We start from the raw sequence: 109964 nt of genomic DNA on the forward strand, positions 1-109964 counted from the left end.
ATCGCGTCCGACATCGATCCGGTCGCAGTGGAGATCAGCGCCGACAATGCCCGCGCCAATGGGGTGGCGCTGGGCCACGGGGCCGGTCAGCTTGCCCTCGTCACCGCCGCCGGCGCGGACCATCCGGCGCTGTTCGGCCGAGCGCCCTACGACCTGCTGATCGCCAATATCCTCGCCGGGCCATTGATCGAACTGGCGCCGGCCCTGTGCGCGCTGGTCGAGGATGGCGGGACGATCATCCTCGCAGGGCTATTGAAGGAACAGGCCGACGCCGTGCTCGCCGCCTATCGCGCGGAAGGTATGCGCCTCGCCGAACGCAGCGACCGTGGCGACTGGCCCACGCTGCGCCTGCGCAAGCGCCCCCGAATCGGCTGGAGGCGCCCCCGCCGCCTCAATGCCGCGGCGCGCGGCGAAGCGCCAGGTTTCGGCAGCATCTAGACAGCGAGTTGGACAGTCATGAGCATCATCCGTACCATCATCCTCCAGGATATCGCCGGTCAACCCTTTGAACATATGGCGGTTTCCGATTCGCCCGATGCCGCGCGCCGACCCGGCATCCTGCTCTTTCCCAACGTGCTGGGCGCCAAGGAGGCGGATTTTATCCGGGCGGAAAAGGTCGCGGCGCTCGGATATGTCGTGTTCGTTGTCGATCTATTCGGACAGGGCAAGCGCGCCACCCGCGCCGATGCCGATCCGGCCCGCTACATGAACGCGCTGAAGGACGATCGCGCGCTGCTGCGCGACCGACTGAACGCGGCCCATGCGCTGCTCAAGGGGCTGGACGGGGTCGATCCGGCGCGCACGGCCGCGATCGGCTTCTGCTTCGGCGGCCTGTGCGTCCTGGACCTCGCCCGCAGCGGCGCCGACATTGCTGGCGGCGTCAGCTTCCACGGCGTCTACCAGGCACCTCCCTTCCCCAATGCCGAGATCACCGCGAAGCTGCTCATCTGTCACGGCTGGGACGATCCGATCGCCCCGCCGGACGCCACCGTGGCGCTGGCCCAGGAACTGACGCAGGCCGGCTGCGACTGGCAGATCCATGCCTATGGCGGAACCGGCCACGCCTTCACCGACGAAAGCGTGAACATGCCGGACAAGGGCCTGGCCTACAGCGCCGACGCGGACCGGCGCAGCTTCAGGGCGATGGCGGATTTCCTGGCCGAATTGTTCGGCTGAACCCTCATCTCCTCTCTCGTCGGGAGAGAAGATTCAAAGCTCGTCGATCATTTCCGCCAGCACGGCCAGGCAATCCTTCGCCAACTGGATCGACCGCGCGGGCGACCAGCCATGATCGGCGTCGGGCAGGTCGTCATTATCCTTGAACGGCATTTCCAGCGTCATCGCCACCGCGCCGAAACGCTCGGCGACCTGGTTGGTCGACATGGACAGATTGGCCTTGCCCGCCGCCGCGACCGGATAGCCGAGCCGTGTCTGGAAATCGGGGGTGCGGGCCGCCAGCGTGTCGCGATAGCGGTGATAGAGCGCCGTCTGCTTCGCGCTAATCGACGGGATGCCTTCGAAGCCTGCAATGAAGACGGCGGCAATCGCCTCGTCGCCATGCACGTCCATCGCGAAATGGACGCCCGTCTCGTCCATCGCATTGCGGACCAGCAGCACTTCCGGGCTGCGCTCCATCGACGGCTCATGCCATTCGCGGTTCAGGTTCACGCCCGCCGCATTGGTGCGCAGATGGCCCCGACGGCTGCCATCCGGGTTCATGTTGGGGACGAGGTGGATCGTCGCCTTGTGCCGGAGCAGGCGGGCGACCGCGTCTTCCTCGTCGCACAGCCGCTCCAGCGCGCCTTCCATCCACCATTGCGCCATCGATTCGCCCGGATGCTGGCGGGCATAGAGCCACAGCTGCTTCGGCCCGTCGCCCAGCGTCAGCAGGTCGAGCGGCTGGCCGTCGAGCGTCAGCCCCAGTTCGCGATGGACGACGCCCGGCTGGGTTGCCGCCCAGGCGATAAGGTCGTGGTGCCGCTCCATCGAATAGGGAGCAAAATAGGCGATCCATACGGCGTTGCTGTCCGGCGTCAGACGGATGGTCAGCGTCCCGTCGGCATAGCCGGTATCGGCGAGATACCAGTTTTCGCGATCCTCGCTCACCCGCGCGCTGTAACCGGGCCAGCCGTCGGGATAGGCCGACCCCGCGCCGTTGACGATTGCCAACTCCACCTCGCGCCCCGCCGCATTGGCCAGGCGGAAGTGGAACCACTGATAGAAGTCGCTCTGGTGATCGGTCACGATCTCCAGCTCGGCACGGACGCCGGCCGGGCTATCGGTGATGGAAAGAACGCGAATATTGCCGCTGTCGAAGCCGCTGGAAATGCTGATGGTCATTTGACGGTTATAGTGCGCCCCGATTCACCCGGATAGCCCCCGATCAGCGCGGCGGCGAGCTTTTGCGCGGCGAGGCCCGGCTGGGCGGCCGGCGTGCCCTGCCGCGCGGCAGTGGAGGCACGCCCTTCCCAGATGGTGGCCGAATCGGACCGGCGGCGCAGCTGCACCTGCAATTCGGTCGTCACGATATCCTTGGGCTTGCCGGACAGGTTGATGCCGACGCCCACGCCCAGCCCGGAAAAGCCGCCGCTGCCGATGCCGCCGCCTACGCCGACGCTGACCGGCTTGCCGCTGCGATCGACGCCGGTCGGGCGGAAGCTGCGGCGGAAGCTCACCAGAGCGACATAGTCGCTGCTGGCCCCGGCCGGCGCGGCCGTGAAGCCGATACGCTGCCATTCCTGCTGTACCGCCATGGCATAGGTGCGGAATTCCAGGCTGACATCAGGATTGCCGGGCATTTCCTCGACCGCGATCGTCCCCGAGCGGGCCGGATCGCCGACATGAAAGCGCGTTACCTCCACCGGCGGCACGGCCGTCGCGCAGGCGGCAAGGGGCGAGACAAGGCTGACGGCAAGGAAGAGGCGCTTCGACATGGGTTCACTCCAACGGGCATTTGCGCAATACACGGCGCGGAGGACATAATCCCCTCCAACGCGTGAAGCCATCGACTTGCTGCATGGAGGATGAACGGCGGAGCATATAGGGGCAAAAACCGGCTCGCCGCCCTTGACTTTGGACCGCCGCGCCCATAGGGGCTGCGCTTCGATTTTCCGATCAAACCAGATTCATCAAAGGCCGATTGCCATGAAGATCCGCAACTCGCTCAAGTCGCTCAAGGGCCGCCACCGGGACAACCGCGTGATCCGTCGTCGCGGCCGCACCTACGTCATCAACAAGACCAACCGCCGCTTCAAGGCCCGCCAGGGCTAAGCGACGGACGACGCCTCCTTCGGGAGGCGGTCGTTCCTGATGAATATGTGGCAGGCGCCCGGTCGATGATCGGGCGCCTTTCCGCGTTGGCGCCAGGATGGCGCCGAATCAACTATCCCCGCCCTAGCGAGCGCAGCGAAGCAATCCAGGGGAATGGCAGTGGATTGCTTCGCGCCGCTCGCAATGAGGGCCGGACCTCAGCCCTCGTCGCGTCCCTTGAGTTCGTCGCCGCGAATCGACGCGACATGGAGCACGTTGGTCGATCCCGGCGTACCAAAGGGCACGCCCGCCAGCACGACGATCTTGCCGCCCTTCTCGACCATCCCGTGGCGCAGCGCCATGCGGCGGGCCTTGCCGATCATCTCCTCGAACGTCCCGATATCCTTGGTGCGGACCGCATGGACGCCCCACGTAAGGCCCAGCTTGCGCGCGGTATCGGTGCGCGGCGTCAGGGCCAGGATCGGCGCGGAGGGCCGCTCGCGCGCCACCCGACGCACCGTGCTGCCCGACGAGGTGAAGCAGGTGATGCAGCTGGCGCCCACCACCTCGACAATGCCGCCAGCACCCTCGGCCAGCGCGTCGGCGGTGGTCGGGTCAGGGCGCGTCTCGGTATAGTGGAGCCGGCCGAAATAGCCCGGATCGCGCTCGACGCTGTGGGCGATGCTGTCCATCATGGCGACCGCCTCGACCGGCCAGTCGCCGGCGGCCGTTTCGGCCGACAGCATGATCGCGTCGGCGCCGTCATAGACCGCCGTCGCCACGTCCGACACTTCGGCGCGAGTCGGCGAAGGCGACTTGATCATCGATTCGAGCATCTGCGTCGCGACCACAACGGGGCGGCCCATACGCCGCGCGGTGGCGACGATCTGCTTCTGCAGCGGGGGCACGGCCTGCGGCGGCAGCTCGACGCCCAGGTCGCCGCGCGCGACCATCACGCCATCGGCCAGTTCGACGATCTCCTCCAGCCGCTGCACCGCCGACGGCTTCTCGATCTTGGCCATCAGCGACCCATAGCCGCCCATCAGCTTGCGCGCTTCGGCCAGATCCTCGGGCCGCTGCACGAAGCTCAGGGCGATCCAGTCGCAACCCTGCTCGATCGCGAAACTGAGGTCACGCCGGTCCTTGTCGGTCAGCGCCGGCACCGGCACCACCACGTCGGGCACGTTCACGCCCTTGCGGTTGGACAATGTCCCGCCGACCTCGACCATGGTCTCGATCCGGTCCTCGCTCACTGCCTTCACGCGCAGCACCAGCTTGCCGTCATCCAGCAGCAGCCGGGTTTCGGGCACCAGCGCCGCGTAGATTTCGGGATGGGGCAGGTTGACGCGGCGCGCGTCGCCGGGGGTTTCGTCCCGGTCGAGAATGAAGGGCGCGCCGGTCTCCAATATGGCCAGCCCCTTCTCGAACGTACCGACACGCAGCTTGGGGCCTTGCAGGTCGCCCAATATGGTCGTCGGCCGGTTGAACTCCTTTTCCAGCGCGCGGATGGACGCGATGCGCGCGGCATGATCTTCATGCGCGCCATGGCTCATGTTGATGCGGAAGGCGTCGGCCCCGGCGACGAACAGCGCCCGGATCATCTCGGGCGTATCGCTCGCAGGGCCAAGGGTCGCAAGGATGCGGACCTTGCGCGAGCGGGGCGGTAACTTCGTCATGTCTTCTCCTGACCGTCATGATCGCTCCTGAACCTTGCCAGGGCGTCGTTATGGGTTATCCGTGCTGCACGACAGGATGATGTAGATCAGCGAAAGGATCGCCGATGGCCGACACCATACTCACAGATGCGGTTGCTGCAACCGCCTTCCGCCGTCTGGTTGCGCATTTGCAGCACCGGACCGACGTCCAGAATATCGACCTGATGGGGAGCGCGGGCTTTTGCCGCAATTGCCTGGCCGACTGGATCGCAGAGGCCGACGGCCAATTGACGAAGGACCAGGCGCGCGAGATCATCCACGGAATGCCCTTTGCCGAATGGAAAGCCCGGCATCAGGGCGAGGCGACGCCGCAGCAGATCGCAAAGATGCAGGAGAGTGTGGCGAAGAACGCCGACAATCATTAGAGGCGTCCGCCAGCCTGATTCCCATTTTCAAACTTGCACGGAGATTCCCATGAGCGAACCCAATGTCGCCGCCGACCAGCTACGCCTCTTCATCGAGCGCATCGAGCGCCTGGAAGAAGAAAAGAAGGGCATTGGCGACGACATCAAGGACGTCTATCTGGAAGCCAAGGCCAACGGCTATGACGGCAAGATCATGCGACAGATCGTGCGCCTGCGGAAGATGCAGCCGCATGACCGGCAGGAAATGGAAGCCATTCTCCAGACCTATCTCGCCGCGCTGGGGATGGAATAAACCGATCTAAAAGGAGAAGCGCCCATGCCCGAGATCATCGTCAGCACCACCAGCCGCCTGGAGGGAAAGCCCGCGAAGGAGTATCTCGGCATCGTCACCGGCGAGGTGATCGTGGGCGCCAACCTGTTCCGCGACCTGTTCGCCAGCGTCCGCGATATCGTCGGCGGCCGGTCGGGCGCCTATGAAGATGTGCTTCAGAGCGCCCGCGAGCAAGCGATCGACGAGATGCGCGGCCGCGCGGCGGCGAAGGGGGCCAATGCCGTGGTCGGTGTCGATCTCGACTATGAAGTGATCGGCGCCAACGGCTCCATGCTGATGGTGTCGGCTTCCGGCACGGCGATCCTCTTCTAAGAAGATTGCGGGATCGGGGCGCGCTCGCTAGAGAGCGCGCTTCGGTTTCACAGAAAAATGTCAGGAGACAGGCCGTGGCCGGCCATTCCAAATTCAAGAACATCATGCATCGCAAGGGCGCGCAGGACAAGAAGCGCTCGTCGATGTTCTCCAAGCTCAGCCGCGAAATCACCGTCGCCGCCAAGATGGGGATGCCCGACCCGGACATGAACCCGCGCCTGCGCCTGGCAATCAACGCCGCCAAGGCCCAGTCCATGCCCAAGGACAATATCCAGCGGGCGATCGACAAGGCGATCGGCGGCGATACCGAAAATTACGAGGAAATCCGCTACGAGGGCTATGGTCCCGGCGGCGTCGCGATCATCGTCGAGGCGCTGACCGACAATCGCAATCGCACGGCGACCAATATCCGCACCGCCTTCTCCAAGAATGGCGGCAATTTGGGCGCGTCCGGCGCGGTGAGCCATGGCTTCGACCGGCTTGGCCTCATTACCTATCCCGCTAGCGCGGGCGACGCCGATGCGGTGTTCGAAGCGGCGCTGGAAGCGGGCGCGGACGACGTGTCCTCGAACGAAGACGAGCATGAAATCTGGACGGCGATGGACGCCCTCCATGAAGTCGCCAAGGCGCTGGAAGCCAAGCTGGGCGCGGCCGACGGGGCGAAGCTCGCCTGGAAGCCGCAGACCACCGTCGAAGTCGACGAAGCCAATGCTGCGACCCTGCTCAAGCTGGTCGACGTGCTGGAAGATGATGACGACGTCCAGACCGTCTGGGGCAATTACGAAGTCTCCGACGAGGTGATGGAGAAGCTGGGTTGATCCATCCTCCCCTCCCGCTTGCGGGAGGGGCCGGGGGAGGGCCTGTTCCACCTCGGGCCCCATGCATATCCCCTTCCCCAAGCCCTGCCGCGCGCGGGAGGGCGATTTGATCCTCCTCGGTCTCGACCCGGGCCTCGGCACCACCGGCTGGGGCGTCATCGCCGCCGACGGCAACCGGCTGACCCATGTCGGCAACGGCCAGATCAAGACCGACAGCGCCATGTCGCTGGCGACGCGGCTGCTCGCCCTCGACCTGGCGCTGACCGACCTCATCCTCGAACATCGGCCCGATGGCGCGGCGGTGGAGGAGGTGTTCGTCAATGTGAACCCGCAATCCACGCTGAAACTGGGTCAGGCGCGCGGCGTCGTGCTGCTCGCCGCGTCGCGATCGGGCATGGAGGTGGGCGAATATGCGGCCCGCCTCGTCAAGAAATCGGTCGTCGGCGTCGGCAATGCGTCGAAGGAGCAGGTCCATGCCATGGTGTCGCGCCTGCTGCCGGGGGCGAAGATCGCCGGGCCGGATGCGGCCGACGCCTTGGCCGTCGCCATCACCCACGCCCATCATCTGGCCAGCGCGCGGCGAATCCCCGGCAAATGAAAAGGGGCGGATCAGCCCGCCCCTCTTTTTCTCATGGCCGTCGCCCGGTTATTTCCAGTCGAAAGGCAGCGGCGCCTCGCGGAAGGCGAAGCGATCGAGATGGTCGGCAACCACCTGCTTGAACCGTTCGACGTCGGCGTCCGGCGTCGGTTCGAGCGTCACCACCAGCGCGTCGGGGGTCGCCGCCATGCGGATCGGTCCCATCGGAAAGGCGATCTCGCCCTGGCTGGCGTCGAAATTCACCTCGAACTTGTGGCTCCAATGCTTGCAGAGTTGCTGGAGATAGCGGCTGGCGCTGGTGGTCGGGACGGTCGCAGTCAGGGTCATCGCTTATAGCCTTTCGATCTTGCTGGCCGCCTCGTCGATCAGGGACGCGACGTCGAACATGGTCTGGTTATCCGCCCCTTCCTTTTCAAGCCGCTGCTGAATGGCGAAGCGCAGATTGTGCATCGCGCGGCGCACCGGGCCGCCATCGACCCGTTCGGCCTTGCGGGCCAGCGACGCCAACCGCTCCAGCGCCATGTCCAGCGCATCCTTGCGCTCCGCGATCTGCGCGTAGCCTGCATCGGTGATGGCGAAGCGCTTGCGGCTGCCTTCGCCCGGCTGCTCGACGATCAGGTCCATTTCCGCCAGTAGCGTCAAGGTCGGGTAGACGACGCCGGGACTGGGCGCATAGGCTTCGCCCGACAGCGCCTCGATCGCGCGGATCAGTTCATAGCCGTGGCGCGGCGCGTCGGCGATCAGCTTCAGCAGGATAAGGCGCAGCGCGTCATTGTCGAACAGCCGGCGGCGGCCACCGCGCCCACCCCGACCGCCACCCCGCAGCCCGTCCTCGCCGAAAGGATCGCCGCCGAACGGACCACCCCGGCCGCGGCCGAAGCCGTCGGGGGAAGCAAAGCGGCCGTGATCGTGCAGCGGACCTCGATGTCCATGATGACCGCCATGGCGACCGTGGAGGTTATGGGAGAATCGCATCATTTGCTCTTTCATATATGTCATGATGCTTTGCGATATATCTTATCGATCGAGACCGTCAAGGCTTACGATACATCTTAAATGTATCAAAATGTCTTAGAGTTTCGTGAAGTCGATCGGCGCGTGGCGGTCCAGGGTCCGGCTCTGGTCCTCCAGAGGATATTTGAGGCCGCTGGCGCAGTTGAACAGCACTGCCTGCTCGTCGCGGCCGATCAGCCCCTCGTCCAGCGCCCTTTGATAGGCGGCGAGCGTTGCCCCGCCCTCCGGGCAAAGCAGCAGGCCATCGTCGCGCGCCACATCGCGCACTGCCGCCGCGATCGCCGCGTCCGACACGGCCAGCGCCGCGCCCCCGCTCTCGCGCACTGCGCGCAGGATCAGGAAATCGCCGACCGCCTTGGGCACACGGATGCCCATCGCGATGGTCTGGGCATTCTCCCAGCGCTCGGCAAATTCCACGCCCTGCTCGAACGCGCGGACCATCGGCGCGCAGCCTTCGGCCTGCACCGCGAACATCCTGGGCCTTTTGGAGCCGATGAGACCGATCTTCTCCAGTTCGTCGAACGCCTTCCACATGCCGATGAGGCCGGTGCCGCCGCCGGTCGGATAGAAGATCGCATCGGGGAGGTCCCAACCCAGCTGCTCGGCCAGTTCGAGGCCCATCGTCTTCTTGCCCTCGATCCGATAGGGCTCCTTGAGCGTCGAGAAGTCGAACCAGCCGCGCTCCTTGACGCCCTGCCCCACGATCGCGCCGCAATCGTCGATATAGCCGTTGACGCGATAGACCCGCGCGCCCTGCGCCGCGATCTCGCGCACATTCACTTCGGGCGTGTCGGCCGGGCAGAAGATCACCGCCTCCATGCCCGCGACGGCGGCATAGGCGGCCAGCGCCGCGCCGGCATTGCCGTTGGTGGGCATGGCGACCTGGGTCACGCCCAGTTCCTTCGCCATCGACACCGCCATGACGAGGCCGCGCGCCTTGAAGGAGGCGGTGGGCAAACGCCCCTCATCCTTGGCAAGCAGATGCGCCCCACCCAGCCGCCTGGCCGTGCGCGGCAGCGGAATGAGCGGCGTCGCATTCTCGCCGAGGCTGACGATGTTGGACGTCTGCCGCACCGGCAGCAATTCACGCCAGCGCCACAAGTCCATCGGCCGCTGCGCCAGCGCGTCCCTGGTCAGCGTGGCACGCACGCCGTCGAGGTCGTAGCGAACGAGCAGCGGCTTCCCGGCCACCGACAGCCCATGCAGCCGATCCGCCTCATAGCGCTCGCCGGTCAGCGAACATTCGAGATGGGTGACGAAGGTCCGGCGATCGGTGGTGAGGTTGAGGTCGTGGCGCAAGATCGTCTCCGTCAGGCTGAACCTCCTGACTCCCCCTCGCGCAGGCGGGCGGGGCGCGAGAACTGCCGAGCCGAAGGCGAGGTTAGTCGCAAAGGTGTGGGCAAGATCCATGGCTTCGCCACGAGCCGCCCACACCCGGCCCCTCCCGCAAGCAGGGAGGGAGAATATAGGTTATTCCGGCTTCTTCGCCACGCTGACCATCGCCGGCCGCAGCAGGCGGTCCTTGATCATGTAGCCGGCCTGCATCTCGACCAGGATGGTGCCCGGCTCGGCGTCGGCCGACGGGACTTCCATCATCGCCTGATGCTTGTTGGGGTCGAGCGGCTGGCCGACCGACTCCAGCCTGGCTATGCCGTTGCGCCCGAACACGCTTTCCAGCTCGCGGCCGGTCGCTTCCAGACCGACGACCAGGCTCTTGAACTTGTCGTCCTCGCGCAGGTCGGCGGGAATCGCGGCCAGCGCCCGGCTCAGATTGTCGGCGACCGACAGCATGTCGCGGGCAAAGGCGGTCGCGGCATAGGCGCGCGCGTCGGCCAGTTCCTTTTCCAGCCGGCGACGGACATTCTGCGTGTCGGCATGGGCGTAGAGAATATCCTGCTTCGCGGTGGCGAGTTCCGCCTCCAGCGCGGCGATCCGCTCGGCCGCCGCATCTCCGGCAGGCGCCGCGTCCTCGGGCAGCGCATCCACGACTTCGGTATTTTCCAGATTCTGATTGTCTTCGCTCATCTCATCAATCTCGACAGCGTCTGTGCAGTGAAATCCACCATGGGGATCACCCGCGCATAGTTCAAGCGCGTGGGCCCGATCACGCCGACCACGCCGACGACCCGGCCGTCCGCGCCACGGTAGGGAGCGGCTATGACCGAAGAACCCGACAGGGAAAAGAGCTTGTTTTCCGAGCCGATGAAGATTTTGGTCGCGCTGCCGGCCAGCGCGCCGCGCAGCAGGTCCAAAATTTCCTGCTTGCCCTCCAACTGCTCCAGCAATTGCCGCGCCCGCTCCAGGTCGGCCGCCGCGCCATCATCCAGCAGGTGCGACTGGCCGCGCACGATCAGCACCGGCCGGTCGTCAGCGTCGTGCGACCAGATGGCGAGGCCACGGGTGACCAGGTTGCGCGCGCTATGGTCGAGCGCGCTGCGCTCCATTTCCATCTCGCGCGCCAACGCCTCGCCGGCCTCGCGCAGGGTCATGCCGCCAAAGCGCGCCGACATGAAATTGGCCGCCTCGTTCAGCATCACCGGGGTGACGCCGTCGGGCAGGTCGAGCACGCGATTTTCGACCGACCCGTCCTGCCCCACCAGAACGGCGAGCGCCTGCCGCGCATTCAGGGGGACGAAACCGAACTGGCGCAGCACCGGCTCGCGCTTGGGGACCATGACGATGCCGGCGCAGGCGGAGAGGCCCGAAAGCGTCGCCGTGGCGGCGGACAGCGCCTCCTCGATCGGTCCGCTTTCGACGATCCCCGCCTCGATCGCGCGCCGTTCCTCGGCCGAAGGTTCGGCGGCCTGCATCATCCCGTCGACGAACAGGCGCAATCCCGTCTCGGTTGGCATCCGCCCCGCCGATGTGTGCGGCGCGGCAAGCAGGCCCAGCTCCTCCAGATCCTGCATGACATTGCGAATCGAAGCCGGCGACAGGCTGAGCGAGGCCATCTTGCTGATGGTGCGCGATCCCACGGGCAGACCGGTGCCGAGATAGCTTTCGACCACCAGGCGGAAAACGTCGCGGGCACGATCGTTCAGTTCGGAGATCGGAATAGCCGACATGGCTCCTATCTAGGCAAGAGGAAGCGCGCGCTCAAGGCGTGACCGCCTTGGGATTGAGCATATGCTGGACGTCCAGTATCTTGGGCACCGACGCGATCGCGACGCGCAGCCTGCCATAGCGCGCATCCATGCAGCCCGACTGATATTCCAGGCGCGTCGACGCCTGGCCCGGCCTGCTCCATTCCACGACATAGCTGGGCATGTCGGTGGCGAAGCGCTCGCAATTGCTGCCATGGGCGATCCTTTCGGTCGCACCCGCGGCCGGGCGATGCGGCGCCAGCGTCGCGATCAGCCGACGATATTGCGCCGCCGTCACGGTGAAGCGCGTCGGGCCGGGTACGGAGGTGAACCGCTCCGGCTCCAGCAGGCCCGACCCGTCAGGCGACACCTGCACGCTGTAGGCCGGGCACGCGCCGAAGCAGCGTCCCGCCGTGAAGCGGATCACGTCGCCCGGCGCCCGTGGCGGCTCCAGCCCTTCTTCCTTCACGGCGCATCCCGCCAGCGCGAACAGGCCGGCCGCGATCAAGATTTTCACTCTCATACCCCCTCTTATCGCCAAATCGCCCGCATGGCACTGGCAAGAAGCGTCTTCGGACGCTAAGCGCCGTCACCTGACCGCTTCGGAGAAGAAATTTATGCGTCCTTCCGGCCGCGCGCCCGACCAGATGCGCGACATCACCATGGAGCCCGGCTTCACCATCCATGCCGAAGGCAGCTGCCTCGTCAGCTTCGGCGACACGCGCGTCCTGTGCACCGCATCGATCGAGGAAAAGGTGCCGCCCTTCCTGCGCGGCAAGGGATCGGGCTGGGTCACGGCCGAATATGGGATGCTGCCCCGCGCCACCCACACCCGCGGCAGCCGCGAGGCAGCCAAGGGCAAGCAGTCCGGCCGCACCCAGGAAATCCAGCGCCTGATCGGCCGCTCGCTGCGCACGATCGTGGACCTCAAGAAACTGGGCGAGCGCCAGATCGTGATCGACTGCGACGTGATCCAGGCCGATGGCGGCACCCGCACCGCCGCCATTTCGGGCAGCTGGGTCGCGCTGCGCATTGCGGTCGACAAGCTGCTGGCGAGCGGCGCGCTCACCGAAGACCCGATCATCCAGAAGGTCGCGGCGATCAGCTGCGGCATCTATGAAGGCACGCCGGTGCTCGACCTCGATTATGCCGAGGACAGCAATGCGGAAACCGACGCCAACCTGATCCTGACCGGCGACGGCAAGTTCGCCGAAGTGCAGGCGACGGCCGAAGGCGCGGCCTATGACGAGGAGGAACTGCTCCGCCTGCTCCGCCTCGCCCGCATCGGCTGCGCGAAGATCTTCGCGGCGCAGGACGCGGCGACGGGACGGTAAGCGACCATAATCCCTTATTGCCGTCATGCCGGGCTTGACCCGGCATCCCGCTTTCCTTTGACTGGGTCGAAGAAGACGCGGGGTTCCGGCTGAAGGCCGGAATGACGCGAAAAAGAAGGCAAGGGCAAGGCGATGAGCGACGAATTCGGACAGGAACAGGCGATCCGCAAGCTGGCGCCCGGCAAGCTGGTGATCGCCAGTCACAATCCCGGCAAGGTGCGGGAAATCGCCGCGCTGCTCGGTCCCTACGGCATAGAGCCGATTTCCGCCGCGTCGCTCGACCTGCCCGAACCGGACGAAACCGGCACCACCTTCATCGCGAACGCCGAGCTGAAGGCGATGCAGGCCGCCGATCTCAGCGGCCTGCCCGCGCTCGCCGACGACAGCGGTTTGTGCGTCGAGGCGCTGGGCGGCGATCCCGGCCTCTTTTCCGCCCGCTGGGCTGGCCCGGACAAGGATTTCGGCCTGGCCATGCGGCTGGTGTGGGACGGTATCCAGGCGAAGGGGCCGGATGCGGGCCATGACGCCCATTTCATCTGCGCCCTCGCCCTCGCCTGGCCCGACGGCCATGTCGAGGCGTTCGAGGGACGGGTCGACGGCACGCTGGTCTGGCCGCCGCGCGGTGACAGGGGCTTCGGCTACGACCCGATGTTCATGCCCCACGGCCACGACATCAGTTTCGGCGAGATGGACCCGGACAAGAAGCACGCCATGAGCCACCGCGCCGACGCATTCGCGCAGCTGGTGAAAGCGGTTTTCTAAAGCGCTGCGTCCTACCGCCCTCCGCTGGCCAGCACCCTTGGCCCCGAATCGGCATCCAGCGGCCCCTGGCCGAAGGCGTTGCCTGCAGGGAAATAGCGGCAGACCAGATAGTCGTTACCGGCCCCTTCGCCCAGCGCGCAGCCCAGCTTGCGGGTCGTCCGCCAGATGATCTGGGTATAATGGGCGACATCCTGCCAGCGGCCTGTGGTGCTGATGTTCGGCAGCCGGCCGCCGCGGCGGAACAGCCGCTTTTCGTCCAGGAAGCCGCCGACCATCACCTCATAGTCATAAAGGCCACGCGTCCCCATCCACAGATTCTCGCCGCTGGGAACCGACCGGCTTGCCCGGTTCGAATGGGCGAAGACCCCGGTCCGCGCCATCGTCCGGGCATAGGCGCGCGCATCCGCCGCCAGCGCATCGTCCCATTCCAGCGGCGCCAGTCCCAGCGAATCGCGCTCCTCATTATGCATGTCGAGCATGACGTCGCGCAGCAAACCGTCGTCGCGCTCCGCCTCCTCCATGCCATAATAGGCCGCCGTGCGTGATTGCGCGACCGCAGCTCCCGCCGTCATCATCAGCGCCGCAACACCCGCCCGTAGCACCGCGCGACAAATGCGTCTAAGGCCCGCCCCGTCCATGTCGATCAATGATCCCCGCAACCCGTCGGCTTCTGCCGCTCCTCTCGCCTTATATGTGCATTGGCCCTTTTGTGTATCCAAATGTCCCTACTGCGATTTTAACAGCCATGTGCGTGACCGGATCGACACAGATGCCTGGCGCGCCGCGCTGCTGGCGGACATGGCGCATGAGGCGACGCTGACTGCCGGACGGCCGCTCTCTTCCATCTTCTTCGGCGGCGGCACGCCCTCTCTGATGCCGCCCGCGCTGGTCGCGGACCTGATCGCGGCAGCCGACGGCCACTGGGGCCTTGCGCCAGGCGTGGAAATCACGCTGGAGGCCAACCCCAATTCGGTCGAGGCCGCCCGCTTCGCCGACCTTGCCGCCGCTGGCGTCAACCGCGTGTCGCTCGGCCTCCAGGCGCTCGACAATGAGGCCCTGCATTTCCTCGGCCGCGCCCATGACGTGGACGAAGGACTGGCGGCGCTCGACACGGCGCAACAGGTGTTCGACCGGATCAGCTTCGACCTCATCTACGCCCGCCCGGGCCAGAGCGAGGCCGACTGGCAGGCCGAACTCGCCCGCGCTCTCGCCTTCGGCACCGATCATCTCTCGCTCTACCAGCTGACGATCGAGCCGGGCACCCGCTTCGCCACGCTGGTTGCGCAGGGCAAGCTCACCCCCGCCGATCCCGATCATGGCGCGACCCTCTACGAACTCACCCAGGCGATGACGGGCAAAGCGGGCATCCCCGCCTATGAGATCAGCAACCACGCCCGCGCGGGTCAGGAGAGCCGCCACAACCTCACCTACTGGCGCTATGGCGATTATATCGGCATCGGCCCCGGTGCCCATGGCCGCCGCACGGGCAAGGCCACTCTGCGCCACAAGAAGCCCGAAAACTGGATGAGCGCCGTGACCCGCAATCGCCATGGCACCCAGAGCGAGCAGCCGCTGACGGGCGAGGATCGCGCGCGCGAAGCGCTGCTGATGGGCCTGCGCCTGACCGAAGGCGTGGATCTGGACCGCATCTCCGCCCTGTCCGGCATCAGCGTTCCGCATCTGGTGGACGAACGCACGATCGACCAGCTGATCGACATCGGCCTGCTCCACCGCCGGGATGCCCGGCTCCAGGTCTCGGCGGCGGGGATGCTGTTGCTCGACGCCATCCTGCCGGAAATTGTGACGGTTTAGGGCCAGCTGAAACCGGATAGTCTCAACCTACAGCCGTTCGCTTCGCGCTTGTCGAGAAACCGGGCCAAACCGAGACCCGGAAAGCCGAATGCTCGAAGCGGACGGATCGAAGCAGATCCTCCAGTTCCAGACAAAAGCCCGGATCAGGGCTGCTCGGTCGCCTTCGCCTGCGGCGTGGGCACTGCGTCCTTGCTGGTCAGCGCGACCGCCGGCGGCCCCTTCTGGATCGCGGCGGCCAGCTTGCCGACCGGAGCGCAATCGGCCTTGCACAGCTTCTGCGCCTGCGCCAGCACTTCCTTCGCCCGCGCGACCGCACCCTTTTCCATCATAGCCTCGCCCTGCCCGGCGAGCGCCGTGACGTCGGTCGGATCGAGCAGCAGCGCTTCCTTGTAGAGGCGGATCGCCTTGCCCTGAAGCCCTTGCGCCCGGGCGACTTCGGCCAGTTCGACATAGGCCGTCCGGTTGCGGGGATCGACCGCCAGCGCGCTTTCCAGCGCGTCGGTAGCACCCTGGAGATTGCCCGCCTTGCGCGCCGCCTCACCCGCCTTCTGCCATTCGATCGACTGCGGACTGATCTGGCTATCCGGCTTCTGGCTCAACCCCATGCTGGAAACGGTGGTCAGGACGGCAGCAAGGGCAATCGAGGCAGGGGTGAAACGCATTATGATCTCCAGCCATGTTTCAGGCGCTGATTCCGACCAAGTGTCGCGATTTTGCGCGGCCTTGTCCATGCTCTGTTTTCAAGCCCCCCGCTTGAGCCGCGCGAAATAGAAGCCGTCGCTGCCGTCATGTCCGGGCGTCAGCAGCAGCCCCGCACCATGGCGCCGCCCGACCGGCAGGTCTATCGGTTCCGCCTCCCAACCGGCATGGCGGCTGAGGAAGGCGTTCACCTGATCGCGCCCTTCCCGGTCGGTCAGCGCACAGGTGGCATAGACTAGCACGCCCCCCGGCGCGAGCAAGGGCGCGGCAAAATCGAGAATCCGAGCCTGCTCGGCGACCAGCCGGTCCAGGCGCGCAGGCGTCAGGCGCCAGCGCGCTTCGGGATTGCGCCGCCAGGTGCCGGTGCCCGAACAGGGCGCATCGACCAGCACGACATCCGCCCGGCCTTGCAGCGTTTCCAGACCGCGCGCCTCATGACTCTGATCCAGCAGCAGCGTCTCGATGAAGGTCGCACCCGCTCGCTCGGCACGCGGCTCCAGCCGGGCGAGGCGCGAACGGATGGTGTCAGCAGCCAGCAACCGCCCCTGCCCCTCCATCGCGGCGGCGAGCGCCAGCGTCTTGCCGCCCGCCCCCGCGCACATGTCGACGACCGTCATACCCGGCCGCGCGCCACAGGCCGCCGCGATCCACTGGCTACCGGCGTCCTGCACCTCGACCAGACCGTCCTTCCACGCCGCACTCTGCTCGACCGGCCAGCCTTCCGGCAGGCGCAGCCCATCAGCCAGGCCCGCAATCGGCGCGGCTTCGGGCAGCATGGGCGCGGCATCGGCCGGCGCCGCCTTCAACCGATTGACGCGCAGGTCGACCGGGGCGCGGCCCAGCAGCGCGTCCTGCTCCACGGGCGCGGCCAGCAGCGGTCGGAGCCAGCCAGGCACCGCACCCGCCGACACGCCGACCTCGCCCGGCTCGATCGGCAGCGGCGCATGGGCGGAGCCATCGAACAGCGCGGCGATCTGCGGCCGCTCCTGCGCCAGCCCGATCATCGCTTCGCGCCCCGTCTCCGGCCGTTCCGCGACCCGGCGGATGGCATCATAGACATGGTCCCGCACCGCCCGCCGGTCGCGCGAGCCGGCATAGCGCCGTTCCTTGAAATAGCGGGCGATCAGCGTGTCGGCCGCCGGACCGCCATCGCGCGCCGACGCGATGATGGCGTCGAGCAGGTCGATCGCGGCCTGGATGCGGGCGGATGGGGTCATCTATACCTTCCCCCCTCCCTGGAAGGGAAGGGAATGGAGAAGCGCTTTACCGCGTCGGATAGTTGGGCGCTTCCCGCGTGATCGTCACGTCATGCACATGGCTTTCGGACAGGCCGGCATTGGTGATCTGGACGAAGCGGGCGCGCTCCTGGAGATCCTTGATCGTGCGGCTGCCGGTATAACCCATCGCCGCCTTCACGCCACCCACCAGCTGGTGGATGACATCCTTGGCCGGCCCCTTGAACGGCACCTGGCCTTCGATCCCTTCGGGCACCAGCTTCATCTGGTCCTTGATGTCGGCCTGGAAATAGCGGTCGGCCGAACCGCGCGCCATCGCTCCGACGCTGCCCATGCCACGATAGCTCTTGTAGGCGCGCCCCTGGTAGAGGAAGGTTTCGCCCGGCGCTTCGGCCGTTCCCGCCAGCAACGATCCGACCATGACGCAGCCTGCGCCCGCCGCCAGCGCCTTCGCCACGTCGCCCGACGTGCGCAGGCCGCCATCGGCGATCACCGGCACGCCATGCTTCGCGGCTTCATTGGCGGAATCCATGACGGCGGTGAGCTGCGGCACGCCAACGCCCGCGACGACGCGGGTGGTGCAGATGGAGCCGGGACCGATGCCGACCTTCACGCAGTCCGCGCCCGCGTCGATCAGCGCCTTGGTCGCCTCGGCGGTGGCGACATTGCCGGCGACCACCTGAACATGGTTGGACAGTTTCTTGACCGCTTCGACCGCGACCGCCACCTGCCTGCTGTGGCCATGGGCGGTGTCGATGACGATCAGGTCGCATTCTGCGTCGATCAGCGCCTTGCTGCGCTCCAGCCCCTTTTCGCCCACGGTGGAGGCGGCGGCGACGCGCAGCCGGCCGGAAACATCCTTGGTCGCCTGCGGATAGGTGACGGCCTTCTCGATATCCTTGACGGTGATCAGGCCGACGCAGTGATAGGCATCGTCCACCACCAGCAGCTTTTCGATTCGGCGCTGGTGCAGCAGCCGCTGCGCCTCTTCCTGATCGACGCCGACCTTGACCGTGGCGAGGTTATCCTTGGTCATCAGCTCGCTGACCGGCTGGGACGGATTTTCGGCGAAGCGGGTGTCGCGATGGGTCAGGATGCCGACCAGCTTGCCGTTCGCCTCCACCACCGGGATGCCGCTGATCTTGTGGCGCTGCATCAGCATCTGCGCGTCGGCCAGCGTGGCGCTCGGCAAAATGGTGATGGGGTTCACCACCATGCCGCTCTCGAACCGCTTGACCGCGCGTACCGCATCCGCCTGTTCCTCAACCGTCAGGTTGCGATGCAGCACGCCGATCCCGCCCAGCTGCGCCATGACGATCGCCATGTCGGCCTCCGTCACCGTGTCCATCGCCGACGACAAGATCGGGATATTCAGCTTGATCGCCTTGGTCACATGGGTGGACGTGTCCGCCTGGCTGGGCAGCACATCGGATTCGGCGGGCTGCAACAGCACGTCGTCAAAGGTGAGGCCGAGGCGGATATCCATGGAAAAAGCCACTTTCTGCTACGCGGGCCGAACTGAGGGAAACCGGGCCGCTGGGGGATTTGTGGCGGCCCATGTAACCACTTCGTGTCGGAACGGCCAGACCCCAAGCGGGATTTTCTTGCGCTGGATCGCGAACTCGATTTCGCCCCGACGAAAGAAGGGCGCAGCCATCGGCCACGCCCTTCTTCGCTCAACTCTTGCGCTCCTTACGCCCCGGCGGGGGAAGGATCGCCGAACGGCCCCTTGCGCTTGCGCGTGCGGGGGATGGAGGAACCCGCCGCCGGGATCACCGAAGGCTTGATCGTCGTGCCGTCATCACGGGTGATCTCGCCCTTGTCGAGCAGCGTCTTGATCTCCTCGCCCGACAGCGTCTCATATTCCAGCATCGCATTGGCCAGCAGGTGCAGCTGATCCTCATGACCCTTCAGCACTTCCTGCGCACGGGCATAGCCCTGCTCCACCAGGCCGCGAATTTCCTTGTCGATCAGCTTCGCCGTTTCGTCCGACATATGGACGCGCTGGCTCTGCGAATAGCCCAGGAACGTCTCACCCTGCTGCTCCTCATATTGCAGCGGACCCAGCTTGTCGGACATGCCCCATTGCGTGACCATGTCGCGCGCCAGCTTGGTGGCATACTGGATGTCGCCCGAAGCGCCGCTCGACACCTTGTCATAGCCGAAAATGATCTCCTCGGCGACGCGCCCGCCCATGGCGACGGCCATGTTCGCGTGCATCTTGTCGCGGTGATAGCTGTAGCTGTCCCGTTCCGGCAGGCGCATTACCATGCCCAGCGCGCGACCACGCGGGATGATCGTAGCCTTGTGGATCGGGTCGGACGCCGGTTCATGGACCGCGACGATGGCATGGCCCGCCTCATGATAGGCGGTCATCTTCTTCTCATCGTCGGTCATGACCATGGAGCGACGCTCGCTGCCCATCATCACCTTGTCCTTGGCCGCCTCGAACTCGTCCATGGCGACCAGACGCTTGCCGCGGCGGGCGGCCATCAGCGCGGCTTCGTTGACCAGGTTGGCGAGGTCGGCACCCGAGAAGCCGGGCGTACCGCGCGCGATGGTGCGCGGATTGACGTCCGGCGCCAGCGGCACCTTCTTCATGTGGACGGCCAGGATCTTCTCGCGGCCCTCGATGTCGGGGCGCGGCACCACCACCTGGCGGTCGAAGCGGCCCGGACGCAGCAGCGCGGGATCCAGCACGTCGGGGCGGTTGGTCGCCGCGACGATGATGATGCCCTCATTCGCCTCGAAGCCATCCATTTCGACCAGTAGCTGGTTCAGCGTCTGCTCGCGCTCGTCATTGCCGTTGCCCAGGCCAGCGCCGCGATGACGGCCAACCGCGTCGATTTCGTCGATGAAAACGATGCAGGGCGCGTTCTTCTTCGCCTGCTCGAACATGTCGCGGACACGGCTGGCGCCGACGCCCACGAACATCTCGACGAAATCCGAACCCGAAATAGTGAAGAAGGGAACGCCCGCCTCCCCCGCGATCGCGCGGGCCAGCAGCGTCTTGCCGGTACCGGGCGAACCGACCAGCAGCGCGCCCTTGGGAATCTTGCCGCCCAGCCGCGCAAACTTGGTCGGGTCCTTCAGGAACTCGACGATTTCCTGCAATTCCTCGCGCGCCTCGTCGATGCCGGCGACGTCGTCGAACGTCACCTTGCCATGTTTCTCGGTAAGCAGCTTGGCCTTCGACTTGCCGAAGCCCATCGCGCCGCCCGCGCCGCCGCCCTTCTGCATCTGGCGCAGCACGAAGAAGGCGATGCCCAGGATCAGCAGGAACGGCAGCGATTGATAGAGGATGATCTGCCAGAAGCTCGGCCCCTGCTCGGCCTGGCCCGAATATTTGACGTTATAGTCGTCGAGCAGGCCGGTCAGGCCCGGATCGCTGACGGGCAGGGTCGTGAACTTCTGACCGCTCGACAATGTGCCGGAAATCTTATCCGCCGCGATAGCGACGTCCTTGACCTGCCCTTCCTGCACCTTGGCGCGGAATTCGGAATAGGCGATCTCGCTGCCGGCCGCGCCCACCGGGCGGTCGAACATGGACACGAACAGCAACAGGGCGACGATCACGCCGGCCCAAATCATCGCGCTCTTGATCCAGGGGTTGCCCTGCGGGTCTTTATCGTCGTTCATCATCACTCTCTTTCACCCGCCAAGATAGGGAGCGCCCGCAAAAGCGCAAGCGGATGCGCGCGGGGGTCAGCCGCCCAATATGGCGGACGTCGCAATATAGCCCAGGGCGATCGCCGCCCCGGCCGACAGGCCGCACAGCAGATAGCCCATGTAGAGCAGCAGCGGCGGATGCGGCTGCCTCAACCGGTGGTTCCGTTGCGCTGCCGAAAGGATCACACTCGCCAGCAGACCGTAGGTGAGAGCCGCAAATTCCATCATTCGTCCGAAAATCCCCGCATGAACAGGGCTCCGATTAACCATGGTGGGCGTTAAGAAAACATCATTGCACTGCAACAAAGCGGTCAGCCGTGAGAGTCGCGCGCCCGGCCGTGGAACCTTTCCGTAACGATCAGCGACGCGGCGGCGCGGGCGTCAACATCCAGCCGTTCTCGCCCTTGAGCAGCCATGCCCCGAGACTCGCCTGCCCCCCGCCTGTCGCGGCCGCGATCGCCCGGTCCAGCGCGTCGCCGCGCGGCGGCGGCGCGTCCGGCGCGGCCCGCTCCAGCATCAGCAGCACCAGTCGCCGCAGATATTCGCGCGGCAGGTCGGTCCGGTCCAGCCGATAACCCGCTCCCTCGGCACGCACATGGCACCGGGCGAGATCAGCAAGCGACCATTCGAGCGCCGCCTCCGCCTCCGCCAGCGCCGCGGCACTGCGGGCTACGGCCTCCGCGTCCAACCAGTCCGCCCCCGCCAGCGCGGACCGGATCACCGCCCGGTCGAAACGCGGATCTGCATTGGACGGGTCATGGACATGGGGGACATTCTCCGCCTCCACCAGCGCCTGCAACGCCGCCTTGCGCACGCCAAGCAGCGGCCGGATCACGCGTCCGGCCCGTCCCCGCACGCCCGCCAGCCCGCCGACCCCCGATCCCCGATTCAGCCGCATGACCATGGTTTCCAACTGGTCGTCGGCATGATGGGCGGTCATGACCCAGTCGATGCCCCGCTCCTGGCGCCACGCCTCGATGCGCGCGTAACGCTGCCCTCGCGCCCAGGCCTGCACATTGCCGGCCACGGGCGCATCAGGCGCCAGGATGCTGTGATCGATGCCCTGGGCGGCACACCATCGCCCGACCATCGCCGCCTCCGCCGCCGAGTCCACGCGCAGCCCATGGTCCAGCGTCACCGCCGCGACCCGCCCTGGAAAGGCGCAGGCGGCGAGAAACAGCAGCGCCATGCTGTCCGGCCCGCCGGATACGGCGATGCCGTATCGCGCCGCCGGATCGGCCACGCCCAGCGCCTCGACCGCCGCGATCAGCCGGGCTTCCAGCGCCGCCCGGCCGTGGCGCCTGTTCAGCTGCACTTCGCCTTGACGCGGCCCTTGTCCATCATGCCGCGCTGGCTGGCCGACAGGCTCGACCCATAGACCTGCTCCAGTTCCTGATAGACCTTGCAGGCGTCGGCCGGCTTCTTGAGCTGGATCAGCGCCTCGCCCAGATAGGCCAGGCTGTCGGCGGCACGGTCACCGCGCGGACGCTTCTGGTAATTTTCGTAAAAGGCAACTGAGGCCAGCGCGGGCTTGCCGTCATCCAGATAGGCGCGGCCCAGCAGGTTGGCGGCGCGGCTGCCGACCGACGTGTCGCCATATTTGTCCACCGTAGCCTTCAGTTGCGCCTGCGCTTCGGGATAGAATTTCGCGTCCCAGAGACGGAAGCCATAGCTATAGGCATCGCCTGCCGCATCGCCGCTATTGGGCCGCTCGATCGCCGCAACGGCGGTCTTGCGCTCCTCGCTTGCGGCGGCGGGTGCCGCCGCCGGCCGCGTTGCGGGCCTTGCCGCGACCGGCTCGGACGGTGCGGGCGCCGCCACGGTCGGACGCATCGCGGGCGGCGCTTCCGGCGCCGTCAGGCGACTGTCCGTCTCGGCCTTATATTTGTTGAACGCCTCTTCCAGCTGGCGCAGCTTGAAGCTGTTTTCCTCGACCTGGCCCGTGATCGCGGCAAGCTGCGATTCCAGCGCGCCCACGCGGGCGGTCAGGTCGGCGATCGGCGTGCTGGCCGGCGTCCCCGGCGTGACCATGGGCGTCGCCGGGCGGGTGATTTCCGCCTCCAGCGGCGCACCGGCGGGAAAGACCTTGCGCTGGACCGCCCGCATTTCCTTCTCCAGCCGATCGACCCGCACCTCCACCGCGCCACTCTGGGCGGTCGCGGGCACTGCGATCGAAAGCAGCGCGCCCCCTAGCAATGCTGAGGTCGCGAAAAAGGCGTGACGCATGATGATCCCCGACAATGAATTTGCAATAACCATAAGCCGTTATTCCGCGCCGTAAAGCGCGACATTCGGGCAGGCCGGCGGTGGGCCGGCGACGACCGGCTCAGTTGGCCGCAGTGGCGCCCGGCTGCGGCACGGCGGGCGCGGGCTGCGCCGGGGCCGGCACCGGCGCGCCGCCGACGGGGCGCGTCGCGGTGGGCTGGGCCGCCACTGCCCCTGCGCCAGCGGCCCGCGCCAGCAGCGCCTCGGCGCTCACCGGCACGTCGGCGATGGTGCGGTCCGCCTGACCCAGCGGCGGCACAGGCTTGCCGCCGACCGTGACGCCCAATGCCTGCGGCCGTCCTGTCAGGATCATCGGGTTGCGCGCAGTGGCCGGCAGGGTGAAGCTCTCACCCTTTTTCATCAGCCCGTCCTTCAGACGTTCGCCCGCCTCGTCATAAATGCGCAGCCACACGTCATCGACGGCGGTGAAGACGACGGTCTGCGCCACCGGCGCCGCCGGCGCCGCGCCCGCCGGACGGGCGGCGACGGGCTTGGCCTGTTCCTGCGCGGCGATTTCCTCGCTGGTCGGCGGAGTGAACATCTGGGTGCGCCAGATCATGAAACCGGCGATCAGCAGGACGACGATGGCCGCCGCCGTCCAGGCCAGCGCACGCGAAGGAACGCGCGCCGGATCAAGCGGCTCGAACGCCTCATAGCGATTGGCGCCCAGATCCGATCCATGCACGGCGTTGCGGACCTCCGCCGCGATCATCACTTCGTCCACGCCCACCGCGCGGGCATAGGCGCGGGCGAATCCGACGGCATAGGGAATGCCGGGCAGCGCCGCATAATCGTCCCGCTCGACCGCCTCCAGCTGACGCTGCGCGATCCGGGTGCGCGTCGCCACATCCTGGATCGAGAGACCCTGCACATCGCGCGCCGCGCGCAGCTTCGCGCCCGGGGTCGCGGGTTGCACATCCTGCGCCTGCACCGCGCCGGTTTCGACTTCTGGATCTTCTGCCATGCTGCTCCGCGACCTGTGATGGTCGGCCTTGTCTCATTGCGGGACGTGCGTTGTCAACGCCGCTCCCGCCGCCTCAGTTCAGTTCGATGCCCCGTTCGACCGCCCATCCGGTCAGCCTTTCGCGAATGTCCCGTGCGCCGCTGTCCAGCAGCTCGCGCATCAGCGCCTGCACCTCGCTGGCGTCGACCGCGCGGATCATCGCCTTGACCGGCCCGACCGACGCGGGGGTGATCGACAGGCGGCGGATGCCGAGACCGACGAGCGCCATGGCTTCGAGCGTCCGCCCGCCCATCTCGCCGCACACGCCCACCGGCACCTTATATTCCACACAGGTCCGCACGACCCGATCGAGGAAGCGCAATATGGCGATGCTCAGCCAGTCGTAGCGCTCCGCCAGCTTGGGATGGGCGCGGTCGGCGGCGAACAGGAACTGTGTCAGGTCGTTGGTGCCGATCGAAAGGAAATCGACGCGCGGCAGCAATATGTCCAGCACCTCGGCCAGCGCCGGCACTTCCAGCATCGCGCCATAGCGGACCGCGATCGGCAGCTTCTTCTTCTGCGCGTGCAGCCATTCGCGCTGATGCTCGACCAGCGCGCGCGCCTCCTCATATTCCCATGGCTCCGACACCATCGGGAACATGACGTTCAACACCTTGCCCGCGCTCGCCTCCAGCAACGCGCGGGCCTGGGCCTTCATCAGCCCGTCCCGGTCGAGCGCCAGCCGCAGCGCGCGCCAGCCCATCGCCGGGTTGTCCTCCAGTTCCTCGTCGCCGTCGCGCGTCATGTAGGGCAGCGCCTTGTCGCCGCCGATGTCGACGGTACGGAAGATGACCGGGCGGTCGCCCGCCGCATCCAGCACATCCTTGTAGAGCCGCTGCTGCTTTTCCCGCTGCGGCAGGGTAGCCGACACCAGGAACTGGAATTCGGTGCGGAACAGGCCGATGCCGTCCGCCCCGACCAGGTCCAGCGCCTGCGCATCTTCGCGCAGCCCGGCATTGACCATGAGTTCCACCCGCTGCCCATCGGTCGTGACAGAGGGCAGGTCGCGCATCGCGGCAAATTCGGCACGGCGCTTCTGCGTCACGTGCAGCTTGTTCTCGAACGCCTCGTCCATGTCGGCGCTGGGCCGGATCAGCAGCGTATTTTCCGCCACGTCCATCAGGATGAGGTCGCCCTCGTTCAACTGGTGGCGCACGTCGCGCACCCGCCCCAGAACCGGCACGCCCATGGCGCGCGCGACGATGGTGACATGCGCCGTCAACGATCCTTCCTCCAGGATTACGCCCTTCAGCCGCCGCCGGTCATATTCCAGCAGCTCCGCCGGCCCCAGGTTACGCGCGATGAGAATGGCGTCCTGCCGCAGGCCCATCTGCGCCGCCGTGCCCAGCTGGCCCGACACGATCCGCAGCAGGCGGTTCGCCATGTCCTCCAGATCGTGCATCCGGTCGCTCAGCAGGGGATCGTCGATCTGGCGCATCCGCATCCGCGTGCGCTGCTGCACGCGTTCGATCGCCGCCTCGGCGGTCAGACCGCTGTCGATCGCCTCGTTGATCCGCCGGATCCACCCCTCGTCATAGGCGAACATCTTGTAGGTTTCGAGCACCTCCTGATGCTCGCCCTCAGTGCCGAACTCGGCCGCGCCGGTCATGCGGTCGATCTGCTCGCGCATCTTGGTGAAGGCGGAAATGACCCGCGCCCGCTCCGCCTCCGTATCCTCCGCCACGGTATGTTCGATATGGACGCGCGGCTGGTGGAACACCGCATGGCCGCGCGCCATGCCCATCACCAGTTGCAACCCGTGCAGCATGGTGGTTCCCGTTTCCGCCACGCGAGAATCGGCTGGGCCGTCATCGGCCAGTTCGGCATTGGCGATCAGTTCCGACAGCACCATGGCGACCGTCTGCAACGCCTCGATCTCGACCTCTTCATAACGACGCGGCTCGACATGCTGCACGCACAGGACGCCGATGGCGCGCTCGCGGCGAACGATCGGTACGCCCGCGAAGCTGTGGAACAGCTCCTCGCCCGTTTCGGGGCGATAGCTATAGTCGGGGTGCGACGCCGCCTCGTCCAGGTTCAGCGTCTCGACATTGGTGGCGATCAGACCGACCAGACCCTCGCCCATCGCCATGCGGGTGACATGGACCGCCTCCTGCTTGAGGCCGCGCGTCGCGAACAGCTCCAGTACGCCCTCGCGCACAAGATAGATGGAGCAGACCTCGCTCGACAGCGACTGGCCGATGATCTCCACCACCTTGTTCAGCTTCGCCTGCGCGCTGGTGCGCGACGCCATCACTTCCTGCAGGCGGATGAGGATCTGGCGGGCGGCGGCGGCGGGGGTGCTGGGCATATCGCTGCGCTATCAGATACAAGGGTCGCTTTCCAAGGTCGGGGCGCAAAAAAGTTGCGCGGAATTGCCGCCATTTGGCCTTTGCCGGGCATTTCCATGGCGGAAACATTCTGTACATTCGTCCAGCAGCGTGAAGAGTCTTTTGCAGAGGCTCGCAGGGAGACAGGGACCATGGCGACGCAACCCGATACCGCATTTGAACAGGATCTTCTCGACCGCGGCTATTCGCGCCGCCAGCTGGCGAAGGCAGCCGCGCTGATCGGCGCAGCCACCGCCACCATCCGGGTCGGCGGCGCCGCCGCCCAGCAGGCGGCCAAGCCCGTCGCCGGCGCCGTCCGCATCGGTGCCAACGAATGCTGGACCGGCCCCTTCCCCGTGGCCGCCGAAGCCGCGTTCAAGCTGGTGACGGAGGGCAATCGCTACGAACCGGACAATGAGCATCAGAAGCTGTTCGACGCCGTTTCGGCGGCCGAGGGCATTCCCGCCGACCGCGTGGTCGCCTGGCCCGGCTCGTCCGATCCGCTCAGCCGCGTCGCCGTCGCCTACGCCTCGCCCACGCGCGGCATCGTGACTGCCGACCCCACCTACGAAGCCATCTGGCGCACCGGCGCCTGGATCGGCGCCAAGGTGACGAAAGTGCCGCTGACCAGGGATTACGCCCATGACGTGAAGGCGATGCTGGCGGCCGACCCCAATGCGGGCGTCTATTATATCTGCTCGCCCAACAACCCGACCGGGACCATCACCCCGCTGGCGGACATCGAATGGCTGGCCAACAACAAGCCCAAGGATTCGATCCTGGTGGTCGATGAAGCCTATATCCACTGGTATGACGGCCCCAACGCCGCGAAGCTGGCGGCGACGCGCGATGACGTGATGATCCTGCGCACTTTTTCCAAGCTGTTCGGCATGGCCGGGATGCGCCTTGGCCTCACCTTCGCGTCGCCGACGCTGATGGAAAAGATGATGCGCTATGATGGCGGTCAGGTGACGGCAATGCTGCCGATGACCGCCGTCGCCTGCGGCACCGTGTCGGTCGCGCAGGCCGATCTCATCAAGGCGCGCCGCGCCGAAATGGTGGCCGCGCGCGACAAGGCCGTCAGCCACCTCAAGGCGAAGGGGATCAAGGTCATCCCCGGCAGCCAGGCCAATATGTTCATGGTCGACTGGGGCAAGCCCGCCAAGCCGATGCTGGAAGCCATCCTCGCCGCCAACGTGCAGATCGGCCGCAGCTGGCCGATCTGGCCCAATGTCTCGCGCGTCTCGGTCGGCTCGATGGAGGAAATGGAGGCCTTCAACGCGGCGGTGGACAAGGTCTGGAAGGCCTGATCGCCTTGTTTTGAAAATGCGCGGAAGATCGCATTTTTGACGGCGCGATTTTCCCAAGGAAAATTACCAAAAAGCAGGCGGCGCATTGCGGAAATGTGCCGCCGCTTCGTTTCTCCCAATGACTGACGCCATCGCAGGACAGGGGACGGACGACATGACCATGATGCTGAACAAGGATGCCAGGGACGACCTGATCGAACGCGGCTATTCCCGCCGCCAGCTTGCGGAAATCACCGCGCTGGTGGGCGCGGGCGTCGCCGCCAGCACGCTGCTCCCCGCCGCCGCGCTGGCACAGCAGCAGGCCGGGCGCGGAATCAAGGGCGCGGTACGCATCGGCGCCAACGAATGCTGGACCGGTCCCTTCCCCTCGGGCGTGCAGGCCGCCGCCGAAGCGGCCTCTTTCGGCAACTGGTATGATCCCGACAATTATCGGGGCGACCTCATCAAGACCGTCGCCGCGGTCGAGGGCATTCCCGAGGCGCAGGTCATGCCCTGGCCCGGCTCGGGCGGTCCGCTGGTCAGCATCGTCGCAGCCTATTGCTCGCCGACCAAGGGGCTGGTGACCGCCGACCCGACCTTCGAGTCCGCATGGCGCACCGCCGACTATATGAAGGCGCCCATCGCCAAGGCACCCCAGGCGATCGGCAAGGGCCATGACGTGAAGGCCATGCTGGCCGCCAATCCGAACGCGGGCCTCTATTATATCTGCACGCCCAACAACCCGACCGGCACCATCACCCCGCTGGCGGACATCAAGTGGTTGCTGGACAACAAGCCGGCCGATGCGATGCTGCTGGTCGACGAAGCCTATATCCACTTCTCTGAAGCGCCCAGCGCCGCCACGCTGATCGGCAACCGCAAGGACATTATCGTCATGCGGACCTTCTCCAAGCTGTTCGGCATGGCGGGCGTGCGCCTCGGCCTCACCTTCGCCGATCCCGAAGTGCAGAAGCGCATCATGCTGTTCGGCCCGGCGGCCGGCGGTCTCGCCATCACCGCGATGCATTGCGGCAACGCGGTTTACAAGGAAGCCGCGCTCATCAAGGCGCGCCGCGAGGAAATGATCGCCAACCGCGACGAAACCATCGCCTATCTCGCCAAGAAGGGCATCGAGGTTCAGCCCGGCAGCCAGGCCAATATGTTCATGGTCGACTGGAAGAAGCCCGCAAAGGACATGCAGGCCGCCCTGCTCGCTGCACCGGAAAAGGTGCAGATCGGCCGCAGTTGGGCCATCTGGCCCACCGTGTCACGCGTGACGGTGGGTTCGGCCGACGACATGGCCAAATTCCGCGCCGCCGTGGACAAGGTCTACAAGGCGTAAATCCCGCATCCTCATCCCAGGCAGAAGGGGCGTCCGGGCAACCGGGCGCCCCTTCCATGTCCAGGGGAATGCACCATCGTCAATTCAGGGCTTCCTCCTCGGTAAGCAGCCCGATCCCGAGGGCCAGCGTCTGGTTGCGACCGTTGAACAGCCGGTTATTATCCTGCGCCGCCGTCTCCAGCTTGCGGATCTGCCGGAAATAGCTGCCCTGATCCTTCGCGAAGAGGACGGTTGCGACATATTTCTGGCTCGGGCCCAGGCCGGCCGGCAGGGGATGCAGCGAACTGATCCTGGCGACGCCCTTCAACGCGGCATTGTCGAGCTGGCGCGACCCGGATGATCGGAGCAGCGTGACGCCCGCCGGCGTCCCCTTGTCGCTGCACACGAATTTCACCGCGACGACCCCTTCCTGCGGGCCGCTCGCGATATCGGGATAGGTCAGGTTCCGGGACAGCATATGCCCGGTACGCTGCGTCCATTTTTCCAGCGTCTGCTGCTGGGCGGTGACGTTGATGTCGCTATGTGGTTCGGCTCCTGCCACCCCATGGATCGGCGCCATCGCCAATATGGGTGACATCAGCATAAGCGTTAACGGTTTCATGATCGATCTCCTGCCTGAGGATGATCGGCCGGTTGCGTGAGGGCTGGCGCGATGAATGGCGTCTAGTCGGCCCGCTTGCGGTCGATGGCATGGGTGCCACTCCATGCGAGGTTGGGCTACCAAAACTGAGCGAATATGACAAAGGTATAATATTTCGCATAATCTTAAATTCTTGAAACGCATAATTTATAAAATATTATTTTAATGTTTTACAGTTGTAATACACTGTTTCCGTTTCTTCATCGCAATGAATATGCGCCGACTCACCCTCCTCATCGTCCGATCGCGCAACCGGAGCAAAGGCGGAGAGGCAGCTGGTAAATGACATCGACCCCATATATGGAATGGCGATCTACAAAGTGGAAAGGATGGACATTGAGGGGCAAGGGCATCTGGCTGGCGGCGATCTTCCCGATGCTGGCGGCGGCGCAATCGCCCGATGCTGCGCCGCCGCGCTGGATCGATGCCACAACCGGCCACCGCATCGTCCGGATCGATGACCGCCCCGGCAATTACGCCCTCTATTTCAACTATAATCCCTTCACCCCCGACGGAAGGCGCATGGTCTATCTGACGCCGGAGGGCATCCGCGTCGCGGACACCAGCGACTGGACCACCCGACTGCTCCTCCGGGAGAAGGTCGACCGCCTGCTCTTCGTCGGCAACCGCGCGCCGGTCGCCTATTATACCACCAACCCGACCGGTGGCACCGACAATGAAGGCCCGTCGGTGGTCTGGTCGGTCGATCTCGACACCGGCAAGCGCCGTCGCATCGCCGATCTGCCCGGTGGCCGGATCGAGGCGATCAATGCGGACGACAACCTGCTCGCCGGCCATTATGAACTGGCACCACCCCCGCCCGCCATCGCCGCGCAGGGCAAGCGCGATCCCAGGACCGGATCGCCCGGCTATAGCGGCACCGGGACGGACGGCCGCCCCCTCTCCTTCGCTGAAGCCAAGGCGCGATGGATGGACGCCCGCCTCGCAGCGGGCGTGCCGATGGAAATCTTCACCATCGACATCCGCACCGGCGTGCGGCGCAGCGTCACCCGATCGAAGGACTGGCTCAACCATGTCCAGTTCTCGCCGACCGACCCCTCGCTGCTCATGTATTGCCATGAAGGACCGTGGCAACAGGTCGACCGCATCTGGACCATCCGCACAGACGGTAGCCAGAAGACCAGGGTCCACCAGCGCAGCTTCCAGGGCGAGATTGCCGGACACGAATATTGGGCGCCCGACGGCCGCACCATCTGGTACGACCTGATCCAGCCGCAAGGGGTGCGCTGGCTCGCCGGCCATGATGTGGTCAGCGGCGCACGCCGCTGGTATGCGCTCCGCCCGGATCAGGGGAGCTATCATTTCAGCTCCGCGCCCGATGGCCGCAGCTTTTCCGGCGACGGCGGCAATGATGGCAAATATATCAGCCTCTTCCATCCCCGTCCCGATGACAGCCCCCGCGCCCGCACCACGCTCGAGGCGGATCGACTGATCGCAACCGGCACTCTGGAAACCGAACGCCTCGCCGACCTGTCGAGGCATGATTACACGCTAGAACCCAACCAGCATTTCACGCCCGACGGCAAATGGCTGGTCTATCGCAGCAATATCGAGGGCAAACCCGCCATCTACGCGGTGGAGGTGGCGAAGGCGCGGTGACAGCCGGCTTCCGGCCGCAGCGAGCGCAGTCGAGAAGCGATTAGGCACGCCGGCCGTTGCTCGACGACGCCCGAAACGAACGGAACTGGTCCAGCTAGGCGCTCGCCGCCGACGTCTCGCTGAGCGCCTTGAACTGCGCCATCATCTGGTCCCAGCCGGGACGGAATCCCATCTCCTCATGCCGCGCCCTGGCCTCCGCGTCCCAGTGGCGTGCGGTGGCGGTGAAGCGCGTTCCTTCCCCTTCGTCGGCAAAGCTCCAGATCGCGGTCATGAACGGGGTCTGGGGCACCCAGCCCGCCGCATAGGCGTCCGTCGTGACGACCCTTTCGCCCGGCAAGACCTCCAGGAAGACGCCCTCCATCGGCCCGGTCTCCTCGCCATCCGGGCCGAACATCTGCACCGCGCTGCGCCCGCCGGGGCGCAGATCCTCCTCGATCACCTCGGCGCGCCATGGCTTGGGACAGAACCATTCGTCCTTCAGGTCCGTCCACACCTTCCAGCAGATCGCGCGCGGGGCGGCGACATGGCAGGTGACGGATAGTTCATGCTCTGTGCTGTTCATGCGGCCCTCCCCTCGAATGCGGCCTGCATCGCGGCGGTGTCCAGCTTCCGCATCGTCATCATCACCTGCATCATCCGCGCGATGCCTGCCTTGTCGTCCGTCCGGTAATTGGCCATGATCTGCCGCGTCACCAACTGCCAGCACAGTCCATATTTGTCCGTCACCCAGCCGCACGGGCCGTCCTTGCCGCCATCGGCGGTCAGGGCATCGAAATAGCGGTCCAGCTCCGCCTGATCCTCGCACGCCACCGACAGCGATATCGCTTCGTCGAAGCTGAATTGAGGCCCGCCGTTCAGCGCCTGATAGCTTTGCCCCAACAGGGTGAACTCGACCAGCAGCACACTGCCGCCCGGCAACGGCGATGGAGAGGGATTGTGTTCGGGATAATGGCTGACATGGTCCACCGACCCGCCGAAGACGGACACATAGAAACGCGCCGCCTCCTCGGCCTGGCCGTCGAACCACAGGCAAGGAGAAATCCTGTCCATCACGCCTCTCCCTGATCCTGACGCATCCCGACCAGCGCGAACATCGCGCCTTGCGGGTCGGTCGCCTGGATGATCCACGCACCGCCGGGCACTTCCATAGGGCCGTTCAGCACCTGTCCGCCGCCCGCCGTTACCCGCTCGACCGCCGCGTCGATGTCGTTCACGACGAAATAGAAGAGCCAGAGCGGCACGGGCATCATCGGCGGCACGGGCATGACGCCGCCGGTCATGCTCTGGAAATCGCTGCCGCCGGTCTGGGAAATGAGCTGATAGCTGCCCATTTCGCCCATATCCATGGCTTCGCCCTTCGTCCAGCCGAACTGGCCGGTGTAGAAGGTCATGTCCGCATCGAAATCGCCGCTGTAGAGTTCATGCCAGCCGACATGGCCGGACGCCATCGGCGGCGGCGCATCCATGCCATCCGGGCTGGCGCCCTTGAGCAGCATGAACACCGCTCCGCCGGGATCGCTCATCACCGCGAAGCGCCCGACGCCCGATATGTCCTCAGGCGGCCTCTTCACGCCGCCCCCCGCCGCGCTCAGCCGCGCGACGTCGCCATCCACGTCGGCAGACCCGACATAGCCACCCCACCAGGGCGTCATGCCGCAGTCCTTCGCTTCGGCCGGAATCGCCATCACCCCGCCCAGTTGCCCGGCGCTGCCGGAAACGACATGATAGGGTTCGGCCAGATCGCCGCCGAAGGGCGCGCTGGTCCAGCCCAGCACATCGCCATAAAAGGCCAGCGCGGCCTGCGGGTCGCTGGTCATCAACTCATACCAGAAGAATTTGCCGGAAAAGTCGGTCATCGTCTTTCTCCTGCAACAGGTGTCAGGCTTTCGCGTCGAGCAGCACCTCGAAGCCGCCATAGATGAGCCGCGCGCCGGAAAAGGGCATGTCTTCGCCCTCCTTGGGCTGCATCCGGGGATCGTTCATAACCTTTTCCGCGCCCGCGTCGCGGGTCGCCTTGTCGGGCCATTCGACCCAGGAAAAGACAACTTCCTCATCCGCCTCGGCAATCACGGCGGTGCGGAAATCATTGACCTTGCCGGGCTTGATGTCGTCGGCCCAGCATTCCACCACGCGCGTCGCGCCATGCTCGATGAAGATCGGCGCGGCGTAGGCCGCCACCTCCCGATAGCGTTCCTTGTTACCCTTGGGCACCGGAATCACGAAACCGTCCATATAGGCCATCGTCTCTCTCCTCATTCTTGTTTCACATTTCGGCGGACCGTCCCGAGGCCAGCGCCGCCGCCATGTCCATCCACGCCACTTCCCAGATATGGCCGTCCAGGTCCGCGAAACTACGGCCGTACATGAAGCCATGATCCTGCCGTGGGTTCGGTTCGGTGCCGCCAGCCGCAAGCGCGCTTTCCACGGTCGCATCCACCGCCTCGCGGCTCGTCTCGCTCAATGCGAGCAGCACCTGTGCGGTTTCATGCGCGTCGGGAATCTTGCGCGGCGTGAAGCCCTGGAAGCGCTCCCGCGTCAGCAGCATCACGTGGATGCTCTCGGAAAAGCTCATCATCTGCGTGCTCTCGTCGGCGAAATCCTGGTTTGGCGCCGCCCCAACCGCCGCATAGAAGGCGATGGAGGCGCCCAGATCACCGACCGGCAGATTGACGAAAATCATCTTCGGAGCGGGTTCGGTCGCCATCTCACTTCTCCTCGGAATATTATCGGTCGCAGGCGCCTTCCTCGGGCCACGCGACTCACGGCTTGAACTTTCTGCGCCTATTGATTATTTTATGCAACATATACGTTAGAAAAGATAACCAATGAGTCCGCCACCCAGAAAACGTGCCTATCAGGACGGATGCGCCGTCGCCCATGCGCTGGACATTATCGGCGATCGCTGGGCTATGCCGATCATGCGCGAACTGATGCTCGGCCCCAAGCGTTTCACCGACCTGCGCGCCGGCCTGCCCGGAATCAGCGCCAATGTGCTGACGCAAAGACTGGAGGATCTGGAAGCCGCCAGCATCCTCATCCGCCGTCGCCTGCCCCCGCCCGCCGCCAGCCAGATCTACGAACTGACCGACTGGGGCCGCGAGTCGGAGATCCTGTTTCAGGTGCTGGGCCGATGGGCCTGCCGCTCGCCCACCATGGAGCCCGGCAAGCCGATGAGCCAGGTTTCGGTGATCCTGTCGATGCGTACGATGATCGACCGCGGCCGGATCGGTGACATGGACGCCAGCTTGGGCTTTCGTTTTGGGGAGGAGGAATTTCGCGCGACACTCAAGGATGGCGATTTCCTGATCGACCGGGGCGCCGCGGCCGGCGCAGACGCGATCGTCAGCGGCGACCAGAATGCGCTGGCCGCGGTTCTCTATGGTGGCGCGCGCTATCAGGATGTGGCGGAGGCGCTGACGGTCGAAGGCGACAGGGGGCTGGCGGAACGTTTCGCCACCCTCTTCCCGCTGCCCCCCAAGGCGCCCGACATGCTCAATGGGCCGCCGTCAGCTTCATGAGCACCAGCCCCGACAGGATCAGCCCCGCCGCGACCAGCCGCGCGGGGCTGATCGCCTCGCCCAGGAAAACGACACCGACCGCGAAAGCGCCCAGCGCGCCGATCCCGGTCCAGATCATATAGGCCGTCCCCAGCGGCAGGCTGCGCATCGCCAGCGACAGCAGACCGAAACTCGCGATCATCGCACCCAGGGTAATCAGGCTGGGCGCCAGCCGCGTGAACCCCTGCGACTGCTTCATCGCAAAGGCCCATACGATTTCCAGCAGACCGGCAAAAAACAACGCGATCCAGGCCATGACGGCTCTCCTTCCACAAGAGAGCCGGGCCGTCCCGGACTTATACCCATGACTGGGGGAGGACGTGGCCTCGCTTGCCGAATTCCATGCCCGTTCGGCCCATCGCCTAGTTGGGAAAGCTGTCGAAGCCCTGCCTGTTCTTAAAACAAGGATGGCCCTTCGCCAAGCTCAGGACGAACGGAACTGAGAAGGCGGCGCGTCTCTCAATGCGCCCCGTTCAGAATCCCGAACACCTGCGCGAACTCGCCCCGCTTCGTCGCCTCGCTGAGGAATCTCACCCGCTCGACATGGATTTCCGCGGGCGTCGGCTCCTGCCGCAGCAGCGCCATCGTCTCGGCCATGAATTCCGCCAGTGGCATCATCTGGTCGTTTTCGGCATGGCCCGGCATCAGATCTGTCTGCACGCCGGGCGGAACGATCTCGACGACCTCCACGCTCGTGTCCTTCAATTGCTCGCGCATCGAAAGGGACCAGCTGTGGATCGCCGCCTTCGTGGCGCTGTAGGTCGGCGTCGCCGCCAGGGGCACGAAGGCGAGTCCTGACGACACGGTCAGGATGGTCGCGGCCGGCCGCGCCTCCAGATGTGGCAGCAGCGCATGGGCGAGGCGGATCGGTCCCAGCAAATTGGTCGCGATCGTCGCCTCCGCGATGGCGAGGTCGATCTTCTCCTCGGCCACCATGATGCCGGCGTTGAGCAGCACCGCGTCGAGGGCAGGGAAGTCGGCGACCAATTGGCTCGCGAACGCCGTGATCGCCGCCGGATCGGCCATGTCCAGCACCATTGCTGCCATGCCGGGGTGCGCCGCCACGACCGCGTCCAGCGCTCCTCGCCGCCGCCCGGCGATGATCACCTGATTGCCCGCGGCATGAAGTTCATGCGCCAGCGCCGCGCCGATGCCCGAACCGCCGCCGGTAATGAGAATGGTCTTGCCTGTGGATTGCATGGGTCAACTCCTTCGGTTGGCTTTGACGACACCCTAAACTTATGCTCTCTTTTGGAAAGTAGGCACCATAAAGTGCCGTACTCACCTGAGGGTAAGAAATGACAAATCTGCTCGAAAATCGATTCCGTGCCGACGACATCGTGCAGGCTGAACGACATCTGGCGACGGAATCCCCCACCGACATCGACCCGCGCGTCGAGCGACTCGTCAACGAGCTGATCGGCCGCATCGCCGACAAATGGACCCTGCTGGTGCTGGAATTGCTGGAGGAGAAGGGCACGCTCCGCTTCACCGAGATCGGCCGGCAGGTCGAAGGCATCAGCCAGAAGATGCTGACGCAGACGCTGCGGCACATGGAACGCGACGGGCTGCTGACCCGCACCGTCCATCCGGTCGTTCCGCCGCGCGTCGACTATGCCCTGACCCCGCTCGGCAACAGCCTCAGCGCCGCCTTCTGCGGCGTCTGGGTCTGGGCCGAGCGCCATCGGGAGACGGTGGAAGCCGCACGCGCCGCCTTCGACGCGCGCGACTGATCCCCCGCGCCTACTCCGACGGCGTCGGCAGCGGCTGCTCCATCAGCCTCGGCGCGGCGCCCGGCAGGGTCGGCACCACTGGCGGCGGACCGGACAGCGATGGGGCGGGCGTGGCCGGCGCATCGGCCGGCGGCGGCGGCGCCTTTTCCAACGCGGTCGTGTAGCTGGGCGACCAGCCGCCTGGCGGCGGCGCCTCGCCCGGCGGCACGGGCGGCGGCGGCAGCGGAGTGGGCGACACCACCACCGTCACCGTCCCGCCGAAGCGCGACTGCCATTCGGCCAGCCGGCGCAGATAGTCCGCATAGGCGGCGTAAAATTCCTGATAGGGCTTTTCCAGCTCCTTCAGCGCCTCGGGCGCATAGGCCAGCAAGGCGCCGGACGGCATCGCCAGGATCTTCGTGCCAACGGCCGTCGCCACCGGGCAGAAGCTCTTGATGACTGGCGGCAGGGCGAAGAAATTATAGACGATGGTATTGAGCTGCTCGCGCGAACCCACGCCCGCCCGGCCATAGGCGACCTTGTAGTTGCGGTCGACGGCTGCGTTCGCATCGGTCAACACCGCCTTATGCACGGTCAATATCTGGTTATACTGGAGGCGCGCGGTGCTGCCATAGCGTTCGCAGTTCAGCGCCGCGACGTTTAGCGCCATGCGGACGTGCCACAGCGCGGTATTGGACGTCACCTTCCGATTGGGCGTCAGATAGGCGCCCTCTTCGTCCTTCGTCGGCAGGCTCATCCCTTCCGCCGCATTGTTGGGCGGCGTGGGACGGATAGTCGGGACGACCGGCGGTGGCGGCGCGGGCGGCGGCGGTGGCGGCTTGGGGGTCGAGCAAGCCGCCAGCACAACCAGCGACACAAGGGAAATTCGCCCAAGAAAACGGCGCGTTACGGACATCAAATTCTCCGAAGGGCATGATGCCCGTTCATGCCGGGCAAAAGGCGCAGGGGGAATATGCCTTATGCTCCGTTCACCGCAACCCCTCAGGCGGCTCGCCGTTCCAGCGCCTGGCCAGCTTCGTCCATCAACTGGGCGATGATCGCGGCGACGGGTTCTTCCTTCGTGACCATGCCGACCGACTGGCCCGCCATCAGCGACCCGCCCTCGACATCGCCGTCGATTACCGCGCGGCGCAGCGCGCCGGCCCAATAATGCTCGATCTCCAGCTGCGCCTGGCCCATGTCCACCGCGCCACTGTCGAGCAGATTGGCGACCTCGCGCTGCTTGGCGGTGAAGGCTTCGGTCCCCGCATTCTTGAGCGCCCGCACCGGGATGACCGGCAGGCGCGGGTCGATCTGCACGCTGGCGATCGCATCGCGCGCCGACGCGCGGAAAAAGGCCTTCTTGAAATTGGGATGGGCGATGCTCTCGCTCGCGCAGGCGAAGCGGGTGCCCAGCTGCACGCCCGCCGCGCCCATTTCCAGATAGGCGGCGATCGCCTCGCCCCGGCCGATGCCGCCGGCAACAAAGACGGGAACCTGCTCCGCCATCTCGGGCAGGATTTCCTGCGCCAGCACGCTGGTCGCCACCGGGCCGATATGGCCGCCCGCCTCCATACCTTCCACCACCAGCGCATCGACCCCGGACCGCACCAGCTTCTTCGCCAGCGCCAGCGCCGGCGCGAAGCAGATCAGCTTCGCGCCCTTCTGCTTGATCGCCTCGATGCTGCCCTTGGGCGGCAGTCCGCCGGCCAGCACGACATGGCTCACCTCATGCTTCGCGCAAACCTCGATCAGGTCGAACAGCTGCGGGTGCATGGTGATGAGGTTCACGCCGAACGGCTTGTCCGTCATGGCCCTGGTCGCGGCAATCTCCTTGTCCAGCAGTTCGGGCGTCATCGCGCCGCAGGCGATAACGCCGAAACCGCCAGCATTGGAAATGGCCGACACCAGATGCCGCTCGGATACCCAGCTCATCGCCCCGCACAGGATCGCGGTCTCGCAACCGAGAAATTCGGTGCCGCGGGCCATCAGGGAAGCGAGTTTGGCGGTGGTCATATGTCTAGCCTTCAAGATACAAAAAGCCCCTCCCCGTCGGGGAGGGGTTGGGGTGGGAACATGCCGAAACAGCCCCCTCACCCTTTCTCTTCTCCCCCCCTGACCGGGGAGAGGCAAAAAATCAAGCCGCCGGGGCGTCGAGGCCATAGGCGGTGTGCAACACACGCACCGCCAGTTCCGTCTCGTCCTCGTCGATCAGCACGCTGACCTTGATCTCGCTGGTGGAGATCGCCTCGATGTTGATGCCGCGGTCGGCGAGCGTCTTGAACATGGTGGCGGCGACGCCGGCATGGCTGCGCATCCCGACGCCCACGACGCTGATCTTGGCGACTTCGGTGTCGGTGATGATGCGGCGGAAGCCGATCTCTTCCTTGTTCGCTTCCAGCAGGTCGACGCTGCGGGCCAGGTCGGCGCGCGGGACGGTGAAGGTGACGTCCGTCTCCTCATTGTCCTTGGAGTCATTCTGGATGATCATGTCGACGTTGATCGCCGCATCGGCCAGCGGGCCGAAGATGCTGGCGACCGCGCCCGGCTTGTCGGGCACGCGGGTGACGATGATCTTCGCCTCATTCTTGTCATGGGCGATGCCGGTGATGAGCTGACGTTCCATCTTGCTTTCCTTGAGCTTGGCTTCCAGTTCCTCGTCGCTCACGATCAGCGTGCCGGGGAGGTCGTCCTGGGTGGGATCATCGAAGGAAGAGAGCACCTGCACGACCACGCCTTCCTTCATGGCGAGGCCGACCGAGCGGGTCTGGAGCACCTTGGCGCCGACCGAGGCCAGTTCCAGCATCTCCTCATAGGTGACGAGGTCCAGCTTGCGGGCGCGCGCCACGATGCGCGGGTCGGTGGTGTAGACGCCGTCCACGTCGGTATAGATGTCGCAACGATCGGCCTTGACCGCCGCCGCCACCGCGACTGCCGACGTGTCCGACCCGCCCCGGCCCAGCGTCGACACGCGGCCATCGGCCATCATGCCCTGGAAACCGGGGATCACCGCGACCTGGCCCGATGCCATCTCCGCCAGCAGCGCCTCGGTGTCGATCTTCTCGACCCGCGCCTTGGCGTGGGCTTCGGTCGTGCGGATAGGCATCTGCCAGCCCAGCCAGCTGCGGGCGTCCACGCCCATCGACTTCAGCGTCATGGCCAGCAGGCCGCTCGTCACCTGCTCGCCCGACGCGACGACGACATCATATTCCGCCGGGTCGTAAAGCGGCGAGGCTTCCTTGCAGAAGCCTACCAGACGATCGGTTTCGCCTGCCATGGCCGACACGACGACCGCCACTTCATGCCCCTGGTCGACGACATGCTTGACGCGCGCCGCCACGTTGCGAATTCGCTCCATCCCCGCCATGGAGGTGCCGCCGAATTTCATCACGATGCGCGCCATTTGCTTGTCGAACCTGCTTGCTGTTGTGAAAGAATATGTCCCAAAGGGGCAAAACGGCGCTCCTATTAGCAGCCGCGACGGATATGGCAAGCAATCCTGCGGCGCGGCTCGCCGCATCGTCGCCGCTCGCCCACCCGCCTTATTTACGTTCAACGGGATAGGCGCATTTGCCTACCGTCGCTGGCCTGCTAAAAAGCGGAGAAATCGATATCCCCTTTCCGCCGTTCGCCCTGAGCTTGTCGAAGGGCCGTCCCTTTCCTGAAGAGACTATTGGGCTTCGACAGGCTCGATCCGAACGATAGAAAGATGGTCGCGATCCCGAAATGTCAGCCAGATGGCTAACCGCCATTGTCGCCAGAAGCCAAGGTGCATGATGACCCAGACCACCGCAACGATCGACCCGAAGGAAGCCGCCCATTTCGGCGCCATGGCCGCCGACTGGTGGGACCCCGCCGGCTCCAGCGCGATGCTGCACAAGCTGAACCCGGTGCGCCTGCGCTATATCCGCGCGGCGATCGACCGCCACTGGCCCGGCCATGAGCAGACGTTTCGGCCCCTCGCCGGCAGGCGCGCGCTCGATGTCGGCTGCGGCGCGGGCCTGCTCGCAGAACCGCTGGCGCGCCTCGGCGCGACCGTCACCGGCCTCGACGCCGCCCCGGAAAATATCGCCGCCGCCGCCGCTCATGCGCAGGGCCAGCACCTCGCCATCGACTATCGCGCCACCCCGGTGGAGGAAATGACCGACAGCGGCTTCGATCTCGTCACCTCGATGGAGGTGATCGAGCATGTCGCCGATCCCGCCGCCTTCGTGCGCGCGCTCGCCGGAAAACTGGCGCCCGACGGCTTCATGATCCTCTCGACCCCCAACCGCACGCCCCTCTCCCGCCTCGCCATGATCACCATCGGCGAAAGCGTCGGCGGCATCCCCAAGGGCACGCATGACTGGCACAAATTCCTCACGCCCGATGAACTGACCGCACTGCTGGAAGAAGCGGGCCTGGACGTCACCGACAGCAGCGGCCTCGCCTTCGATCCGCGCAGCGGCTTCACCCTGTCGAGCAACAAGGCGATCAACTATCTGCTCACGGCCAGGCACAAGTAAAATCTTCTCCGGTTAGGGAGACGGATAGGAAGCCGTGCCGCGAAACGGCCAGGCGAAGTCGGATGAGGGGGGAGCGAGATGACCGAAGAGTCGAAAGTCGACGCTTATATCACCACCCACGCCGACTTCGCCCGCCCCACCCTCACCCATTTCCGCACGCTGGTCCACGCCGCCCGGCCGCAGGCCAGCGAAGCCATCAAATAGGGCTTTCTCCACTTCGTCCACCGGACCAGGAATTTCGCCTCCATGGCCGCGTTCAAGGGCCATGCCGCGATCGGCTTCTGGTATAGCGAGGACGACGACATCCGCGCCGAACAACGCGGCATGGGCCATCTCGGCCATTCCCCCTGACCGCAAAGAGAAAAGCCGACCCGCCCGGCTTGGCCAACCCGCCTACTGCCCCACCGCCTCGGCCCGCGCGATCAGGGCTTGCGCCTCCTCGACATGCATCGCCTCGATCATCCGGCCCTCGAACCGTTCCGCCCCGCCGGTCGCCGTCTCGATCAGGCGCCGGGCGTCCGCCACCGCCTGCGCGTCCGGCCCGAACACCTGGTTCGCCACCGGCACCTGGCTCGGGTGGATCAGCGTCTTGCCGTCGAAGCCCAGTTCATGCCCCTGCGCGCATTCCGCCTCGAGCCCCGTCTCGTCCTCCAGCCGGTTGAACACGCCGTCGAACACCGCGATCCCCGTCGCCCGCGCCGCCAGCACCACCGCCTGCAGCGCGTGAGACAGGCCCGACCGCCCGGCCGAGGGCGGAATGCACAGATCCTTGCGAAGGTCGTTATTGCCCATGAACAGGCCGGCGCAGCCCTCCTCCCCCGCGATCGCCGGCGCAGCCAGCACGCCCCTGGCGCTCTCGATCATCGCGATCACCGGCTTCTGGCACACGCTGAACACGTCCCGCACCTGCCTGGGATGCTCGACCTTGGGCAGCACGACATAGTCGGCGCCCGACGCCTTCACCGCCACCATTTCGGCGCCATGCCAGGGCGTGCCCTCCACATTGATCCGCACCGCGCTCAATCGTCCGCCAAAGCCATCGCCCAGCGCCGCGATCGCCCCGGCCCGCGCCGCTTCCTTGGCGTCTTCGGGCACCGCATCCTCCAGGTCCAGGATCACCATGTCGCAGGGCAGGCTCCGCGCCTTGGCGATCGCGCGGGGATTGGACGCGGGCAGGAACAGCAGCGAACGGGCGTGGCGAAGCAACATGGAGACTCTCCCTCGGATCGGACCCTGGCGGTTTGACTTCCCCCGTTAACGATTAGGGCGCATAATCCAAGCCTGCGAAACGGGGGGAAGAGATTTGGACATGCTGACGACATTCGCGCTTACGCTTACCGGCCTCGTCCTCTTCTACCTCGCCGTCAGCGTGAAGGTGGTGCGGCAGGGCTATCAATATACCATCGAACGCTTCGGGCGCTTTACCGAAGTGGCCAGGCCCGGCCTCAATTTCTACCCCGCCTTCTTCTACGCGGTGGGCCGCAAGATCAACATGATGGAGCAGGTCGTCGACATTCCGGGGCAGGAGATCATCACCAAGGACAACGCCATGGTGTCGGTCGATGGCGTGGTCTTCTTCCAGGTGCTGGACGCGGCCAAGGCGGCCTACGAAGTGTCCGAACTCTATGTCGCCATCATGCAACTGGCGACCACCAACCTGCGCACCGTCATGGGCTCGATGGACCTGGACGAAACCCTGTCCAAGCGCGACGAGATCAACGCGCGCCTCCTGTCGGTAGTGGATCAGGCCACCAACAGCTGGGGCATCAAGATCACCCGCGTCGAGCTGAAGGACATCCGCCCGCCCGCCGACATCGTCAGCGCCATGGGCCGCCAGATGAAGGCGGAGCGCGAGAAACGGGCCAATATCCTTGATGCCGAAGGGATGCGCGCCGCCGAAATCCTGAAGGCCGAGGGGCAGAAGCAAAGCCAGATACTGGAGGCCGAGGGCCGCCGCGAAGCCGCCTTCCGCGATGCCGAGGCGCGCGAGCGCGAGGCGGAGGCAGAAGCCAAGGCGACGCAGATGGTGTCCGACGCCATAGCGGCCGGCAACCCGCAGGCGCTCAACTATTTCATCGCCCAGAAATATGTCGAGGCGGTGAGCCAGTTCGCCACCTCCCCTAACGCCAAGACCATCCTCTTCCCGGTGGAGGCGACACAGTTGATCGGCACCCTGGGCGGCATCGGCGCGCTGGCGAAGGACGCGCTGGGCGGCGACGCGCCCACACCCAGCGCCCCGCCGCCCGCGCCGAGGCGCGGCCCCTTCGGACAGGCGCAGGGATAAGCGTGATGCGACCGACTGATTTCCGTCGCCGTCATTCCCGCGACAGCGAGAACCCGTCTCCCGACCCGTCCGCCAGGCACGGGGTCGGGGCGACACATCGCCGCCCGAACTGGAATAACGCGAAAACAGGGAGTGCCCGGCCATGACCGACTGGCTGAGCCTGCTGCACGATCATTGGGCCTGGCTGGTCTTCGCCGCCCTGCTGGGTGTGGGGGAAGTGCTGGTTCCCGGCGTCTTCCTGATCTGGATCGCGATCGCGGCAGCGCTGACCGGCCTTGCCGCGCTCGCCCTGCCCATCGCCCTGCCCGTCCAGCTGCTCCTGTTTGCCGCCCTCAGCATTGCGGCGGTCTGGGGCGGGCGGCGCTGGTATGCCGACCATCCGGTCGCGTCTGCCGACCCCCTGCTCAATGATCGCACCGCCCGCCTCGTCGGCCAGACCGTGACCGTGGTGGAGCCGATCAGCGGCGGCGAGGGCCGGGTCAAGGTCGGCGACGGTGTCTGGACTGCGACCGGCCCCGACGCGGCGGTGGGCGCCCGGATGCGCGTGACCGGGGCGGACGGCACGGTTCTGCGGGTCGAGCCTGCCTGACGCCGTCTCCCGCCGGGCTGCCGCGAACGCCTACAGGTCCAGATCCTTCTCGTCGGCGCTTTCCTGCGCGCGCTCGACCGCCTTGGCCTGCTGCGCCTGCGTCGCCATCGCCATCTGGGTCATCATCGCAAAGCTGGTCAGCCCCACGCTGAAACGCGCCGCGAGCGCCGGATTCTGCTGGTTGGGCATCACCTCATAGGAAATGGCGTGCAGGCAAGGCAGCACCTTGTCGGTACGGATATTGTGGCTGCGACATTCCGAATAGCTCATATTGCCGTTTGCCATACGCTGGCCGTCGCGCGACCGGATGATCCATCCCGACCGCTGGTTGCCATAGCTGCTGTCGTCGAACGCGCCATATTTGGCGCTTACCTCCTGCGCGATGTTGGCCACGGGCAGTTCCTTGCCGGCTGGATATTCGTTGGTCCGGTCGACATGGACCAGCCGTTCCCCATCTGGGGGGCCGATCAGCCAGACATTCACCTTGTCGAGGCCAGTGTCGGCATAAAGGTTGATTCGCGACATCCGCCCGCCATCGGGCAGCGAGGTGCTGCTCTTGCTGACATTGATCGCATAGCTGGGATTCTTGCACAGCAGGACGCCGCGCACCTGTTCCTCGCTCATCCCCTGCCGCAGCCCCACTATGTCGTCCGCCGCCTGGCCTTCGGGCGCGGTCTGGGGCTTGAACTTGCCGCAGTCGAGATCGGCCTTCTCGACCGCCGGCGCCGCCGCCTCCCCCGCCGCCTCTTCACCGGACGGGGCGTCGCCCGCGGCGCTGCCATTCGCGTCCTTGTCGCTGCCGCCGCCGCATCCGGCCAGCCACATCAGTCCACCGATGACGAGAATAGTGCCGCGCATGGCCATGCCTCTGTCTCTGTTTCCACCTGTCGCTCGGTCGCACATAGGCAAGGAAAGCCGCCATCAGCGCGAGCGTTGGGCCGTCATGTCTGCCATGGTCGTGACGGACCGACAACGTGTCGGCCGGGCGCAAAAGGATAGGCCGCATGGATAATCTTGAGGATGCGCAACGCCCGTTTCTACTAGTCGCACCAGTCCAGTCGACACTTGCCGTTTTTCGGTGCGGCGTCAGACGCAGACCGGCATCAACATCAGTCCTGTCGTTCGTCGGCCGCGCGCAGCACCAGCAGGTCGTCGGTAACGGTCATGGTGAAGATCGGGTCGGCGTCGGCGGGCACTTCGGCGATGGCGTCGACGAAGGCGGCGCGGGTCGCCGGATCGTCATAGACCATCTTCTGCTCGAACGCCGCGCGCCAGGTCCGCTCGTCGGGCCATTCGGCATAGCCGACGAAGCGGCCGTCGGCGTCGCGATGGAGGCGGGACCCGTAGCTGCCATATTTTTCCCGGATGAGGTCGGTTCCGCGCCGCCAGGCCGCGCGGAACTGCTCCTCCTTGCCGGCATGGACCCGCCACCAATAGACCGCGACGAACATCGGCTCTCTCCTTTCAGGACATGGAGAATGAGCCGGATCGGGCGCCGGTTCCAGTGCTGTCTCTCGCGAGCCACGCCAGCCCGCTCCCGCATCCGACATCCCGCCTGGAATGTCAGATGAGCGGGCTGGCGCCACTACATCAGAGAATCGTCTGGCCGGTCTTGGCCCAGTCGGCCGCGAAGCCTTCCAGCCCCTTGTCGGTCAGCACATGCTTGGACAGCATCTTGATGACCGCGGGGGGAGCCGTGATGACGTCGGCGCCGATCTTCGCGCAATCGAGCACATGGATCGGGTGGCGCAGCGAGGCGGCCAAAATCTCGGTCTTGAACGCGTAATTGTCGTAGATCAGGCGGATGTCCTCGATCAGCGCGAGGCCATCGAAGCCATTATCGTCATGGCGGCCGACGAAGGGCGAGATGAAGCTGGCGCCCGCCTTGGCGGCGAGCAGCGCCTGGTTGGCGGAGAAGCAGAGCGTCACATTGACCAGCGCGCCGTCATCGGTCAGCGCCTTGCAGGTCTTGAGCCCGTCGATGGTCAGCGGCACCTTGATGCAGACATTGTCCGCGATCTTCCGCAGCACGGCGGCTTCCTTCATCATCGTCTCATGATCGAGCGCGACGACTTCGGCGGACACCGGGCCATCCACGATGCCGCAGATTTCCTCCACGACTTCCAGGAACTTGCGGCCCGACTTGTGGATCAGCGTGGGATTGGTGGTGACGCCGTCCAGCAGGCCAGTGGCGGCCAGCTCGCGGATTTCGGCAGTGTCGGCGGTGTCGACGAAGAATTTCATGGGAGGACTCCGGGATGGACGAATCGCGCCCCTTTAGCCGGTGGCGGACGGATTCGCCATCTTCGGCGCAGACAATTGCGTCGCGACCGCTTCCCGATTAAGCCGCAGCCACCTTTCCAAAGGACCGGTCATGAAGCGCGCCGCCCGACTGCTTACCCTTGTCCTCGCCGCTGCGAGCGCGTCGACAGCATCGGCGGCGACGGAGGAAAGCCAGGCCTGGATCACCGAGCAGGCCGCCATCCGCATCGACCCAGACACTGTCATGACCCTGGATTCGAGCCAGCGCGCCCGCGCCGATGCCGGGAGCGGCGGCGAGCAGTTTCTGGCGCGCATCGCCATCGACCACCGGATCGCGTCGGCCATGCAGGTCGGCGGCGGCTTCGCCTATCTCAAGAGCGAGGTCGACCAGGAACTACGCCTGTTCCAGCAGCTGACGCTGACCAAGGGGATCTGGACGAGCCGCACGCGGATGGAGCAGCGCTTCTTCGACAATGCCGATGAGGCAAGCTGGCGCTTGCGCCAGCGGGTGCAGGCCGCAGTGCCGGTCGACCGGGCGAAGCGTTGGACCGTGATTGCCGCCGCCGAAATCTTCTTCCACCTCAACCGCGCGCGCGCCAGCGACAGGACGGGGCTGGCGACCATGCGCCACCAGATCGGCGTGCGCCATCCGATCGCCAGGGCCATCGATGCGCAGCTTCTCTACATGCGGCAGCAGAATTTCCGCGACGGGCGGCCGGACGCCGTGTCGCATATCCCATGGCTGACTTTGAGCTGGCGGCTCTGAGCGGAGGGCATTGCACAGCGCGGCCAGCGCTTTAAGGACGGAAGCCATGTCTTCGCGCGCCCGTGTCCTGATCCTGAACGCCGCCCTGGGCCCGCTCGACTATCGCGTGCCCCACGGAATGACCGTGCAGCCCGGCAGCATCGTGGTCGCGCCGCTGGGACCGCGCCAGCTGGTCGGCGTGGTGTGGGAGGAAGCGAGCTTCCCCGATGTCGAGACGGTGGGCGACAACCGGCTGCGCAACCTGATCGAGCTGGTCGACGCCCCGCCGCTGCCCGAGCCGCTGCGCCGGCTGATCGAATGGACGGCCGACTATTATCTCAGTCCTCCGGCGGCGGTGCTGCGCATGGCGCTGTCGTCGATGGCCGCGCTGGAGGGTGCGCGGACGGTGATCGAATATCGCGCGACCGGCGCGGTGCCCGACCGCATGACCGAGCAGCGCGCGCAGGCGCTGGACCGGATCGGCGAGCGGCAGGGGCTGATCCGCGAACTGGCGATGATCGGCGGGGTCAGCGACGCGGTGATCCGCGGCCTCATCAAGCAGGACATATTCGAGCCGGTGGAGGTCAGCGTCGACACGCCCTTCCCGATGCCCGATCCCGACCATGCGCCGCCCGCCCTGTCCGACGCGCAGCGGGCGGCCGCGACGACCATGGCCGATGCGGTGCGGGCCCATGACTTCGCGCCCTTCCTGCTCGACGGCGTGACCGGATCGGGCAAGACGGAGGTCTATTTCGAGGCGATCGCGGCCGCCATCCGGGCCGACCGGCAGACGCTGGTGCTGCTGCCCGAAATCGCGCTGACCGAGCCGTTTCTGGAGCGGTTCGAAAAGCGGTTCGGGACGGTGCCGGTCAACTGGCACAGCGGCCTGCGCCAGAGCGAACGGCGACGGGCGTGGCGCGCCATCGCTTCGGGTCAGGCACAGGTCGTCGTCGGCGCGCGGTCGGCGCTGTTCCTGCCCTATCCGAACCTGGGCCTGATCGTCGTGGACGAAGCGCATGAGGCCAGCTTCAAGCAGGAGGATGGTGTTCACTATCATGCCCGCGACGTGGCGGTGATGCGCGGCCTGATCGAGAAGTTCCCGGTCATCCTGGCGTCTGCCACCCCCGCGATCGAGACGCGGCATCAGGTCGAGCTGGGCCGCTATGCCGAAATCAAGCTGCCCTCGCGCTATGGCGGGGCGGAGATGCCGCAGATCGAGGGCGTAAACCTGCTGACCGACCCGCCCGAACGCGGCCGCTGGATCGCGCCGCCGCTGGTCAAGGCAATCGACGAAACCATGGAAAAGGGGGAGCAGAGCCTGCTCTTCCTCAACCGGCGCGGCTATGCGCCGCTGACCTTGTGCCGCCATTGCGGCTATCGCTTCCAATGCCCAAACTGCACCGCCTGGATGGTCGAGCATCGGCTGACGCACCGGCTCGCCTGCCATCATTGCGGCCATGTCATCCCCGCGCCGCGTCGCTGCCCGGAATGCAAGGAGGAAGATAGCCTGGTCGCCTGCGGCCCCGGCGTCGAGCGCATCGCCGACGAGGTGAAGGCGCTATGGCCGCAGGCGCGGACCGCCATCGCCACGTCCGATACGCTGAGTTCCCCCGCCCGCGCCGCCGATTTCGTGAAGTCGGTGGAGGGCGGCGACGTCGACATCATCGTCGGCACCCAACTCGTCACCAAGGGCTATCATTTCCCGAACCTCACTCTGGTCGGCGTGATCGACGCCGATCTGGGGCTGGAAGGCGGCGACCTGCGCGCGGCGGAGCGGACCTTCCAGCAGATCGTGCAGGTAGCGGGACGCGCCGGTCGCGGGGAAAAACCCGGCAAGGTCTTCATCCAGACCCGGATGCCCGGCAGCGAGGTGATCCAGTCGCTGATCGAGGGCGACACCGAACGCTTCTATGCCGTGGAGACGGAAAACCGGCGGCGCGCCAATGCCCCGCCCTTCGGCCGCTTCGCCGCGATCATCATATCGAGCGAGGATGCCGACGAGGCGGCGCAGACCGCGCGGCTGATCGGCAAGTCGGCGCCGCTGATCGACGGGATGCGCGTCTACGGCCCCGCCCCGGCGCCGCTGTCCGTGCTGCGCGGGCGGCATCGCCATCGGCTGCTGATCCATGCGACACGGCAGGTGGACGTGCAGGCGGCGATCCGCGAATGGCTGGGCAATCTGGCCTGGAAGTCGGGCACGCGGGTGGCGGTGGACGTCGACCCCTACAGCTTCATGTGAGGATCAGGTGGCGTCCGCCGGAGAGACGATGATGACCACCCGGCGGTTTTCGCGCCGCCCGTCCGCCGAGCGGTTGCTTTCGACCGGCACGCGCGCACCCATGCCCACGACCCGCATCGCCGGCTGCGCCATACCGCCTGCGACCAGCGCGTCGGCCACCGCCTGCGCCCGCCGCAGCGAAAGGGCTTCGTTATAGCTGGACGCCCCCGTGGAATCGGTATGGCCTTCGACGCGCGCACCACGGATGTCCACCGCCGCCAAGGCCGCCGAAATCCGCCCGATCGCGACTTTCTGATCCGGGATCAGCGTGCTTTCGTCGGTGGCAAAAAGCAGCCTGTCGGCCATGCCGAACTGCCAGTCCTGACCGGACGGTTCGAAGCCCTGCCGCCGCAGCGCCGTCACCTGTTGCGGCGAGAAGCCCGCGGGCTGCAGGGACTGCACCGTCTGACAGGCAGCGAGGGGCAAAAGGGAAAAGAGAAGAAAAGCGTGGCGCATCCTGATCCTTGTCCTGTCAACGATCGCCATTGGCGACGCGGCCGGCCTTGGCCGCATACATGGCCGCGTCCGCATGGCGCAGCAGGTCGCGGGCATCGGCGCTGTCCTCGGGATAGCAGGCGCTCCCGATGCTGAGCGATGCGTCGATGCGCTCCCCATTGGGCAGCATGATCGGCTGGGCCATGCCGTCGGCGATATGGAGTTTGATCGCGGCAAGCTCGGGCGCCGACAGGCCGGGCGCAAGAATCAGAGCGAACTCGTCGCCGCCCAGGCGGAAGGCCTGGTCGCCAGGCCGCAGCACCGCGCGCAGCCGGGCGGCGATGACGATGAGCATGGCGTCGCCCGCATCATGGCCATGGGTGTCGTTGACCTGCTTGAAACGGTTGACGTCGATATAGATGATGGCGAACGATCGCCCCTCCGCGTTCGACCGCTCCACCGTGGCGGGCAGCGCCTGTTCGAACATCGCGCGGTTGCCGAGGCCGGTCAGAGCATCGCGGGTCGCCTGGCGCTCCAGCATCCGGTTTTGCGTCACGATGCCCTTGTGCCAATCGCGCAGTTCATCGAGCAACGCGTTGAAATCGCGGCCCAGCTGATCGACTTCCTGAATATCGGATGTCGGCACGCGACGATCGAACTGGCGATCGGCGCGCACCGCATGGGCGACATCGGCGATCTTGCCCAACGGATCGGTGACGTCGCGCTGCAGGCGGCGGGACAGCGTCCAGGTGGCGACAAGGGTGAGGACAAGACAGGCCAGCCCCGTCGCCAGGCCCGACAGGATGAACCGGCCGAGGCCGTCGGCGCCGCCATAGACCCGGACCTGCGCCACCCGTTGATGGCCGCGCAGGATGTCGGCGACCGCAGGCGAGGGCGCGACCAGTTCGGCGAGACCGCGCTCGACCGCTGCCATCATACCGTCGCCCGGCCGACGCCATTCCACCAGCATCCGCCCGCGCGCGTCGCGCACATCGACCCGGTGGACGCTTTCCGAGGCCGCCACCGCGACCATCCCCCGCCGCGCGGCGTCCATATCCTCGAACACCAGCGCAGGCTCGACAGTATAGGCCACGGTCCGGGCGATCAGCGCGAGGTTGCGATCGGCATAGCCCCGGATCACGAGGACCCCGGTGGCCATCAGGGTGACGCTGGCCATCAGCACGGCGACCAGGATCAGGCGCATATGCCCGCGCGCCAGCACCTGGCGCAGCGTGGGCATGGCGGATCGGGTCGAGGCTCTCATGGGTCAATAGCCCCCTTTAGACAGGCGCAGCACGCGCGGGTCGATGCGAACGGCCGATCGCGACACGGCGTCGATGCTGAGCTGGAACGACAGGGATTGCGGCGTGTAGAGCAGGCAGAACATCGCGCCGCTGCGGCAAGCGGGATCATCTTCCGCGATCGTCACCACCGCTTCTCCCCGCGCGCCTGCGATCAGCCTGCCGAGGGTCGGCGAATCCAGCCGGCCGATATAGAGCGCATCGCAGCGATCCGGCGCAGGCTCCCCCGGCGCGCCGATCGCGACCAGTTCGACCCCCGCACCGCTGGACAGACGGATATCCGCAAGCCGATCGGCATGACGCGCCGCACCCGCGATGCAGAGCCGCACCGCCGGCCGGGCGGACGGCCAGCGCGAATATTCGAGCATGGCGCCCACCATGCGCGCCGTACTCGCCGCGACGGCATCAGGCCCTTTGCCCAGCGGCATCATCGCAGGCTGGAAGGTCGGGACCGCGAGCAGGGCGCCCGGCATAAGAAGCAGCAACCAGAACAGCAAACAGCGCAAGCCCGACATCACTCCCCATGCCCGAAGGCTCGGCCGACTATAGTTAATCGGGCGTAAAATACAGCTAAAATCATTTCGCTTGCGACAAGTGCTGCTGCCTCCGGCAATCTCCCGCTGGCGACCGTCCGCCCTGCCGACTAGACCGAGGCGATGGAAACGCCCTGCCGCAACCTGTGTGCGCTCGACCGGGAGCGCAAGAGCTGCACCGGATGCGGCCGGACGATCGAGGAGATCGTCCATTGGCGGAGCATGACCGACGCCGAGCGCGCCGCCGTCATGGCGCGGGTGTGGGACTTCCAGCCGGCGGCGCGCCCTTCCCCTTTTCCTCCGCCTGTGCGTCGAACTCCGCCTTCAGCCTGAGCGCGGCATCGCGCATGTCCGAACCGTGCGGCGAATAGGCGATCGGATCGAGCAGGATCGACGCCGTCTTGTAATCCCCCCGCAACGCCGTCGCATGGGCAAAGCTGAACCGATAGTCGGGGCTTTGGGGCAGCAGCGTGAAAGCCTTGTAGAGGCCGTCATAGCCCAGGTCCGGCATCTTGCCGCCGCGCATCGCGTGATAGCGGTAGAAGAGCGCGAGCGGCACCGGGTCTTCGGTGTCGGCGCGGTTGGCGCGGACGATCGCTGTCAGGGCCGCCTTCCAGTCCTCCGCCTTGTCGCTGTCATGCGCCTTTTCCAGAAGCGCCTGCGCACGGACGGCATAGGCGCGGGCCGACTTGGGATCGATCGCGATCGCCCGGTCGGCGTCGGCCAGCGCAGAGTCCTTCTGCTCGGCCGCCCATTCGGCTTCGGCGAGCAGGGCGGCGGTATAGGCACTATCCGGATATTTGGCGGCGGTCGCGCGGATCGCGGTAACGAGCTCCGGCAGGTCTTCGGTACGCGGATGGTTGATGAGCCGAAGCTCATCCTCGATCACCGCGCCCTGCGCCGGGTCGACCGGGGCGACGGTGATCGTGTCGATCTTCAATTCCTTAGGCTTCAGCTCCGATGCCGAGAGCCGATGCCGCATATAGGCCTTCAAGTCCTTTTCCAGTCCAGCCAGGCCGCCCGCGAAATAGCTGTCAGGCTGCATATTCTTTACGCCGTCGGCCACATCCTTGAGATAGCGGGCGATTTCAGCACGGCGATCGGCCTTGTACTGGAAATAATGGGTCAGCAGCCAGGCGGTGCCATAATAGCGGTCGCCATCGCGCAGGCTGAGGCCATCGGTATCGCGGGCGAAGAGATTCTTCACCGGATAGGGCGATCCCAGCACCAGGCCCGGCGCGCGCGCCAGGGGCACATGACCGAACTCGATCGATCCGTCCTTCGGAAATTTGATGACCGAAAAAAATTCGGCGAACCCCTCCACATACCAGGCGGGATATGCGGCCGGAAAATGATGCAGCATGAAATGATGGGTATATTCGTGGAAGAGGATTTCCTCGGCCCCGAAATCAAATTCACTGGTCTTGGCCCCGCGCGACAGCACGGCGAAGGCGGTGCGGTCCGAGGTGGTGTAGAATCCGCCGATATTGGGATTGCGGGCCAGGGTCTTCACCTTGGCCTCGTTCGACAGGAGATAGACCTTGACCGGACTGCCCTGTTCCGGATCGGTGACTCGGGTCACGACCCGCAACAGATAATCGAACTTCTCCAGCCGCTCGGCAAAGCCGCGCAGCTTCTGGTCGTTGCCTTCGCTGTAGACGGTGAAATGGCGGGTCTGCGCCTGATACCAGGCCGCCTGCGCCGTCCCCATGCTCGATGCGGCCAGGCCCAGCCCGGCCAGCATCTTCCCCCAGAATCGCCCGCGTCGCATCGCTTCCCCCATGTACCCCAGCCTATTCTGACCGAGGCAGCGGCGGAAGAAAAGACGAAATCTATCCGTTACTTGAGCGTTTCGCGCGCCAGCAGCGCCCGCTTCCGGTCCAGCCCCCAGGCATAGCCGCCCATGCTGCCGTCGCTGCGGACGACACGGTGGCAGGGAATGAGGACGGCGAGATTGTTGTCGCCGCACGCCGTTCCCGCCGCGCGCACCGCGCCGGGACGACCGATCGCGGCGGCGATATCGCCATAGCTGCGCGTCTCGCCCGGCGGGATGGCGCGCAGCGCCGCCCAGATCGCCTGCTGGAACGCCGTCCCGCGCACGTCGACGGGCAGGTCCGCGCCAGCGGCGGGATCGTCGACCAGCGCCGCGACCCGCCCCGCCATGGCGTCCAGCGCCGGATCCGCGCGCCGAAGTTCGGCATGAGGGAAACGGGCGCGCAATTCCGCCTCGCCCTCGCCGAAGCTGATACGGCACAACCCCTTTTCGGTCGCCGCGACCAGCATTGGTCCCAGGCTGCTGTCGACGATCCGCCAGCGGATCGTCACGCCCCGCCCCCCATCCTTCCAGGCGCTCGGCGTCATGCCCAGATGCGCCTCCGCATCGGCATAGGCACGGCTGGGCGCATTATAGCCCGCCTCGTAGATCGCCTCCGTCACGCTGCCGCCCTGATCGAGCGCCGTCTTCAGTCGCTCGGCGCGCAGGCCGCGCGCGAAGGCTGCGGGGGTCAGTCCGGTCTCCCGCTTGAAGAGACGGTGGAAATGATGCGGCGCATAGCCGACATGGGCGGCGACCTGCTCCAGCAGGGGCGCCTCCTCCGCCGCCTCGATGAAGGCGACCGCCGCTTCCACGGCGAGCCGGTCGCGCCCGATCTCGTCCGGGCGGCAGCGCAGGCAGGCGCGAAATCCCGCCGCCCGCGCCGCCGCCGGATCGGGCAGGAAGGACATATTCTCACGCCTGGGGTGGCGCGCGGCGCAGCTGGGCTTGCAATAGATGCCGGTGGTGGCGACGCAGCCCACGAAGCGCCCGTCCATCGCCCGGTCGCGCGCCATGAAGGCGGCCCAACAGGCATCATCATCCGGCAGGGCCGGGGCGGAAGGAGAAAGGCGAGTCATCTGGTTCATGACGATATGGGATAGAAGCGCGCGCGCCGCCATGCTTCCCGCGCCTTGCCGTCAAAGCATTTCGCCTTTTCCCGATTGCGCAAAGCCCGCCATCGCATATGAATGCGCCACGATGGTCGCCCTCCTCCGCCGCTTCACCCCTGCCCTTGGCTTCCTGCTCGCGCTGATCGCGCCGGTCGCTTCCCATGCCGAGCAGCAGGACATCGCCGCCGCCGCGCGCGGCGTGGCGCGGGTCGTGCTGGTCGCGACCGATGGCACCGAAGCCTATTTCGTCGGCCATGGCAGCGGCTTCGCCGTAGCGCCGGACAAGATATTGACCAACGCCCATGTCGTCGAACTGGCGCGCGAGGAAAAAAATCTCGTCATTGGCGTCATCCCGTCCGAAGGCACCAAGACTTATGGCGGGCGAATCATCGCCTATTCGCCGGGCAACGACCTGGCCCTCATCCAGCTGGAGGAAGGCCGCCTGCCGGTCAGCACCTTCTATGCCGGCGCGGTCAGCGACGGGCAGCATGTGACCGCAATCGGCTATCCCGGCACGGTCGACCGCGCGCAGGGACTGGGCCTCAAGCAGCTGGTCGAGCCGCTCGCCACGGTCAAGACCAGCGGCACCATCTCCTCGGGCCGGGCCAGCCAGAATTTCGACACCGTCCTCCACACCGCCCCGCTCGCCGCCGGCAACAGCGGCGGCCCGCTGGTCGATGATTGCGGCCGGGTGATCGGCGTCAACAGCTTCGGATCGGTGTCGGACGGCAATGACGCCGAGTTCGGATTCGCCGTTTCCTGGCGCGAGGTCGCCTCCTTCCTGCGGCAGGCGGGCATCTCCTCGCTCCATACGATCGTCGGGTGCCGATCCATGGCGGAGGCCGACGCGGCCGACGCCGCCCTGACCCAGCGCGAGGCGCAGGCGAGCGAGCAGAAGAACCGCGCCAGCGCCGACGCCCGCGAGGAAGCGCTGACCCGCGCGCGGGACGCCGCCGAGCGCGACGTCATCACCGCGCGCGAAAACGCCATGGCGGGCGCGGCCCTGTTCCTGGCGCTGGCGGTGCTGGGATTGGCGGCGGGCGGCCTGTTCTACAGCCAGGGCAAGGAGCGCAAGGCGACCTGGTTCCTGGCCAGCGGCGGCGTGCTGCTGTTCGTGGCGCTCGGCCTCTTCTTCCTGAAACCCAGCTTTTCCAGCATTGATGACAAGGTGAAGTTGCAGGCCGACATCGGCGTCGCCGCCAACGGCGCCTATGCCTGGGCCGGCGACAATGTGTGCAAGGTGGACCTCGATCGCAGCCGGCTGACCGTGTCGCAACCCAATGACATCGGCTTCAACTGGGCCGAGGGCGGCTGCGTCAACGGCGACACCCAATATGTCTCGGTCGGCACCCAGTGGCAGCGCCCCACCGTGCCCGACGAGGCCAATTATGTGACGACCAGCCAGTTCGACCCGGCAACCGGCACGCTGCGCGTCCAGCGCTGGCTGCCCGACCTCGATACCATGGGCAAGGCGCGCGCGCTGCTCAGGGACGGGCCGATCAAGGGATGCGGCGCCGACTCCGGCAGGCTCGCCCGGATCGCCACGCTCCAGAGCGACATGACAGCGCTGCTTCCGCCGCAGCCGAATGAACGGATCGTCTATCATTGCCAGAAGGGACGGCTTGCCCCGGCCGATCCTGCCGAATAACCGATTCGGGACAGCGTAAATACTCAGGCAAATAGCCGCGATTTCGCACTAACGATGGAATCGCGTCACATGACTTGCATAGTCATAATCGCACTGCTAACCGGCCGGGCAACAGGGGCTCGGGACGGCATCAGACCGCGCCCCTCTTTTTGCATGACCGGCAAATCACATGGAGGACGGTAAGCGCGTGGAGACTAGCGGCGGTATTCAAGCCAGCCTCAGCGGCCGTTATGCGGTGGCGCTGTTCGATCTGGCGCGCGATGCACATTCGCTCGACACGGTGGCGGACAGCCTTGGCGCGCTCAAGGCGGCCTTGGCCGAATCACCCGATTTCAAAGGGCTGATCAACAGCCCCGTGCTGAGCCGCGACGCAGCAGGCAAGACGATCGCCGCCGTCGCATCCTCCATGGGAATCGATGCGCTGACGACAAATTTTCTCGGCGTGCTCGCCCAGAACCGTCGCCTGGGCCAGCTGCCCGCGGTCATCCGCGCCTATGAAACGCTGCTGTCGAATCACAAGGGAGAGGCCCGCGCCGAGGTGACGAGCGCCCATCCCCTCACCAAGACCCAGATCGGCGCCCTGGCCAAGAGCCTGAAGGCGCGCGTCGGCCGCGAAGTCGCGGTCGAGGCGAAGGTCGATCCCGCGATCCTGGGCGGGCTGGTCGTCAAGATCGGCAGCCAGATGATCGACAGTTCCATCCGTACCCGACTGAATACGCTCGCCCAAGCTATGAAGGGCTGACAAGCCCAAAAGGCTTCGATGAAAGGCTGAACATGGATATCAACGCCGCAGAAATTTCGAAGGTCATCAAGGACCAGATCGCCAATTTCGGCACCGAAGCGCAGGTGAGCGAAGTCGGTTCCGTGCTGACCGTGGGTGACGGCATCGCCCGCGTCCATGGCCTCGACAACGTCCAGGCGGGCGAAATGGTCGAATTCGCCAATGGCGTGCAGGGCATGGCGCTCAACCTCGAAGCCGACAATGTCGGCGTCGTGATCTTCGGGTCCGACAGCGAGATCAAGGAAGGCGACGTCGTCAAGCGCACCGGCACCATCGTCGACGTTCCCGTCGGCAAGGGCCTGCTCGGCCGCGTCGTGGACGGCCTCGGCAACCCGATCGATGGCAAGGGCCCGATCCAGTATACCGAGCGCAAGCGCGTCGAAGTGAAGGCGCCGGGCATCATCCCCCGCAAGTCGGTGCATGAGCCGGTGCAGACTGGCCTCAAGGCGATCGACGCCCTGGTCCCCGTCGGCCGCGGCCAGCGCGAGTTGATCATCGGCGACCGCCAGACCGGCAAGACCGCCGTAGCGATCGACACCTTCATCAACCAGAAGGGCATCAACGCGGGCGATGACGAGAGCAAGAAGCTCTACTGCATCTATGTCGCGATCGGCCAGAAGCGCTCGACCGTCGCGCAGATCGTCAAGCAGCTCGAGGAAAATGGCGCGATGGAATATTCCATCGTCGTCGCCGCGACCGCTTCGGAACCCGCTCCGCTCCAGTATCTGGCGCCCTATACCGGCGTCACCATGGGCGAATATTTCCGCGACAACGGTATGCACGCCGTGATCGTCTATGACGATCTTTCCAAGCAGGCCGTCGCCTATCGCCAGATGTCGCTGCTGCTGCGTCGTCCTCCGGGCCGCGAAGCCTATCCGGGCGACGTCTTCTACCTGCACAGCCGTCTGCTGGAGCGTGCGGCCAAGATGAACGACGCCAACGGCGCTGGCTCGCTGACCGCGCTGCCGATCATCGAAACGCAGGCTGGCGACGTGTCGGCCTATATCCCGACCAACGTGATCTCGATCACCGACGGCCAGATCTTCCTGGAAACCAACCTCTTCTACCAGGGCATCCGTCCGGCCATCAACGTCGGCCTGTCGGTTTCGCGCGTCGGTTCCGCCGCGCAGACCAAGGCGATGAAGAAGGTGTCCGGCTCGATCAAGCTGGAACTGGCCCAGTATCGCGAAATGGCGGCCTTCGCCCAGTTCGGTTCGGACCTCGACGCTTCGACCCAGAAGCTGCTGAACCGTGGCGCGCGCCTGACCGAACTGCTGAAGCAGGCCCAGTTCTCGCCGCTGCCCTTCGAAGAACAAACTGCGTCGATCTTCGCGGGCACCAACGGCTATCTGGACGCCATCCCGGTCAAGGACGTGACGCGCTATGAAGAGGCGATGCTCGCCTATCTGCGGCACGACCATGCCGACATCCTGACCGCGATCCGCGACAGCAAGGATCTGGGCGACGAGCCCAAGTCCAAGCTGAAGGCCGCGCTGGACTCGTTCGGCAAGACCTTCGCGTAAAGGCATCACGGAAAAAAGGAAGAACGAAGCCTAGGCAATGCTCACCGCCCAATCCCTCCTTGCCTGGACCGTGATGTCGATCGGTCTGGTGCTGCTTCCGGGACCGGACACCATGTTGGTGGCCGGTCACGCGGCGCGCCGTGGGCTGAAGGCGGGCATGGCGGCGATCGGCGGCATCCAGCTCGGCGGCCTCTTCTACATGCTGCTGTGCGGCTTCGGCTTCCTCAGCGTGCTGAATGCGGTGCCGGGCCTGTTTCTGGCCGTCAAGATTGCGGGCGCGCTCTATCTCGCCTGGATGGGCATCGGCCTGCTGCGCGGCGCGATCAGGCCCGCGCCGGCTTCGGACATGCCGAAGATGCGGCTGGGCGGATCGCCCTTCGCCCAAGGGTTCATCAGCACCGTGCTGAACCCCAAGGTCGCGATCTTCTTCCTCGCCGCTCTGCCGCAGTTCGTCGGCACCGGCCCGGATGCGCCCTGGCAGGGCATGTTGCTGATCGCGATCGTCTATGCGCTGGGCTTCGCCTGGTGCGCGCTGCTTGCTGCGCTCGCCGCCACGGCGGGGCGCAAGGTGGGGCAGTCGGGCGCCCACAGCACTGCAATCCGCTGGTTCGAAGGCGCCATGGGCGTCGGTTTCTTTGGTCTCGCGGGCCGTCTGGCCCTTGCTCGGAACACATAATCTATGCCTAGCCTCAAGGAACTGAAGCTCCGCATCGGGTCGGTCAAGTCGACCCAGAAGATCACCAAGGCGAAGCAGATGGTCGCCGCCGCGAAGCTGCGCAAGGCGCAGGCCGCGGCAGAGGCCGCCCGCCCCTATAGCAGCCGCCTGGAAGCGGTGGTCGCGTCTCTCGCGTCCAAGATCGCCGGCGGTTCGGGCGAAGGCGCCTCCCCGCTGCTGGCCGGCACCGGCAAGGACGACGTCCATCTGCTGGTCGTCGCCAACTCCGACCGGGGCCTTGCTGGCGCGTTCAACGCCAACATCGTCAAGGCCGCCATCGCCAAGGCGCGCGAACTGGAGGAAGCGGGCAAGCAGGTCCGCTTCTACCTGATAGGCCGCAAGGGGCGTCCGGTCATCAACCGCGCCTTCCCGGGCCAGATCGTCGCCCAGTTCGACACCACCGGCACCAAGGAACCCGGCTTCGACCAGGCCCAGGCGATCGCGCACGAACTGACCGACATGTATCTGAACGGCAAGTTCGACGTCGCGCATCTCTTCTACTCGCGCTTCAAGTCCGCCCTCGCCCAGATCCCGACCGAGCAGCAGATCATCCCGGTCAAGATTCCGGCCGACGCCGACCGCAACGCCATCGGCGCGACGGTGGAATATGAACCGAGCGAGGAAGCGATCCTGGACGACCTGCTGCCGCGCAACGTCACGGTGCAGCTGTTCAAGGCGCTGCTGGAAAACAACGCGTCGGAACAGGGCGCGTCGATGACCGCCATGGACAATGCGACCCGCAATGCCGGCGACCTCATCAACAAGCTGACCATTCAGTATAATCGCAGCCGCCAGGCCGCGATCACCACCGAACTGGTCGAAATCATCTCGGGCGCCGAAGCCCTCTAAGTGCAGGCAAGGACAGAAGTCATGGCAACCACCAACAATGTAGGCCGCATTTCGCAGGTCATCGGCGCTGTCGTCGACGTGACCTTCCCCGATACGGTTCCGTTCATTCTCTCGGCGCTGGAAACCAGCAACAATGGCCAGCGGCTGGTGCTGGAAGTCGCCCAGCATCTCGGCGAGAACACCGTCCGCACCATTGCGATGGACTCGACCGATGGCCTGACCCGCGGCCAGGAAGTCACCGACACCGGCGCCCAGATCAGCGTGCCCGTCGGCCCGGCCACGCTCGGCCGCATCCTGAACGTCGTCGGCGAACCGATCGACGAGCGCGGCCCGGTCGCCACCGAGCTCAAGTCGCCGATCCACGCCAAGGCTCCTGAATTCGTCGACCAGTCGACCGAAAGCTCGATCCTCGTCACCGGCATCAAGGTCATCGACCTTCTCGCCCCCTATGCGAAGGGCGGCAAGATCGGCCTGTTCGGCGGCGCGGGCGTCGGCAAGACCGTGCTCATCCAGGAACTGATCAACAACATCGCGAAGGGCCATGGCGGCACCTCGGTGTTCGCGGGCGTGGGTGAGCGGACCCGCGAGGGCAACGACCTCTATCACGAATTCCTCGACGCGGGCGTCATCGCCAAGGACGCCGACGGCAACGCGATCAGCGAAGGCTCCAAGGTCGCCCTGGTCTATGGCCAGATGAACGAGCCGCCGGGCGCCCGTGCGCGCGTCGCCCTGTCGGGCCTGACGATCGCCGAATATTTCCGCGACGTCGAAAACCAGGACGTGCTGTTCTTCGTCGACAACATCTTCCGCTTCACCCAGGCGGGCGCGGAAGTGTCGGCTCTGCTCGGCCGTATTCCTTCGGCCGTGGGCTATCAGCCGACCCTGTCGACCGACATGGGCGCGCTGCAGGAGCGCATCACGTCAACCAACAAGGGTTCGATCACCTCGGTGCAGGCCGTCTACGTCCCCGCGGACGACTTGACCGACCCGGCGCCGGCCACCAGCTTCGCGCACCTTGACGCCACCACGGTTCTCAACCGCGCGATTTCGGAACTGGGCATCTACCCGGCGGTCGATCCGCTCGACTCCACCAGCCGCGTTCTGGAGCCGCGCACCGTGGGCCAGGAACATTATGACACCGCCCGCGCGGTCCAGTCGATCCTGCAGAAGTACAAGTCGCTTCAGGACATCATCGCGATCCTGGGCATGGACGAGCTGTCGGAAGAGGACAAGCTGACCGTTGCCCGCGCGCGCAAGATCCAGAAGTTCCTGTCGCAGCCCTTCCACGTCGCCGAAGTCTTCACCGGCATCAGCGGCAAGTTCGTCCAGATCGAGGACACCGTCCGCTCGTTCAAGGCCGTGGTCGAAGGCGAATATGACCATCTGCCCGAAAACGCCTTCTACATGGTCGGCGGCATCGACGAGGCGGTCGAGAAGGCCAAGAAGCTGGCGGCCGAAGCGGCATAAGCTGATGGCCTTCTCCCAGCGGGAGAAGGATACGCAGACTTGCCGGTCTGCCGGCTAGTCGGAGTTGGACGAGGGTGAGCATCGGCGGTTTATCGCCCTCACCCTCCCACCGCTTCGCGGCGGGCCCCTCCCTCTCCCGATGGGAGAGGGGTTTGAGGATTAGAAAATGGCACTGCATTTCGAACTCGTGACCCCGGAAAAGCTCGTCCGTTCGGAGGAAGTCTGGCAGGTGGTCGTTCCCGGCACCGATGGCGATTTCGGCGTGCTGGAAGGCCATGCACCCTTCATGTCGACCGTCCGCGACGGCGCGATCCAGATCTTCAGCAGCGCCGGCGCCGCGCCGGAAGTCATTCCGGTGCAGGGCGGTTTCGCCGAGGTGAATGAAAAGGGTCTGACGGTTCTAGCCGAACATGTCGGCTGAACCGATCGGCTGACCGGTCGACCGACTGATCGCAGATGGGGTGACCTGCACGAGCAGGTCGCCCCATCTGCGTTTCCGGGTCATTGCCCTTCCCATTCGCAGCCTTCGCCCAGGGTTAAACAGACATTTACCCTCTCGCCCTAGTCATGGGGACGATGCGACCAGGTGCAGCCAGCAAGTTGATCGATGGATTCGGGCCGGTCGGCTCCTGCCCTGCGTGCGTCCGGAGGCTCGGGCGTCATGCATGACGGGCTGACCCCACCGCTGCTGGCGGACGGCATCGGCCTTGTCCTCGCCATGCTGCTCGGCATCGGCTGGATGCTGCTGCCCGGCGCCGGCATCGCCCGCCTGTTCGATCGGATCGACATGCGCTGCGGCACTGGGTGGAACCGGCTGGGCTGGTCGCTCCTGCTGGCGGTGACGCTGTTGCCCGCGATCGACGCGCTCCTGGTGCGCGGCGGCGGCATGATCGCCATGGCCGGCCTCCATGCCGCACTGGCCCTGTTCGCATTGCCGCAGGCCCGCCTGCTGATCCCGGCGCGGGATGCCGGATGGTCGATCGCCGTGCCGTTGATCGCGCTATGGGCCGGCATCGTCGCCTTCGTCTTCGTGGATTTCAGCATCGGCGGGGCGCTCAACCAGTCGCTGCTCGACCTTGATCTGGTGAAACATGCGGCAGTCACGGGCGCGATCGCGCGCGAAGGGCTGCCCTTCGCCGATCCCTTCTTCGCCCGGCCCGGCTATGTCGGCTATTATTATTATTTCTATCTGTGGTCCGCCGCGATCCATTGGTCGAACGAAACATTCATCAACGCGCGCATGGCGTTCGCGGGCGCTGCCTTCTGGGCAGGCCTTGCCTTCCCATCGCTGCTTTGGCGGATAGCTGTCGATGGCGGCCTGATCCATCCCGCCCGCAACCGCGCCTTCATGCGCCTGATCCTGCTCTTCTGCTTCGTCTCGGGCGCAGACCTCATCATGATGCTGCTGCGCGTGCTGGCGACCGGCAAGCTCGAATCGCAAAGCGACTGGTGGAATACCGCGGTCGATTTCGCGGTTCGATCGACGCTCTGGGTACCCCATCATCTGACCGCGATGGTTGCGGCATGGGGCGCAATGCTGTTGCTGGCGCGCGCGCAGGAATCGGATCGGTCCGAACGTTGGGCACTGGCGGCCGCGGCCGGCATAGGCATAGCCACATGCTTCGGATCGTCGGTCTGGATCATGCTGACAATCGCGCCGGTGTTCGTCGGCTGGGGCTGTCTGGCGCTCATCCGGCGCGACCCGATGCTGCCCTTCGCAGGCATTGTCGCACTGGCGATGGCTGCAATGCAGATCATCGACCTTATCAGCTTCCGCCACGACAGCGGATTGCCGATCGCGCTGACCGTCCGCCCCTTCACCGTCCTGCTTCCGGAAGGCGGCGCCTGGACATTGTTGCATCTGGCGTTGCTGCCCCTCAATTATGGCATGGAGTTCGGTATCTTTGCTGTCGGGGCCGTACTTTGGCTGCGATCCGGGCCGTTCCGTTCGCGCACCATCGTCCAGACCTTGTTGGCCGCGAGCGCCCTGTCGTCGCTGCTGGTCGCCAGCTTCCTGAAATCCACGATCATCAACAACGATCTGGCCTGGCGATCGATCTGGTTTGCGCAGTGCGCTGCAATGGTCTGGACTGCCGCCTGGCTGCAAGGCCCGACGCCTCGGCTGCGCGATCATCCCAGGATGTGCATCTTGCTGGCACTCGGCTTGCTGGCCGTCGCATGGGATGTCGTCGGCCTGCGGTTCATCAGGCCGCCCTATGTCGAAACCAGTTTCAGCGAACTGATCAGTCCCCGCGCCGACGATGACGACCAGCGGCGTGTCTACGAACGGGCGGCACGCCTTTTCCCGGCACGCGACGTGATCCAGCATAATCCGGCGCTGCACCGTCGCATCTTCAACTTCGGGCTTTACGGCGTGCAGCGCACGGGCGTGTCCGATCGCGAAGCCAATCTGTTCGGCGCACCGACGGAGGCCGTGCAACAACGGATCGCGGTGCTGCGCCCGATCTTCGAGCGGCCAGTCCCAGCTGCCGAAATGCGCCGCCGGGCGGCAGGGGCCGGTGTCGACCACCTCCTGTTCGCCTCGGTGGACCCGATCTGGCGACACGGGAACGGCCCTCCGCCAGGCCTGCGCTGCCGCATCCGGGAACCGCTCGCCTGCCTGGTTTCGGTCAAGGACATCCGGCCATGAAACCCCTGCTACGGCGCCTTGGCGGACTGGCCGTTGTCTATCTGATCGCGCTGGCCGGCGGCTTCCTCCTCTACCTGGCGTTGATCGCCTCGCCCCTGCTGGGGTCGATCCCCCTGCTCTTCTATCGCGGCGTGCTGGTCGCCTTCATGGGCGCGCTCCTGCTGGGTGCGCTGATGACACTGGCGGCACGGCGGGCGCCGATGCTCGACCTGTCCACGGCCGTCGGCGCCGTCGCCCTGTCGCTGGCGTTCAACATCAGCTTTCTGATCGTCTTTCCGGTCACGTTCGACCGCTCCATTACCATGTTCCTGCTCGCCCGGATCGAGGCGCAGGACGGGCAACTCGACGCGCAGGGGCTGGAGCGCGTCTATCTGCGCGAATATCTGGGCGACATGCGCCAGATCGACCGGCGCATCGCGGAACAGCGACTGTCGGGCAATATCGCGGTCTTGGATGGCCGCATCCACATCACCCCCCAGGGCCGCGGTCTGTTGACCGGCGGGCGCTGGGTCGGCGGCTGGTTCGGCGCGGACCCCCGCTTCGTGACCGCCCCTGCGCGGCCCGTGCCGGCCCATTAGCCATTTATCAAAGTTTCGATCCTATTCACCTTCACCATAGAGGACCGGCCCGCTCGGGTTCGCAGGCCAGTCACAAAAAATTGCGGCGGAGACCTATGAGCGCCTTTGGACGGAAGAATGGACCTGCCGGGATAAAGCCCGGCTTCGGCGTGGCCCGGCCCATGCAGGGCGGCACGGCACCGCGGGAAGAAGCGCCGCGCGGCGGCGACCAGTTCCCACCGCTCGACATCGCGTCGCTGCCGGGCGACTCGCCGTTCGATCCGCTGTCCGCGCCCACCAGCCAGATGCAGCGCAATGCCGACGCCATGTCGCGTCTGTCCGAACGCGCCAATGCGGAGCATGTGCCCGACGCCGGGCCGCAGGGGTTCGAGGCGAGCGTACACAAGATCAAGGAGCAGGTGCTGCCCCGCCTGCTGGAGCGCGTCGACCCCGAGGCGGCCGCGACCCTCACCAAGGATGAACTGGCGGAGGAATTCCGCCCGATCATCATGGAGGTGCTGGCGGAACTGAAGCTGACCCTCAACCGGCGCGAACAGTTCGCGCTGGAAAAAGTGCTTGTCGACGAACTGCTGGGCCTTGGCCCGCTCGAGGAATTGCTGGCCGACCCGGATGTCAGCGACATCATGGTCAACGGCCCGGACCAGACCTATATCGAAAAGAAGGGCAAGCTCCAGATCGCGCCGATCAAGTTTCGCGATGAAGAGCATCTGTTCCAGATCGCCCAGCGCATCGTGAACAAGGTTGGCCGCCGGGTCGACCAGACCACGCCGCTGGCCGACGCCCGCCTGCCCGACGGCAGCCGCGTCAACGTGATCGTGCCACCGCTCAGCCTGCGCGGCACCGCCATCTCGATCCGTAAATTCTCGGCCAAGCCGATCACCATCGACATGCTCGCCCAATGGGGCGCGATGAGCCCAAAGATGGCTACCGCGCTCAAGATCGCGGGCGCCTGCCGCTTCAACATCGTCATCTCGGGCGGTACCGGCTCGGGCAAGACCACCATGCTCAACGCCCTGTCGAAGATGATCGATCCGGGCGAGCGCGTGCTGACCATCGAGGACGCGGCGGAACTTCGCCTGCAACAGCCGCACTGGCTGCCGCTCGAAACCCGCCCGCCGAACCTGGAGGGGCAAGGTGCGATCACCATCGGCGATCTCGTCAAAAACGCCCTGCGCATGCGCCCGGACCGCATCATCCTGGGCGAAATTCGTGGCGCGGAATGTTTCGACCTGCTCGCCGCGATGAACACCGGCCATGACGGGTCCATGTGTACGCTCCACTCCAACAGCCCGCGCGAGTGCCTGGGCCGTATGGAGAACATGATCCTGATGGGCGACATCAAGATTCCTAAGGAGGCCATTTCCAAGCAGATCGCCGATTCGGTCGACCTGATCGTGCAGGTGAAGCGCCTGCGCGACGGCTCGCGCCGCGTCACCAACGTGACCGAGGTGATCGGCATGGAAGGCGACGTCATCGTCACCCAGGAACTGTTCAAGTTCGAATATCATGATGAGGACGACAGCGGAAAGATCGTGGGCGAATATCGCTCCATGGGCCTGCGCCCCTACACGCTGGACAAGGCGCGCATGTTCGGTTTCGACCAGCCCTTCCTCGAAGCCTGCCTGTGACGACCCGCCCGTAACGGCCGGTCTGTAAGTTAATGTGGCTGGCGGGCGCATTCGCACCCGCCGCCCCTTGCGCCGCTGGCGCGCCGACGGCACATCATCCACTCCCCAGTCGAGAGGATGAACGATGCGCCTTTCCGCCCTGCTTGCCGCCGCCGCCCTGATCGTGCCGCTCGGCGGCGCCATCGCCCAACATGCCGGCCATCATCAGGCCGCCGCCGGTCCGATCGCCGCCGCAATCGCCGCCCCCAGCCGCACGCCGGCCAATGTGGCACGCGACACATATCGCCACCCGGCCGAAACCCTCGCCTTTTTCGGCGTCACGCCGGGGCAGACGGTAGTCGAATACAGCCCCAGCGGCGGCTGGTATACGGAAATCCTGGCGCCGCTGCTGAGCGGGAAGGGCACATTCTACGCGCTCCAGCCGACCGGCCGCTACCTGGATGGCTACCGCAATTTCCTCGCCGCCAAGCCCGACGTCTATGGCAAGGTGAAGCTCGTCGCCTATCCGGAGGACAGCGCCACCATCCCGGCCGGCAGCGTGGATACGGTTCTCACCTTCCGCAACGTCCACAACATGGTGATGAACGGCAGCGAGGCAGCGACCTTCCAGGCCTTCTTCGCCATGCTCAAGCCCGGCGGCACGCTGGGCGTGGTCGACCATCGCCTGCCCGAGGACCGCGACAGCGCGCTCGAAAAAAGCAGCGGCTATCTCAAGGTGTCGACCATCCGCCGCATCGCGGAGGCGGCCGGCTTCGAATATGTCGGCGCGTCGGAAGTGAACGCCAATCCGAAGGACACGGCCGACTGGCCCAAGGGGGTCTGGACTCTGCCGCCGACGCTCAGCCAGAAGGATGTCGACAAGGACAAATATCTCGCCATCGGCGAAAGCGACCGGATGACGCTCAAATTCCGCAAGCCGGCGGCCTGACCGCCCTTTGCCTTGCACGCTGGCGGAACGGGGTTAAGGCGGGGGCGTGACCGCTTCCGCCCGCCCCCATCGCCCGCTGTTCGCCATCGCCCTGCGCCTGACCGCCGTCATCTGTCTGTCGGTGATGTTCGTCATGGTGCGGCTGGCCAGCCAGCGCGGCGTGCATGTGGTGGAATCGCTTTTCTATCGACAGGCGCTGGCGTTGCCGATCGTCCTGGTCTGGGTCGCGATGGCCGGCGGCCTCCATAGCGTCCGCACCCGCCGCATCGGCGTCCATGCCAGCCGCATGATGCTGGGCCTGACCGGCATGTTGCTCAATTTCCTGTCCTATATCCTGCTGCCTCCTGCGGAAGCGGCGACCATCGGCTTCACCATGCCGATTTTCGGCACGATCCTGTCAGCCCTGATCCTGCGCGAGGCGACTGGTATCCATCGCTGGAGCGCGGTGCTGATCGGCTTTGCCGGCGTGCTGGTGATGATCCGCCCCGACGCCGGCCATTTCCCCCTGCAGGGCGTCGCCGTCGCCATCGCCGCGGCCTTCGCCACCGCCAGTGTCAGCCTGGTGCTGCGCGAACTGGGGCGCACCGAGGCGGCGGGCGTCGTCGTCTTCTGGTTCACCGCCCTGTCGATGATCCCTCTGGGGATCGCCATGCCCTTTTTCGCGCAGGCGCACGACGCTCTCACCTGGGGGCTGCTGCTGCTGATCGGCCTGTTCGGCGGGATCGCCCAGCTCTGCCTGACCGCCGCGCTGCGCTGGGCACCGGTCTCGGTGGTGCTGCCGATGGATTACAGCGCCATCATCTGGACCACGCTGCTGGGCGTGGCGATCGGGGAGAACTGGCCGATGGCGACGACCTGGATCGGCGCGACCCTGATCATCGCCAGCGGCCTCTATATCGCCTGGCGCGAGCATGTCCGCGCCAGGCAGCCGGCGGTCAGCTCAGCAGCTCGGCATCCAGGCTGATCTCGGCTTTCAACAGCTTGGAAATGGGACAGTTCGCCTTCGCCTTGGCGGCAAGATCCTGGAACGTCTCGTCGTCCGCGCCGGGAATCGTCGCCTTGAGCGTCAGCCGGCTGGCGGTGACGGCAAAACCGCCCTCCTGCTGCTCCAGCGTCACCACGGCATTCGTCTCCATCTTCTCCGCCGTCAGCCCCGCCTCGCCCAGGATCAGCGAGAGCGCCATGGTGAAGCAGGAGGCATGGGCCGCCGCGATCAACTCCTCCGGATTGCTGCCCGGCATCCCCTCGAAACGCGTCGCAAAACCATAGGGATAGGCGTCGAGCGCGCCGCTCTGGGTCGAGATCGCGCCCTTCCCGTCCTTCAGACCGCCCGTCCAGACCGCCGATCCGCTGCGATTAATCTTCATGGCCGTAGCTCCTTGTGGTGAAGCGGAGGAACCCCGGCGGCTCCCCATGGTTGCGATAGAATAGAGAAATTCATGCAGGAGAGTGACAATGAATGAGCTGACGATGGAAAATCGCAGCGACCTGATCGCATCCGACCGGGTCGAAGGCACCGCCGTCTACAACCGCCAGGGCGAAAGGCTGGGCAAGATTTCCAATTTCATGGTGGAAAAGCGCAGCGGGCAGGTGCGCTATGCGGTCCTGTCCTTTGGCGGGTTCCTGGGCATGGGGCATGACCATTATCCGCTGCCCTGGTCGATGCTGACCTATGATGTCGACAAGGGCGGCTATGTGGTCGACCTGGACAAGAAGCTGCTCGACGATGCACCCCGTCACATGGCCGATGAACGGCCCGATTATGACGATGGCTATGGCCGCAACGTCTATCAATATTATGGCCTGATCTACCCCTGGTAAGGCAGGCGGACGGCCCCAAGAAAGGGGCGCGCGATTCGCGGATCGCGCGCCCCTTTTTCCATTGCGGCAGGCCGCCCTCCGATCGCCCATATTTCGACACATTTTGTCGCTTGCCATTTGTCTACTCTAAAAATAGAGTTATCTCGGTCCTCGAAAACGAGGATGAGGAGAATCCATCATGGACCGATTCGGACATACGAGCAGGACAAGGCCACCGGTCGTTCTGACCGTTCCGGGCCTCAACAATAGCGGTCCGGGCCATTGGCAGACCAATTGGGAAACGACGCGCGGCGACTGCGAGCGGGTCGACCTCGGCCGCTGGTCCAGCCCTAACCGCAACGCCTGGGTCACGCGGCTCGATGCCGCGATCCGAGAGATTGACGGGCCGGTGATCCTGGCCGCCCACAGTCTGGGCTGCATCACGGTCGCCTGGTGGGGCGCGCTTCAGAGCCAGGCCTATGGCTGGCCTGTGACGGGCGCCCTGCTGGTTGCCCCGCCCGATTGCGACCGGGTCGAAACCCCCGACACGATCGGCAATTTCGGCCCGGTGCCACGGTCGCAACTCCCCTTCCCGTCAATCCTCGTGGCGAGCCGGGACGATCCCTATATCTTCTTCGAACGGGCGCACAGCATGGGCAAATATTGGGGCAGCCAGTTCGTCGATGCGGGATATTGCGGCCACATCAACGCCGATTCCGGACTGGGCGACTGGCAATTCGGCCAATCGCTGCTCGACCGACTGATCGATGACGCGCAGACCCGCGCGGCGAGCGCCGATCCGGGCCTGCCCGCCATCCGTCCCACGGCGGCTCGCCGCGGGACGCAGGAGATGCACTTTCAGGGCTAAGCTTTCCGGGTGGGACAAGACAAACTTGCCCGCCCCCTATTTTTCTTTCTTTGTCTACTTTTTGAGTTGAGATAATAGACCGCCAAGAGGTGTCCATGACTGAACAACGACCGATCGACTATCGCAACGGACGCGCCGAAGCGCCCCGGATCGACATTATCGCCAGCATCGAAAAGGTCCGCGACGTGCTGCAGGATCTGCGCTTCGGATCGATCACGCTGACCGTCCATGACGCGCGCGTGGTGCAGATCGACGTGACCGAAAAAACGCGCCTGACCGCCTGAAGGCGGCACGGGGGCAAGATATTCCAGGGGGGCCGCAAAAAACGGCTCATGCGGCTTGAAGGGGGTGAGCCGCATCGCAAGACGCCTGTCATTCCCGTAAAGACCAACGGCTTTGACCGGATCACCGGAAATGCCGCGATCATCAACCACCGGACAGCCGGAAGGGGACTATCATGATTGCGCGTTTCCTGTTGCTCGCGAGCGTCGCGAGCGCATCCTTGACCATACCTGCCGCTCACGCGCAGGAAGCCACGCCACAACAGGCCGAAAACGACATTGTCGGCGGCGCCATCGTCGTCACGGCGCGCCGCCGTGCGGAAGAATTGCAGGACGTGCCACTCTCCGTCTCGGTGCTTAACAGCGAAGCGGTCGAGCAGACCGGCAGCTACAATATACAGCGGCTGACGCAGTTGCAGCCGACGCTGCAATTCTACTCCACCAACCCGCGCAACAGCTCGATCAACATCCGCGGTATCGGCGCTCCGCTGGGCCTCACCAATGACGGCATCGAGCAGGGCGTCGGCATCTATATCGACCAGGTCTATTATAACCGCGTCGCCGCCGCGACGCTGGACTTCGTCGACATCGAGCAGGTGGAAGTGCTGCGCGGCCCGCAAGGCACGCTCTATGGCAAGAACACTACCGCCGGCGCGATCAACATCACGACCCGCGCACCCAGTTTCAGCTATGAGGGCAAGGCCGAGATTTCGGTCGGCAATCTCAATTTCAAGCAGGCCAAGGCGACCGTGTCCGGCCCGATCACCGACCGCCTTGCCATCCGCATCGGCGCGTCCGTCACCGACCGCCAGGGCACGATCTACAATGTCGCGTCGAACCAGCATGTGAACAGCCAGGATTTCCTGGGCCTCAAGGGCTCGCTGCTCTGGAAGGCGACCGACACTCTGAACATCACCCTGGCGGGCGACTATAATCTCCAGAATCCGGTCTGCTGCGCGCAGATCTACGCCGGCTATGGCTCCACCCAGCGCGCCGCGAATCGCCAGTATCCGGCGCTGACCGCATCGCTCGGCTATCAGGTGCCCAGCACCAACCCCTATGACCGGCTGACCGACCTCGACGCGCAGCTGAAGGCCCGCAACGAGATGGGCGGCGCATCGCTGCGCGCCGAATGGGATCTGGGCGGGGGCACGCTGACATCCGTCTCCGCCTATCGCTACTGGGACTGGCAACCGTCCAACGACCGCGACTTCACCGGTCTCGACGTCACCACCAGGTCGCAGAACCCGACCCAGCAGAAGCAATGGACGCAGGAACTGCGCTATGCGCAGGAAGGGGAGACGATCGACTTCGTGGTCGGCGCCTTCGGCTTCCACCAGACGATCCACACCACCGGCAGCCAGGTCCAGGGCGCGGACGCCAGCGCCTGGCTGCTCAACCCGACCAGTTCGCTGTCGCGCAACCCGGCCGTGCTGAACGGGCTTACCGCCGAGAATGACATTCGCCTCAAGAATACCAGCGCCGCGCTGTTCGGCCAGTTGACCTGGCATGTCACCGATCGTCTCAGCCTCCAGCCCGGCTTGCGCCTCAACTATGACAAGAAGAAGGGCAGCTATGATTCGGTCGTGACCGGCACAGCGTCCAACGGCACGCGCCAGCTCGTCACCTTCGCCAGCACCGATCCCTGGATCGTCGCGCAGCGCGGCGTCCTGGCCCCCCAGTCGTTCGAGGCCAGTTTCAGCGACTGGAACCTGTCCTACGACTTCACCGCCGCCTATGAATTCAGCGACGATGTGATGGGCTATGCCACCTATTCGCGGGCATTCAAGTCGGGCGGCATCAACCTTAACGGCGTGCCGCTCGACGCTGCGGGCAATCCGCAACTCGACGTCGCGACGGTGAAGCCGGAAAAGGTCAATCATTTCGAAATCGGCCTCAAGACCCAGTTCTGGGACAAGCGGGCGACGCTCAACCTCACCGGCTTCTGGACCGAGATCGAGGATTATCAGGCGATCGTGAACAATGGCCAGAACAGCGTGCTGCGCGGCTATCTCGCCAATGCGGACAAGGTGCGGGTGCGCGGCATCGAGGCCGATTTCTCGATCCGCCCGTCCGATCGCGTCAACGCCTATGTCAGCGGCGCCTACACCGATCCCAAATATCGCAAGTTCACCAACGCCCCCTGCCCGCCCGAACTGTCCGGCGGCAATAGCGGGGCAACGCCGGGCGCGCCGGGCGTGCCGGGCGCGGTCAGCCCGGCTGTCTGCGATATTTCCGGCCAGCTGCTGCCCGGCATCTCCAAATATTCGCTGTCCTATGGCGTCGAATTCAACGTGCCGACCGCGTTGCTGGGTGGCGAAGGGCAATTCTATATCGGCTGGGACGGCAGCTACCGATCGACCTTCTCGTCCAACGCCTCGCGCTCCGTCTACATGGACATCAAGGGCTACAGCCTCAACAATCTGCGCCTCGGCTTCCGCAACAGCGACGGGCTGAACGTCTATGGCTGGGTCCGCAACATCTTCGACCAGAATTATATGGAAGTGCTGGCGACGACGCCGGGCAACACCGGCCTGATCGCCGGCCAGCCAGGCGACCCGCGCACCTATGGCCTGACGCTCAAGGTCGATTTCTGAGGGCTCACCCCCGTGGGCGCGGCTTGCCGCGCCCACAAACTGGAACAACGGACGCGGCTTGCCGCGCCCACAAACTGGAACAACGGACGCGGCTTGCCGCGCCCACAACCCGCAAAGGTCGGGAGCGGCATATCCGCGCCGCGCCCCCTTCCGATATTTGCGCCCCGCCCCTTGCTGGGGTAGAGCGCCTCCATGTCCACGACCTTCACGATCGACACCGCGACCAGCCGCGCCAATCCCACGCCCGCGCCGATGAAGCGCCTGACCGTGCCCGCCATCCAGCGACGCAAGTTCGAAGGGAAGACGGACACGCCGCTGGTGATGCTGACGGCCTATACCGCGCGGCAGGCGCAGTTGCTCGATCCGCACTGCGACATGCTGCTGGTCGGCGATTCGCTGGGCCAGGTGATCTATGGGCTGCCATCGACCCTGCCGGTCACGCTCGACATGATGATCGCCCATGGCGCGGCAGTGGTGCGCGGCAGCTATCACAGCGTCGTCATCGTCGACATGCCCTTCGGCAGCTATGAGGCATCGCCCGCCCAGGCGTTCGCCAGCGCCAGCCGGATCATGGCCGAAACCGGCGCCGCCGCCGTCAAGCTGGAAGGCGGCGAAGCCATGGCGGATACGATCCGCTTCCTCAGCCAGCGCGGCATCCCGGTGATGGCCCATATCGGCCTGACCCCCCAGGCGGTGAACGCGTTGGGCGGTTATGGTGCGCGCGGCAAGAGCCAGGAAGAACATGCCAAGATATTGGGCGACGCCCGCGCCGTGGCCGCCGCCGGAGCCTTTTCCATGGTCGTCGAAGGCGTGATGGAGGAACTGGCGGACATCATCACCGCCAGCGTCGACGTGCCGGTGATCGGCATCGGCGCATCGGCCCGCTGCGACGGGCAGGTGCTGGTGGCGGAGGACATGCTGGGCATGTTCGAACGGGTGCCGCGCTTCGTGAAGCGGTATGACAATATCGCCGAAACGATCAGCAATGCCGCCGAGCGCTATGCCGCGGACGTGCGCAGCCGCGCCTTTCCGACCGACGAACAGGTCTACCGGCCCAAAATATGATTTGCCTGTGGCATAAGCGCCGCTATTGATCGCGCCTTCCGGCAGAGATTTCTGCTGCATTTCTCGGAGATTCCCGTGGCACTTACGCCGCAAAACAGCGAAGCCTTCATGCGCGAAGTCGACGAGGCGGTCCGCCAGGACCAGCTTCTGACCTTCTGGCAGCGCTATGGCCGTGCCCTGCTGGTCGTCGTTGTCCTTGGCCTCGCGGCATTTGGCGGCTGGCTCTACTGGCAGCATTACAGCAAGACCCAGTCGGAAGCCGTGTCCGAACAGATGGACGCCGTGCTGACCGCCGCAGCCGGGGGCGGCACGCCCGACGCCAAGCAGTTGGACGCCCTGACCAAGGCCAGCCAGCCGGGCTATCGCGCATCGGCCCTGCTGACGAAGGCCGGTGCCGCCGCACGCAAGGGCGATGCCAAGGGCGCGATCGCCGTCTACAGCGCCATGGCGGCCGACACCGGCCTCGACCAGCCCTATCGCGACCTGGCACTGATCCGCCAGACCGCGCTGGAATATGACAGCCTCAAGCCCCAGCAGGTGGTGGACCGGCTGAAGCCGCTGGCGGTCGAGGGCGCGCCCTGGTTCGGCAGCGCGGGCGAACTGGTCGCCATCGCCTATATGAAAATGGGCAAGACCGACCTGGCCGGGCCGATGTTCGCCGCCATGGCGAAGGACGCCAATGTGCCGCAATCGATCCGTTCACGCGCCCGTCAGATGGCGGGCGTCATGGGTATCGACGCGGTCGAGATTCCGGCTGAGCCGAGCGAAGGATAAGCGAGCAGATGGTGAGCATGAAGAGCCTGGCGCCGGTTGGGCGCACCGTGACCATCGCGGCGATGATCGCGTTGCTCGCGGGCTGCGGCATCGTCGGCGGCAAGAAGGGGGGGCCCAAGACCCCTGTGGTGGGCAACCGCGTCTCGATCCTGACCAACGAACAGGGTGTCGAGGTCGAACCGTCGCTGGCCGACGTGCCGGTCAGCCTGCCTGCCCCCTATGTCAACGAAAGCTGGTCGCAGCCGGGCGGTGATCCGTCCAAGGCGATGGGCCATGTCTCGCTCGGTGGCTCGCCCACCCAGGTCTGGACCACCTCGATCGAGGGCAGTTCGCCCCAGGCCCGGCTCGCCGCGTCGCCGGTCGTGGCCGGCGGCAAGCTGTTCGTGACCGATGCCGGCGCGCATGTCATCGCCCTGGATGCCGCAAGCGGCGCGAAATTGTGGCAGACCAACCTCCCTTCGGAGGGCAAGGGCAACGGCCGCACCCTGTTCGGCGGCGGCGTCAGCGTCCTGGGCGACCGGGTGTTCGCCAGCACCGGCCTTGGCGACGTGTTCGCGCTGAATGCGGCCGATGGCGCCATCGTGTGGAAAAAGCATCCCGGCGGCCCGCTGCGCGGCGCACCGACGCTGGAAAATGGCCATGTCTACGTCATGGGCCAGGACAACCAGATCTTCGCGCTCAACCAGAGCGACGGCGAAACCCAGTGGACCGACAGCGGCACGTTGCAGGTGACGGGCATTTTCGGCGTCGCCGCGCCCGCCGCCGCGCAGGGGACGGTGATCGCGGGCTACAGTTCGGGCGAAATCACCGCCTATCGCTATGAAAATGGTCGCAGCCTGTGGGGCGATGCGCTGTCGCGCACCAGCATCTCGACGGCGGTCGCGACGCTGACCGACATCGACGCCGATCCGGTGATCGATCGCGGCCGCGTCTTCGCCATCGGCCAGGGCGGCCGCATGGCCAGCTATGAACTCACCAGCGGCCAGCGCCTCTGGGAAATCAACATCGCCGGCATCTCGACCCCTGCGGTCGTGGGCGAATGGGTGTTCGCCGTTACCAGCGACGCCCGGCTGCTTTGCGTCGCGCGCGCCACCGGCAAGATCCGCTGGGTCAGCCAGCTGCGCCGCTGGCAGAAGGAAAAGAAGAAGGACAAGGCGATCCGCTGGACCGGCCCGGTGCTGGCCGGCAACCGGCTGATCGTGGTGTCGACGCGCGGCGAAATGGTCTATGTCGACCCGACGACGGGCGCCGTCCAGTCGAGCGTGGACATGGACCGGTCGATGTCGCTCTCCCCCATCGTCGCCAACAATATGCTCTATGTGCTGGCCGACGATGGAAAATTGACGGCGTTCCGCTAAGAACGACAAACATGCTAAGCGTGCTCCTGCGAAGGCGGGGGGCCGGTTCCGGCAAACGGACCGGGCTCCCGCCTTCGCAGGAGCACTGCTTTTATCGCAGACTATGATTTTGGAAGGAATGCGGGCCATGCTGCCCACGGTAGCGATCGTCGGACGTCCCAATGTGGGCAAGTCCACCCTGTTCAACCGGCTGGTCGGCAAGAAGCTGGCGCTGGTCGACGACCAGCCCGGCGTGACCCGCGACCGGCGCGAGGGCGAGGCGCACCTGCTGGGCCTCGACTTCACCATCATCGACACCGCCGGCTATGAGGATGAAGACCCCCAGTCCCTGCCCGGCCGGATGCGGATGCAGACCCAGGCGGCGGTCGAGAATTGCGACGTCGCCCTGTTCCTGATCGATTCGCGCGCGGGCATCACCCCGCTGGACGAGGAAATCGCCCGCTGGCTGCGCGAAGGCGACGCCCCCGTCGTGCTCGTCGCCAACAAGGCGGAGGGCAAGGCGGCCGAACCTGGCGTCATGGAGGCCTTCAGCCTGGGACTGGGCGAACCCATCCCCTTTTCCGCCGAACATGGCCAGGGCATGGCCGATCTGTTCCAGGCGCTGCTCCCGCATCTGGAGCGGGAAGATGGCGAGGAATATGAGAAGGAATTTTACGAGGATGACGAGAGCGCGCCGCTCAAGCTCGCCATCGTCGGCCGGCCCAATGCCGGCAAGTCCACGCTCATCAACAGGCTGCTAGGCGAAAACCGGCTGCTGACCGGCCCGGAAGCGGGCATCACCCGCGACAGCATCGCCGTCGACTGGAGCTGGACCAGCCGGGAGGGCGTCGAGCGCCCCGTCCGCCTGATCGACACGGCCGGGATGCGCAAGCGCGCCAAGGTGCAGGACAAGCTGGAAAAGCTGGCGGTTTCGGACGGCCTGAACGCGGTGAACTTTGCCGAAGTCGTGGTGCTGCTGCTCGATTCGACCCGCGGCCTCGAAGCCCAGGATCTCCGCATCGCCGACAAGGTGCTGGAGGAAGGCCGCGCCCTCGTCATCGCGCTCAACAAATGGGACACGGTGGAAAATGGCTCGGCCCTCTATCAGGGCATCAAGCAGGCGCTGTCCGATGGCCTCGCGCAGGTGCGCGGCGTGCCGATCATGACCGTGTCCGCGGCGACCGGCAAGGGGCTGGACGACCTGATCCATGTCGCCTTCGAAACCCGCACCGCCTGGTCCCAGCGCATCTCGACCGGCGTGCTGAACCGCTGGTTCGAACGCGCGCTGGAGGCCAATCCGCCCCCCGCACCGGGCGGCAAGCGGATCAAGCTGCGCTACATCACCCAGAACAAGACGCGCCCGCCGACGTTCGTGCTGTTCGGCACCCGGCTCGACGAACTCCCCGAAAGCTATCGCCGCTATCTGGTGAACGGCATCCGCAAGGAACTCGGTTTCGGCGCGGTGCCGGTGCGGCTGACGCTGCGCAGCGCCAAGAATCCCTATGGCACCAAGTGACGGCGACGCGCTGACCGTGAACGCCAGGGGCATGAAATGTCCCTGGCCCGCGCTGCGCGCCGCCCGCGCGATGCGGAACCGGAACGCCATCATCATCGAAGCGGACGATCCGATCGCCCCGGCCGAACTGGCCGCGCTGGCGCAGCAGCAGCAATGGACTTTCGCGGCGCTGGGCGATCATCGTTTTTCGCTGCGCCGGCCGATCTGACGCCTGCAATCCATTGCCTTCGGGCGCGCCCTTAACCCGCTGTTTACGCGCGAAGCCTATTCTGGTTTGGCATGAAAGGGAGTGGCGTCGTGCCTCATCAACAGACCGAACTGGTGAACTGGGCCGAATTTGCCAAGACGCGCGGCGAACTTGGCACGGCCTTCCTGCGCATCCTGGGCTATTTCCGCGAGGACGGCGTGAAGTCGATCAACGCCATCGAGGAATCCTTTCGCGCCCTCAATGCCGCCGCGCTTGTCACGCCAGCCCACACGCTGAAGGGTGAATCCGCGCAGTTCGGCGCCTATCGCCTCAGCGCCATGGCCGAAGAGATCGAAATGACCGCCCGGCGCTGCGTCGAAACTCGCGAGGGACCGGACGAACTGATCGAGACAGTCGTCGCCTTGCGCCCCTGCTTCACCGAGACGATGGCGCTGCTTGATCGCGACGCCAATCCGCTGGTCGCCCGGCGTCCCGCCAGTTTCGGCCGCCGCGTCGAGGCGCCCGTACAGGGTTTCGGCCGCGCCGGCTGAATTTAGTATTGAAATGAAACCAATCATGCCCCCATATGACGGGCATGACGCGCTTCTCCCTGCTCGACCTGGTTCCCGTCCGCGAAGGCGATGATGTCGCCACCGCGCTCGCCAACGCGGCCGATCTCGCCGCCCATGCCGAAATGCTGGGCTATCACCGCTTCTGGGTCGCCGAACATCATGGCATGGCGGGCATCGCATCTGCGGCCACCTCGGTCGTCCTGGCCCATATCGGCCATGCCACGTCCAGCATACGCATCGGCGCGGGCGGCATCATGCTGCCCAATCACGCGCCGCTGCTGATTGCCGAACAGTTCGGCACGCTGGAGGCGCTCTTTCCCGGCCGCGTGGACCTGGGCCTGGGCCGCGCGCCGGGGTCCGATCAGCGGGTCGCGCAGGCGATCCGGCGCAATCTGGCCGGCGGCCCCGACCAGTTCCCGCGCGACGTGATGGAATTGCAGGCCTATTTCGCCGGGGACGATCGGCTCGGCATCCAGTCGACGCCGGGCGCGGGCGCCGATGTGCCGATCTGGATATTGGGGTCCAGCCTCTATGGCGCCCAGCTAGCCGCCGCGCTCGGCCTGCCCTATGCCTTCGCCTCGCACTTCGCCCCGGCCGCGCTGGACGAGGCGATCGCTCTCTACCGGCGCGATTTCCGCCCCTCCGCACAGTGCAAATATCCCTATGTGATGGCGGGCTATAATGTCTTTGCCGCCGATGATCCGGCGCAAGCGCAGCTGCTCGCCAGTTCGATGCAACAGGCGTTCGTGCGCCTGCGCACCGGCCAGCCCGGCAAGCTCCAGCCGCCGGTCGCGGGCTATTATGACAGCCTGCCGATGCAGGCGCAGGCGATGCTGGCCGACGTGCTGAGCGTCTCCAGCATCGGCACCCAGGCCGATGTCGAACGGGACATCGCCGCCTTCCTGCGCCGCACCCAGGCCGACGAACTGATCCTTACCGGGCAGATATTCGATCCCGCCGCCCGCAAGCGCAGCTTCGCCATCGCCATGGCGGCAGCGCAGGCCGTGGCCGGGCGCGAACCCGTCAGCGCCGCCTGAGCCGCCCTCCGCTCAGGATGAAGGCGGCGCCCGGCGCGATCCGGCGCAGTACCGATCCGATCAGGATCACCGCCGCCAGCACGATCAGCGGCTGGGCGATCAGGTAGAGCGGGTAAAATGGCGATCCCATCGGACCGAACAGCGCGCCCAGCACCGGCCCGCCGAGCCAGATCAGGATGAGGTGCGAACAAAAGAGAAAGAAGGCGTAGCGTTCGATCCGGAGCAACAATCCTCGCGCCGCCGTTCCCGCCAGTGACCAGGCCAACCGCCAGAAGGCGACCGCTGCCGCGATCCGCACCACCAGGTCGAGGCTGCGCTGGGCCAGCGGCCATTCGCCATCACCCAGGCTGACGGCCCGATAGAGTTGCATCCCCATCAGCAGCGCGAAGGGCAGGACGGCCAGCATCACGGGCAGCCGCGCCGCCCTCTCCTCGATCGCGTGGCGACGGACCAGAATGCCCAGCGTGAAGAAGAGGAGGATCGACGCGCGCATCAGCACCGGCGGACCCAGCCCCGCAATATGCGCCGCCGCCGCCGCGATGGCGACCAGCCAGAGCATTCGGTCGGGAACGCGCACCAGGATCGGCGCGGCGACCATGCACAGGAACAGGTCGCGCAGGAAGGGCATCTGCACATTGATGTCGGGATTGCGCGTCAGAATGATGATCTCGTCCACCAGCCACCAGACCGACTGGGGCTGCGGCGCCGACAGGCCCAGCAGCCGCGCCGCGCCCGACACGAACAGTATCCCCAGCATGTTCCACAGGATCATCGGCAGCAATATCGTCCGCGCCTTGCGCAGCACATGGTGCGGCCAGTCACGCGTTCGCCCCGACCCCGCCACCAGCCAGCCGGAGATCAGGCCGAGCAGCGGCACTGCGCTGCGACCGAATATCTCCATCAGCGTCCAGCGCAGCACATCCTGTCCGCTGCCCCGCAAAGCCGCCAGGGTCTCGCCGTTGAGGCCCGTCCAGGCATGGACATAGACCACCCCCAGGATGCAGATGACACGGGCTATGGCGATCGCGTCGGAGCGGCGCGCTCCATGGACCGGTATCGTTTCGGGCAAGCAGACATCCTGACTGTGGCGACGGATCAATGTCCGGCCTTGATCTATGTTCCCCCGTCCGGGACCATCCGTGCCGGACCTGCCACCAATGGCGTGACAGGCACCGGCAGGTCCGCGCCGGGCGGATAAGCCTAAATTTACCTCTGCCCTGTATTCGATGTCTGTTCACCGGACATGCGTTCCGGTTTCAGGGACGATCATAGGCTTATGACCCAGATGCCGGCCGCACATGAATTCTCCGTCGCCACCGCCGCAGCAGAGGCCGACGTGGCCCAATCCATGGGCATGGTGTTCCAGATCGCCGGTTCCAGCTCCAAGGTGCTGATCGACGCCCAGCGCCTTGCCGTTCTGGGACAGGATGCCGATCCCTGCATCGCCATGGCGGGCCAGGTCGGCAGCCAGGTCAAGATGCGGGTCGGCAAGAGCTGGCTGATCGCCAGCGTCCGCGGCCTGTCCCTCGACCAGGCGAGCAAGAGCATCGTCGCGGACATCGATTTCCTGGGCGAAGGCGACGAGGAAAAGCTGACCGGGCGCATCTATCGCTTCCGGCGCGGCGTGACCCGCTACCCGACGCCCGGCACCGACATTTTTCCCGTGTCCAGCCGCGACATGCAGCAAATCTATGCCGCCGACGATCGGCCCCATGTCCAGATCGGGACCGTCTATCCCACCAGCGACACGCGCGCGGCCCTCTATGTCGATTCGATGCTGGGCAAGCATTTCGCGCTGCTCGGCTCCACCGGCACCGGCAAGTCGACCAGCGCCGCGCTGATCCTCCACCGTATCTGCGACCTGTCGCCGCAGGGCCATATCGTCATGGTCGATCCCCATGGCGAATATGGCGCCGCCTTCGCCGGCAATGGCGCGGTCTATGACGTCAACAATCTCGCCCTCCCCTATTGGCTGATGAATTTCGAGGAACATTGCGAGGTGTTCGTGACCTCGCAGGGTGCGGATCGCACCGTGGACAGCGACATCCTCGCCAAATGCCTGCTCGCGGCGCGATCGAAGAACCGGCTTGCCGAAAGCATCGGCCGGCTGACGGTCGATTCCCCGATCCCCTATCTTCTGTCCGACCTGACCACCATCCTTCAGAACGAGATGGGCAAGCTCGACAAGGGCACCAATTCGCTGCCCTATATGCGGCTCAAGACCAAGATCGACGAGATCAAGGCCGATCCCCGCTACAGCTTCATGTTCTCCGGCATGTTGGTCGCCGACACGATGCAGGCCTTCCTCGCCAAGATTTTCCGCCTGCCCGCCAACGGCAAGCCGATCTCGATCATCGACGTGTCGGCCATGCCGTCCGACATCACCTCCGTGGTGGTATCCGTCCTGTCACGGCTGGTGTTCGACTATGCCATCTGGGCGCGCGACGAGCCGCAGCGGCCCATCCTGCTGGTCTGCGAAGAGGCGCATCGCTACATCCCCAACACCACCTCCGGCTCGGGCCAGGCGGTGCGCAAGATTTTGGAGCGAATCGCCAAGGAAGGCCGCAAATATGGCGTGTCGCTGGGCCTCATCACCCAGCGTCCGTCGGACCTTGCCGAAGGCGTGCTGTCGCAATGCGGCACGATCATCTCGATGCGCCTCAACAACGACCGCGACCAGGCGTTCGTGAAGGCCGCCATGCCCGAAGGCGCGCGCGGCTTCCTCGATTCGATCCCCGCCCTGCGCAATCGCGAGGCGATCATCTGCGGCGAAGGCGTCGCCGTGCCGATCCGCGTCGCGCTCGACAATCTGGAGGAGCATCGCCGCCCCGCGTCGAGCGACCCGAGCTTCACCGAACTGTGGCGTCAGGCGGGCGGCGAACCGGATATTCTCGATCGCACCATCACCCGCTGGCGCAGCCAGGGGCGGTAGGACCGCATCAGCCGATGGGCGCGATCCGCCCGGCCGGCTCGGCCTCGCTGTTCACCGCCTCGCGGCATTCCTCCTCATGCACCGGGGCCAGCAGCTTGGCCTTGCGCCATCCGCCCTGCGCATAGACGAGGAAGGCGAGCAGCAGCGACATGAACGACCCGGCCGGGAAGCTGAACCACAGCGCATCGACGCCGATCCCCGGATAGGCCAGCCAGTAAAAGCCCAGCCGCACCGCGAACAGGGTGAAGATCAGGATCAGCAGCGGCGCCACCACGACGCCATTGGCGCGCATCACCCCGAACAGGATCATGGTGCAGCCGAAGGCGATGAAGCTCCAGCTCACCCGCAGCTGCATATGCCAGGCCTCGGCGATCGCCGCGCCATTATCGCCCAGGAACAGCGCCAGCAGGGGTTCGTGGAAGGCCAGCATCACCGCGACCATCGTGCCGGTGATGAGCAGCTGATAGCCGATGCCATAGCCGGCGATGCGGCTGATCCGGTCCCAGCGGCCGGCGCCGACATTCTGCGCCGCCATGGCACTGACCGCCGCGCCCATCGCCATGGCGGGCATCTGGAGATAGGTCCACAGCTGCTGCGACGCGCCATAGGCCGCCGTCACCAGCAGCCCTTCGCGGTTGACGAGGCCGATCATGACGAGCCCCGACGCCGACATCACGATCATCTGCAACCCCATCGGCAATCCCTTGCCCAGCAGCACGCGCATCTGGTCGGCGGCGGGGCGCAGATAGCGCAGTTCCGGCCCCCGCAGCCGCAGCGGCAGATCCTTGGCATAGGTATAGGCGATGATCCCGATCAGGCTGACGAAGCCGGCCGCCGCCGTCGCCGCCGCCGACCCGGCGATGCCCATGGCCGGGACCGGCCCCAGCCCCAGGATCAGCACCGGATTGAGCACCAGGTCCACGGCAACGCTGACGATCATGAAGATCAGCGGCGTCCGCGCGTCGCCGACGCCGCGCAGGCCCATCATCATCATGACGCTCAGCAGGCTGGCGGGCATGGCCACGAAGATGACGCGCAGATAGACCAGCGCCATGTCGAAGGCTTGCGGAGGCGTGGCAAGCAGGCGCAGCAGCGCGGGCGCGCCGATCCACCCGGCGGTCGCGACCACCAGCGCCAGCCCCATGCAGAATCCCACCGCCGATCCGAAGGCGCGCCGCGCCGCGTCGACATCGCGCCGGCCCATCGACTGGCCGATCATCACCGTCGACGCCATGCCGAAGCCAAAGACGATCGAGAACATCAGGAACATGATGATATTGGCGTTCGCTGTCGCCGCGAGCGCCTGCGCGCCCAGGAAACGGCCCACCCAGATGGCGTTGATCGACCCGTTCAGCGACTGGAGGATATTGGACGCCAACGTGGGAATGGCGAACAGCATCAGCGTGGACGCGATCGGCCCCTGCGTCAGGTCTTTCGCGCCCGTCTTGCCTGCTGCCATAGACCATCCCCCCAACCCGATGTTGCCCCGGCCATTCCTGTCCCCGTTCGGCCCCTCGACAGGCTCGGGGCGAACGGAGTGGGGTTTAACTGCTTAACCCAGCCGGTCCAGCGCCGCCTTCAGCCTTTCCGCCTCGGCGGTTTTTTCACCATGGTCCTCGCGTGCCTTGGAGACGGCTTCCGGCTTGGCCTTCTCGACGAAGCTGGGGTTGGACAGGCGCCCGCCCAGCGAATCCCGCTCCTTCTCCGCCGCGGCCAGCGCCTTGGCCAGCCGGGTCTTTTCCGCCGCGATGTCGATCACGCCTTCCAGCGGCAGGATGAAGGTCGCTTCATCCACCACGATCTGCGCCGCGCCGCCCGCCGGCGGCTCACCGAAGGTCAGGCTTTCGACCCGGCCAAGCCGCGCCAGCGCCACGCCCTGACGATCGAGGCGGCGCTGCGTCGCTTCCGCCGCATCGCGCACGACCATGGGCAGCTTGGCGCCCGGCGGGACATTGAGTTCGGTCCGCGCGGTGCGGATCGCGCTCACCAGCCGGATCAGCCAGTCGATCTCCGCTTGCGCATCGGTATCGACGGCCGCGAGCGCCTGCGGCCAGCGCGCCACGATCAGCTCGTTCGCGCGCTCGCCGGTCAGATGCCATAACTCTTCGGTTATGAAAGGCATGAAGGGGTGGAGCATCACCAAAATCTGGTCGAACGCCCAGCCCGCGACGGCGCGCGTCTCGTCATCCATCGCGCCCTTGGTCAGTTCGATATACCAGTCGCAAAACTGGTCCCAGACGAAATGATAGATGGCGTTGGCGGCCGCGTCGAAACGCAGTTCGATCATCGCCGTGTCGATCGCCTGCACGGTCGCGACCGTTTCGGCGATGATCCAGCGGTTGACCGGCAGAGCGGCGTGCGGCGCTTCATGCGTGGTCGATGCGGTAACGCCGTTCGACTGAAGGAAGCGCGCGGCGTTCCACAGCTTCGTCGCGAAGTTGCGATAACCCTCGACCCGCTTCTCATCCATCTTCACGTCGCGGCCTTGGCTTTCCATCGCCGCCATGAAGAAGCGCAGCGCATCCGCGCCGAACTTGTCGATCAGGCCCAGCGGATCGACGACATTGCCCTTGGACTTGGACATTTTCTGTCCGTCCGCCGCGCGGACGAGGCCGTGGAGATAGAGCTTGCGCCACGGCACATCACCCATGAACTCCATCCCCTGCATCGCCATGCGCGCATCCCAGAAGAAGAGGATGTCGAAGCCGGAGATCAGCAGATCATTGGGGTAATGGCGCGACAGCTTCTCGCTCTGCTCCGGCCAGCCCAGCGTGCCGAAGGGCCAGAGGGCGGAGGAGAACCAGGTGTCGAGAACGTCGGGATCGCGGGTCAGCACCTTGTTGCCGGCCAACGCCTGCGCTTCGGCCTCGGTTTCGGCGACATAACTGTTGCCGTCCGCGTCGAACCACGCCGGGATCTGATGCCCCCACCACAGCTGGCGCGAGACGCACCAGGGCTGGATATTCTCCATCCAGTTGAAGAAGGTCTTTTCCCACGTCTTGGGGACGATCTCGATCGCGCCGTCGCGCACGGCCTGCATCGGCGCGACGGCCAGCTTTTCCGCGTCGACATACCATTGATCGGTCAGCCACGGCTCGATCACCACGTTGGAGCGGTCGCCAAACGGCGTCTGGATCGTGCGCGGCTCGAAATCGGCCGAGACCTCCTCGCCTTCCTTGTTCTTCGTGACATGGGGGACGAGGAAGCCGAGTTCCTTCATCTCCGCCACCACGGCTTCACGCGCGCCGTCCACGCCATCCTTCTTGAAGCGGTGCAGCCCCAGGAAGCGATCGGGGATCAGGCCGTCGGCGGTCTGGACGACATTGGCGTCGGCGTCGAACATGTTGAGCATTTCGCCGGCCTTCAGCCCGGCGCGCTTGCCCACCTCGAAATCGTTGAAATCATGCCCCGGCGTGATCTTGACCGCGCCCGATCCCAGTTCCGGGTCGGCATAATCGTCGCCCACGATCCGCAGCCGCCGTCCGGTGATCGGCTGGAGGATGTCCTTGCCGATCACGCTCTGATAGCGCGGGTCTTCGGGATGGACAGCGACCGCCATGTCGGCAAGCATGGTTTCAGGGCGCGTGGTCGCGACCACGATATGGTCGCTGCCGTCAGCCAGCGTCACGCCGTCGGCCAGCGGATAGCGGAAGCGCCAGAAGCCGCCCTTGGTCTCGACCGTCTCGACCTCCAGATCGGAAATGGCCGACCGGAAATGCGGGTCCCAGTTCACCAGCCGCTTGTCGCGATAGAGCAGGCCGCGCTTGTGCAGTTCCACAAAGGTCTTGACGACCGCCCTGGAAAAACCCTCGTCCATGGTGAAACGCTCGTTGGCCCAGTCCATCGAGCAGCCCAGCCGCCGCAGCTGGCGCGTAATCGCGCCGCCGCTCTCGGCCTTCCATTCCCACACCTTGGCAACGAATTCGTCGCGGGTGAAATCGGTGCGCTTCTGCTGCTGCGCGTTGAGCTGGCGCTCGACCACCATCTGCGTCGCGATGCCGGCATGGTCGGTGCCGACCACCCAGAGCGCATCCTTGCCGCGCAGCCGCTCGTAACGGATCACGATGTCCTGCAATGTATTGTCCAGCGCATGGCCGATATGCAGGCTGCCCGTGACGTTGGGCGGCGGGTTCACGATGGTGAAGGGCGTCGCGTCCGGGCGTTCGGGGCGGAACAGGCCTTTTTCCTCCCAATGGGCGTACCAGCGGGATTCGATTGTCGCGGGGTCGAAGGTCTTGGGCAGCTCGGTCATGGAAGCGCCCTTAAAGGCCCTTCCCGCTCCATTCCAGCGAAACTATCATCCGATCCAGCGCCAGATGCCCGCGTCCCAGCCGGCAAGCGGGATATGCGCCCATGTCGCGGCCAGCCAGACGACCAGCCCGCCCGCCAGCGCGTGCATCCCGAACCGCCCGAACCGCGCCCGGCCAGCCGCGATGGCGGCAAAGGGCCAATAGCTGGTCCGCGCCTCCCACTGCGTCCAGACGTCGGCTTTCAGCGCTTCCTTCTTGCGATCCTGCAAGGCCGCGCCAACCAGCGCCAGGATAAGGATGGCCAGCGCGAGGATGATATTCTTGGCGACCGGATAGACCAATATGTGGCTGATGCTCCACAGCGCGAAGGACCACATCATCGGATGGCGGGTGATGGCGAACACGCCCTTCGCCTCGGCCGGCACGCGCAGCCCGCCTTCGGGATCGGGCATCGCGGGATTGCCGACGAACGATCCCATCAGCAGGATCGCCGCCAGCAGCATGGTCACGCTGGCGACCGCCCATAGCCCGTCGCCCACCTGCCAGAGCATTTCCGTTACGGATTCGGAACGATATGCGACGGCCAGCCAGCCCAGCGTGGCGAAGGCGACCAGCGAATAAAGGCCGAGAAACCCCTTCTCCCCCAGGCGCGCGACCAATGGGCCGCGCAGCGGATGGGACAGCAGGAAATGCGTCCCCACAAAGGCCACCGCCGCGATCAACACCATCGTCATGCCGCCCTCCCGCGTCAGGATGGCGCCATGTCTAGCATATCGCGTTTAACTGTCCATTTCGCTGTCGCCTTATCCGGTCACGCCCTCCGCCCTGGCGAAGGCGTCGAGCCGGGCGAGGCAGGCCGCGCGCGGCGCCTCTCCCATCCATCCCGCTTTGAACGCGTTGCGGGACAGCCCCACCAGTTCCGCCTTGGTCAGCGCGCTTCGCGCCTGCGCCTGCACCAGCACCTCGTTCAGATATTCGCTGCCCATATAGGCCGGATCGTCCGAATTGATGGTGACGTTGAGGCCCGCGTCCAGCATCCCGCGCACCACGTCGATCGGCGGCGCTTCCCCGCGCACCGTGCCGGAAAAGCTCGGACAGACCGTAAAACTGAGGTTCCGCGCCCTGGCCATCGCGATCAGTTCCGGCGATTCCAATATGTTGCCGCCATGGTCGATCCGATCCACCCGGATGTCGACGATGGCTTGGCGGATATGCTCCAATATGTCCTTCTGGTTGAGGTCGCAATGCGCCGTAACCTTCAGCCCCGCCGCCCTGGCCTTGGCGAAATGGGCCGCGAACTTGATCGGCGGGTGATCCTTCTCATCCGAATCCAGCCCCACCGCGACCAGATGCTGGCGAAAGGGCAAGGCCGCATTGAGCGTCTCCATCGCCGATTCCGCCGACAGATCGCGCACGAAGCAGAGAATGAGCTGCGATCCGATCCCCAGCTGCGCGGCCGCGGACTCCCGCGCGCTGGTGATGCCGCCGATCACCGCGGCCATCGGCACGCCCCGTTTCAGATGCTCCTGCGGGTCGAAGAACATCTCGGCGTACAGGATATTCTGCGACGCCGCCCTCGCCAGATAGGCATAGGCCAGGTCATGGAAATCCTGTTCGGTGCGCAGCACCTTCATGCCGTCATAATAAATGGCGAGGAAGCTGGGCAGGTCATGATAGACATAGCTGGCCTTCATCGCCGCAACATCGGCGAAAGGCAGGTCCAGCCCGTTGCGCTTCGCCAGCGCGAACTTCATCTCTGCTTCCAGCGTGCCTTCCAGATGGACATGATATTCCGCCTTGGGCAGCGCCGCGATGAAGCGGACCATGTCAGCGGCATCATCAGCCGGCACGGCGGGCGTGCTCCACGCAGGAAGGGAAGGCGCCAATGCGGCGCAGGATGCACCCAGCACGCCACGAACCAGACCGCGTCTGCTCAACATCGTCGCTACCCCCCGTAAACCCGTCTTTCTATCCGGGGATCGGGCGGCGCCTGTCCATCATGATATAGTCCACGCCCCGTAGCAAAAAAGGGAGCGGGAGGGATGCGGCTCAGCGGCTGGTGATGCGCGCGATTTCCTTCGCCACCATCTCTTCGACCAGCACCGGCAGACGGGCGTCGAGCCAGTCCTTGAGCATGGGCTTGAGCATAGAGCGGACCAGCCCTTCGAGCGTATTGTCCTCGCCGTCCTTGGGCGCGACCAGCATCGATGACAGGGCGGACAGCGAATGACGCGCCGCGACTTCGCTTTCCACCGACAGGATCGACTCGTCGCCGGCGGCAACGGGGGATGCCTTGGCGGCGGCTTTGGGAGCGGGCATGACTTCCTCCTCCGCGACCTCTTCGGTCAGTTCCAGCACTTCTTCGACGGCCGATTCGATCGGGACGGGCTTCGCCGCCTCGGCGCGGGCACGGCGGGGCGCGGCCTGGACCGCTTCCTCCCCTTCCTCGGCGATGATCCGCTTGATGGACGAGAGTATCTCTTCCATCGAGGGTTCCTTGGTCATGTCACCCATGGATAGTCCCCGTCCAAAATCCATTGCGCACCCTTATGCTTTAAGATTACCCGACCGGGTTAACAAGCGGTTAAGGCTGCTGCGAAGAAGCGGCATCGACATTGGCATTTTGTGCGGGCGTGTCAACGGTGCGCGTCGCCACGGGATTGGGCGCCGGGTCGAAGTCCCAGTCGAACCATTTGCCCTTTACCCGGTCATAATTGGCCATCGGGTCATACAGAGCACCGCTTTCCAGGCCCAGATCATCCGCTTCGGCATGGCCCATCGCGGCCAGCAGGCTGAAACCCGCGACATAGGCGTTGCGCTGCGCCGTCACCAGCTGGACCTTGGCGTTCAGCGATTCCTGCTCGGCGTTGAGGATGTCGAGAATGGTGCGGCTGCCAACGGAATTTTCCGCCCGCACGCCTTCCAGCGACAGCGACGCGGCGTCCACCGCTTTGCGGCTCGACTCGATCGTCTGGAGCGACGCCTGCCAGCTGGCATAAGCGGCGCGGGCCTGGGCGATGACGCTGCGCTCGGCCTCGATCTCCTGCTCGATCGCCTGCGATTCGAGCGCCTGGTTCTGCCGCACCTGCGCCGCCGGCCGGCCGCCCTGATAGAGCGGAACGGTCAACTGGAGGCCCGCCGCCGCCTGCTTGTTGATCTGCGCGCCCCCGCCCGGCTGGCCATTGTCCAGCGAGTCGAGATAGTTGGTGTAACCTGCCTGGGTGAAGGCCGACAGCGTCGGCATCACGCCGGCACGCGCCGCCTTCACGTCATAGCGCCGCGCCTCGCGCTGCTTCTGCGCGGCCAGAATGTCGGGATTGTCCTTCAACGCCACCTGGACCGCCGCGTCGGGGCTGCCGGGCAGGCCGGGCAGTTGCGGCGGCGGCTCCAGACTGTCGGGCGCCTCGCCGACCAGCGCGATATAGTTTTCGCGGCTGGTGATCAGGTTCGCCTGCGCCGTCTGGAGGTCCGAACGCGCCAGCGCCAGCCGCGATTCGGACTGCGCCACGTCGGTGCGGGTCAGGTCGCCGACCTCGAATCGGTCGTTCGTGGCCTGGAGATTGACGTCCAGCACCTTCACATTCGCCTCGTTGAGCGAGACCAGCGCCGTATCCCGGATCACGTCCATATAGGCCGCGACGGTCTGAGAAAAAATGCTGGCTTCGGTCCCGCGCAAATTGGCCTGGCCCGCCTCGACGCGGATCTTGGCGGCCTTGACCCCGTTGCGGACCGCGCCGCCGGAATAGACCGGCACGCTCAGTTGCGCCTGGGCGTTCACTGTCCGCTGGGGCGACGTGAAGCTGATCGTAGGCTTGAGGATACTCTCGCTATAGCTGCCGGTCACGTCGAGTGCCGGACGACCGCTGGCCTTCTGGATCGGCACATTCTCGTCGGTCGCCCGCTGCCCGGCGCGCGCGCCGGTCAATGTCGGGTTGGACGCATAGGCCTTGGCCAGCGCCCCCTGCAGCGTTTCGGCCTGGACGGGGGCGGTGATCGCGGAGGTCAGCAACAGCAGGGCGGCTGCGGCACGATGCCGTTTCGGTAAGCGCTTCGCTGTCATCTCCCCCCGCCTGTCATTGTCAGAACACAAAAGCCTTGGGCGCGCCGAAACCGGGCAGCACCACCATTTCCATGTCGATCAGGCTGCTCAGTCCCAGCAGGCCATCAACCACCCGGCCGCTGCACAGGCGGGTGACGCCTCGGTCGGCGATCCCGGTCACGACGCGCGCGCCATCGGCAAGCTGTTGAACGAGCGCGGCGGGCACTTCCTCCACCGCGCCATCGATGAATAGCAGGTCATAGGGCGCGCCGGCCGCGCCCCCCGCCTGGAGCGGCGCGCGCACCACGGTCACGCCAGGCACGGCGATCTCCGGACCGCCCTCTTCCTCCACCGCCGTCACCTGCGCGCCCAGCGCCGCCAGCAGCGCGGCGGAATAGCCGGTCGCGGCGCCGATCAGCAGCACCTTGTCGCCCTCGGCAACCTGCGCTTCCTTGAGCAGCCGGCCGGTGACCAGCGGCGGATTGAGCGCGCGGCCGGCGGCCAGCGGGATCGGGCGATCGACATAGGTCATGGCGCGGCGGTCCGCGGGGACAAATTCCTCGCGCGGCACCCTGGCCATCACCGCGATCACGCGCTGGTCGTCCACGTCGCTGGTGCGCAACTGGCTGTCGACCATGGCGGCCCGCATCGAAGAATAGTTCTGCTCGGTCACGATAGTTCCTCGCTTGGCACAACTGTATTGGCAATGCAATACACTAAGGAGATCATCGGACCTCTAAATCAGCAGGCCGCCCGCGCCAAGCGGCTTTGCGCGGTGGTCGCGAAGATTCTTGGGCTGCAAGCTCCAACCGCGGCTTGACTTTGTCGCCAAAGCCGCACATTTGCGGCCACCCACGCCGAGGCCCGATGGCGGAGTGGTGACGCAGCGGACTGCAAATCCGTGCACGCCGGTTCGATTCCGGCTCGGGCCTCCATATTTCTGTCAGCCAATGCTCGCTGATAATTAAAAAACCTCCGATTTTCTTTATTTAACGGGAAGTCACGGGTTGGCGGTGATCACCTCTATTCGCCTGTAACTGTCGAAGGCGGACTTCGCTATGAGCCTCGGAAGGCCCCCAAGGGCATCGACCGATACTGCAATCCGAAACTCAAAGCCCAAAAAGAAGCCGTAGACGATGGCAGATTCTCTGCGGCTTTCTTGTCGGTCAACCCCAGGGGCAGCAAGCAGCGGCTCCTCACATGCAGAATGAACGGCTGAGAGCCGCGCTGACCACGGCGAAGGTCGAGCACACCTGACCGGTCACGTTCGGCGCATTGCTGCGGGCAACAGGGGATTATCGGGGCGATCCCGTCGTCATATATGTCCTCAAACTTATACCGCATGTGTTCCAGCGCCCCGGCAGAAGCCGACAGTTGGAATGGCTGGAGCCAATTTCGACAAAGCGGTCCGGATCATCCTCCAGGAGAAGATGACGTTGCGCCAGCCCCATTCGGCGCCATTGTTCCGCCAAGCGTTGGGGATCCTGTCGGAGATGCGTTCCCTTCCGGCTCCTCTCGTTTACATACGTCCGCGCACCGGGCAGGATGGTCGCGCGCCGGATTTAACATGTCCAATCAAGCGCAAAATATGCGATGGCAGGCGTAACCATATACCGGAGACCCTTGCCCCATGACGACGTCCCGCCGCGATTTCCTTGTCGCCGGCTCCTCCGCCCTTGCCCTCGCTGCCCTGCCCGTTCGCGCCTTCGCCCAGGCCGCGCGGGCGACCGACACGCCCGACGCCCGCGCCCAGGGGATCCTGGCCGACATGGCCGAAGCCATGCTGGCGGACGCCCCCGAAACCGCCGGCGGCCTGGGGCTGGACACCGGCGCCCGCGCCGCGCTGCGCAGCCGCCTCGGCGACAAGAGCGTTGCCGGCCAGGCCCGGATCGCCGCGCATGTGCGCGACCGCCTGGCCGCGCTGCGCGCCATCGACCTTGCGCCACTCTCCCCCGCCACCCGGACCGACGTGGAAGTGGTGCTGGCAGCCCATGAACTGGCGGCGGACGGCTTCGCCTTCCCTTTCGGGGACATGGCGATGATGAACAGCAACTGGTCCTATCGCAATTCGCCCTATGCCGTCGCACAGAACACGGGCAGCTTCGTCGAGACCCCCGACTTCCTCGACAGCAACCATCCCGTCACCAACCGCGCCGACGCCGACGCCTATCTCGCCCGGCTGGCCGCCTATGCCGCCAATCTCGATGGGGAAACGGAGCGACTGCGCCATGACGCCGGGATCGGCGTCGTCGCCCCGGCCTTCCTGCTCGAAAAGACGCTGCGGCAGATGACCAGCGTCCAGGGCCAGCCGCTCGACCAATGGACGGCGGTCGCCTCCCTCGCCCGCCGCACGAAGGACATGCCCGGCGACCATGCCGCCAGGGCCGAAGCCATCGTCCGCGAAAGGGTCGCTCCCGCCCTCGCCCGCCAGATCAGCGAACTTCAGCGCCAGCGTGCCCTTGCCACGATGGATGCAGGCGTATGGAAACTGCCGCAGGGCGAGGCCTATTATGGCTGGGCGCTGCGCGCCGGCACCACCACGACCATGACCCCGGAGGAGGTCCACAGGCTCGGCCTCGACCAGCTCGCCGCGCTCCAGTCGGAAATGGACCGGCTGCTCAAAGGGCTGGGCATGACAAAAGGCACCGTCGGCGAGCGCATGACCGCCATGGGGAAAGATCCGCGCTACCTCTTCCCCAATGACGACAATGGCCGCCAGCAGATATTGTCCTTCATCGACGGCCGCCTCGCCGACATCCGCACCCGCCTGCCCCGCGCCTTCGCCACGCTCGTGCCGGCGAAGCTGATCGTGAAGCGCGTACCGGTCGAGATCGAAGCGGGCGCGCCCGGCGCCTATGCCGGCGCGGGGTCGATCGACGGCTCGATCCCCGGCAACTATTATATCAACCTGCGCGACACCGGCATGTGGCCGCGCTACGCGCTTCCCACCCTTTGCTATCATGAAGGGATTCCCGGCCATATCTGGCAGGGCGAATATACCTACAAACTGCCCCTGATCCGCTCGCTGCTCGCCTTCAACGCCTATAGCGAAGGCTGGGCGCTCTATGCCGAGCAGCTTGGCGACGAGCTGGGCGCCTATGATGGCGATGTCGCCGGGCGGCTCGGCTATCTCCAGTCGATCGCCTATCGCTGCTGCCGCCTGGTGGTCGACACCGGCCTCCACGCCAAGCGCTGGACGCGGAAACAGGCGATCCACTGGTTCGCTACCACCAACGGTTCCACGGTCGAGGAAGTCCAGGGCGAGGTGGACCGCTATTGCGCCTGGCCGGGCCAGGCCTGCGGCTACAAGGTCGGCCATGGCGAAATCGTCCGCCTGCGCAAAATGGCTCAGCAGGCGCTGGGATCGAAATTCGACTTCCGCCTGTTCAACGACGCCGTGGTCAAGAGCGGCGGCGTGCCGATGACCGTGCTGGCTGGGAATATCGACGCCTGGGCGGCGGAACGGAAGAACGCCTGATCCCGGAGACATGAAAAAGGGCCGGAGGATCGCTCCCCCGGCCCTTCCCTATTCTCGCTGCGGTCGGCGCTCAGCCGACGAAAGCCCGCTCGATCACGAACTGGCCCGGCGCCGCGTTGGAGCCTTCGGTAAAGCCGTTCGCCTCGAAATAGGCGGCGAACTGCTTGATCATCTCCATGCTGCCGCACATCATGATCCGGTCGGTTTCCGGGTCGAACTTCGCCGGCCCCTCGATCCCCTCGAACAGCGCGCCGCTCTCGACCAGCTTGTCGATGCGGACGGTGTTGCGGAACGGCTCGCGCGTCACGGTCGGCACGTAATGGAACTGGGTCGCGGCCTGGTCGGCCACCAGCGGATCATCCGCCAGCTTGCCTTCAAGTTCGTCATGAAAGGCCAGGTCGCTCACCCGGCGTACCGAATGGACTGCGACGACCTGCTCGTAAAATTCATAGACGTCGGGATCGCGCGACAGGCTAAGGAACGGCGCCAGGCCCGTGCCCGTCGACAGCATGAACAGCCGCTTGCCCGGCAGCAGGGCATCGGTGACGAGCGTGCCGGTCGGCTTGCGGCCCAGATAGATCTGGTCGCCCGGCTGGATCAGCTGGAGCTTGGATGTCAGCGGTCCGTCCTGCACCTTGATCGACAGGAACTCCAGTTCCTCGTCCCAGGCGGGGCTGGCGACCGAGTAGGCGCGCAACAGCGGCTTGCCATTGTCGCCCATCAGGCCGATCATCACGAACTCGCCGGACCGGAAACGGAAGCTGGCGGGTCGCGTGATGCGGAAGCTGAACAGATGCTCGTTCCAGTGCCGCACCGACAGCACGGTTTCCACGGAAAGCGCGCCGGTGGGTTCCAGAACCGGCTTTTCGATCGTCACGTCGGTCAACACCTTATCCTTGCCTTGCATCAGCGCCGTCTGGTCAGCGACGCCAGTTGCGGATCGTTCGCAATAAACGATGATGCTGGCGAATTGGCCCTTTCGCCGCGCGAAGGCAAGGCCAAAAAAACTTGTGCGGCCCAAAGGGCGCCCTTGCCGGACGCCCGGCGCCGACGCGTCGCGCTATCCGAACAGACCCTTGGCGATCCCGCCCAGCTCGTTGAGAGGATTGCCGTCGCCATCCCGGTCGAACAGCCCACCCAGCTTGCCGAGGATCGCTTCCGGTCCGCCAAACGCGCCCAGCAGTTCCTGCAACTTGTCGGCCGATACGCCATGTTCGGCCGCCGTTTCGGCCAGCGCCGACACGCTCGTCTCGCCCGATCCGATCTTGGCGCTGATCTCGCTCATCAGCCCCTGCATCTGCTCCGGCGACACGCCGATCTGCGCCGCAATCGCTTCCAGCCCGCCCATCTTGCCAATCAGATCTTCGAACATGCCCAAACTCCCGCAAAAGGTTGGCGGCAAGCATAGCACCGCCGACACGCCCCCGACAGCAAAAGAGCCGGCCCAGAAGCAAAAGAGCCGGAGGATCGCTCCCCCGGCTCCCTTGCCTCGTCGGTCGCTGCGATCAGGCGGCGGTCAGGGCCGCCCCGCGCACGCCGTCGTCGACATGGTCCACGAACTGGGCGAAATTGTCCACGAACGCCTTTACCAGGGTCGCGGCGGTTTCGTCATAGGCGTCCTTGTCGGCCCACATGGCGCGCGGGTCGAGGATGGTCGGTTCGACGCCGTTCACCGCGACCGGCACCTGGAAACCGAAATTCGGATCGGTGCGGAACGCGACATCGTTCAGGCTGCCGTCCAGCGCCGCATTGAGCAGCGCGCGCGTCACCTTGATCGGCATCCGCTTGATGCCCGGCATGGTCGCCTTGCCGCCCGCCCAGCCGGTGTTGACCAGCCAGCAGGTGACGCCGCCCTTGTTGATCCGCTCCTTGAGCAGATTGCCGTAGACGCTGGGGTGACGTGGCATGAACGGCGCACCGAAGCAGGTCGAGAAGGTCGCGGTCGGCTCGGTCACGCCGATCTCTGTGCCCGCAACCCGCGCGGTATAGCCCGACAGGAAGTGATACATCGCCTGCTCCGGGGTCAGCCGCGCGATCGGCGGCAGGACGCCATAGGCGTCGGCGGTCAGGAAGATGATGTTCTTCGGGACCGGACCCAGATTCTTCTCCGACGTGTTCGGGATGAAATCGATCGGGTAGGAACCGCGGCTATTCTCGGCCAGGCTGTTGTCGTCCAGGTCAATCGTGCGGGTTTCCTCGTCGATGACCACATTTTCCAGGACCGTGCCGAACCGCTTGGTGGTGGCGAAGATTTCCGGCTCGGCCTCGGCCGACAGGTTGATCATCTTGGCGTAGCAGCCGCCCTCGAAATTGAACACGGCGGTATCCGACCAGCCATGCTCGTCGTCGCCGATCAAGGTCCGGGACGCATCGGCCGACAGCGTCGTCTTGCCGGTGCCGCTCAGGCCGAAGAAGACGGCGGTATCGCCGTTCGGACCGATATTGGCCGAACAGTGCATCGGCATCACGCCCTTGGTCGGCAGCAGATAGTTGAGGATGCCGAACACCGACTTCTTCATCTCGCCGGCATAGGACGTGCCGCCGATCAGGATCAGCTTCTCGGTGAAATTGACCGCGATCACGGTTTCGCTGCGCGTACCGTGACGGGTCGGATCGGCCTGGAAGGTCGGCAGGTCGATGATCGTATATTCGGGCGTGAAGCCGGCCAGTTCATCGGCGGTCGGACGCACCAGCAGGGTGCGGATGAAGAGGTTGTGCCACGCGCGCTCATTGATGACGCGGACGTTGACGCGATGCTCGGGCTGCGATCCGCCGAACAGGTCGGCGACGTAGAGCGTATCCTTCTCGCCCAGCGCCTTGAAGAAATCCTCCTTCAGCGCCGCGAAATGCGCCGGCGTCATCGGAACGTTGGTCTTGCCCCACCAGACGGTGTCCTGGGTCTCGGCGTCCTGGACGATGAACTTGTCGCTGGCCGAGCGGCCGGTGTGCTTGCCGGTCTTGACGACCAGCGGGCCGTCCTTGGACAATATGCCTTCCCCATTGCGGATGGCTGCCTCGACCAGCGGCGCGGTGCCGAGATTCCAGAACTGATCGGCACGCGTGGAAATGCCCTGGTCCGCCAGGGTGATTGAGGATTTGGCCTGCACGCCTTTACTCCCGATATAACAATGTCGGATCGCCGATTTTTATCTGGCGACCAATCCGCCGCTCATGCGCCGCGTCTTCGCGCGTCGGCATGGCTGCGGACACTTCGGCCATAAGGCTTTGCGGAACGGCCGTCAAATCGGGGCGGACGGCCATTCGTCCCGAATCTCGGCAGTTGCGCCGCAGAGCGTGCCGCCACCCCTTCCTTGCGGCTGGGCGAACCATGGTCTAACGCTCGGAACATTCTCCTTTCTGCTCACTCCGGGTAATTGCATGACCGCCACCATCGCCCTTGTGGATGATGACAAGAATATCCTGACTTCCGTGTCGATCGCGCTCCAGGCCGAAGGCTTCCTGACGCGCATCTATTCCGACCCGGAAGGCGCCTTGAAAGCGCTGCTCGACAATCCCGCCGACCTTGCCGTGTTCGATATCAAGATGCCCCAGATGGATGGCCTGGAGCTGCTGCGCCGCCTCCGCGAAAAGAGCCAGATGCCGGTCATTTTCCTGACCTCCAAGACCGACGAGCTGGACGAGGCGCTGGGCCTGGCGATGGGCGCCGACGACTATATCTCAAAGCCCTTCTCTCAACGGCTGCTGATCGCGCGCATCCGCGCCATCCTGCGCCGGGCGGAGGTCAGCAAGGCGACCGAGGAACCGGACGAGCCGGTCGCCGACCCCATAGTGCGCGGCCGGCTGGAAATGGACCCGGCCCGGCATCGCGTGAAATGGGGCGGCAAGGACGTGACCCTGACCGTCACCGAATTCCTGATCCTCGAAACGCTCGCCCAGCGACCGGGCGTGGTCAAGAACCGCAACCAGCTGATGGATGCCGCCTATCAGGATGACGTCTATGTCGACGACCGAACCATCGACAGCCATATCAAGCGGCTCCGCCGCAAGTTCCGCGAGGTGGACTCCGATTTCAACGCAATCGACACGCTCTATGGCGCCGGATACCGATTCTCCGAGGAATGACGCGGCGGCGCTCGCGGTGCGCTGGTCGGGACGGCTGAGTCTCACCCCGCGCATCCTTGCGGTCAACGTGTTCGCCCTCGCCCTGCTGGCGGGCGGCTTCTTCTATCTCGACAGCTATCGCACGCGCATCGTCGATGACCGGCTGGAACAGTCGGCGCGCGAACTGAAGTTGCTCGCCATCGGCCTGGACAATGCGCCTGCCGACCGGCAGGATCGTCTGATCGCCGCCTATTCGCGCCAGACCGGAGACCGGGTCCGGCGCTATGACGCCACCGGCGCGCTCGCCGCCGACAGCTTTGCCATGGACGCGCCGCGCTACCGGTTGCGCCTGCCCTCGGAGGAGGAATGGCAGCGCCATGTCGCCCGCTTCCTCGACAAGGTGGTCGACCGTGTCGTTTCCGCCGACCGACCGCCCGATTTCGAGGAACCGGCACAGGACCGCGCCACCGCGTGGCCCGAAGTCATGCTGGCGCGCAAGACCGACCGCCCCGCAGCAATGAACCGCTACGCGCCGGACCGCACCTTCATGATCTCCGCCGCCGTGGCGATGAAGGACGGCGGCAGCCTGCTCGCCACCGAAAATGCGCGCGACATCACGCGCATCGTCCGCGCCGAACGGCTGCGTCTTGGCATGGTGCTGGCGGTCGCGGTGCTCGCCTCGGTGCTCCTGTCGCTCTTCCTCGCCCGCACCATCGTCCAGCCGCTCCAGCGCCTGGCGCGGGCCGCCGTGCGCGTCCGCCTCGGCCGCGCACGCGAAGTCACCGTGCCGCGCCTGCCCGAACGGCGCGACGAGATTGGTATGCTGGCCCGCGCCCTGTCCGACATGAGCCATGCGCTGCGCCAGCGGATCGACGCGACCGACGCCTTCGCCGCCGATGTCAGCCATGAACTCAAAAATCCGATCGCCTCGCTGCGCTCCGCCCTCGATTCGCTGGAGCGGGTCGACCGGCCGGACCTGCGCGCGCAACTCATGGCGATCGCGCAGGACGATGTCCGCCGCCTCGACCGGCTCGTCACCGATATCGCCGAAGCCTCCCGCGTAGACGCCGAACTGTCCCGCACCCGCTTCGAGCCGATCGACCTCGGCCTCCTGATCGAGAAGATGGTGCTGGCCCGCGAGGCGCGCGGCGTGCCGCGCGGCGTCCGCCTCGCCTTCGCCCGCCCGCGCAAGGATGTCGCGGTCGTGCTGGGCGAGGAGGCTCGGCTGATCCGCGTCCTCGACAATCTCATCGACAATGCCGTCTCCTTCTCGCCAGAGGGCGGACTGGTGCGGATCATCGCCACCGTCGCCGACGACCAGATTTTGGTCAGCGTGGAGGATGAAGGACCGGGCGTCCCCGTGTCCGAGCGCGAGCATGTCTTCCGCCGCTTCCACAGCGTCCGGCCAGAGGGCGAGATTTTCGGCAAGCATTCCGGCCTCGGCCTCGCCATCGCCCGCTCGATCGTGGAGGGGCATCAGGGCCGCATCAGCATTGGCGACCGCGAAGATGCGCAACGCGGCGCCTGCTTCGTCGTGCGCCTGCCCATGGCGGTGGCCCGCGATCCCGGCATCGTTTCGGAATAGGACGAAGGACCGACGCCACGGCCATTTCCATCGCCGTCAACACAGGGTAGAAGAAGGCAGGGGTATGGCGCGCGCACTTTCATCCGAAACGCTTCATGCGACCAGCGTGGCCATAGGCGGCCGCGCCGTTCTGCTGGCCGGGCCTAGCGGTGTGGGCAAATCCGACCTTGCACTCCGCCTGATCGACCGCGGCGCGATTCTGGTCAGCGACGACTATACGCTGGTGAAGCGCGTCGATGGCCAGCTGATCGCTACGGCGCCGGACACGATCGTGGGGCAGATGGAGGTGCGCGGCCTCGGCATCGTCGCCATGCCCCATGCCGACGCGCCGGTGGCACTGGTCGCCGACCTGTTCGACAAGGTCGACCGTATGCCGCTCGATCCGGTATTCCGCGCGATCGCCGGGGTCCAGATCCCGATGGTCAAGATCGCGCCGTTCGAAATTTCCGCCGCCATCAAGGTCGAACTGGCGCTCCGGACGCTCGCCCCGCTATGAACGCCCCCCATCCCAAGACCATCCTGCTGCTGTCCGGCCTGTCGGGCGCGGGCAAGACCACCGCGCTCAAGACGCTGGAGGATATGGGCTGGGAAGTAGTCGACAACCTGCCCCTCCTGCTGCTCGACCGGCTGCTCGACACGCCGCTGGCCGCCGGGCATGAGCCGGGCGACGACCGGCCGCTGGCGCTGGGCATCGACGCGCGCACGCGCGGGTTCGACGCCAATGCCATCGTCCAGCGGATCAAGGCGCTGCGCGAACGACACGGCCATGATGTCGAGACGCTGTTCCTCGACTGTTCCGGCACCGAACTGGAGCGCCGCTTCGCCGAGACGCGCCGTCGCCACCCGCTGGCGCTGGACCGCCCCGCCGCCGACGGCATCGCCCGCGAACGGGAGTTGACCGAGCCGCTACGCCGCTGGTCCACCCAGGTCATCGACACCACCAGCTTCACCAGCAACGCCCTGCAACAGGAAATCCGCAACCGCTTCTCGCGCGAGGGGCTGTCGGAACCGGTGCTGACCATCCTCTCATTCGGCTTCTCGCGCGGGGTGCCGCGCAACGCCGACCTGATGTTCGACATGCGCTTCCTGCGCAACCCGCATTGGGACGATGCGCTGCGGCCCCGGACCGGGCTGGACCCGGACGTCGCCGCCTATGTGATGGCGGACCCGGCCTATGAAGAGGCGCTGGGCCGGATCGAGGATCTGCTCGTCACCCTGCTGCCGCGCTACGCGGAGGGCGGAAAGACCTATATTACCGTGGCTTTCGGTTGCACCGGCGGGCGGCATCGCTCCGTCCACGTCGCGACACGGGTCGCGAAACACTTGCAAGAAGCGGGCTTTTCGCCCACGGTCTTGCACCGCAATATTGAATCGGTGCCCCAGGACAGTCTGGAGAAGCGCCGTCCGGGAGGCCCGAAAGCATAATCATGACACAGGTGGGCCGCACAAGCAGATGATCGGACTCGTACTCGTCACCCATGGATCGCTCGCGACGGAATTCGTCGTGGCGATGGAGCATGTCGTGGGGCCGCAGCAGCAGATCGAGACGATCTGCATCGGCCCGGAAGATGACATGGAGCTGCGCCGCGCCGACATCGCGGCGGCGGTAGCCCGCGTCAATGACGGCACCGGCGTGATCCTGCTGACCGACCTGTTCGGCGGCACTCCGTCCAACCTCGCCATCTCGCTGCTCAAGGCCGGCGAGATCGAGGTGATCGCCGGCATCAACCTGCCCATGCTCATCCGCCTCGAAAGCGCGCGCAAGGTGATGGACGTGCGCGCCGCGGTTGCCGCCGCGCGCGAAGCCGGGCAGAAATATATCAGCGTCGCGTCGGAACTGTTGGGCAGCACCACATGAACGAAATCAGCCAGGAAGTCCGGATCAGCAACAAGCGCGGCCTTCACGCGCGCGCCAGCGCCAAGTTCGTCACCCTGGCCAGCGGCCTCCCCGCCGACATCACCGTCAGCAAGGACGGCAACCACGTCACCGGCACGTCGATCATGGGCCTGATGATGCTCGGCGCGGCGATGGGCGACAGCATCACCATCAAGGCCACCGGCCCCGAAGCCGTCGACGCGCTCGGCAAGCTCGTCACCCTGGTCGAGGATAAGTTCGGCGAAGAGTGACGCCGCCGCGTTACAGCTATAGTCAGCGGACACTCCACTCCAGTTGACGGGAGTGGCAGCGAGGCTGGGTGCGGCCAGGCCGGACTTGATCGCAACACGGTGGGCTGTCCGCCGCGCCGCTGCGCGCTTCCCCGATGCCCCCCGCGCTCACGCCCGGCTTGCCACCCTGGTTCCGACCGCTTACATCACGCCCTCACCCTTCCGAAAGGATCGCCGCCATGGACATCGCCCTGATCGCACAGCCCCCTCGCTCTGCCTTCGGGAAAGCCCCTGTCCATGCCTGCGCCCCTCTCTGCCATCACGCTTTCCAACCTCGGCTGGTCCGCGCCTGACGGGACACCCGTCCTTACCGGGCTGGACTTCCGTTTCTCTCCCGAACGCATCGGCCTGATCGGTCGCAACGGGGTCGGCAAGTCGACCCTGCTCGCGCTGGTGGCGGGCGAATGTCGCCCCGCGACCGGCGATGTCCGGGTCGGCGGCAACATCGCCATGCTCCGCCAAACGCAAGCGCCCGAGACCGGACAGACCATCGCCGACCTGTTCGATGCGCGCGCCGCCCTCGCCCTGCTCGACCGGGCCGAGACCGGCGCAGCGACAATTCCAGAGCTGGAGCAATGCGACTGGACCCTGCCCGCGCGCCTCGCCGATGCGCTGGCGGAGGTCGGCCTCGCGACCGATCCCGCCACGCCGCTGGCGCATCTGTCGGGCGGTCAGCGCACCCGCGCCGCGCTGGCGGCGGCCATGGCCGCCCGGCCCGACTGGCTGCTGCTGGACGAACCGACCAATCATCTCGACGCCGATAGCCGGGATGCTCTGATCGCGCTGCTCGGGCGCTGGCGCGGCGGCGCGATCATCGTCAGCCATGACCGGACGCTGCTGGAACGGATGGACTCCATCGTCGAACTGACGGGCCTGGGGCTGACCCGCTATGGCGGCAACTGGTCGGCCTATCGCGCGTGCAAGGCGGTCGAACTGGCCGCGGCCCATCATGCGCTGGACCATGCCGAGCGCTCGGCATCCGACCTCGCCCGCAAGATCCAGCGCGCGACCGAGCGAAAGCAACGACGCGACGGCGCGGGCGCCCGCCATGCGGCGAAAGGCGACATGCCCCGCATCCTGCTGGGCCAGCGCAAGAACCAGGCGGAGCGGTCCGGCGGGAACGCCGCCCGCCTCGCTGAGAGGCAGCGCGCGCAGAGCGAAAGGACGATCGCCGACGCCCGCGCGCAGATCGAAATTCTCGCCCCGCTGACCGTTGCCCTTCCTGCCGCCTGCGTCGCGACAAACCGCACGCTGCTGAGGCTGGAGGATGTGACCGCCGGCCACGATCCTGCCGATCCGCCGATCCGCAATCTCAGCTTGGCCATGACCGGCCCGGAACGAATTGCCATCACCGGCCCCAATGGCGCGGGCAAATCGACATTGCTCCAACTCGTCGCCGGCCAGATCGCGCCGCTGTCGGGCGTCCTGCATCGCCCGATCGCCTGCGCCCTGCTCGATCAGGATGCGGGGCTGCTCGATCCTGGCGCGACCATCGCCGACAATTTCGCGAGACTCCATCCCGGCACGACGCGCAACGCCGTCCATGCCGCCCTCGCACGCTTCCGCTTCCGGGCCGAGCTGGCGCTGCAACGGGTGGAGGCATTGAGCGGCGGCCAGCGGCTACGCGCCGCGCTCGCCTGCGTACTGGGCGGGGAAACACTGCCGCCGCTGCTGCTGCTGGATGAACCGACCAACCATCTCGACCTCGATTCGATCGCGACGATCGAACAGGGGCTGGCCGCTTATGACGGCGCGCTGATGGTGGTCAGCCATGACCCCGCGTTTCTCGACGCCATCGGCATCTCGCGCCGGATCGCTCTCCCCGCGCGCTGAGCCTCAGTGCGCCGCCGACGTGTCGACCGTCCCGGTGGGCCGCGGCGCCAGCCAGACGATCGCGGCGGCGGCGAACAGGACCAGCGCGGAAATGAAGAAGACATGGTCGACCGCGATCACGATCGCCTCCTGCTCCACGATGTTGGAAATGGTCTGCCGGATCTGCTCGGTCGACAGACCCATCGCGCTCAGTTGGGCCTGCACGTCGCCCGGCTGCAAAACGCTCGCCAGTTCGTTGCGGGACACGCGCTGCGAATCGCCCCATCCCGTCAGCACCAGCGATGTCGCGATCGCGATCGCCATGGTACGGACGAAATTCTGCAACCCCGCCGCAGACGCAGTCTCGCTCGGCAGCACCGACCCCAGCGTCAACGTGGTCAGCGGGATCATGAAGAAGGGCATGGCGAAGCCCTGGATGAACTGCGGCGCGGCCATGGTCCAGAAATCGACCCCGCTGGTCCAGTGCGCGCGCCACAAGGTCATCAGGCCCAGCCAGAATACCGCCCCGGAAATCATCAGCCGCGGATCGACCCGGCCCATGAAGCGGGCGGCGAAAGGCGCCGTCATCAGCGCCGCCATCGCGGTGAAGGCGGTCAGGATGCCCGCCCAGGTGGCGGTGTAGCCTTGGGTCGTCTGCAACCATTGCGGGATAATAACGATACCGGAAAAATAAGCCCCGAAACAGAGCGCCAGCGAAAAGACGCCGGACGAAAAGCCGATATGGCGGAACACGCGCAGGTCGACGACCGGATGCTCCTCGGTCAGTTCCCAGATGATGAATGCCAGAAAGCCGATCGCCGCCAGCACCGCCAGGATGACGATCGTCGTATCGGCGAACCAGTCATGGTCGCGGCCGATGTCCAGCATCACCTGCAGGCAGCCGATCCAGAAGACCAGCAGGAACAGGCCCATCTTGTCGATCGGCACGCGCGCCGTATCCGTCTCCACCGGCCGCAGAAGCGCCTGCGCGGCAAAGACGCACAGCACCGCGATCGGCAGGTTGATGAAGAAGATCCAGTGCCAGCTCCAATTGTCGCTGATATAGCCGCCGATGATCGGTCCCATGGCCGGTCCCAGCAGCGTCGTCATCGCCCACAGGCCCATAGCCCGCGATCGCGTCTCGGGAGGAAAGATACGCATCAGCAGGGTCTGCGACATGGGCATGATCGGCCCGCCGCAAATGCCTTGGCCGACCCGGGCCGCGACGATCATCCCCAGCGTCATCGACAGTCCGCAAATCAGCGAAAAGAATCCGAAGCCGATCATCGCCAGCGTGAAGACCCTGACCACGCCGAAGCGCGCGGCGAGCCAGCCGGTGAGCGGCACGCAGATCGCTTCCGCCACCGCATAGGATGTGATGATCCACGTCCCCTGGTCGGGAGCGATGCCCAGGTTGCCGGCGATGTGCGGCACGGAAACATTGGCGATGGTGAGGTCCAGCACCACCATGAAGTTGCTCATGGCCAGCACCAGCCCGGCCAGCGTCCGGGTGCGCGGCGAAAGCCGCGAAAAAATCTCGTCGTCGCTGCTCATCGCCCGGCTGTCCTTATTTTTCGGAAAGTTCGAGTTCGACTTCCATCGACAGACCGACCCGCAACGGATGCGCGGCGAGTTCCCTGGGATCGAGCGCAATGCGCAGCGGCAGGCGCTGCACCACCTTGATCCAGTTGCCGGTCGCATTCTGCGCGGGGATCAGAGACATGGCCGATCCGGTGCCGCCGGCGAAACCGACAACCTTGCCATGATAGACGACATCGCCGCCATAGAGGTCCGACGTCAGCGTGGCGGGCATCCCGACCTTCACGCCACGCAGCTGGCGTTCCTTGAAGTTCGCATCGACATAAAGCTGGGCCAGCGGCACGATGGACATGATCGCGTTGCCCTGCGCCACGCGCTGGCCGACCTGCACCTGCCGCTTGGTGACGACGCCGTCGATCGGCGCGCGAATGACGGTCCGATCGAGGTCCAGCTTCGCCGAATCCAGCTTCGCCTGGGCGGCCATCACCGCCGGGTCGGTGTCGATCGTCGATCCGCGCACCAGCGCGTCATTGGCTTCCAGCTGGCCGCTCGCCGCGCTGCGCGTCGCCTCGGCCGTCTTGACGCCCGCGCGCGCCAGATCCAGCGCGGCCCGGGCAGCGGCATAGCCCTTGCGCGCGGCGGTGACTTCGTCGCCGGACACCGCGCCGTCTCCCACCAGCGCCTCGCGCCGCTGAAGGTCGATGCGCGCCTTGTCGAAATCGGCCTGTGCGGTGGCCAGCTGCGCACGCGCCTGGACGATGTCCGCGCCGCGCGCATCGACCTGCGCCGCCAGCGAATCACTGGTCGCGGCCGTCTGGCGGAAACGCCGCCGCGCTTCGGCCAGGTCGGCCTGTGCCTGTGCCACGGCGATCCGGGCGTTGGTCGGGTCCAGCCTGACCAATATGTCGCCCTTCTTCACCATCTGGGTGTCGCTGACCAGCACTTCGGTCGCCTGCGCGGAAATCAGCGGCGTCACCTGCGCCATCTCGGCGTTCACATAGGCATTGTCCGTGCTGACCTGGTTACGCCCGACCAGCAGGTACCAGGCCGCCCAGATCAGGCCGAGGACGATGACCGCCAGCGCCAGCCGGGTCAGCCATATCCTGCGCGCCGACTGGCGCCCTTCCTGCTGTGCGTCGGTGGTGTCGAGAGCGGCGTCAGCCATGCGGTTGGTCCTTGGAGAGAGGTTCGCCGACGGTGAAGCCACCGCCCAGCGCACGGATAAGGGCAATATCGGTGGAGAAGGCACCTGCCTCCAGCCCGGCCAGCGCCTCGCGCGCCGCCAACAACTGGTCCTCGACGTTCAGCACGTCGAGATAGGTCGACAGGCCGCCCTGATAGCGTTTCTGCGCCACGGCATAGGCATCTTCCGACGCGGCGACGGCGGCCCGGGCATCGGCCAGCCGCTGCTCCAGCGTCCGGCGCGTCGTGACGGCATCGGCCACCTGCTGATAGGCGGCGAGCACCGTCTTGTCATAGGCAGCGACCGCTTCGTCATAGGTGGCGCGCGCTCCGCGATACTGGCCCTGCAACGCTCCGCCCCGGAAGATCGGCAGGCTGATCGCCGGGCCGGCATTGCCGAAGAGCGAATCCTTCTCGAACAGATTGTTGGCGAAGGGCTGCGCCGAACCGACCGCGCCGCCATTGGCGAAGATCGTGTTGTAGCCGAGCGACTGGAGGCCGATCAGCGCGCTCAGCCGCACCGCCGGGAAGAAATCGGCCCGCGCCACCTTGATCCGCTTGGCCGCCGCCTCGGTGCGGGCAAGCGCCGCCGCGATGTCGGGCCGACGCGCGACGAGGTTGGTGGTGACATCGGCCGGGAGACCGAGCGGCGCCAGCTTGCCTGGCTGCGGCCGGGTGATCGACAGGCCGCGATCAGGCCCTGCGCCGATCAGCGCCGCGATCTGATGCTGCCGTACCCGGATCGCCAGCTGCGCGCCGGCCAGTTGCGCCTTGGCCGACGACACGGTGGCGTCCGCCTGGCGGACGTTGCCGCGCGTTTCCAGCCCATTTTGCCGCCGGTCGGCGACCAATTTCTGGCTCGCCGTGCGGATGTCGAGCGTGCGCTGCTGGATTTCCGCCTCGTCATGAAGGCGGGCAAGATCGGCGTAGGCATCGGCAATGCCCGTCGTCAGCGCCAGCCGCGCCTGCTGGGCGTCGATCTCGGCCGCCCGCGCCTCGGATGTCGCGGCCGCCAGCGACGCCTTGTTCTTGCCCCACAGGTCCAGGTCGAAGCCAAGATCCAGCGCTACCCGACCGGTGCCGAGCCAACCCTGTGGAACGAACTCCTTGGGCATCCCCATATTGTAGCTTTGCTTGGTGGCAGCCGCGCTGGCCTCCAGATTGGCCGACGGCAGCACCGCCGCACCCGCCTGCTGCGCCATCGCCTGGGCCTGGCGGAAACGCGCCGCCGCGATCGCCATGTCGGGCGCATTGCGCAGCCCTTCCTCGATCAGTGCGGTCAGCTGCGGATCGCCATAGGCGGTCCACCAATCATCCCTGGGCCAAGCCGCATCGGACGCAGCCAGGCTTTGCTGCGCAGCCACGCTCTCCGGCGCGCGAACCACGGGTTTGGGACCAAGATCGGGAACCGCGGCGCAGGCCGCCAACGCCATCACCGATGTCGCCGCGCACATCACGCGGGAGGAAAAAGCCATGCGACTCACCGCCATAACAAACCGTACCAGATAGTATGAAAATGGCCATTGCGCCTGTTGCAAGGCCTTGTCAACAGGGTTAGCGTACTATATGGTACGATTTTATGACGGAGAGTAAGACGCCCCCACCGAGCGGCCGCCGGGAAGCGCGCCGCCGCAATCGGCAGGACATGATTCTGACCGTGGCGGAGCGTTATTTTCTCGAACATGGCTATGCGGGGACGACCATGTCGGGCATCGCCGCCGCGCTTGGCGGGTCGAAGGGCACCTTGTGGAGCCATTTCCCGTCGAAGGAAGCGTTGTTCGCGGCCGTACTCGGGCGGGTGGCCGGCGCCTATCGGGCGCAGCTCTCGCAAATACTCGATCCCGAAGGGGAACTCGGCTCGATCCTGCACCGTGCCTGTATCAGCCTGATCGCCAAGGTCACGTCGGCCGAAGCCATCGCGCTCCACCGCCTCATCATTTCCGAAGGCGGCCGCTTTCCCGAACTCAGCCAGATATTCTTCGAACTTGCCCCCCGCAACACGCGCTCCATGCTCGCGGACTTCCTGAAAGGCGCGATGGCGCGGGGTCATTTGCGGCAGGCGGACGCCTATAACGCGGCCCGCGTGCTGATGGCGCTCTGCATGGCAGGTAGCCACCAACAATTGCTCATGGCCCAGATCAAGGCGCCCGACCCGGCGCAGATCGAGTTGGATGCGGCCTTCGCCGTCGACATCTTCCTGCGCGCCTACACACCTGACGATCCGCCACCTTCGGCCGTCTCCAGCATATAACCCTGCCCTCTCACCGTATGCAGCATCGGCCGGGCAAAGCCCCGGTCGAGCTTGGCGCGCAGGCGCGACATATGCACCTCCACGCTGTTGGTGCCGGGGTCGAAATCCAGCCGCCACACCGCGCGCAGCAATTCGCCGCGCGTTACTGCCTCGCCGGGACGACGCGCCAGATGCAGCAGCAGAGCATATTCGCGCGCCAGCAGCGGCACCGCCCGTCCCGCCCGCGTCACACTGCGATCGACCAGTTGGATCAGCAGGTCGCCCAGCGCGAGTTGCGGTTGCCGCTCCCGCGCCAGGCGGATGATCCGCGCGACCGTTTCCTCCTCGTGCATCCAGGGACCGACAACCTCATGCGCGCCGCTTTCCAGCGCCCGCGCCCGTTCGGCCGGATCATCCACCCGCTGCCACAATATCGTCGCATCCCCGGCGCGCAGGTGGGGGCGGACGGCGTCGCCGCGCATCGCCAGGTCGAACCCGCGCGCGTTCAGCGCCCGCGCCACCGGGGCGAAATCGCTGCCCAAACCATGGCATTCCATCCGTCCGCTCACATCCGGCCCGCCGTCCGCTGATACAAGTCATCCGACCGTTCCGGCAGCAGAAAAACAAGCCATTTCATCTCCATAATGGATGATTTCGAGGGCCGCGACGCTGGCCCGGCGGATCAGCGGGCTGCTGCTGCGCGCGCCCTGTTCCCAATGCGCCAGCCGCGCCGCATCCTCCAGCGTCGCGCCGATCGCCTGCCAGGCGGTCAGTCGCATCGCATCCTGCGGGTGCGCCCTGGAAAAGCTGTCCGCCAGGTCCTGCGCATTGTCGCTACCGCATCCGACCGCCAGTTCCAGCAGCATCTGCGCGCTCGCCACCGTCATGCATTCGGCGATCACGCCCCTGGCCGTGTCGAACCGATATTGGCGCCGCCAGCCCTGCCCCGGCGCACTGGCCAGGATATTGAGCGATACGGAGAGCGAATCGGGCGGCAATTGCGCATGAATATCGCGATTGGCGCGGTAGAGCAGCATCCGCCCTTCACTCAGATAGCTGCGTTCCACGAAGCGCAGCGCCACCGCCTCCCCCGCCGCCCCGGCGACATCGCACTCATAGACATAATAGTCCGACCCATAGCCCGGCCCCAGATAGCCCACGGTCAGGAAATCGAAACCATGGTCGTGCGGCACATGATAAAGGAAGGGCGCCGTCCCGCTCATCCGCACGACATGGTCGCCGACCGCGGGCCAGAAGGCCGCCCGCAGCACATATTT

The 109964-nt window shown here is 65.9% G+C and carries 112 protein-coding genes and 1 tRNA gene (2 of these 113 cut by a window edge); 57 read left to right on the forward strand and 56 right to left on the reverse strand.

Annotation, left to right across the window (positions count from 1 at the left end):
* Together A7Q26_RS12740 and A7Q26_RS12745 are read left to right on the forward strand one after the other, a co-directional pair.
* Positions 1-438, forward strand: the end of a protein-coding gene (locus A7Q26_RS12740; protein WP_066860033.1) for a 50S ribosomal protein L11 methyltransferase. Its footprint begins 558 nt before the window's first position; only the last 438 of its 996 coding nucleotides appear in the window; the start codon falls outside the window, past its left edge; its stop codon occupies positions 436-438.
* 18 nt (positions 439-456) lie between these two features.
* A complete protein-coding gene (locus tag A7Q26_RS12745) occupies positions 457-1176 on the forward strand; it encodes a dienelactone hydrolase family protein (RefSeq protein ID WP_066860036.1) in 720 nt (239 codons plus the stop codon).
* Between the two features lie 33 nt (positions 1177-1209).
* On the opposite strand, the gene A7Q26_RS12750 is transcribed toward A7Q26_RS12745, so the two are convergent.
* Complete coding sequence (locus A7Q26_RS12750) at positions 1210-2340, reverse strand: M14 family metallopeptidase (protein WP_066860039.1); 1131 nt, start codon at positions 2338-2340, stop codon at positions 1210-1212.
* Positions 2337-2933, reverse strand: a complete 597-nt coding sequence (locus A7Q26_RS12755; RefSeq protein WP_066860042.1) for a hypothetical protein — start codon at positions 2931-2933, stop codon at positions 2337-2339. Before A7Q26_RS12755 ends, A7Q26_RS12750 begins: the two co-directional genes overlap by 4 nt.
* Positions 2934-3144: 211 nt before the next feature.
* On the opposite strand from A7Q26_RS12755, the gene ykgO reads away from it, so the two are divergent.
* Positions 3145-3270, forward strand: coding sequence for a type B 50S ribosomal protein L36 (ykgO, locus tag A7Q26_RS12760; RefSeq protein WP_004210176.1), 126 nt, complete (start codon positions 3145-3147; stop codon positions 3268-3270).
* 197 nt (positions 3271-3467) lie between these two features.
* Here ykgO and pyk read toward each other — a convergent pair whose 3' ends face one another.
* Positions 3468-4925, reverse strand: coding sequence for a pyruvate kinase (pyk, locus tag A7Q26_RS12765; RefSeq protein ID WP_084439109.1), 1458 nt, complete (start codon positions 4923-4925; stop codon positions 3468-3470).
* A gap of 104 nt (positions 4926-5029) precedes the next feature.
* On the opposite strand from pyk, the gene A7Q26_RS12770 reads away from it, so the two are divergent.
* The 5 genes from A7Q26_RS12770 (at position 5030) to ruvC (ending at position 7388) form a co-directional block, all read left to right on the forward strand.
* Positions 5030-5329 carry a DUF1244 domain-containing protein gene (locus tag A7Q26_RS12770; protein WP_066860045.1) on the forward strand — a complete coding sequence of 100 codons (300 nt, stop codon included), beginning with the start codon at positions 5030-5032 and terminating at the stop codon, positions 5327-5329.
* Positions 5330-5378: 49 nt separating this feature from the next.
* On the forward strand, positions 5379-5621 hold the full coding sequence (locus A7Q26_RS12775; protein WP_066860048.1) for a DUF2312 domain-containing protein: 243 nt from the start codon (positions 5379-5381) through the stop codon (positions 5619-5621).
* Between the two features lie 24 nt (positions 5622-5645).
* A complete protein-coding gene (locus A7Q26_RS12780) occupies positions 5646-5972 on the forward strand; it encodes a heavy metal-binding domain-containing protein (RefSeq protein WP_198162934.1) in 327 nt (108 codons plus the stop codon).
* Between the two features lie 74 nt (positions 5973-6046).
* Positions 6047-6790, forward strand: coding sequence for a YebC/PmpR family DNA-binding transcriptional regulator (locus tag A7Q26_RS12785; protein ID WP_066860051.1), 744 nt, complete (start codon positions 6047-6049; stop codon positions 6788-6790).
* A gap of 106 nt (positions 6791-6896) precedes the next feature.
* Positions 6897-7388 carry a crossover junction endodeoxyribonuclease RuvC gene (gene ruvC, locus A7Q26_RS12790; protein ID WP_066860527.1) on the forward strand — a complete coding sequence of 164 codons (492 nt, stop codon included), beginning with the start codon at positions 6897-6899 and terminating at the stop codon, positions 7386-7388.
* 48 nt (positions 7389-7436) lie between these two features.
* On the opposite strand, the gene A7Q26_RS12795 is transcribed toward ruvC, so the two are convergent.
* From A7Q26_RS12795 to A7Q26_RS12820, 6 genes are all read right to left on the reverse strand, one after another.
* Positions 7437-7715 carry a DUF2218 domain-containing protein gene (locus A7Q26_RS12795; RefSeq protein ID WP_066860054.1) on the reverse strand — a complete coding sequence of 93 codons (279 nt, stop codon included), beginning with the start codon at positions 7713-7715 and terminating at the stop codon, positions 7437-7439.
* A gap of 3 nt (positions 7716-7718) precedes the next feature.
* Positions 7719-8366, reverse strand: coding sequence for a PadR family transcriptional regulator (locus A7Q26_RS12800; RefSeq protein ID WP_066860530.1), 648 nt, complete (start codon positions 8364-8366; stop codon positions 7719-7721).
* Positions 8367-8459: 93 nt separating this feature from the next.
* Positions 8460-9701 (reverse strand): threonine synthase, encoded by a 1242-nt coding sequence (locus A7Q26_RS12805; protein WP_066860057.1) that lies wholly within the window; start codon positions 9699-9701, stop codon positions 8460-8462.
* A 171-nt stretch (positions 9702-9872) separates the two neighbouring features.
* Positions 9873-10427 (reverse strand): nucleotide exchange factor GrpE, encoded by a 555-nt coding sequence (gene grpE, locus A7Q26_RS12810; RefSeq protein WP_066860060.1) that lies wholly within the window; start codon positions 10425-10427, stop codon positions 9873-9875.
* Positions 10424-11467 (reverse strand): heat-inducible transcriptional repressor HrcA, encoded by a 1044-nt coding sequence (hrcA, locus tag A7Q26_RS12815; protein WP_066860064.1) that lies wholly within the window; start codon positions 11465-11467, stop codon positions 10424-10426. Before hrcA ends, grpE begins: the two co-directional genes overlap by 4 nt.
* Before the next feature lie 31 nt (positions 11468-11498).
* Positions 11499-12008, reverse strand: coding sequence for a DUF6438 domain-containing protein (locus A7Q26_RS12820; protein WP_066860067.1), 510 nt, complete (start codon positions 12006-12008; stop codon positions 11499-11501).
* 94 nt (positions 12009-12102) lie between these two features.
* Between A7Q26_RS12820 and rph the strand changes: the two genes are divergently transcribed.
* Complete coding sequence (gene rph, locus A7Q26_RS12825) at positions 12103-12819, forward strand: ribonuclease PH (protein WP_066860070.1); 717 nt, start codon at positions 12103-12105, stop codon at positions 12817-12819.
* 132 nt (positions 12820-12951) lie between these two features.
* Positions 12952-13581 (forward strand): RdgB/HAM1 family non-canonical purine NTP pyrophosphatase, encoded by a 630-nt coding sequence (gene rdgB / locus A7Q26_RS12830; protein WP_066860073.1) that lies wholly within the window; start codon positions 12952-12954, stop codon positions 13579-13581.
* An 11-nt stretch (positions 13582-13592) separates the two neighbouring features.
* Here the strand turns inward: rdgB and A7Q26_RS12835 are convergent, their stop codons facing one another.
* Positions 13593-14156 carry a CAP domain-containing protein gene (locus A7Q26_RS12835; RefSeq protein WP_232313788.1) on the reverse strand — a complete coding sequence of 188 codons (564 nt, stop codon included), beginning with the start codon at positions 14154-14156 and terminating at the stop codon, positions 13593-13595.
* Between the two features lie 61 nt (positions 14157-14217).
* Here A7Q26_RS12835 and hemW point away from each other — a divergent pair, with 61 nt between their 5' ends.
* The gene (gene hemW / locus A7Q26_RS12840) at positions 14218-15393 is read left to right on the forward strand and encodes a radical SAM family heme chaperone HemW (RefSeq protein WP_084439111.1); all 1176 of its coding nucleotides are present in this window, start codon (positions 14218-14220) and stop codon (positions 15391-15393) included.
* Positions 15394-15536: 143 nt separating this feature from the next.
* Here the strand turns inward: hemW and A7Q26_RS12845 are convergent, their stop codons facing one another.
* The 9 genes from A7Q26_RS12845 to ptsP all read right to left on the reverse strand — a co-directional run bounded on the left by A7Q26_RS12845 (position 15537) and on the right by ptsP (position 26575).
* The gene (locus tag A7Q26_RS12845) at positions 15537-16055 is read right to left on the reverse strand and encodes a tetratricopeptide repeat protein (protein ID WP_066860535.1); all 519 of its coding nucleotides are present in this window, start codon (positions 16053-16055) and stop codon (positions 15537-15539) included.
* Between the two features lie 78 nt (positions 16056-16133).
* Positions 16134-17309 carry an RsmB/NOP family class I SAM-dependent RNA methyltransferase gene (locus A7Q26_RS12850; RefSeq protein WP_066860078.1) on the reverse strand — a complete coding sequence of 392 codons (1176 nt, stop codon included), beginning with the start codon at positions 17307-17309 and terminating at the stop codon, positions 16134-16136.
* Between the two features lie 46 nt (positions 17310-17355).
* On the reverse strand, positions 17356-18813 hold the full coding sequence (gene guaB, locus A7Q26_RS12855; protein ID WP_066860082.1) for an IMP dehydrogenase: 1458 nt from the start codon (positions 18811-18813) through the stop codon (positions 17356-17358).
* A 206-nt stretch (positions 18814-19019) separates the two neighbouring features.
* Positions 19020-20966 carry an ATP-dependent zinc metalloprotease FtsH gene (ftsH, locus tag A7Q26_RS12860; protein ID WP_066860538.1) on the reverse strand — a complete coding sequence of 649 codons (1947 nt, stop codon included), beginning with the start codon at positions 20964-20966 and terminating at the stop codon, positions 19020-19022.
* Between the two features lie 66 nt (positions 20967-21032).
* The gene (locus A7Q26_RS12865; RefSeq protein ID WP_066860085.1) at positions 21033-21224 is read right to left on the reverse strand and encodes a hypothetical protein; all 192 of its coding nucleotides are present in this window, start codon (positions 21222-21224) and stop codon (positions 21033-21035) included.
* A 130-nt stretch (positions 21225-21354) separates the two neighbouring features.
* Positions 21355-22305 carry a tRNA lysidine(34) synthetase TilS gene (gene tilS / locus A7Q26_RS12870; protein ID WP_066860541.1) on the reverse strand — a complete coding sequence of 317 codons (951 nt, stop codon included), beginning with the start codon at positions 22303-22305 and terminating at the stop codon, positions 21355-21357.
* Positions 22302-23222 carry a tetratricopeptide repeat protein gene (locus A7Q26_RS12875; RefSeq protein ID WP_066860088.1) on the reverse strand — a complete coding sequence of 307 codons (921 nt, stop codon included), beginning with the start codon at positions 23220-23222 and terminating at the stop codon, positions 22302-22304. Before A7Q26_RS12875 ends, tilS begins: the two co-directional genes overlap by 4 nt.
* Before the next feature lie 100 nt (positions 23223-23322).
* Positions 23323-24225 (reverse strand): helix-turn-helix domain-containing protein, encoded by a 903-nt coding sequence (locus tag A7Q26_RS12880; RefSeq protein WP_066860091.1) that lies wholly within the window; start codon positions 24223-24225, stop codon positions 23323-23325.
* Between the two features lie 73 nt (positions 24226-24298).
* Positions 24299-26575 (reverse strand): phosphoenolpyruvate--protein phosphotransferase, encoded by a 2277-nt coding sequence (gene ptsP / locus A7Q26_RS12885; protein ID WP_066860094.1) that lies wholly within the window; start codon positions 26573-26575, stop codon positions 24299-24301.
* Positions 26576-26746: 171 nt separating this feature from the next.
* Between ptsP and A7Q26_RS12890 the strand changes: the two genes are divergently transcribed.
* Positions 26747-27904, forward strand: coding sequence for a pyridoxal phosphate-dependent aminotransferase (locus A7Q26_RS12890; protein WP_066860097.1), 1158 nt, complete (start codon positions 26747-26749; stop codon positions 27902-27904).
* A 154-nt stretch (positions 27905-28058) separates the two neighbouring features.
* Positions 28059-29225: a pyridoxal phosphate-dependent aminotransferase gene (locus tag A7Q26_RS12895; protein WP_066860543.1), complete on the forward strand. Its 1167-nt coding sequence runs from the start codon at positions 28059-28061 to the stop codon at positions 29223-29225.
* 79 nt (positions 29226-29304) lie between these two features.
* Here the strand turns inward: A7Q26_RS12895 and A7Q26_RS12900 are convergent, their stop codons facing one another.
* Positions 29305-29826, reverse strand: coding sequence for an energy transducer TonB family protein (locus tag A7Q26_RS12900; protein WP_066860102.1), 522 nt, complete (start codon positions 29824-29826; stop codon positions 29305-29307).
* A gap of 375 nt (positions 29827-30201) precedes the next feature.
* Here A7Q26_RS12900 and A7Q26_RS12905 point away from each other — a divergent pair, with 375 nt between their 5' ends.
* Positions 30202-31485: an oligogalacturonate lyase family protein gene (locus A7Q26_RS12905; protein ID WP_232313790.1), complete on the forward strand. Its 1284-nt coding sequence runs from the start codon at positions 30202-30204 to the stop codon at positions 31483-31485.
* Positions 31486-31579: 94 nt separating this feature from the next.
* Here the strand turns inward: A7Q26_RS12905 and A7Q26_RS12910 are convergent, their stop codons facing one another.
* The 5 genes from A7Q26_RS12910 to A7Q26_RS12930 are packed head-to-tail and all read right to left on the reverse strand — an operon-like array spanning position 31580 to position 34189.
* Complete coding sequence (locus A7Q26_RS12910; protein WP_066860104.1) at positions 31580-32047, reverse strand: SRPBCC domain-containing protein; 468 nt, start codon at positions 32045-32047, stop codon at positions 31580-31582.
* Complete coding sequence (locus tag A7Q26_RS12915; protein WP_066860106.1) at positions 32044-32535, reverse strand: VOC family protein; 492 nt, start codon at positions 32533-32535, stop codon at positions 32044-32046. Before A7Q26_RS12915 ends, A7Q26_RS12910 begins: the two co-directional genes overlap by 4 nt.
* The gene (locus A7Q26_RS12920) at positions 32535-33341 is read right to left on the reverse strand and encodes a VOC family protein (RefSeq protein WP_066860108.1); all 807 of its coding nucleotides are present in this window, start codon (positions 33339-33341) and stop codon (positions 32535-32537) included. The genes A7Q26_RS12915 and A7Q26_RS12920 overlap by 1 nt, the downstream gene beginning before the upstream one ends.
* 22 nt (positions 33342-33363) lie before the next feature.
* Positions 33364-33726: a DUF1428 domain-containing protein gene (locus tag A7Q26_RS12925; protein WP_066860110.1), complete on the reverse strand. Its 363-nt coding sequence runs from the start codon at positions 33724-33726 to the stop codon at positions 33364-33366.
* Positions 33727-33748: 22 nt separating this feature from the next.
* A complete protein-coding gene (locus A7Q26_RS12930; RefSeq protein WP_066860112.1) occupies positions 33749-34189 on the reverse strand; it encodes a VOC family protein in 441 nt (146 codons plus the stop codon).
* Between the two features lie 121 nt (positions 34190-34310).
* Between A7Q26_RS12930 and A7Q26_RS12935 the strand changes: the two genes are divergently transcribed.
* Complete coding sequence (locus tag A7Q26_RS12935) at positions 34311-35003, forward strand: winged helix-turn-helix transcriptional regulator (protein ID WP_066860114.1); 693 nt, start codon at positions 34311-34313, stop codon at positions 35001-35003.
* Here the strand turns inward: A7Q26_RS12935 and A7Q26_RS12940 are convergent.
* Positions 34978-35298 carry a DMT family transporter gene (locus tag A7Q26_RS12940; RefSeq protein WP_066860117.1) on the reverse strand — a complete coding sequence of 107 codons (321 nt, stop codon included), beginning with the start codon at positions 35296-35298 and terminating at the stop codon, positions 34978-34980. The genes A7Q26_RS12935 and A7Q26_RS12940 overlap by 26 nt on opposite strands.
* A 203-nt stretch (positions 35299-35501) precedes the next feature.
* A complete protein-coding gene (locus tag A7Q26_RS12945; protein WP_066860120.1) occupies positions 35502-36242 on the reverse strand; it encodes an SDR family oxidoreductase in 741 nt (246 codons plus the stop codon).
* Between the two features lie 98 nt (positions 36243-36340).
* On the opposite strand from A7Q26_RS12945, the gene A7Q26_RS12950 reads away from it, so the two are divergent.
* Positions 36341-36775 carry a winged helix-turn-helix transcriptional regulator gene (locus A7Q26_RS12950; RefSeq protein ID WP_066860123.1) on the forward strand — a complete coding sequence of 145 codons (435 nt, stop codon included), beginning with the start codon at positions 36341-36343 and terminating at the stop codon, positions 36773-36775.
* Between the two features lie 10 nt (positions 36776-36785).
* On the opposite strand, the gene A7Q26_RS12955 is transcribed toward A7Q26_RS12950, so the two are convergent.
* From A7Q26_RS12955 to A7Q26_RS12965, 3 genes are all read right to left on the reverse strand, one after another.
* The gene (locus A7Q26_RS12955) at positions 36786-37670 is read right to left on the reverse strand and encodes a hypothetical protein (protein WP_066860125.1); all 885 of its coding nucleotides are present in this window, start codon (positions 37668-37670) and stop codon (positions 36786-36788) included.
* 86 nt (positions 37671-37756) lie between these two features.
* The gene (locus A7Q26_RS12960) at positions 37757-38770 is read right to left on the reverse strand and encodes an NAD(P)H-dependent flavin oxidoreductase (RefSeq protein ID WP_066860128.1); all 1014 of its coding nucleotides are present in this window, start codon (positions 38768-38770) and stop codon (positions 37757-37759) included.
* 121 nt (positions 38771-38891) lie between these two features.
* Positions 38892-40157, reverse strand: coding sequence for an aspartate kinase (locus A7Q26_RS12965; RefSeq protein WP_066860131.1), 1266 nt, complete (start codon positions 40155-40157; stop codon positions 38892-38894).
* 370 nt (positions 40158-40527) lie between these two features.
* On the opposite strand from A7Q26_RS12965, the gene ubiG reads away from it, so the two are divergent.
* Positions 40528-41259 (forward strand): bifunctional 2-polyprenyl-6-hydroxyphenol methylase/3-demethylubiquinol 3-O-methyltransferase UbiG, encoded by a 732-nt coding sequence (gene ubiG, locus A7Q26_RS12970; protein WP_066860134.1) that lies wholly within the window; start codon positions 40528-40530, stop codon positions 41257-41259.
* 78 nt (positions 41260-41337) lie between these two features.
* A complete protein-coding gene (locus tag A7Q26_RS26165; RefSeq protein ID WP_269747255.1) occupies positions 41338-41463 on the forward strand; it encodes a hypothetical protein in 126 nt (41 codons plus the stop codon).
* Positions 41464-41652: 189 nt separating this feature from the next.
* Here A7Q26_RS26165 and A7Q26_RS12975 read toward each other — a convergent pair whose 3' ends face one another.
* Positions 41653-42468, reverse strand: coding sequence for an HpcH/HpaI aldolase/citrate lyase family protein (locus tag A7Q26_RS12975; RefSeq protein ID WP_066860137.1), 816 nt, complete (start codon positions 42466-42468; stop codon positions 41653-41655).
* 100 nt (positions 42469-42568) lie between these two features.
* On the opposite strand from A7Q26_RS12975, the gene A7Q26_RS12980 reads away from it, so the two are divergent.
* Entirely contained in the window at positions 42569-43543 is a 975-nt protein-coding gene (locus tag A7Q26_RS12980; protein WP_066860140.1) for an SPFH domain-containing protein, read from the forward strand.
* 142 nt (positions 43544-43685) lie between these two features.
* A complete protein-coding gene (locus A7Q26_RS12985; protein ID WP_066860143.1) occupies positions 43686-44132 on the forward strand; it encodes an NfeD family protein in 447 nt (148 codons plus the stop codon).
* 30 nt (positions 44133-44162) lie between these two features.
* Here A7Q26_RS12985 and A7Q26_RS12990 read toward each other — a convergent pair whose 3' ends face one another.
* The 3 genes from A7Q26_RS12990 to fsa all read right to left on the reverse strand — a co-directional run bounded on the left by A7Q26_RS12990 (position 44163) and on the right by fsa (position 46376).
* Entirely contained in the window at positions 44163-44990 is an 828-nt protein-coding gene (locus tag A7Q26_RS12990) for a hypothetical protein (protein ID WP_198162935.1), read from the reverse strand.
* Positions 44991-45241: 251 nt separating this feature from the next.
* Complete coding sequence (locus A7Q26_RS12995; RefSeq protein WP_066860148.1) at positions 45242-45583, reverse strand: antibiotic biosynthesis monooxygenase family protein; 342 nt, start codon at positions 45581-45583, stop codon at positions 45242-45244.
* Positions 45584-45722: 139 nt separating this feature from the next.
* Entirely contained in the window at positions 45723-46376 is a 654-nt protein-coding gene (gene fsa, locus A7Q26_RS13000) for a fructose-6-phosphate aldolase (RefSeq protein WP_066860150.1), read from the reverse strand.
* 130 nt (positions 46377-46506) lie between these two features.
* Between fsa and A7Q26_RS13005 the strand changes: the two genes are divergently transcribed.
* Both A7Q26_RS13005 and A7Q26_RS13010 read left to right on the forward strand, forming a co-directional pair.
* Positions 46507-47160 carry a DUF2490 domain-containing protein gene (locus A7Q26_RS13005; RefSeq protein ID WP_066860549.1) on the forward strand — a complete coding sequence of 218 codons (654 nt, stop codon included), beginning with the start codon at positions 46507-46509 and terminating at the stop codon, positions 47158-47160.
* A gap of 46 nt (positions 47161-47206) precedes the next feature.
* Complete coding sequence (locus tag A7Q26_RS13010; protein ID WP_066860153.1) at positions 47207-49378, forward strand: primosomal protein N'; 2172 nt, start codon at positions 47207-47209, stop codon at positions 49376-49378.
* A gap of 3 nt (positions 49379-49381) precedes the next feature.
* Here A7Q26_RS13010 and A7Q26_RS13015 read toward each other — a convergent pair whose 3' ends face one another.
* Genes A7Q26_RS13015 through A7Q26_RS13025 form a run of 3 tightly spaced genes read right to left on the reverse strand, consistent with a single transcriptional unit; the run spans position 49382 to position 51668 of the window.
* Entirely contained in the window at positions 49382-49873 is a 492-nt protein-coding gene (locus A7Q26_RS13015; RefSeq protein WP_084439113.1) for an OmpA family protein, read from the reverse strand.
* A gap of 16 nt (positions 49874-49889) precedes the next feature.
* Entirely contained in the window at positions 49890-51116 is a 1227-nt protein-coding gene (locus A7Q26_RS13020; protein WP_066860159.1) for a diguanylate cyclase domain-containing protein, read from the reverse strand.
* Between the two features lie 3 nt (positions 51117-51119).
* On the reverse strand, positions 51120-51668 hold the full coding sequence (locus A7Q26_RS13025) for a YfiR family protein (protein ID WP_066860161.1): 549 nt from the start codon (positions 51666-51668) through the stop codon (positions 51120-51122).
* Between the two features lie 141 nt (positions 51669-51809).
* On the opposite strand from A7Q26_RS13025, the gene A7Q26_RS24615 reads away from it, so the two are divergent.
* Entirely contained in the window at positions 51810-52019 is a 210-nt protein-coding gene (locus tag A7Q26_RS24615) for a DUF1289 domain-containing protein (RefSeq protein WP_084439114.1), read from the forward strand.
* On the opposite strand, the gene A7Q26_RS13030 is transcribed toward A7Q26_RS24615, so the two are convergent.
* Positions 51934-53457 (reverse strand): hypothetical protein, encoded by a 1524-nt coding sequence (locus A7Q26_RS13030; RefSeq protein WP_443018164.1) that lies wholly within the window; start codon positions 53455-53457, stop codon positions 51934-51936. The two genes, A7Q26_RS24615 and A7Q26_RS13030, sit on opposite strands and share 86 nt — an antisense overlap.
* Before the next feature lie 68 nt (positions 53458-53525).
* Positions 53526-54587 (reverse strand): bifunctional DNA-binding transcriptional regulator/O6-methylguanine-DNA methyltransferase Ada, encoded by a 1062-nt coding sequence (gene ada, locus A7Q26_RS13035; RefSeq protein ID WP_066860557.1) that lies wholly within the window; start codon positions 54585-54587, stop codon positions 53526-53528.
* 112 nt (positions 54588-54699) lie between these two features.
* Here ada and A7Q26_RS13040 point away from each other — a divergent pair, with 112 nt between their 5' ends.
* From A7Q26_RS13040 to A7Q26_RS13095, 12 genes are all read left to right on the forward strand, one after another.
* The gene (locus A7Q26_RS13040) at positions 54700-56259 is read left to right on the forward strand and encodes a S1C family serine protease (RefSeq protein ID WP_066860554.1); all 1560 of its coding nucleotides are present in this window, start codon (positions 54700-54702) and stop codon (positions 56257-56259) included.
* 187 nt (positions 56260-56446) lie between these two features.
* Positions 56447-57001 carry a F0F1 ATP synthase subunit delta gene (locus A7Q26_RS13045; protein ID WP_066860560.1) on the forward strand — a complete coding sequence of 185 codons (555 nt, stop codon included), beginning with the start codon at positions 56447-56449 and terminating at the stop codon, positions 56999-57001.
* Between the two features lie 32 nt (positions 57002-57033).
* Complete coding sequence (atpA, locus tag A7Q26_RS13050) at positions 57034-58563, forward strand: F0F1 ATP synthase subunit alpha (RefSeq protein WP_066860164.1); 1530 nt, start codon at positions 57034-57036, stop codon at positions 58561-58563.
* Between the two features lie 37 nt (positions 58564-58600).
* Positions 58601-59239 (forward strand): LysE family translocator, encoded by a 639-nt coding sequence (locus A7Q26_RS13055; protein ID WP_066860167.1) that lies wholly within the window; start codon positions 58601-58603, stop codon positions 59237-59239.
* Positions 59240-59242: 3 nt separating this feature from the next.
* Positions 59243-60127, forward strand: coding sequence for a F0F1 ATP synthase subunit gamma (locus A7Q26_RS13060; RefSeq protein ID WP_066860170.1), 885 nt, complete (start codon positions 59243-59245; stop codon positions 60125-60127).
* 21 nt (positions 60128-60148) lie between these two features.
* Entirely contained in the window at positions 60149-61594 is a 1446-nt protein-coding gene (atpD, locus tag A7Q26_RS13065; protein ID WP_066860173.1) for a F0F1 ATP synthase subunit beta, read from the forward strand.
* 166 nt (positions 61595-61760) lie between these two features.
* Positions 61761-62015, forward strand: a complete 255-nt coding sequence (locus A7Q26_RS13070) for an ATP synthase F1 subunit epsilon (RefSeq protein WP_066860176.1) — start codon at positions 61761-61763, stop codon at positions 62013-62015.
* A 240-nt stretch (positions 62016-62255) separates the two neighbouring features.
* Positions 62256-64244, forward strand: a complete 1989-nt coding sequence (locus A7Q26_RS13075; protein ID WP_066860563.1) for a hypothetical protein — start codon at positions 62256-62258, stop codon at positions 64242-64244.
* The gene (locus tag A7Q26_RS13080) at positions 64241-64822 is read left to right on the forward strand and encodes a hypothetical protein (protein ID WP_066860179.1); all 582 of its coding nucleotides are present in this window, start codon (positions 64241-64243) and stop codon (positions 64820-64822) included. The genes A7Q26_RS13075 and A7Q26_RS13080 overlap by 4 nt, the downstream gene beginning before the upstream one ends.
* Positions 64823-64917: 95 nt before the next feature.
* On the forward strand, positions 64918-66450 hold the full coding sequence (locus A7Q26_RS13085; protein WP_066860182.1) for a CpaF family protein: 1533 nt from the start codon (positions 64918-64920) through the stop codon (positions 66448-66450).
* Between the two features lie 124 nt (positions 66451-66574).
* Positions 66575-67378: a class I SAM-dependent methyltransferase gene (locus A7Q26_RS13090; protein ID WP_066860185.1), complete on the forward strand. Its 804-nt coding sequence runs from the start codon at positions 66575-66577 to the stop codon at positions 67376-67378.
* A 76-nt stretch (positions 67379-67454) separates the two neighbouring features.
* Complete coding sequence (locus A7Q26_RS13095) at positions 67455-68342, forward strand: DMT family transporter (RefSeq protein ID WP_269747257.1); 888 nt, start codon at positions 67455-67457, stop codon at positions 68340-68342.
* Here A7Q26_RS13095 and A7Q26_RS13100 read toward each other — a convergent pair.
* A complete protein-coding gene (locus A7Q26_RS13100) occupies positions 68314-68745 on the reverse strand; it encodes an OsmC family protein (protein WP_066860188.1) in 432 nt (143 codons plus the stop codon). The two genes, A7Q26_RS13095 and A7Q26_RS13100, sit on opposite strands and share 29 nt — an antisense overlap.
* An 88-nt stretch (positions 68746-68833) precedes the next feature.
* Here A7Q26_RS13100 and A7Q26_RS13105 point away from each other — a divergent pair, with 88 nt between their 5' ends.
* The 11 genes from A7Q26_RS13105 (at position 68834) to A7Q26_RS13155 (ending at position 79412) form a co-directional block, all read left to right on the forward strand.
* Positions 68834-69199: a PRC-barrel domain-containing protein gene (locus A7Q26_RS13105; RefSeq protein WP_066860190.1), complete on the forward strand. Its 366-nt coding sequence runs from the start codon at positions 68834-68836 to the stop codon at positions 69197-69199.
* A gap of 178 nt (positions 69200-69377) precedes the next feature.
* Positions 69378-70046 carry an RBBP9/YdeN family alpha/beta hydrolase gene (locus tag A7Q26_RS13110; protein WP_066860192.1) on the forward strand — a complete coding sequence of 223 codons (669 nt, stop codon included), beginning with the start codon at positions 69378-69380 and terminating at the stop codon, positions 70044-70046.
* Positions 70047-70141: 95 nt separating this feature from the next.
* Positions 70142-70330: a YezD family protein gene (locus A7Q26_RS13115; protein ID WP_066860195.1), complete on the forward strand. Its 189-nt coding sequence runs from the start codon at positions 70142-70144 to the stop codon at positions 70328-70330.
* Positions 70331-70503: 173 nt separating this feature from the next.
* Positions 70504-72924 carry a TonB-dependent receptor gene (locus A7Q26_RS13120; RefSeq protein ID WP_066860198.1) on the forward strand — a complete coding sequence of 807 codons (2421 nt, stop codon included), beginning with the start codon at positions 70504-70506 and terminating at the stop codon, positions 72922-72924.
* A 192-nt stretch (positions 72925-73116) separates the two neighbouring features.
* Entirely contained in the window at positions 73117-73989 is an 873-nt protein-coding gene (gene panB, locus A7Q26_RS13125; protein ID WP_066860201.1) for a 3-methyl-2-oxobutanoate hydroxymethyltransferase, read from the forward strand.
* Between the two features lie 75 nt (positions 73990-74064).
* The gene (locus A7Q26_RS13130; protein ID WP_066860204.1) at positions 74065-74763 is read left to right on the forward strand and encodes a tetratricopeptide repeat protein; all 699 of its coding nucleotides are present in this window, start codon (positions 74065-74067) and stop codon (positions 74761-74763) included.
* Positions 74764-74771: 8 nt separating this feature from the next.
* Positions 74772-76121, forward strand: coding sequence for an outer membrane protein assembly factor BamB family protein (locus tag A7Q26_RS13135; protein WP_066860206.1), 1350 nt, complete (start codon positions 74772-74774; stop codon positions 76119-76121).
* Between the two features lie 127 nt (positions 76122-76248).
* Positions 76249-77616 carry a ribosome biogenesis GTPase Der gene (der, locus tag A7Q26_RS13140; protein ID WP_066860209.1) on the forward strand — a complete coding sequence of 456 codons (1368 nt, stop codon included), beginning with the start codon at positions 76249-76251 and terminating at the stop codon, positions 77614-77616.
* Complete coding sequence (locus A7Q26_RS13145; RefSeq protein WP_066860212.1) at positions 77603-77824, forward strand: sulfurtransferase TusA family protein; 222 nt, start codon at positions 77603-77605, stop codon at positions 77822-77824. The genes der and A7Q26_RS13145 overlap by 14 nt, the downstream gene beginning before the upstream one ends.
* An 89-nt stretch (positions 77825-77913) precedes the next feature.
* Positions 77914-78354 carry an Hpt domain-containing protein gene (locus A7Q26_RS13150; protein WP_066860569.1) on the forward strand — a complete coding sequence of 147 codons (441 nt, stop codon included), beginning with the start codon at positions 77914-77916 and terminating at the stop codon, positions 78352-78354.
* Between the two features lie 44 nt (positions 78355-78398).
* Positions 78399-79412: an LLM class flavin-dependent oxidoreductase gene (locus A7Q26_RS13155; RefSeq protein ID WP_066860572.1), complete on the forward strand. Its 1014-nt coding sequence runs from the start codon at positions 78399-78401 to the stop codon at positions 79410-79412.
* Here the strand turns inward: A7Q26_RS13155 and A7Q26_RS13160 are convergent.
* Positions 79399-80481: an acyltransferase family protein gene (locus A7Q26_RS13160; RefSeq protein ID WP_066860214.1), complete on the reverse strand. Its 1083-nt coding sequence runs from the start codon at positions 80479-80481 to the stop codon at positions 79399-79401. The two genes, A7Q26_RS13155 and A7Q26_RS13160, sit on opposite strands and share 14 nt — an antisense overlap.
* A 207-nt stretch (positions 80482-80688) precedes the next feature.
* Between A7Q26_RS13160 and A7Q26_RS13165 the strand changes: the two genes are divergently transcribed.
* On the forward strand, positions 80689-82344 hold the full coding sequence (locus A7Q26_RS13165) for an ATP-binding protein (RefSeq protein ID WP_066860216.1): 1656 nt from the start codon (positions 80689-80691) through the stop codon (positions 82342-82344).
* A 7-nt stretch (positions 82345-82351) separates the two neighbouring features.
* Here the strand turns inward: A7Q26_RS13165 and A7Q26_RS13170 are convergent, their stop codons facing one another.
* The 7 genes from A7Q26_RS13170 to A7Q26_RS13200 all read right to left on the reverse strand — a co-directional run bounded on the left by A7Q26_RS13170 (position 82352) and on the right by A7Q26_RS13200 (position 91306).
* A complete protein-coding gene (locus tag A7Q26_RS13170) occupies positions 82352-83803 on the reverse strand; it encodes an MATE family efflux transporter (protein ID WP_066860219.1) in 1452 nt (483 codons plus the stop codon).
* A gap of 93 nt (positions 83804-83896) precedes the next feature.
* A complete protein-coding gene (locus A7Q26_RS13175; RefSeq protein ID WP_066860222.1) occupies positions 83897-86596 on the reverse strand; it encodes a valine--tRNA ligase in 2700 nt (899 codons plus the stop codon).
* Positions 86597-86641: 45 nt separating this feature from the next.
* Complete coding sequence (locus tag A7Q26_RS13180; protein WP_066860225.1) at positions 86642-87328, reverse strand: NnrU family protein; 687 nt, start codon at positions 87326-87328, stop codon at positions 86642-86644.
* Between the two features lie 69 nt (positions 87329-87397).
* A complete protein-coding gene (gene add, locus A7Q26_RS13185) occupies positions 87398-88534 on the reverse strand; it encodes an adenosine deaminase (RefSeq protein WP_232313792.1) in 1137 nt (378 codons plus the stop codon).
* Between the two features lie 109 nt (positions 88535-88643).
* Entirely contained in the window at positions 88644-89108 is a 465-nt protein-coding gene (locus tag A7Q26_RS13190; RefSeq protein ID WP_066860231.1) for a DUF2497 domain-containing protein, read from the reverse strand.
* A 70-nt stretch (positions 89109-89178) separates the two neighbouring features.
* Positions 89179-90654 (reverse strand): TolC family outer membrane protein, encoded by a 1476-nt coding sequence (locus A7Q26_RS13195; RefSeq protein ID WP_066860234.1) that lies wholly within the window; start codon positions 90652-90654, stop codon positions 89179-89181.
* A gap of 19 nt (positions 90655-90673) precedes the next feature.
* Entirely contained in the window at positions 90674-91306 is a 633-nt protein-coding gene (locus A7Q26_RS13200) for a protein-L-isoaspartate O-methyltransferase family protein (RefSeq protein ID WP_066860237.1), read from the reverse strand.
* A 188-nt stretch (positions 91307-91494) separates the two neighbouring features.
* Here A7Q26_RS13200 and A7Q26_RS13205 point away from each other — a divergent pair.
* Positions 91495-91568, forward strand: a tRNA-Cys gene (locus A7Q26_RS13205).
* Positions 91569-92263: 695 nt separating this feature from the next.
* Positions 92264-94111 (forward strand): DUF885 domain-containing protein, encoded by a 1848-nt coding sequence (locus A7Q26_RS13210; RefSeq protein ID WP_066860240.1) that lies wholly within the window; start codon positions 92264-92266, stop codon positions 94109-94111.
* A gap of 70 nt (positions 94112-94181) precedes the next feature.
* Here A7Q26_RS13210 and A7Q26_RS13215 read toward each other — a convergent pair whose 3' ends face one another.
* The 3 genes from A7Q26_RS13215 to A7Q26_RS13225 all read right to left on the reverse strand — a co-directional run bounded on the left by A7Q26_RS13215 (position 94182) and on the right by A7Q26_RS13225 (position 97218).
* The gene (locus A7Q26_RS13215) at positions 94182-94997 is read right to left on the reverse strand and encodes a ferredoxin--NADP reductase (RefSeq protein WP_066860575.1); all 816 of its coding nucleotides are present in this window, start codon (positions 94995-94997) and stop codon (positions 94182-94184) included.
* A 174-nt stretch (positions 94998-95171) separates the two neighbouring features.
* On the reverse strand, positions 95172-95483 hold the full coding sequence (locus tag A7Q26_RS13220; protein ID WP_084439117.1) for a hypothetical protein: 312 nt from the start codon (positions 95481-95483) through the stop codon (positions 95172-95174).
* 133 nt (positions 95484-95616) lie between these two features.
* Positions 95617-97218: a phosphoenolpyruvate carboxykinase gene (locus tag A7Q26_RS13225; RefSeq protein WP_066860245.1), complete on the reverse strand. Its 1602-nt coding sequence runs from the start codon at positions 97216-97218 to the stop codon at positions 95617-95619.
* A 271-nt stretch (positions 97219-97489) separates the two neighbouring features.
* On the opposite strand from A7Q26_RS13225, the gene A7Q26_RS13230 reads away from it, so the two are divergent.
* The 7 genes from A7Q26_RS13230 to A7Q26_RS13260 all read left to right on the forward strand — a co-directional run bounded on the left by A7Q26_RS13230 (position 97490) and on the right by A7Q26_RS13260 (position 103757).
* On the forward strand, positions 97490-98194 hold the full coding sequence (locus tag A7Q26_RS13230; protein ID WP_066860248.1) for a response regulator transcription factor: 705 nt from the start codon (positions 97490-97492) through the stop codon (positions 98192-98194).
* On the forward strand, positions 98163-99758 hold the full coding sequence (locus A7Q26_RS13235; protein WP_066860251.1) for a sensor histidine kinase: 1596 nt from the start codon (positions 98163-98165) through the stop codon (positions 99756-99758). The genes A7Q26_RS13230 and A7Q26_RS13235 overlap by 32 nt, the downstream gene beginning before the upstream one ends.
* Before the next feature lie 64 nt (positions 99759-99822).
* Entirely contained in the window at positions 99823-100254 is a 432-nt protein-coding gene (locus A7Q26_RS13240) for an HPr kinase/phosphorylase (RefSeq protein ID WP_066860254.1), read from the forward strand.
* Positions 100251-101183 (forward strand): RNase adapter RapZ, encoded by a 933-nt coding sequence (gene rapZ / locus A7Q26_RS13245; RefSeq protein WP_066860257.1) that lies wholly within the window; start codon positions 100251-100253, stop codon positions 101181-101183. The genes A7Q26_RS13240 and rapZ overlap by 4 nt, the downstream gene beginning before the upstream one ends.
* 28 nt (positions 101184-101211) lie before the next feature.
* Positions 101212-101616: a PTS sugar transporter subunit IIA gene (locus A7Q26_RS13250; RefSeq protein WP_066860260.1), complete on the forward strand. Its 405-nt coding sequence runs from the start codon at positions 101212-101214 to the stop codon at positions 101614-101616.
* Positions 101613-101885 (forward strand): HPr family phosphocarrier protein, encoded by a 273-nt coding sequence (locus A7Q26_RS13255; protein WP_066860263.1) that lies wholly within the window; start codon positions 101613-101615, stop codon positions 101883-101885. Before A7Q26_RS13250 ends, A7Q26_RS13255 begins: the two co-directional genes overlap by 4 nt.
* A gap of 276 nt (positions 101886-102161) precedes the next feature.
* On the forward strand, positions 102162-103757 hold the full coding sequence (locus A7Q26_RS13260) for an ABC-F family ATP-binding cassette domain-containing protein (protein ID WP_066860265.1): 1596 nt from the start codon (positions 102162-102164) through the stop codon (positions 103755-103757).
* A 3-nt stretch (positions 103758-103760) separates the two neighbouring features.
* On the opposite strand, the gene A7Q26_RS13265 is transcribed toward A7Q26_RS13260, so the two are convergent.
* From A7Q26_RS13265 to A7Q26_RS13275, 3 genes are read right to left on the reverse strand one after another with little or no spacing between them, the layout of a single operon-like run.
* Positions 103761-105290: a DHA2 family efflux MFS transporter permease subunit gene (locus A7Q26_RS13265; protein ID WP_066860268.1), complete on the reverse strand. Its 1530-nt coding sequence runs from the start codon at positions 105288-105290 to the stop codon at positions 103761-103763.
* A gap of 13 nt (positions 105291-105303) precedes the next feature.
* Complete coding sequence (locus A7Q26_RS13270) at positions 105304-106440, reverse strand: EmrA/EmrK family multidrug efflux transporter periplasmic adaptor subunit (RefSeq protein ID WP_066860271.1); 1137 nt, start codon at positions 106438-106440, stop codon at positions 105304-105306.
* Positions 106433-107947: an efflux transporter outer membrane subunit gene (locus tag A7Q26_RS13275; RefSeq protein WP_066860274.1), complete on the reverse strand. Its 1515-nt coding sequence runs from the start codon at positions 107945-107947 to the stop codon at positions 106433-106435. The genes A7Q26_RS13270 and A7Q26_RS13275 overlap by 8 nt, the downstream gene beginning before the upstream one ends.
* An 89-nt stretch (positions 107948-108036) precedes the next feature.
* Here A7Q26_RS13275 and A7Q26_RS13280 point away from each other — a divergent pair, with 89 nt between their 5' ends.
* A complete protein-coding gene (locus tag A7Q26_RS13280) occupies positions 108037-108708 on the forward strand; it encodes a TetR/AcrR family transcriptional regulator (RefSeq protein WP_066860277.1) in 672 nt (223 codons plus the stop codon).
* On the opposite strand, the gene A7Q26_RS13285 is transcribed toward A7Q26_RS13280, so the two are convergent.
* Positions 108663-109256 (reverse strand): winged helix-turn-helix domain-containing protein, encoded by a 594-nt coding sequence (locus A7Q26_RS13285; protein ID WP_232313793.1) that lies wholly within the window; start codon positions 109254-109256, stop codon positions 108663-108665. The two genes, A7Q26_RS13280 and A7Q26_RS13285, sit on opposite strands and share 46 nt — an antisense overlap.
* Positions 109257-109283: 27 nt before the next feature.
* A protein-coding gene (locus tag A7Q26_RS13290; protein WP_066860279.1) for a transposase crosses the window boundary here: on the reverse strand, positions 109284-109964 show its 3' portion. 258 nt of this gene lie beyond the right edge of the window; the window shows 681 of its 939 coding nt (coding positions 259-939); its start codon lies beyond the right edge, outside the window — the gene reads right to left on this strand; its stop codon occupies positions 109284-109286.

The organism is Sphingobium sp. TCM1, from assembly GCF_001650725.1.
Classification (GTDB): Bacteria; Pseudomonadota; Alphaproteobacteria; order Sphingomonadales; family Sphingomonadaceae; genus Sphingobium.

What these genes read in the sequence shown, in the direction of transcription:
- add (WP_232313792.1), bottom strand. Translation starts at nt 88,534, where the DNA reads ATGTTGAGCAGACGCGGTCTGGTTCGTGGCGTGCTGGGTGCATCCTGC.
- A7Q26_RS12800 (WP_066860530.1), bottom strand. Translation starts at nt 8,366, where the DNA reads ATGATGCGATTCTCCCATAACCTCCACGGTCGCCATGGCGGTCATCAT.
- A7Q26_RS13250 (WP_066860260.1), top strand. Translation starts at nt 101,212, where the DNA reads ATGATCGGACTCGTACTCGTCACCCATGGATCGCTCGCGACGGAATTC.
- A7Q26_RS13275 (WP_066860274.1), bottom strand. Translation starts at nt 107,947, where the DNA reads ATGGCGGTGAGTCGCATGGCTTTTTCCTCCCGCGTGATGTGCGCGGCG.
- A7Q26_RS12945 (WP_066860120.1), bottom strand. Translation starts at nt 36,242, where the DNA reads ATGCAATCCACAGGCAAGACCATTCTCATTACCGGCGGCGGTTCGGGC.
- A7Q26_RS13055 (WP_066860167.1), top strand. Translation starts at nt 58,601, where the DNA reads ATGCTCACCGCCCAATCCCTCCTTGCCTGGACCGTGATGTCGATCGGT.
- A7Q26_RS12850 (WP_066860078.1), bottom strand. Translation starts at nt 17,309, where the DNA reads ATGACCCCATCCGCCCGCATCCAGGCCGCGATCGACCTGCTCGACGCC.
- A7Q26_RS13255 (WP_066860263.1), top strand. Translation starts at nt 101,613, where the DNA reads ATGAACGAAATCAGCCAGGAAGTCCGGATCAGCAACAAGCGCGGCCTT.
- A7Q26_RS12975 (WP_066860137.1), bottom strand. Translation starts at nt 42,468, where the DNA reads ATGTTGCTTCGCCACGCCCGTTCGCTGCTGTTCCTGCCCGCGTCCAAT.
- A7Q26_RS12940 (WP_066860117.1), bottom strand. Translation starts at nt 35,298, where the DNA reads ATGGCCTGGATCGCGTTGTTTTTTGCCGGTCTGCTGGAAATCGTATGG.
- A7Q26_RS13070 (WP_066860176.1), top strand. Translation starts at nt 61,761, where the DNA reads ATGGCACTGCATTTCGAACTCGTGACCCCGGAAAAGCTCGTCCGTTCG.
- A7Q26_RS13010 (WP_066860153.1), top strand. Translation starts at nt 47,207, where the DNA reads ATGTCTTCGCGCGCCCGTGTCCTGATCCTGAACGCCGCCCTGGGCCCG.
- A7Q26_RS13020 (WP_066860159.1), bottom strand. Translation starts at nt 51,116, where the DNA reads ATGAGAGCCTCGACCCGATCCGCCATGCCCACGCTGCGCCAGGTGCTG.
- A7Q26_RS13155 (WP_066860572.1), top strand. Translation starts at nt 78,399, where the DNA reads ATGACGCGCTTCTCCCTGCTCGACCTGGTTCCCGTCCGCGAAGGCGAT.
- A7Q26_RS12990 (WP_198162935.1), bottom strand. Translation starts at nt 44,990, where the DNA reads ATGCGCGGCACTATTCTCGTCATCGGTGGACTGATGTGGCTGGCCGGA.
- A7Q26_RS12915 (WP_066860106.1), bottom strand. Translation starts at nt 32,535, where the DNA reads ATGGACAGGATTTCTCCTTGCCTGTGGTTCGACGGCCAGGCCGAGGAG.
- A7Q26_RS13005 (WP_066860549.1), top strand. Translation starts at nt 46,507, where the DNA reads ATGAAGCGCGCCGCCCGACTGCTTACCCTTGTCCTCGCCGCTGCGAGC.
- A7Q26_RS12835 (WP_232313788.1), bottom strand. Translation starts at nt 14,156, where the DNA reads ATGATGACGGCGGGAGCTGCGGTCGCGCAATCACGCACGGCGGCCTAT.
- hemW (WP_084439111.1), top strand. Translation starts at nt 14,218, where the DNA reads ATGTCGATCAATGATCCCCGCAACCCGTCGGCTTCTGCCGCTCCTCTC.
- A7Q26_RS13085 (WP_066860182.1), top strand. Translation starts at nt 64,918, where the DNA reads ATGAGCGCCTTTGGACGGAAGAATGGACCTGCCGGGATAAAGCCCGGC.
- A7Q26_RS13075 (WP_066860563.1), top strand. Translation starts at nt 62,256, where the DNA reads ATGCATGACGGGCTGACCCCACCGCTGCTGGCGGACGGCATCGGCCTT.
- A7Q26_RS13030 (WP_443018164.1), bottom strand. Translation starts at nt 53,457, where the DNA reads ATGCGACGCGGGCGATTCTGGGGGAAGATGCTGGCCGGGCTGGGCCTG.
- A7Q26_RS13240 (WP_066860254.1), top strand. Translation starts at nt 99,823, where the DNA reads ATGGCGCGCGCACTTTCATCCGAAACGCTTCATGCGACCAGCGTGGCC.
- rph (WP_066860070.1), top strand. Translation starts at nt 12,103, where the DNA reads ATGCGTCCTTCCGGCCGCGCGCCCGACCAGATGCGCGACATCACCATG.
- A7Q26_RS13090 (WP_066860185.1), top strand. Translation starts at nt 66,575, where the DNA reads ATGCGCCTTTCCGCCCTGCTTGCCGCCGCCGCCCTGATCGTGCCGCTC.
- A7Q26_RS12995 (WP_066860148.1), bottom strand. Translation starts at nt 45,583, where the DNA reads ATGTTCGTCGCGGTCTATTGGTGGCGGGTCCATGCCGGCAAGGAGGAG.
- A7Q26_RS13210 (WP_066860240.1), top strand. Translation starts at nt 92,264, where the DNA reads ATGACGACGTCCCGCCGCGATTTCCTTGTCGCCGGCTCCTCCGCCCTT.
- hrcA (WP_066860064.1), bottom strand. Translation starts at nt 11,467, where the DNA reads ATGTCGGCTATTCCGATCTCCGAACTGAACGATCGTGCCCGCGACGTT.
- A7Q26_RS12910 (WP_066860104.1), bottom strand. Translation starts at nt 32,047, where the DNA reads ATGAACAGCACAGAGCATGAACTATCCGTCACCTGCCATGTCGCCGCC.
- A7Q26_RS13265 (WP_066860268.1), bottom strand. Translation starts at nt 105,290, where the DNA reads ATGAGCAGCGACGACGAGATTTTTTCGCGGCTTTCGCCGCGCACCCGG.
- A7Q26_RS12750 (WP_066860039.1), bottom strand. Translation starts at nt 2,340, where the DNA reads ATGACCATCAGCATTTCCAGCGGCTTCGACAGCGGCAATATTCGCGTT.
- rapZ (WP_066860257.1), top strand. Translation starts at nt 100,251, where the DNA reads ATGAACGCCCCCCATCCCAAGACCATCCTGCTGCTGTCCGGCCTGTCG.
- A7Q26_RS13190 (WP_066860231.1), bottom strand. Translation starts at nt 89,108, where the DNA reads ATGGGTGACATGACCAAGGAACCCTCGATGGAAGAGATACTCTCGTCC.
- atpD (WP_066860173.1), top strand. Translation starts at nt 60,149, where the DNA reads ATGGCAACCACCAACAATGTAGGCCGCATTTCGCAGGTCATCGGCGCT.
- A7Q26_RS12875 (WP_066860088.1), bottom strand. Translation starts at nt 23,222, where the DNA reads ATGCGTCACGCCTTTTTCGCGACCTCAGCATTGCTAGGGGGCGCGCTG.
- A7Q26_RS13145 (WP_066860212.1), top strand. Translation starts at nt 77,603, where the DNA reads ATGGCACCAAGTGACGGCGACGCGCTGACCGTGAACGCCAGGGGCATG.
- A7Q26_RS12845 (WP_066860535.1), bottom strand. Translation starts at nt 16,055, where the DNA reads ATGCGTTTCACCCCTGCCTCGATTGCCCTTGCTGCCGTCCTGACCACC.
- ftsH (WP_066860538.1), bottom strand. Translation starts at nt 20,966, where the DNA reads ATGAACGACGATAAAGACCCGCAGGGCAACCCCTGGATCAAGAGCGCG.
- panB (WP_066860201.1), top strand. Translation starts at nt 73,117, where the DNA reads ATGTCCACGACCTTCACGATCGACACCGCGACCAGCCGCGCCAATCCC.
- A7Q26_RS13100 (WP_066860188.1), bottom strand. Translation starts at nt 68,745, where the DNA reads ATGAAGATTAATCGCAGCGGATCGGCGGTCTGGACGGGCGGTCTGAAG.
- A7Q26_RS12900 (WP_066860102.1), bottom strand. Translation starts at nt 29,826, where the DNA reads ATGAAACCGTTAACGCTTATGCTGATGTCACCCATATTGGCGATGGCG.
- A7Q26_RS13015 (WP_084439113.1), bottom strand. Translation starts at nt 49,873, where the DNA reads ATGCGCCACGCTTTTCTTCTCTTTTCCCTTTTGCCCCTCGCTGCCTGT.
- A7Q26_RS13180 (WP_066860225.1), bottom strand. Translation starts at nt 87,328, where the DNA reads ATGACGATGGTGTTGATCGCGGCGGTGGCCTTTGTGGGGACGCATTTC.
- A7Q26_RS12955 (WP_066860125.1), bottom strand. Translation starts at nt 37,670, where the DNA reads ATGTCCGTAACGCGCCGTTTTCTTGGGCGAATTTCCCTTGTGTCGCTG.
- A7Q26_RS12895 (WP_066860543.1), top strand. Translation starts at nt 28,059, where the DNA reads ATGACCATGATGCTGAACAAGGATGCCAGGGACGACCTGATCGAACGC.
- A7Q26_RS12980 (WP_066860140.1), top strand. Translation starts at nt 42,569, where the DNA reads ATGCTGACGACATTCGCGCTTACGCTTACCGGCCTCGTCCTCTTCTAC.
- rdgB (WP_066860073.1), top strand. Translation starts at nt 12,952, where the DNA reads ATGAGCGACGAATTCGGACAGGAACAGGCGATCCGCAAGCTGGCGCCC.
- A7Q26_RS13220 (WP_084439117.1), bottom strand. Translation starts at nt 95,483, where the DNA reads ATGTTCGAAGATCTGATTGGCAAGATGGGCGGGCTGGAAGCGATTGCG.
- A7Q26_RS12775 (WP_066860048.1), top strand. Translation starts at nt 5,379, where the DNA reads ATGAGCGAACCCAATGTCGCCGCCGACCAGCTACGCCTCTTCATCGAG.
- A7Q26_RS13115 (WP_066860195.1), top strand. Translation starts at nt 70,142, where the DNA reads ATGACTGAACAACGACCGATCGACTATCGCAACGGACGCGCCGAAGCG.
- A7Q26_RS13230 (WP_066860248.1), top strand. Translation starts at nt 97,490, where the DNA reads ATGACCGCCACCATCGCCCTTGTGGATGATGACAAGAATATCCTGACT.
- A7Q26_RS12820 (WP_066860067.1), bottom strand. Translation starts at nt 12,008, where the DNA reads ATGAGAGTGAAAATCTTGATCGCGGCCGGCCTGTTCGCGCTGGCGGGA.
- A7Q26_RS13025 (WP_066860161.1), bottom strand. Translation starts at nt 51,668, where the DNA reads ATGTCGGGCTTGCGCTGTTTGCTGTTCTGGTTGCTGCTTCTTATGCCG.
- A7Q26_RS13195 (WP_066860234.1), bottom strand. Translation starts at nt 90,654, where the DNA reads ATGACAGCGAAGCGCTTACCGAAACGGCATCGTGCCGCAGCCGCCCTG.
- der (WP_066860209.1), top strand. Translation starts at nt 76,249, where the DNA reads ATGCTGCCCACGGTAGCGATCGTCGGACGTCCCAATGTGGGCAAGTCC.
- ptsP (WP_066860094.1), bottom strand. Translation starts at nt 26,575, where the DNA reads ATGCCCAGCACCCCCGCCGCCGCCGCCCGCCAGATCCTCATCCGCCTG.
- A7Q26_RS12930 (WP_066860112.1), bottom strand. Translation starts at nt 34,189, where the DNA reads ATGGCGACCGAACCCGCTCCGAAGATGATTTTCGTCAATCTGCCGGTC.
- A7Q26_RS26165 (WP_269747255.1), top strand. Translation starts at nt 41,338, where the DNA reads ATGACCGAAGAGTCGAAAGTCGACGCTTATATCACCACCCACGCCGAC.
- ada (WP_066860557.1), bottom strand. Translation starts at nt 54,587, where the DNA reads ATGAACCAGATGACTCGCCTTTCTCCTTCCGCCCCGGCCCTGCCGGAT.
- A7Q26_RS13120 (WP_066860198.1), top strand. Translation starts at nt 70,504, where the DNA reads ATGATTGCGCGTTTCCTGTTGCTCGCGAGCGTCGCGAGCGCATCCTTG.
- A7Q26_RS12770 (WP_066860045.1), top strand. Translation starts at nt 5,030, where the DNA reads ATGGCCGACACCATACTCACAGATGCGGTTGCTGCAACCGCCTTCCGC.
- grpE (WP_066860060.1), bottom strand. Translation starts at nt 10,427, where the DNA reads ATGAGCGAAGACAATCAGAATCTGGAAAATACCGAAGTCGTGGATGCG.
- guaB (WP_066860082.1), bottom strand. Translation starts at nt 18,813, where the DNA reads ATGGATATCCGCCTCGGCCTCACCTTTGACGACGTGCTGTTGCAGCCC.
- A7Q26_RS12890 (WP_066860097.1), top strand. Translation starts at nt 26,747, where the DNA reads ATGGCGACGCAACCCGATACCGCATTTGAACAGGATCTTCTCGACCGC.
- A7Q26_RS12745 (WP_066860036.1), top strand. Translation starts at nt 457, where the DNA reads ATGAGCATCATCCGTACCATCATCCTCCAGGATATCGCCGGTCAACCC.
- A7Q26_RS13080 (WP_066860179.1), top strand. Translation starts at nt 64,241, where the DNA reads ATGAAACCCCTGCTACGGCGCCTTGGCGGACTGGCCGTTGTCTATCTG.
- A7Q26_RS12755 (WP_066860042.1), bottom strand. Translation starts at nt 2,933, where the DNA reads ATGTCGAAGCGCCTCTTCCTTGCCGTCAGCCTTGTCTCGCCCCTTGCC.
- A7Q26_RS12920 (WP_066860108.1), bottom strand. Translation starts at nt 33,341, where the DNA reads ATGACCGACTTTTCCGGCAAATTCTTCTGGTATGAGTTGATGACCAGC.
- A7Q26_RS13175 (WP_066860222.1), bottom strand. Translation starts at nt 86,596, where the DNA reads ATGACCGAGCTGCCCAAGACCTTCGACCCCGCGACAATCGAATCCCGC.
- A7Q26_RS12950 (WP_066860123.1), top strand. Translation starts at nt 36,341, where the DNA reads ATGACAAATCTGCTCGAAAATCGATTCCGTGCCGACGACATCGTGCAG.
- A7Q26_RS12925 (WP_066860110.1), bottom strand. Translation starts at nt 33,726, where the DNA reads ATGGCCTATATGGACGGTTTCGTGATTCCGGTGCCCAAGGGTAACAAG.
- A7Q26_RS13135 (WP_066860206.1), top strand. Translation starts at nt 74,772, where the DNA reads ATGGTGAGCATGAAGAGCCTGGCGCCGGTTGGGCGCACCGTGACCATC.
- A7Q26_RS13270 (WP_066860271.1), bottom strand. Translation starts at nt 106,440, where the DNA reads ATGGCTGACGCCGCTCTCGACACCACCGACGCACAGCAGGAAGGGCGC.
- A7Q26_RS12780 (WP_198162934.1), top strand. Translation starts at nt 5,646, where the DNA reads ATGCCCGAGATCATCGTCAGCACCACCAGCCGCCTGGAGGGAAAGCCC.
- A7Q26_RS13170 (WP_066860219.1), bottom strand. Translation starts at nt 83,803, where the DNA reads ATGGCAGCAGGCAAGACGGGCGCGAAAGACCTGACGCAGGGGCCGATC.
- A7Q26_RS13105 (WP_066860190.1), top strand. Translation starts at nt 68,834, where the DNA reads ATGAATGAGCTGACGATGGAAAATCGCAGCGACCTGATCGCATCCGAC.
- A7Q26_RS13110 (WP_066860192.1), top strand. Translation starts at nt 69,378, where the DNA reads ATGGACCGATTCGGACATACGAGCAGGACAAGGCCACCGGTCGTTCTG.
- fsa (WP_066860150.1), bottom strand. Translation starts at nt 46,376, where the DNA reads ATGAAATTCTTCGTCGACACCGCCGACACTGCCGAAATCCGCGAGCTG.
- pyk (WP_084439109.1), bottom strand. Translation starts at nt 4,925, where the DNA reads ATGACGAAGTTACCGCCCCGCTCGCGCAAGGTCCGCATCCTTGCGACC.
- A7Q26_RS13280 (WP_066860277.1), top strand. Translation starts at nt 108,037, where the DNA reads ATGACGGAGAGTAAGACGCCCCCACCGAGCGGCCGCCGGGAAGCGCGC.
- A7Q26_RS13060 (WP_066860170.1), top strand. Translation starts at nt 59,243, where the DNA reads ATGCCTAGCCTCAAGGAACTGAAGCTCCGCATCGGGTCGGTCAAGTCG.
- A7Q26_RS12985 (WP_066860143.1), top strand. Translation starts at nt 43,686, where the DNA reads ATGACCGACTGGCTGAGCCTGCTGCACGATCATTGGGCCTGGCTGGTC.
- A7Q26_RS12880 (WP_066860091.1), bottom strand. Translation starts at nt 24,225, where the DNA reads ATGGCAGAAGATCCAGAAGTCGAAACCGGCGCGGTGCAGGCGCAGGAT.
- A7Q26_RS12865 (WP_066860085.1), bottom strand. Translation starts at nt 21,224, where the DNA reads ATGATGGAATTTGCGGCTCTCACCTACGGTCTGCTGGCGAGTGTGATC.
- atpA (WP_066860164.1), top strand. Translation starts at nt 57,034, where the DNA reads ATGGATATCAACGCCGCAGAAATTTCGAAGGTCATCAAGGACCAGATC.
- ykgO (WP_004210176.1), top strand. Translation starts at nt 3,145, where the DNA reads ATGAAGATCCGCAACTCGCTCAAGTCGCTCAAGGGCCGCCACCGGGAC.
- A7Q26_RS12795 (WP_066860054.1), bottom strand. Translation starts at nt 7,715, where the DNA reads ATGACCCTGACTGCGACCGTCCCGACCACCAGCGCCAGCCGCTATCTC.
- A7Q26_RS24615 (WP_084439114.1), top strand. Translation starts at nt 51,810, where the DNA reads ATGGAAACGCCCTGCCGCAACCTGTGTGCGCTCGACCGGGAGCGCAAG.
- ubiG (WP_066860134.1), top strand. Translation starts at nt 40,528, where the DNA reads ATGATGACCCAGACCACCGCAACGATCGACCCGAAGGAAGCCGCCCAT.
- A7Q26_RS12960 (WP_066860128.1), bottom strand. Translation starts at nt 38,770, where the DNA reads ATGACCACCGCCAAACTCGCTTCCCTGATGGCCCGCGGCACCGAATTT.
- A7Q26_RS13235 (WP_066860251.1), top strand. Translation starts at nt 98,163, where the DNA reads ATGGCGCCGGATACCGATTCTCCGAGGAATGACGCGGCGGCGCTCGCG.
- A7Q26_RS13260 (WP_066860265.1), top strand. Translation starts at nt 102,162, where the DNA reads ATGCCTGCGCCCCTCTCTGCCATCACGCTTTCCAACCTCGGCTGGTCC.
- A7Q26_RS13165 (WP_066860216.1), top strand. Translation starts at nt 80,689, where the DNA reads ATGACCCAGATGCCGGCCGCACATGAATTCTCCGTCGCCACCGCCGCA.
- A7Q26_RS12965 (WP_066860131.1), bottom strand. Translation starts at nt 40,157, where the DNA reads ATGGCGCGCATCGTGATGAAATTCGGCGGCACCTCCATGGCGGGGATG.
- A7Q26_RS12935 (WP_066860114.1), top strand. Translation starts at nt 34,311, where the DNA reads ATGAGTCCGCCACCCAGAAAACGTGCCTATCAGGACGGATGCGCCGTC.
- A7Q26_RS13040 (WP_066860554.1), top strand. Translation starts at nt 54,700, where the DNA reads ATGGTCGCCCTCCTCCGCCGCTTCACCCCTGCCCTTGGCTTCCTGCTC.